Source organism: Blastococcus sp. TML/M2B (assembly GCF_016612865.1).
Lineage (GTDB): Bacteria > Actinomycetota > Actinomycetes > Mycobacteriales > Geodermatophilaceae > Blastococcus.
Genome location: NZ_JAENZZ010000002.1, coordinates 1 through 111633, shown reverse-complemented (window position 1 = coordinate 111633; position 111633 = coordinate 1). Strand labels below are relative to the sequence as shown.

Annotated in this window: 113 protein-coding genes, 1 tRNA gene and 5 pseudogenes (1 of these 119 only partly in view); 61 read left to right on the top strand and 58 right to left on the bottom strand. The window is 74.8% G+C overall.

Annotated elements, in window-relative coordinates:
* The 3 genes from JKP75_RS09230 to JKP75_RS09220 form a co-directional block, all read left to right on the top strand.
* Positions 1–1286: the 3' portion of a M20/M25/M40 family metallo-hydrolase gene (locus JKP75_RS09230; RefSeq protein ID WP_242473270.1), read on the top strand. It extends 55 nt beyond the left edge of the window; 1286 of the gene's 1341 nt are visible here — the last part of the coding sequence; its start codon lies beyond the left edge, outside the window; it ends in the stop codon at positions 1284–1286.
* Complete coding sequence (locus JKP75_RS09225; RefSeq protein WP_200491676.1) at positions 1283–2083, top strand: SDR family oxidoreductase; 801 nt, start codon at positions 1283–1285, stop codon at positions 2081–2083. The genes JKP75_RS09230 and JKP75_RS09225 overlap by 4 nt, the downstream gene beginning before the upstream one ends.
* A gap of 71 nt (positions 2084–2154) precedes the next feature.
* The gene (locus JKP75_RS09220; protein WP_200492998.1) at positions 2155–2595 is read left to right on the top strand and encodes an SRPBCC domain-containing protein; all 441 of its coding nucleotides are present in this window, start codon (positions 2155–2157) and stop codon (positions 2593–2595) included.
* Here JKP75_RS09220 and JKP75_RS09215 read toward each other — a convergent pair whose 3' ends face one another.
* Positions 2596–3171 carry a class I SAM-dependent methyltransferase gene (locus JKP75_RS09215; RefSeq protein WP_200492997.1) on the bottom strand — a complete coding sequence of 192 codons (576 nt, stop codon included), beginning with the start codon at positions 3169–3171 and terminating at the stop codon, positions 2596–2598.
* A 126-nt stretch (positions 3172–3297) separates the two neighbouring features.
* Here JKP75_RS09215 and JKP75_RS09210 point away from each other — a divergent pair, with 126 nt between their 5' ends.
* Both JKP75_RS09210 and JKP75_RS09205 read left to right on the top strand, forming a co-directional pair.
* Positions 3298–4254: an NADPH:quinone oxidoreductase family protein gene (locus JKP75_RS09210; RefSeq protein WP_200492996.1), complete on the top strand. Its 957-nt coding sequence runs from the start codon at positions 3298–3300 to the stop codon at positions 4252–4254.
* A 31-nt stretch (positions 4255–4285) separates the two neighbouring features.
* Positions 4286–5107: a pentapeptide repeat-containing protein gene (locus JKP75_RS09205; protein WP_200491678.1), complete on the top strand. Its 822-nt coding sequence runs from the start codon at positions 4286–4288 to the stop codon at positions 5105–5107.
* Here JKP75_RS09205 and JKP75_RS09200 read toward each other — a convergent pair.
* Entirely contained in the window at positions 5104–5307 is a 204-nt protein-coding gene (locus JKP75_RS09200) for a DUF5703 family protein (protein ID WP_200491679.1), read from the bottom strand. The two genes, JKP75_RS09205 and JKP75_RS09200, sit on opposite strands and share 4 nt — an antisense overlap.
* Before the next feature lie 132 nt (positions 5308–5439).
* Between JKP75_RS09200 and JKP75_RS09195 the strand changes: the two genes are divergently transcribed.
* The 4 genes from JKP75_RS09195 to JKP75_RS09180 all read left to right on the top strand — a co-directional run bounded on the left by JKP75_RS09195 (position 5440) and on the right by JKP75_RS09180 (position 8955).
* Positions 5440–5706 carry a hypothetical protein gene (locus tag JKP75_RS09195; RefSeq protein ID WP_200491680.1) on the top strand — a complete coding sequence of 89 codons (267 nt, stop codon included), beginning with the start codon at positions 5440–5442 and terminating at the stop codon, positions 5704–5706.
* A gap of 180 nt (positions 5707–5886) precedes the next feature.
* Positions 5887–6966, top strand: a complete 1080-nt coding sequence (locus JKP75_RS09190) for a glycine betaine/L-proline ABC transporter ATP-binding protein (RefSeq protein ID WP_200491681.1) — start codon at positions 5887–5889, stop codon at positions 6964–6966.
* A 197-nt stretch (positions 6967–7163) separates the two neighbouring features.
* Entirely contained in the window at positions 7164–7934 is a 771-nt protein-coding gene (locus tag JKP75_RS09185) for an ABC transporter permease subunit (RefSeq protein WP_309229716.1), read from the top strand.
* Positions 7935–8031: 97 nt separating this feature from the next.
* Positions 8032–8955 carry a glycine betaine ABC transporter substrate-binding protein gene (locus JKP75_RS09180; RefSeq protein ID WP_309229715.1) on the top strand — a complete coding sequence of 308 codons (924 nt, stop codon included), beginning with the start codon at positions 8032–8034 and terminating at the stop codon, positions 8953–8955.
* Between the two features lie 80 nt (positions 8956–9035).
* Here the strand turns inward: JKP75_RS09180 and JKP75_RS21050 are convergent, their stop codons facing one another.
* From JKP75_RS21050 to JKP75_RS09170, 3 genes and pseudogenes are all read right to left on the bottom strand, one after another.
* Positions 9036–10124, bottom strand: a complete 1089-nt coding sequence (locus JKP75_RS21050) for an AAA family ATPase (RefSeq protein WP_309229714.1) — start codon at positions 10122–10124, stop codon at positions 9036–9038.
* A 460-nt stretch (positions 10125–10584) separates the two neighbouring features.
* Positions 10585–10770, bottom strand: a pseudogene (locus JKP75_RS21045) (hypothetical protein); the annotation flags it as partial.
* A gap of 233 nt (positions 10771–11003) precedes the next feature.
* Positions 11004–11948, bottom strand: coding sequence for an aldo/keto reductase (locus JKP75_RS09170; RefSeq protein ID WP_309229713.1), 945 nt, complete (start codon positions 11946–11948; stop codon positions 11004–11006).
* A gap of 181 nt (positions 11949–12129) precedes the next feature.
* On the opposite strand from JKP75_RS09170, the gene JKP75_RS09165 reads away from it, so the two are divergent.
* The 6 genes from JKP75_RS09165 (at position 12130) to JKP75_RS09140 (ending at position 16514) form a co-directional block, all read left to right on the top strand.
* A complete protein-coding gene (locus tag JKP75_RS09165; protein WP_200491684.1) occupies positions 12130–12981 on the top strand; it encodes an undecaprenyl-diphosphate phosphatase in 852 nt (283 codons plus the stop codon).
* Positions 12982–13071: 90 nt separating this feature from the next.
* Entirely contained in the window at positions 13072–13773 is a 702-nt protein-coding gene (locus JKP75_RS09160) for a histidine phosphatase family protein (RefSeq protein WP_200491685.1), read from the top strand.
* A gap of 53 nt (positions 13774–13826) precedes the next feature.
* Positions 13827–14378 carry a DUF3090 family protein gene (locus JKP75_RS09155; protein ID WP_200491686.1) on the top strand — a complete coding sequence of 184 codons (552 nt, stop codon included), beginning with the start codon at positions 13827–13829 and terminating at the stop codon, positions 14376–14378.
* A gap of 14 nt (positions 14379–14392) precedes the next feature.
* Entirely contained in the window at positions 14393–15157 is a 765-nt protein-coding gene (locus tag JKP75_RS09150) for an SCO1664 family protein (RefSeq protein ID WP_200492995.1), read from the top strand.
* 128 nt (positions 15158–15285) lie between these two features.
* Positions 15286–16110 carry an acyl-CoA thioesterase II gene (locus tag JKP75_RS09145; RefSeq protein ID WP_200492994.1) on the top strand — a complete coding sequence of 275 codons (825 nt, stop codon included), beginning with the start codon at positions 15286–15288 and terminating at the stop codon, positions 16108–16110.
* Between the two features lie 11 nt (positions 16111–16121).
* Positions 16122–16514, top strand: coding sequence for a VOC family protein (locus tag JKP75_RS09140; protein ID WP_200491689.1), 393 nt, complete (start codon positions 16122–16124; stop codon positions 16512–16514).
* A 24-nt stretch (positions 16515–16538) separates the two neighbouring features.
* On the opposite strand, the gene JKP75_RS09135 is transcribed toward JKP75_RS09140, so the two are convergent.
* Positions 16539–17018: an anthrone oxygenase family protein gene (locus tag JKP75_RS09135; RefSeq protein ID WP_200491690.1), complete on the bottom strand. Its 480-nt coding sequence runs from the start codon at positions 17016–17018 to the stop codon at positions 16539–16541.
* Between the two features lie 12 nt (positions 17019–17030).
* Positions 17031–17747: a maleylpyruvate isomerase family mycothiol-dependent enzyme gene (locus JKP75_RS09130; RefSeq protein WP_200491691.1), complete on the bottom strand. Its 717-nt coding sequence runs from the start codon at positions 17745–17747 to the stop codon at positions 17031–17033.
* Positions 17748–17822: 75 nt separating this feature from the next.
* On the opposite strand from JKP75_RS09130, the gene JKP75_RS22660 reads away from it, so the two are divergent.
* From JKP75_RS22660 to JKP75_RS09120, 3 genes are read left to right on the top strand one after another with little or no spacing between them, the layout of a single operon-like run.
* Positions 17823–18680 (top strand): hypothetical protein, encoded by an 858-nt coding sequence (locus tag JKP75_RS22660; RefSeq protein WP_309229712.1) that lies wholly within the window; start codon positions 17823–17825, stop codon positions 18678–18680.
* On the top strand, positions 18677–19084 hold the full coding sequence (locus JKP75_RS22655) for a hypothetical protein (protein ID WP_255523310.1): 408 nt from the start codon (positions 18677–18679) through the stop codon (positions 19082–19084). Before JKP75_RS22660 ends, JKP75_RS22655 begins: the two co-directional genes overlap by 4 nt.
* Positions 19084–20139 (top strand): HD domain-containing protein, encoded by a 1056-nt coding sequence (locus JKP75_RS09120; RefSeq protein ID WP_200491693.1) that lies wholly within the window; start codon positions 19084–19086, stop codon positions 20137–20139. The genes JKP75_RS22655 and JKP75_RS09120 overlap by 1 nt, the downstream gene beginning before the upstream one ends.
* A gap of 258 nt (positions 20140–20397) precedes the next feature.
* Here the strand turns inward: JKP75_RS09120 and JKP75_RS09115 are convergent, their stop codons facing one another.
* Positions 20398–21255, bottom strand: a complete 858-nt coding sequence (locus tag JKP75_RS09115; protein ID WP_309229711.1) for a PAC2 family protein — start codon at positions 21253–21255, stop codon at positions 20398–20400.
* Between the two features lie 298 nt (positions 21256–21553).
* Here JKP75_RS09115 and metH point away from each other — a divergent pair.
* Positions 21554–25263, top strand: a pseudogene (gene metH, locus JKP75_RS24470) (methionine synthase).
* 24 nt (positions 25264–25287) lie between these two features.
* Here the strand turns inward: metH and JKP75_RS09105 are convergent.
* Positions 25288–26304 carry a GGDEF domain-containing protein gene (locus tag JKP75_RS09105; RefSeq protein ID WP_200491695.1) on the bottom strand — a complete coding sequence of 339 codons (1017 nt, stop codon included), beginning with the start codon at positions 26302–26304 and terminating at the stop codon, positions 25288–25290.
* Positions 26305–26488: 184 nt separating this feature from the next.
* Here JKP75_RS09105 and JKP75_RS09100 point away from each other — a divergent pair, with 184 nt between their 5' ends.
* Entirely contained in the window at positions 26489–27289 is an 801-nt protein-coding gene (locus tag JKP75_RS09100; RefSeq protein WP_200492993.1) for an HAD family phosphatase, read from the top strand.
* Here the strand turns inward: JKP75_RS09100 and JKP75_RS09095 are convergent.
* Both JKP75_RS09095 and JKP75_RS09090 read right to left on the bottom strand, forming a co-directional pair.
* Positions 27228–27761: an RDD family protein gene (locus tag JKP75_RS09095; RefSeq protein WP_200491697.1), complete on the bottom strand. Its 534-nt coding sequence runs from the start codon at positions 27759–27761 to the stop codon at positions 27228–27230. The two genes, JKP75_RS09100 and JKP75_RS09095, sit on opposite strands and share 62 nt — an antisense overlap.
* On the bottom strand, positions 27758–28489 hold the full coding sequence (locus JKP75_RS09090) for a hypothetical protein (protein WP_200492992.1): 732 nt from the start codon (positions 28487–28489) through the stop codon (positions 27758–27760). Before JKP75_RS09090 ends, JKP75_RS09095 begins: the two co-directional genes overlap by 4 nt.
* Positions 28490–28532: 43 nt before the next feature.
* Here JKP75_RS09090 and JKP75_RS22650 point away from each other — a divergent pair, with 43 nt between their 5' ends.
* Complete coding sequence (locus tag JKP75_RS22650; RefSeq protein WP_255522689.1) at positions 28533–28655, top strand: hypothetical protein; 123 nt, start codon at positions 28533–28535, stop codon at positions 28653–28655.
* 110 nt (positions 28656–28765) lie between these two features.
* Here JKP75_RS22650 and JKP75_RS09085 read toward each other — a convergent pair whose 3' ends face one another.
* On the bottom strand, positions 28766–29719 hold the full coding sequence (locus JKP75_RS09085) for a RecB family exonuclease (protein WP_200491699.1): 954 nt from the start codon (positions 29717–29719) through the stop codon (positions 28766–28768).
* A 146-nt stretch (positions 29720–29865) separates the two neighbouring features.
* Here JKP75_RS09085 and JKP75_RS09080 point away from each other — a divergent pair, with 146 nt between their 5' ends.
* From JKP75_RS09080 to pafA, 8 genes are all read left to right on the top strand, one after another.
* Entirely contained in the window at positions 29866–30714 is an 849-nt protein-coding gene (locus JKP75_RS09080) for a tRNA (adenine-N1)-methyltransferase (protein WP_309229985.1), read from the top strand.
* Between the two features lie 114 nt (positions 30715–30828).
* Complete coding sequence (gene arc / locus JKP75_RS09075; RefSeq protein WP_200491700.1) at positions 30829–32610, top strand: proteasome ATPase; 1782 nt, start codon at positions 30829–30831, stop codon at positions 32608–32610.
* An 89-nt stretch (positions 32611–32699) separates the two neighbouring features.
* On the top strand, positions 32700–34205 hold the full coding sequence (gene dop / locus JKP75_RS09070; protein ID WP_207147022.1) for a depupylase/deamidase Dop: 1506 nt from the start codon (positions 32700–32702) through the stop codon (positions 34203–34205).
* A gap of 89 nt (positions 34206–34294) precedes the next feature.
* Positions 34295–34504 carry a ubiquitin-like protein Pup gene (locus JKP75_RS09065; RefSeq protein WP_200491701.1) on the top strand — a complete coding sequence of 70 codons (210 nt, stop codon included), beginning with the start codon at positions 34295–34297 and terminating at the stop codon, positions 34502–34504.
* Positions 34431–35291, top strand: coding sequence for an endonuclease VII domain-containing protein (locus JKP75_RS23810; RefSeq protein ID WP_309229707.1), 861 nt, complete (start codon positions 34431–34433; stop codon positions 35289–35291). Before JKP75_RS09065 ends, JKP75_RS23810 begins: the two co-directional genes overlap by 74 nt.
* Positions 35288–36145 carry a proteasome subunit beta gene (gene prcB, locus JKP75_RS09055; RefSeq protein WP_200491703.1) on the top strand — a complete coding sequence of 286 codons (858 nt, stop codon included), beginning with the start codon at positions 35288–35290 and terminating at the stop codon, positions 36143–36145. The genes JKP75_RS23810 and prcB overlap by 4 nt, the downstream gene beginning before the upstream one ends.
* A 2-nt stretch (positions 36146–36147) precedes the next feature.
* The gene (gene prcA / locus JKP75_RS09050) at positions 36148–37029 is read left to right on the top strand and encodes a proteasome subunit alpha (RefSeq protein WP_200491704.1); all 882 of its coding nucleotides are present in this window, start codon (positions 36148–36150) and stop codon (positions 37027–37029) included.
* 64 nt (positions 37030–37093) lie between these two features.
* Complete coding sequence (gene pafA / locus JKP75_RS09045) at positions 37094–38452, top strand: Pup--protein ligase (protein WP_200491705.1); 1359 nt, start codon at positions 37094–37096, stop codon at positions 38450–38452.
* Between the two features lie 118 nt (positions 38453–38570).
* Here the strand turns inward: pafA and JKP75_RS09040 are convergent, their stop codons facing one another.
* Entirely contained in the window at positions 38571–39704 is a 1134-nt protein-coding gene (locus tag JKP75_RS09040) for a DUF3866 family protein (RefSeq protein WP_200491706.1), read from the bottom strand.
* 63 nt (positions 39705–39767) lie between these two features.
* Here JKP75_RS09040 and JKP75_RS21020 point away from each other — a divergent pair, with 63 nt between their 5' ends.
* The 7 genes from JKP75_RS21020 to JKP75_RS23800 all read left to right on the top strand — a co-directional run bounded on the left by JKP75_RS21020 (position 39768) and on the right by JKP75_RS23800 (position 47537).
* Positions 39768–41732: a YafY family protein gene (locus JKP75_RS21020; RefSeq protein ID WP_242473267.1), complete on the top strand. Its 1965-nt coding sequence runs from the start codon at positions 39768–39770 to the stop codon at positions 41730–41732.
* 9 nt (positions 41733–41741) lie between these two features.
* The gene (locus tag JKP75_RS09025) at positions 41742–41948 is read left to right on the top strand and encodes a hypothetical protein (RefSeq protein WP_200491708.1); all 207 of its coding nucleotides are present in this window, start codon (positions 41742–41744) and stop codon (positions 41946–41948) included.
* 63 nt (positions 41949–42011) lie between these two features.
* Positions 42012–42344, top strand: a complete 333-nt coding sequence (tatA, locus tag JKP75_RS09020) for a Sec-independent protein translocase subunit TatA (RefSeq protein ID WP_200491709.1) — start codon at positions 42012–42014, stop codon at positions 42342–42344.
* A gap of 80 nt (positions 42345–42424) precedes the next feature.
* On the top strand, positions 42425–44179 hold the full coding sequence (gene tatC, locus JKP75_RS21015; protein WP_242473265.1) for a twin-arginine translocase subunit TatC: 1755 nt from the start codon (positions 42425–42427) through the stop codon (positions 44177–44179).
* Positions 44180–44300: 121 nt separating this feature from the next.
* Positions 44301–45263 (top strand): DEAD/DEAH box helicase, encoded by a 963-nt coding sequence (locus JKP75_RS21010; protein ID WP_242473263.1) that lies wholly within the window; start codon positions 44301–44303, stop codon positions 45261–45263.
* Entirely contained in the window at positions 45218–47140 is a 1923-nt protein-coding gene (locus tag JKP75_RS23805) for a helicase-related protein (RefSeq protein ID WP_309229706.1), read from the top strand. Before JKP75_RS21010 ends, JKP75_RS23805 begins: the two co-directional genes overlap by 46 nt.
* Position 47141: 1 nt before the next feature.
* On the top strand, positions 47142–47537 hold the full coding sequence (locus tag JKP75_RS23800; RefSeq protein WP_200491712.1) for a DUF4333 domain-containing protein: 396 nt from the start codon (positions 47142–47144) through the stop codon (positions 47535–47537).
* Between the two features lie 10 nt (positions 47538–47547).
* Here JKP75_RS23800 and JKP75_RS08995 read toward each other — a convergent pair whose 3' ends face one another.
* Positions 47548–48456, bottom strand: coding sequence for a 5'-3' exonuclease H3TH domain-containing protein (locus JKP75_RS08995; RefSeq protein ID WP_200492562.1), 909 nt, complete (start codon positions 48454–48456; stop codon positions 47548–47550).
* Positions 48457–48609: 153 nt separating this feature from the next.
* Here JKP75_RS08995 and JKP75_RS23795 point away from each other — a divergent pair, with 153 nt between their 5' ends.
* The 4 genes from JKP75_RS23795 to JKP75_RS08975 all read left to right on the top strand — a co-directional run bounded on the left by JKP75_RS23795 (position 48610) and on the right by JKP75_RS08975 (position 51926).
* Positions 48610–49764 (top strand): Xaa-Pro peptidase family protein, encoded by a 1155-nt coding sequence (locus JKP75_RS23795; RefSeq protein ID WP_309229705.1) that lies wholly within the window; start codon positions 48610–48612, stop codon positions 49762–49764.
* Positions 49739–50215 (top strand): Lrp/AsnC family transcriptional regulator, encoded by a 477-nt coding sequence (locus JKP75_RS08985; RefSeq protein WP_200491713.1) that lies wholly within the window; start codon positions 49739–49741, stop codon positions 50213–50215. The genes JKP75_RS23795 and JKP75_RS08985 overlap by 26 nt, the downstream gene beginning before the upstream one ends.
* A 9-nt stretch (positions 50216–50224) precedes the next feature.
* Positions 50225–50668, top strand: a complete 444-nt coding sequence (locus JKP75_RS08980) for a nitroreductase/quinone reductase family protein (protein WP_200491714.1) — start codon at positions 50225–50227, stop codon at positions 50666–50668.
* A gap of 94 nt (positions 50669–50762) precedes the next feature.
* On the top strand, positions 50763–51926 hold the full coding sequence (locus tag JKP75_RS08975) for an Rv2578c family radical SAM protein (protein ID WP_200491715.1): 1164 nt from the start codon (positions 50763–50765) through the stop codon (positions 51924–51926).
* Between the two features lie 25 nt (positions 51927–51951).
* Here the strand turns inward: JKP75_RS08975 and JKP75_RS08970 are convergent, their stop codons facing one another.
* Positions 51952–52599 (bottom strand): hypothetical protein, encoded by a 648-nt coding sequence (locus JKP75_RS08970; RefSeq protein WP_242473261.1) that lies wholly within the window; start codon positions 52597–52599, stop codon positions 51952–51954.
* Between the two features lie 491 nt (positions 52600–53090).
* Between JKP75_RS08970 and JKP75_RS08965 the strand changes: the two genes are divergently transcribed.
* The gene (locus tag JKP75_RS08965) at positions 53091–53858 is read left to right on the top strand and encodes a lysophospholipid acyltransferase family protein (RefSeq protein WP_309229704.1); all 768 of its coding nucleotides are present in this window, start codon (positions 53091–53093) and stop codon (positions 53856–53858) included.
* Positions 53859–53870: 12 nt separating this feature from the next.
* Here the strand turns inward: JKP75_RS08965 and JKP75_RS20995 are convergent, their stop codons facing one another.
* Together JKP75_RS20995 and JKP75_RS20990 are read right to left on the bottom strand one after the other, a co-directional pair.
* Positions 53871–54101 carry a GNAT family N-acetyltransferase gene (locus tag JKP75_RS20995; protein WP_242473398.1) on the bottom strand — a complete coding sequence of 77 codons (231 nt, stop codon included), beginning with the start codon at positions 54099–54101 and terminating at the stop codon, positions 53871–53873.
* A 19-nt stretch (positions 54102–54120) separates the two neighbouring features.
* Positions 54121–54408, bottom strand: a complete 288-nt coding sequence (locus JKP75_RS20990) for a GNAT family N-acetyltransferase (protein WP_242473638.1) — start codon at positions 54406–54408, stop codon at positions 54121–54123.
* A 630-nt stretch (positions 54409–55038) separates the two neighbouring features.
* Between JKP75_RS20990 and lnt the strand changes: the two genes are divergently transcribed.
* Both lnt and JKP75_RS08950 read left to right on the top strand, forming a co-directional pair.
* Entirely contained in the window at positions 55039–56658 is a 1620-nt protein-coding gene (gene lnt, locus JKP75_RS08955; protein WP_309229702.1) for an apolipoprotein N-acyltransferase, read from the top strand.
* A 41-nt stretch (positions 56659–56699) separates the two neighbouring features.
* On the top strand, positions 56700–57182 hold the full coding sequence (locus JKP75_RS08950) for an FxsA family protein (protein ID WP_200491720.1): 483 nt from the start codon (positions 56700–56702) through the stop codon (positions 57180–57182).
* A 66-nt stretch (positions 57183–57248) separates the two neighbouring features.
* On the opposite strand, the gene JKP75_RS08945 is transcribed toward JKP75_RS08950, so the two are convergent.
* The 3 genes from JKP75_RS08945 to JKP75_RS08935 all read right to left on the bottom strand — a co-directional run bounded on the left by JKP75_RS08945 (position 57249) and on the right by JKP75_RS08935 (position 59262).
* Positions 57249–57593: an RNA polymerase-binding protein RbpA gene (locus JKP75_RS08945; protein WP_200491721.1), complete on the bottom strand. Its 345-nt coding sequence runs from the start codon at positions 57591–57593 to the stop codon at positions 57249–57251.
* Positions 57594–57784: 191 nt separating this feature from the next.
* Positions 57785–58489 carry a thymidine kinase gene (locus tag JKP75_RS08940; RefSeq protein ID WP_309229700.1) on the bottom strand — a complete coding sequence of 235 codons (705 nt, stop codon included), beginning with the start codon at positions 58487–58489 and terminating at the stop codon, positions 57785–57787.
* On the bottom strand, positions 58486–59262 hold the full coding sequence (locus JKP75_RS08935) for a glycerophosphodiester phosphodiesterase (protein ID WP_200491723.1): 777 nt from the start codon (positions 59260–59262) through the stop codon (positions 58486–58488). The genes JKP75_RS08940 and JKP75_RS08935 overlap by 4 nt, the downstream gene beginning before the upstream one ends.
* A gap of 164 nt (positions 59263–59426) precedes the next feature.
* On the opposite strand from JKP75_RS08935, the gene JKP75_RS08930 reads away from it, so the two are divergent.
* A complete protein-coding gene (locus tag JKP75_RS08930; RefSeq protein WP_242471961.1) occupies positions 59427–59828 on the top strand; it encodes a hypothetical protein in 402 nt (133 codons plus the stop codon).
* Positions 59829–59877: 49 nt separating this feature from the next.
* Here the strand turns inward: JKP75_RS08930 and JKP75_RS08925 are convergent, their stop codons facing one another.
* On the bottom strand, positions 59878–60105 hold the full coding sequence (locus JKP75_RS08925) for a hypothetical protein (protein ID WP_200491724.1): 228 nt from the start codon (positions 60103–60105) through the stop codon (positions 59878–59880).
* 498 nt (positions 60106–60603) lie between these two features.
* Between JKP75_RS08925 and JKP75_RS08920 the strand changes: the two genes are divergently transcribed.
* The 4 genes from JKP75_RS08920 to JKP75_RS08905 all read left to right on the top strand — a co-directional run bounded on the left by JKP75_RS08920 (position 60604) and on the right by JKP75_RS08905 (position 62829).
* On the top strand, positions 60604–61212 hold the full coding sequence (locus JKP75_RS08920) for a hypothetical protein (protein ID WP_200491725.1): 609 nt from the start codon (positions 60604–60606) through the stop codon (positions 61210–61212).
* An 85-nt stretch (positions 61213–61297) separates the two neighbouring features.
* Entirely contained in the window at positions 61298–61660 is a 363-nt protein-coding gene (locus JKP75_RS08915) for a VOC family protein (protein WP_200491726.1), read from the top strand.
* A gap of 50 nt (positions 61661–61710) precedes the next feature.
* A complete protein-coding gene (locus JKP75_RS08910) occupies positions 61711–61902 on the top strand; it encodes a hypothetical protein (RefSeq protein WP_200491727.1) in 192 nt (63 codons plus the stop codon).
* A gap of 204 nt (positions 61903–62106) precedes the next feature.
* Complete coding sequence (locus tag JKP75_RS08905; protein WP_200491728.1) at positions 62107–62829, top strand: M50 family metallopeptidase; 723 nt, start codon at positions 62107–62109, stop codon at positions 62827–62829.
* A 4-nt stretch (positions 62830–62833) separates the two neighbouring features.
* On the opposite strand, the gene JKP75_RS08900 is transcribed toward JKP75_RS08905, so the two are convergent.
* Together JKP75_RS08900 and JKP75_RS08895 are read right to left on the bottom strand one after the other, a co-directional pair.
* On the bottom strand, positions 62834–65233 hold the full coding sequence (locus JKP75_RS08900; protein WP_200491729.1) for a glycoside hydrolase family 65 protein: 2400 nt from the start codon (positions 65231–65233) through the stop codon (positions 62834–62836).
* A complete protein-coding gene (locus tag JKP75_RS08895) occupies positions 65230–65973 on the bottom strand; it encodes a beta-phosphoglucomutase family hydrolase (protein ID WP_309229699.1) in 744 nt (247 codons plus the stop codon). The genes JKP75_RS08900 and JKP75_RS08895 overlap by 4 nt, the downstream gene beginning before the upstream one ends.
* 173 nt (positions 65974–66146) lie before the next feature.
* On the opposite strand from JKP75_RS08895, the gene JKP75_RS08890 reads away from it, so the two are divergent.
* Positions 66147–66692, top strand: a complete 546-nt coding sequence (locus tag JKP75_RS08890; RefSeq protein WP_200491730.1) for a YbhB/YbcL family Raf kinase inhibitor-like protein — start codon at positions 66147–66149, stop codon at positions 66690–66692.
* Positions 66693–66735: 43 nt separating this feature from the next.
* Here the strand turns inward: JKP75_RS08890 and JKP75_RS08885 are convergent, their stop codons facing one another.
* Positions 66736–67548, bottom strand: a complete 813-nt coding sequence (locus JKP75_RS08885) for a GNAT family N-acetyltransferase (protein WP_200492990.1) — start codon at positions 67546–67548, stop codon at positions 66736–66738.
* A gap of 121 nt (positions 67549–67669) precedes the next feature.
* On the opposite strand from JKP75_RS08885, the gene coaA reads away from it, so the two are divergent.
* Complete coding sequence (coaA, locus tag JKP75_RS08880; RefSeq protein WP_200491731.1) at positions 67670–68623, top strand: type I pantothenate kinase; 954 nt, start codon at positions 67670–67672, stop codon at positions 68621–68623.
* A gap of 170 nt (positions 68624–68793) precedes the next feature.
* Positions 68794–68997, top strand: coding sequence for a DUF5999 family protein (locus JKP75_RS08875; RefSeq protein WP_200492989.1), 204 nt, complete (start codon positions 68794–68796; stop codon positions 68995–68997).
* Here the strand turns inward: JKP75_RS08875 and JKP75_RS08870 are convergent.
* The 15 genes and pseudogenes from JKP75_RS08870 to JKP75_RS08805 form a co-directional block, all read right to left on the bottom strand.
* Complete coding sequence (locus JKP75_RS08870; RefSeq protein WP_200491732.1) at positions 68987–69748, bottom strand: bifunctional 2-polyprenyl-6-hydroxyphenol methylase/3-demethylubiquinol 3-O-methyltransferase UbiG; 762 nt, start codon at positions 69746–69748, stop codon at positions 68987–68989. The two genes, JKP75_RS08875 and JKP75_RS08870, sit on opposite strands and share 11 nt — an antisense overlap.
* Positions 69745–70332, bottom strand: a complete 588-nt coding sequence (locus JKP75_RS08865; protein ID WP_200491733.1) for a DinB family protein — start codon at positions 70330–70332, stop codon at positions 69745–69747. Before JKP75_RS08865 ends, JKP75_RS08870 begins: the two co-directional genes overlap by 4 nt.
* A gap of 64 nt (positions 70333–70396) precedes the next feature.
* Positions 70397–72055, bottom strand: coding sequence for an aminomethyl-transferring glycine dehydrogenase subunit GcvPB (gene gcvPB, locus JKP75_RS20985; RefSeq protein WP_309229698.1), 1659 nt, complete (start codon positions 72053–72055; stop codon positions 70397–70399).
* Between the two features lie 139 nt (positions 72056–72194).
* A pseudogene (locus tag JKP75_RS20980) lies at positions 72195–73292 on the bottom strand (glycine dehydrogenase); the annotation flags it as partial.
* A 248-nt stretch (positions 73293–73540) separates the two neighbouring features.
* Complete coding sequence (locus tag JKP75_RS08855; protein ID WP_200491734.1) at positions 73541–74110, bottom strand: MerR family transcriptional regulator; 570 nt, start codon at positions 74108–74110, stop codon at positions 73541–73543.
* 234 nt (positions 74111–74344) lie between these two features.
* The gene (locus JKP75_RS08850) at positions 74345–74830 is read right to left on the bottom strand and encodes a bifunctional nuclease family protein (protein WP_200492988.1); all 486 of its coding nucleotides are present in this window, start codon (positions 74828–74830) and stop codon (positions 74345–74347) included.
* 122 nt (positions 74831–74952) lie between these two features.
* Positions 74953–75612, bottom strand: coding sequence for a MerR family transcriptional regulator (locus JKP75_RS08845; RefSeq protein ID WP_309229697.1), 660 nt, complete (start codon positions 75610–75612; stop codon positions 74953–74955).
* A gap of 68 nt (positions 75613–75680) precedes the next feature.
* A complete protein-coding gene (locus JKP75_RS08840; protein WP_200491736.1) occupies positions 75681–76199 on the bottom strand; it encodes an FHA domain-containing protein in 519 nt (172 codons plus the stop codon).
* A gap of 161 nt (positions 76200–76360) precedes the next feature.
* Positions 76361–76765 carry a glycine cleavage system protein GcvH gene (gene gcvH, locus JKP75_RS08835; RefSeq protein WP_200491737.1) on the bottom strand — a complete coding sequence of 135 codons (405 nt, stop codon included), beginning with the start codon at positions 76763–76765 and terminating at the stop codon, positions 76361–76363.
* A gap of 88 nt (positions 76766–76853) precedes the next feature.
* A complete protein-coding gene (locus JKP75_RS08830) occupies positions 76854–77717 on the bottom strand; it encodes a DUF881 domain-containing protein (protein ID WP_242471962.1) in 864 nt (287 codons plus the stop codon).
* The gene (locus JKP75_RS08825) at positions 77714–78046 is read right to left on the bottom strand and encodes a small basic family protein (protein WP_200491738.1); all 333 of its coding nucleotides are present in this window, start codon (positions 78044–78046) and stop codon (positions 77714–77716) included. The genes JKP75_RS08830 and JKP75_RS08825 overlap by 4 nt, the downstream gene beginning before the upstream one ends.
* A 4-nt stretch (positions 78047–78050) precedes the next feature.
* A complete protein-coding gene (locus JKP75_RS08820) occupies positions 78051–79031 on the bottom strand; it encodes a DUF881 domain-containing protein (protein ID WP_200491739.1) in 981 nt (326 codons plus the stop codon).
* Positions 79028–79687: a CDP-alcohol phosphatidyltransferase family protein gene (locus JKP75_RS08815; RefSeq protein WP_200492987.1), complete on the bottom strand. Its 660-nt coding sequence runs from the start codon at positions 79685–79687 to the stop codon at positions 79028–79030. The genes JKP75_RS08820 and JKP75_RS08815 overlap by 4 nt, the downstream gene beginning before the upstream one ends.
* A gap of 112 nt (positions 79688–79799) precedes the next feature.
* On the bottom strand, positions 79800–81881 hold the full coding sequence (locus JKP75_RS08810; protein ID WP_200491740.1) for an elongation factor G-like protein EF-G2: 2082 nt from the start codon (positions 81879–81881) through the stop codon (positions 79800–79802).
* Between the two features lie 9 nt (positions 81882–81890).
* A complete protein-coding gene (locus tag JKP75_RS08805; protein ID WP_200491741.1) occupies positions 81891–82091 on the bottom strand; it encodes a DUF1918 domain-containing protein in 201 nt (66 codons plus the stop codon).
* Positions 82092–82258: 167 nt separating this feature from the next.
* On the opposite strand from JKP75_RS08805, the gene JKP75_RS08800 reads away from it, so the two are divergent.
* Positions 82259–82459, top strand: a complete 201-nt coding sequence (locus tag JKP75_RS08800) for a hypothetical protein (protein WP_200491742.1) — start codon at positions 82259–82261, stop codon at positions 82457–82459.
* Between the two features lie 117 nt (positions 82460–82576).
* Here the strand turns inward: JKP75_RS08800 and JKP75_RS08795 are convergent, their stop codons facing one another.
* The 6 genes and pseudogenes from JKP75_RS08795 to JKP75_RS08775 all read right to left on the bottom strand — a co-directional run bounded on the left by JKP75_RS08795 (position 82577) and on the right by JKP75_RS08775 (position 90521).
* Complete coding sequence (locus JKP75_RS08795) at positions 82577–83722, bottom strand: nitronate monooxygenase family protein (protein WP_200491743.1); 1146 nt, start codon at positions 83720–83722, stop codon at positions 82577–82579.
* A 46-nt stretch (positions 83723–83768) separates the two neighbouring features.
* Positions 83769–84056, bottom strand: coding sequence for a hypothetical protein (locus JKP75_RS24465; protein ID WP_375539248.1), 288 nt, complete (start codon positions 84054–84056; stop codon positions 83769–83771).
* Positions 83956–84546: pseudogene (locus tag JKP75_RS08790) on the bottom strand (maleylpyruvate isomerase N-terminal domain-containing protein); the annotation flags it as partial. The gene JKP75_RS24465 and the pseudogene JKP75_RS08790, both read right to left, overlap by 101 nt.
* Entirely contained in the window at positions 84543–86933 is a 2391-nt protein-coding gene (locus JKP75_RS08785; RefSeq protein WP_200492985.1) for an acyclic terpene utilization AtuA family protein, read from the bottom strand. The pseudogene JKP75_RS08790 and the gene JKP75_RS08785, both read right to left, overlap by 4 nt.
* Complete coding sequence (locus tag JKP75_RS23790) at positions 86926–88884, bottom strand: biotin carboxylase N-terminal domain-containing protein (protein WP_309229695.1); 1959 nt, start codon at positions 88882–88884, stop codon at positions 86926–86928. Before JKP75_RS23790 ends, JKP75_RS08785 begins: the two co-directional genes overlap by 8 nt.
* Positions 88881–90521: an acyl-CoA carboxylase subunit beta gene (locus JKP75_RS08775; protein ID WP_200491747.1), complete on the bottom strand. Its 1641-nt coding sequence runs from the start codon at positions 90519–90521 to the stop codon at positions 88881–88883. Before JKP75_RS08775 ends, JKP75_RS23790 begins: the two co-directional genes overlap by 4 nt.
* A gap of 81 nt (positions 90522–90602) precedes the next feature.
* Here JKP75_RS08775 and JKP75_RS08770 point away from each other — a divergent pair, with 81 nt between their 5' ends.
* The 3 genes from JKP75_RS08770 (at position 90603) to JKP75_RS08760 (ending at position 93535) form a co-directional block, all read left to right on the top strand.
* Entirely contained in the window at positions 90603–91646 is a 1044-nt protein-coding gene (locus JKP75_RS08770; protein ID WP_200491748.1) for a glycosyltransferase, read from the top strand.
* The gene (locus JKP75_RS08765; RefSeq protein WP_200491749.1) at positions 91643–92635 is read left to right on the top strand and encodes a glycosyltransferase; all 993 of its coding nucleotides are present in this window, start codon (positions 91643–91645) and stop codon (positions 92633–92635) included. Before JKP75_RS08770 ends, JKP75_RS08765 begins: the two co-directional genes overlap by 4 nt.
* Positions 92636–93040: 405 nt before the next feature.
* Positions 93041–93535, top strand: a complete 495-nt coding sequence (locus tag JKP75_RS08760) for a glycosyltransferase family 2 protein (RefSeq protein ID WP_200492984.1) — start codon at positions 93041–93043, stop codon at positions 93533–93535.
* Here the strand turns inward: JKP75_RS08760 and JKP75_RS08755 are convergent.
* Positions 93463–94611: a glycosyltransferase gene (locus JKP75_RS08755; RefSeq protein WP_200491751.1), complete on the bottom strand. Its 1149-nt coding sequence runs from the start codon at positions 94609–94611 to the stop codon at positions 93463–93465. The genes JKP75_RS08760 and JKP75_RS08755 overlap by 73 nt on opposite strands.
* An 83-nt stretch (positions 94612–94694) precedes the next feature.
* Here JKP75_RS08755 and JKP75_RS08750 point away from each other — a divergent pair, with 83 nt between their 5' ends.
* The 3 genes from JKP75_RS08750 to JKP75_RS08740 all read left to right on the top strand — a co-directional run bounded on the left by JKP75_RS08750 (position 94695) and on the right by JKP75_RS08740 (position 97927).
* A complete protein-coding gene (locus tag JKP75_RS08750; RefSeq protein WP_200492983.1) occupies positions 94695–95621 on the top strand; it encodes a WcbI family polysaccharide biosynthesis putative acetyltransferase in 927 nt (308 codons plus the stop codon).
* A gap of 435 nt (positions 95622–96056) precedes the next feature.
* Positions 96057–96653: a hypothetical protein gene (locus tag JKP75_RS23785; RefSeq protein ID WP_200492982.1), complete on the top strand. Its 597-nt coding sequence runs from the start codon at positions 96057–96059 to the stop codon at positions 96651–96653.
* Complete coding sequence (locus JKP75_RS08740; RefSeq protein ID WP_200491754.1) at positions 96650–97927, top strand: glycosyltransferase; 1278 nt, start codon at positions 96650–96652, stop codon at positions 97925–97927. Before JKP75_RS23785 ends, JKP75_RS08740 begins: the two co-directional genes overlap by 4 nt.
* An 18-nt stretch (positions 97928–97945) precedes the next feature.
* Here the strand turns inward: JKP75_RS08740 and JKP75_RS08735 are convergent.
* Positions 97946–98019, bottom strand: a tRNA-Pro gene (locus JKP75_RS08735).
* Positions 98020–98235: 216 nt separating this feature from the next.
* Here JKP75_RS08735 and JKP75_RS20965 point away from each other — a divergent pair.
* Both JKP75_RS20965 and JKP75_RS20960 read left to right on the top strand, forming a co-directional pair.
* A pseudogene (locus tag JKP75_RS20965) lies at positions 98236–99075 on the top strand (MMPL family transporter); the annotation flags it as partial.
* Between the two features lie 61 nt (positions 99076–99136).
* Positions 99137–100387, top strand: coding sequence for an MMPL family transporter (locus tag JKP75_RS20960; RefSeq protein WP_242473258.1), 1251 nt, complete (start codon positions 99137–99139; stop codon positions 100385–100387).
* A 38-nt stretch (positions 100388–100425) separates the two neighbouring features.
* Here the strand turns inward: JKP75_RS20960 and der are convergent, their stop codons facing one another.
* The 10 genes from der to ald all read right to left on the bottom strand — a co-directional run bounded on the left by der (position 100426) and on the right by ald (position 109330).
* Positions 100426–101787 carry a ribosome biogenesis GTPase Der gene (gene der / locus JKP75_RS08725; RefSeq protein WP_200491756.1) on the bottom strand — a complete coding sequence of 454 codons (1362 nt, stop codon included), beginning with the start codon at positions 101785–101787 and terminating at the stop codon, positions 100426–100428.
* Positions 101784–102479: a (d)CMP kinase gene (cmk, locus tag JKP75_RS08720; RefSeq protein ID WP_200491757.1), complete on the bottom strand. Its 696-nt coding sequence runs from the start codon at positions 102477–102479 to the stop codon at positions 101784–101786. Before cmk ends, der begins: the two co-directional genes overlap by 4 nt.
* Positions 102476–102838: a chorismate mutase gene (gene aroH, locus JKP75_RS08715; protein ID WP_200492981.1), complete on the bottom strand. Its 363-nt coding sequence runs from the start codon at positions 102836–102838 to the stop codon at positions 102476–102478. The genes cmk and aroH overlap by 4 nt, the downstream gene beginning before the upstream one ends.
* A gap of 114 nt (positions 102839–102952) precedes the next feature.
* A complete protein-coding gene (locus JKP75_RS08710) occupies positions 102953–103798 on the bottom strand; it encodes a pseudouridine synthase (RefSeq protein ID WP_200491758.1) in 846 nt (281 codons plus the stop codon).
* Between the two features lie 44 nt (positions 103799–103842).
* The gene (scpB, locus tag JKP75_RS08705) at positions 103843–104697 is read right to left on the bottom strand and encodes an SMC-Scp complex subunit ScpB (RefSeq protein WP_200491759.1); all 855 of its coding nucleotides are present in this window, start codon (positions 104695–104697) and stop codon (positions 103843–103845) included.
* Positions 104694–105575, bottom strand: coding sequence for a ScpA family protein (locus JKP75_RS08700; protein WP_200491760.1), 882 nt, complete (start codon positions 105573–105575; stop codon positions 104694–104696). Before JKP75_RS08700 ends, scpB begins: the two co-directional genes overlap by 4 nt.
* Before the next feature lie 26 nt (positions 105576–105601).
* Positions 105602–105937, bottom strand: coding sequence for a hypothetical protein (locus JKP75_RS08695; RefSeq protein WP_242473257.1), 336 nt, complete (start codon positions 105935–105937; stop codon positions 105602–105604).
* A 187-nt stretch (positions 105938–106124) separates the two neighbouring features.
* Entirely contained in the window at positions 106125–107030 is a 906-nt protein-coding gene (locus JKP75_RS08690; protein WP_304504651.1) for an AAA family ATPase, read from the bottom strand.
* 210 nt (positions 107031–107240) lie between these two features.
* Positions 107241–108164, bottom strand: a complete 924-nt coding sequence (locus tag JKP75_RS08685; protein ID WP_309229694.1) for a site-specific tyrosine recombinase XerD — start codon at positions 108162–108164, stop codon at positions 107241–107243.
* Positions 108165–108214: 50 nt separating this feature from the next.
* The gene (ald, locus tag JKP75_RS08680; protein WP_200492980.1) at positions 108215–109330 is read right to left on the bottom strand and encodes an alanine dehydrogenase; all 1116 of its coding nucleotides are present in this window, start codon (positions 109328–109330) and stop codon (positions 108215–108217) included.
* 107 nt (positions 109331–109437) lie between these two features.
* Between ald and JKP75_RS08675 the strand changes: the two genes are divergently transcribed.
* Complete coding sequence (locus JKP75_RS08675) at positions 109438–110139, top strand: hypothetical protein (protein WP_200491763.1); 702 nt, start codon at positions 109438–109440, stop codon at positions 110137–110139.
* A 67-nt stretch (positions 110140–110206) separates the two neighbouring features.
* On the opposite strand, the gene JKP75_RS08670 is transcribed toward JKP75_RS08675, so the two are convergent.
* On the bottom strand, positions 110207–110848 hold the full coding sequence (locus JKP75_RS08670) for an HNH endonuclease signature motif containing protein (RefSeq protein WP_200492979.1): 642 nt from the start codon (positions 110846–110848) through the stop codon (positions 110207–110209).
* Positions 110849–111633: the final 785 nt, after the last annotated feature.

The window sequence follows — 111633 nt, the reverse complement described above, 5'->3', positions numbered from 1 at the left end:
TGCTCTCCGACCTGATCCGGATCGACTCGACCAACACCGGCGCCACCGCCACGAGCGCGGGGGAGCGGGCCGCGGCCGAGTGGGTCGCGGGCACGCTCGACGAGGTCGGCATCGACTCGGTCATCCACGAGTCCGAGCGCGGCCGGGCCAGCCTGGTCGCCCGCATCCCTGGCCGGGACCGCAGCCGCCCGGCGCTGCTCGTGCACGGGCACCTCGACGTCGTCCCCGCCGACCCGGCCGAGTGGAGCGTGCACCCGTTCTCCGGCGAGGAGCGCGACGGCTACATCTGGGGCCGGGGCGCTGTCGACATGAAGGACATGGACGCGATGGTGCTCGCGCTGGTCCGCGACTGGGCCCGCACCGGCGTGCAGCCCGACCGCGACATCGTGCTCGCGTTCGTCGCCGACGAGGAGGCCGGCGGCAAGCTGGGCGCGCACTTCCTCGTCGACGAGCACCCCGACCTGCTCGAGGGCTGCACCGAGGCGATCAGCGAGGTCGGCGGCTTCAGCATCACCGTCCGCGACGACCTGCGCCTCTACCTGGTGCAGACCGCCGAGAAGGGCCTGGCCTGGATGCGGCTCACCGCCGGGGGCAAGCCCGGGCACGGCTCGTTCGTGCACGACGACAACGCCGTCACCCGGCTGTGCGAGGCCGTCGCCCGCATCGGCAGCCACCGCTTCCCGCTCACGCTCACCCCGCCGATGCGCCAGTTCCTCGCCGCCGTCGAGGACGCCTACGGCATCGAGATCGACCCGGCCGAGCCCGAGCTGGCCCTGGCGCGGCTGGGCAGCATCAGCCGGATGATCGGCGCGGCCCTGCGCAATACCGCCAACCCCACGATGCTCGACGCCGGCTACAAGGCCAACGTCATCCCCGGCACCGCGTCGGCCACCGTCGACGGCCGCTTCCTCTACGGCCAGGAGGAGGAGTTCGAGCGCCAGCTCGCCACGCTCGTCGGCGAGGGCGTGCAGCGCGAGTGGCTCGTCCACGACCAGGCCGTGGAGACGACGTTCGACGGGCCGCTGGTCGACCAGATGGTCACCGCACTCCGGGCCGAGGACGACGGCGCCCGCCCCGTGCCGTTCACGATGAGCGGCGGCACCGACGCCAAGAGCTTCCAGCGTCTCCGGCATGCGCTGCTTCGGGTTCTCGCCGCTGCGGCTGCCCGCCGACCTGGACTTCGCCTCGCTGTTCCACGGCATCGACGAGCGGGTGCCGGTCGAGTCGCTGCGGTTCGGCGTCCGGGTGCTCGACCGGTTCCTGCGGTCGGCATGATGGGGGAGTGACCGCTCCCACACTCAAGCCCGGTTCCGTCGCACTCATCACCGGAGGGACCGGTGGCTTCGGCCGCGCCCTCGCCACCAAGCTGAAGGCAGCCGGCGTCACCGTCGTCCTCGCCGACCTCGACAGCGAGCGCAACCGCCAGGTGGCCGAGGAGCTCGGCTGCCCGTTCGTCGTCCTCGACGTCGCCGACCGCGCGGCCAACGCCGCCGTCGTCGCCCAGGTCGAGGCCGAGCACGGCCGGCTGGACGCCGCGTTCCTCAACGCCGGGATCGCCGGCAAGTCGCGGCAGGCCCTCGACGTCGACGAGTTCCTCAAGGTCGTCGAGATCGACCTGTTCGGCGTCGTCTACGGCACCGAGGCCGCGCTGCCCGCGCTGCGCCGGGCCGGCGGGGGCTCGATCGTCGTCACCGCCTCGCTGGCCGGGCTCGCGCCGCTGGCCACCGACCCCGGCTACAGCGTGGCCAAGGGCGGCGCGATCACCTTCGTCCGCTCGATGGCCGCGCGGGTGATCGACGAGAACATCCGCATGACCGCGATCTGCCCCGGCTTCGCCGACACCGCGATCATCGACGGCATCCGCGAGACGTTCATCCAGAACAACTTCCCGATCCTGTCGGCCGAGGAGGTCGCGGACGCCATGATCGCCGCGTGGACCTCCGGCGAGCCGGGTGCGGCTTACATCGTGCAGCCGGGGATCGGGGCGGTGCCCTACAAGTTCAAGGGCGTGCCCGCCGCGAAGACCGCCAGCGGCGAGACCGCCGGCGTCCCCAGCGCGCTGAAGCCGGGCTCGGCGACCTGACCCCTCCCCGGTGCGGCTGCGGTCGGCGACACTGCCCCGACCGCAGCCGCCCCGGGACGGGAGTGCAGCCCATGCGACACCGGATCTCCGCAGCGGTCGACGTCGAGGCACCACCGGACGCCGTCTGGGCGGTGCTGACCGACCTCCCCGGCCACGCGGCGTGGAACCCGTTCATCCCGTCGGCGGCCGGCACGGTCGCACCGGGGGAGCGGCTGTCGCTGCGGCTGCAGCCGCCCGGCGGCCGGGCGCTGCCCATCCGGCCCACGGTCACCGAGGTGGTCGACGGCGCCGTCCTCGAGTGGCTGGGCCACCTCGGCGTCCCCGGGCTGTTCGACGGCCGGCACCGCTTCGAGCTGACCGCGACGCCGGCCGGCACGCGCCTGGTGCAGAGCGAGTCGTTCAGCGGCCTGCTGGTGCGCCCGCTGCGCGGATTCCTGGACGGCGGCACGCTGGCCGGGTTCCGGGCGATGAACGACGCCCTGCGCGGCGAGGTGCTGGCCCGCCGGAGCTGATCAGGCGGGATCGTCCTGCGAGCAGGCGAAGAGGAACGCCGGCGGGACGTTCCACGGCGTGATCCGCCAGCGCACCGAGCGGAACCGTCGGCGGAACTCACCCAGCATCAGCGGCGAGTACTGGATCACCACCATCACGCCCCGCGGGCCCAGCAGACGGGGCAGCTCGTCGAGGATCCGCCGCCGCAGCTCGCCGTCCAGCGACGTGAACGGCAGGGCCGAGACCAGCACGTCGGCGCGCCGGCCGTCGAGGTGGGCGGCGACGTTCTCGGCCGAGTCGGCGAGCACCTGGAGCCGGTCGTCACCGGCGTAGCGCTTGGCCAGCGCCGTGGCGAGCTTCTGGTCGATCTCCACGGCCACCAGCCGGGCGTCCGGGCGCAGGCGGGCGAGGATCTCGCCGGTCTGCACGCCGGTGCCGGCGCCGAGCTCGACGACCAGGTCGGCGGCCGGGACGTCGGCGAGGTCGAGCATGTCGCGCACCGCGGAACGCGAGGTGGGCAGCACCGCCCCGACCTGGCGGGGGTTGGCCACGAAAGCGGCGAAGAAGCGCAGCGGGTCCAGCAGGTGCTGTCTCAAGACGGTCCTCACGTCGGGCCGGCGTCGCGCGGCGTCGTGTCCAGCACCCTGCCACGGCCTGGCGGACGGCGAGACCCGGCGGGGGCAGGTGACGGCGGTCACCCCCGCGTCTGGCAAGGTCGGGGCATGCGTGCATGGCGGGTCCACGACCTCGGCGACCCCGCGGAGGTCATGAGCTTCGACGAGGTCGACATCCCGACCCCGGGCGAGGGCCAGGTGCTGGTCAAGGTGCGGGCGGCCGCCCTCAACTTCCCCGACATCCTGATGGCCCAGGGGCTGTACCAGGAGAAGCCGCCGCTGCCCTACACGCCGGGTGTCGAGCTGTGCGGCGAGATCGTGGAGACCGGGCAGCGGGTCATCGGCTCGCCCGCCAGCGGGCCGGGTGCCTTCGCCGAGTACGCGCTGATGGACGCCGCCGCCGCGTACCCCGCGCCCGAGGGGCTCTCCGACGAGAAGGCCGCCTCGCTGTACCTCACCTACTCGACCGGGCACGTCGGCCTGCACCGCCGGGCGCACCTGCAGGCGGGGGAGTGGCTGCTCGTCCACGCCGGCGCCGGGGGCGTCGGCTCGGCCGCGATCCAGCTGGGCAAGGCCGCCGGCGCGAAGGTGATCGCCACGGCCGGTGGTGCCCGCAAGACCGAGATCTGCCGCGAGCTGGGTGCCGACCACGTCATCGACTACACGACCGAGGACTTCGTCCCGATCGTCAAGGAGGTCACCGGCGGGCACGGCGCGGACGTCGTCTACGACCCGGTCGGCGGCGAGGTGTTCGACAAGTCCCGGCGCTGCATCGCCTTCGAGGGCCGGCTGCTCGTCGTCGGCTTCACCAGCGGGCAGCACCCGTCGGCGCCGGCCAACCACGTGCTGGTCAAGAACTACAGCGTCGTCGGGCTGCACTGGGGGCTGTACCGCAAGCACGAGCCGGCGCTGTTCTGGCGCACCCACGAGGAGCTGCTGCGGCTGGTCGGCGAGGGGCTGATCGACCCGCTGGTCGGCGACGTGCTGCCGCTGGACCAGGCGCCGCAGGCGCTGGCCCGCCTCGGCGACCGCGGCACCGTCGGCAAGGTCGTCCTCGTCCCGTAGGTCGACGGGTCCCGCCTAGGCTGGACCGGCCATGACGCCCCGCCCGCTCCCGATCGTCCCGGGGCGCGAGGGGCTGTCCGCCGACTGCTCCCGCTGCGCCGGGCTGTGCTGCGTGGCGCCGGCGTTCGCCGCGTCCGCCGACTTCGCCGTCGACAAGCCCGCCGGGACGCCGTGCCGGCACCTGCAGCAGGACTTCCGCTGCGGCATCCACGACCGGCTGCGGCCCGAGGGCTTCCCCGGCTGCACGGTCTTCGACTGCTTCGGCGCCGGCCAGCGGATCACCCAGCAGACCTTCGGCGGGCGGAGCTGGCGGGAGTCACCGGAACTGGCCACCGCGCAGTTCGCCGTCCTGCCGGTGATGCGCCAGCTCCACGAGACCCTCTGGCACCTCGCCGAGGCGGCCGCCCTGCCCGGCGCGGCGGCGCTGCAACCCGCCGTCGCGGCCGCCCGTGCCGAGACCGAGCGGCTGGCCGCCCTGGACGCCGACGCGCTGCGCGCCCTCGACGTCGGCGCTCACCGGGCGGGCGTGGGGGAGCTGCTGCAGCGGGTGAGCGAGGCCGTCCGCACGCCCACCGGGCCCGACCGCCGCGGTGCCGATCTCATGGGCCGCGACCTGCGGCGGGCGCGGCTGCGCAACGCGAGCCTGCGCGGCGCCTACCTGATCGGGGCCGACCTGCGCGGCGCGGACCTGGGGACGGCGGACCTGCTCGGCGCCGACCTGCGGGCGACCGACGTGCGCGGCGCGGACCTCTCGGCGTGCCTGTTCCTCACCGGCCCGCAGCTGGCCGCGGCCCGGGGCGACGTCACCACGCGCGTCCCTGCCGGGCTCCGCCGCCCGCAGCACTGGGGCTAGACGACCGGTCCGGGCAGGTAGGAGAGCCGGGAGCGGCGGCGCAGGATCACCTTGCGCGTGCCGTCGGGGTGCAGCTGGAGCCGGGCGAGCTCCCATCCGCCGACGTCGGACTGCAGGCTCAGCATGGTCGCCGCCGCGGACCGGGACGTGCCCGGTGGGATCCGCAGCGGCGCGAACTCGTAATCGCCAGACGCCTCCATCGGCCCGATTGTGCCTGCCCGGCGCCCGTCGGTCACGCCGTCGTCCCCCCGCCGCCGATCGCCGGCCTGCCGGACCGTCGTCCGGACGGCAGGATAGAAGGCGACCCGACCGCTTCCCCGACGGAGGACGACGTGACCGATCCCGGTGCCGCGAACGACGCCGACCGCGCGGAGCAGGACGCCCTGGTGGACCCACCGGCGGTGACCACCGCGGGCGACGCGACGGGGCCCGGCGACACCGTGCCCGAGGCCGACGCCCTCGAGCAGCAGCTCGCCGCGCGCCCGGGGGAGTCGGGCAGCCCGCTCCGCCCGGTCGGTGACCGCGAGGCGAACGAGGCCGACGTCCTGGAGCAGGAGAGCGAGGTCCCCGCCGACGAGGACGACGTCCTGCCCGGCTGAGGCCGGTCCCTCGTTCCGGGGGTGTCTGTGACGATCCCGTTACGGGCATCTGTCGAGATCCCGACTCCGGGAGCCCGGGTCCTGACCGGCCCCTAGCGTCGATCGTCGGGCCGCGGTCGGCGCGGCCCGACACGACGTGTCCGGCGCCCCCTGCCGCCGGACACCGGGCGAGAGGGACCTGTGACCGCACTGCGAGTCGACGGCCTGTTCAAGGTCTTCGGTCGGTACCCGGCCGGGGCGGTGGAGCGGCTCCGGGCCGGGGCCACCGCCGACGAGATCCGGGCCTCCGGCGCGACCCCCGCGGTCATCGACGTCGATCTGGCCGTCGAGCCCGGCGAGATCTTCGTGGTGATGGGCTTGTCCGGTTCGGGCAAGTCCACCCTGCTCCGGATGCTCAACGGCCTGCTGGAGCCCACGGCCGGCACCGTCACGGTGGGCGGCGACGAGATCACCGCGCTGAGCGGCAAGCGCCTGCGCGAGGTCCGGCAGCGCCGGATCAGCATGGTGTTCCAGCACCTCGCGCTGCTCCCGCACCGCAGCGTGGTGGACAACGCCGCCTACGCCCTCGAGGTCCGCGGCGTCGAGCGCCGCACCCGCCTCGCGGCGGCCCGCGAGGCGCTGTCGATGGTCGGGCTGGACGGGCAGGCCGACAAGCGCCCCGACCAGCTCTCCGGCGGCATGCAGCAGCGCGTCGGCCTGGCCCGCGCGCTCGCGTCGGAGGCCGAGGTGCTGCTGATGGACGAGGCGTTCAGCGCGCTGGACCCGCTGATCCGCCGCGAGATGCAGGACCAGCTGCTCGAGCTCCAGGCCCGGCTGGGCAAGACGATCGTCTTCATCACCCACGACCTCAACGAGGCCATGCGCCTGGGCGACCGGATCGCGATCATGCGGGACGGCCGGATCGTGCGGCTGGGCACGCCCGAGTCGATCCTCGCCGACCCCGGCGACGAGTACGTCGAGCGGTTCCTGGCCGACGTGGACCGCGCCCGCGTGTTCACCGCCGCCGACGTCGCGGTGCCGACGGCGAGCCCCGACGTCCCTCCTGCCGGCCGGGTGCCGGCTGACACCCCGCTGACCGAGCTGCTCGGCCCCGTGAGCGCGAGCGAGGCGCCGATCGCGGTCGTGGACGACGCCGGGCGCACGATCGGCCTGGTCGACGCACGCGCGGTGCTGGCCGCGCTGGCCGGCAGGCCGTCGGACGACCGCGCTGCCGCGCCGCTCGCCGACCGCGCCGGGCTGCTGGAGGGATCCCGTGGCTGAGCCGACCGCCGTCCTCGCGGAGACGTCCCTGCCGCGGGTGCCCGTCGGCGAGTGGGTGGACACCGCCTTCGACTGGCTCAAGGACAACCTCGACCCGGTCTTCGACGCCATCAGCACCGGCACCGAGAACGCCGTCGAAGGCGTCACCGACGGGCTGCTGCGCCCCGCCGCCGCTGCTGCTCGCCGCGCTCCTCGCCGTGCTCGCGCTCGGCGTCCGCTCGGTCGTCTTCGCCGTCGGCTCGCTGCTCGGGCTGCTGCTGATCCAGAGCATGGAGCTCTGGGAGCCGGCGATGGAGACCCTCGCCCTGGTGCTGGTCGCCACGCTGGTGTCGGTCGTCGTCGCCGTCCCGGTGGGCATCGCGGCGGCCAAGAGCGCGCGGGTGAGCGCCGTCGTCCGGCCGGTGCTGGACCTCATGCAGACGATGCCGGCGTTCGTCTACCTCATCCCGGCGGTCACGTTCTTCAGCATCGGGCTGGTGCCCGGCGTCGTCACCACGATCATCTTCGCGCTGCCGCCCGGCGTCCGGCTCACCGAGCTGGGCATCCGCCAGGTCGACCGGGAGACGGTGGAGGCCGGGCACGCGTTCGGCAGCTCGCCGTGGCAGATCCTGCGCGGCATCGAGCTGCCCCTGGCCCGGCCCACGATCATGGCCGGCGTCAACCAGGTGATCATGCTGGCGCTCTCGATGGCGGTCATCGCGGGCCTCATCGGCGCCGGCGGGCTCGGCGGCGTCGTCGTCACCAGCATCTCCCGGCTGAACATCGGGCTGGGCTTCGAGGCCGGGCTGTCGGTGGTGATCCTGGCGATCTTCCTCGACCGGCTCACCTCCTCCTTCGGGGAGCGCCGCCGCGCGGGCGGGGTCCGCTCGTGGCTGGTCCGGCGGCGCACCGCGCCGGCCGTCGGCACCCCCGTCGTCCCGACCGGGGACGCCGACCCGACCCGTTCTCCGGCGGCCGTCGGCCGCTGATCCGCACGGAGCCGACCGGACGCCACCACGGCGCCCGGCGGCCGAGCACGTTCGACGGCCCGCGACGAGGCGGGCCGCACGACGAGAGGAGCACCACGTGACCCTGAACCGACACCGCCGCGGCCTGCGAGCGGCAGCCGGCCTGGCCGCGATCGCCCTGGCGGCCACCGCCTGCGGCAGCGACGACGAGGGCAGCGACACCACCGCCTCCGGCAACGGCGGCGGCGACAGCTGCGCGTCGGTCACCCTGGGGTTCATCCCGTCCTGGACCGACGGCCTGAGCATGGCCCACCTGTGGCAGGACGTCCTGGAGGACAAGGGCTACGAGGTCGAGTTCGAGGAGATCGCCGACGCCGCCCCGCTGTACGCGGGCCTGGCCGGTGGCGACGTCGACGTCTACCCGTCGGCCTGGTCGGAGGTCACCCACGCCGACTACATGGACGAGTACGGCGACGACATCGAGGACCTCGGCTCCTGGTACGGCGGCGCCGTCCTCACCCTGGCCGTGCCCGAGTACGTCGACATCGAGTCGATCGCCGACCTGGCCGGCCAGGCCGACCGGTTCGACGGCCGCATCGTCGGCATCGAGCCCGGCGCGGGCCTGACCCGCACCACCAAGGACGAGGTCATGCCGACCTACGGCCTCGACGACTTCACCCTGGTCGAGTCCTCCACCACCGCGATGCTCGCCGAGCTGCAGGCCGCCGTCGACGCGCAGGAGGACATCGTCGTCACCCTGTGGCGCCCGTTCTGGGCCAACAGCGAGTTCCCGGTCAAGGACCTCGCCGACCCCGAGGGCGCGCTGGGCGACGCCGAGGGCCTGCACACCCTGGCTCGCGACGGCTTCTCCGACGACTGCGGGGAGGTCGCCGAGCTGATGGGCGGCTTCTCGCTCACCGACGAGCAGTACGGCTCGCTGGAGAACCTGGTCGTGAACGAGTACGGCGAGGGGAAGTACGACGAGGCGATCACCGCGTTCTTCGAGGAGAACCCGGACGTCGAGGAGTCCCTCAAGGGCTGACCCGCCTTCCTGCACGAGATCTGCACACTCGGGCCTTTCGACCGCTGGAGAGCCCCGAGTGTGCAGATCTCGCGGACTGCTCAGCCGGCGAGGTCGGCGGCGTACTCGGCCAGCAGCGCGGCCAGCCGGGTGCGCCGCGGGCGGACGTCGACCTCGCGTACGGCCCGCACCAGCGCGGCGCCGCTCGCGTGCACGATCGACAGGTGCTTCTGCGCGCGGGTGAGCGCGGTGTAGACCAGCGGCCGCGAGAGCATCCCCCCGGCCTCGGGCGGCAGCACGACGACGACGCCGGGCCACTCCGACCCCTGCGCGCGGTGCACGGTGATCGCCCACCCGTGCCGCAGGTCCGACAGCGCGGTGCCGTTCACCGTCACCGGCCCCGACGCGAACGCCACGTCCAGCGAACCCTCGCCGGCCTTGGTGACGACGCCGACCTCGCCGTTGGCGAAGCCGACCGGCTCCAGGTCGAGGTGGTTGGCGGTGGCGACGACGCGGTCGCCCGGGTCGAAGCCGAACACGGTGCCCTCGCCCGGGTTGAGCACCGCCTTGAGCGCCTTGTTGAGCTCGATCGTGCCGGCCGGCCCGCGGTGCACCGGCGTCACGACCTGCACCGCGCCCGGCTCGATGCCCAGCGCCCGCGGGATCGAGTCGGTGACCAGCTGCACCACCCGGCGGGCCGCCTCTGCCGAGCCGGTCGCCGGCACGATCACGACCTCGCGGTCGGGGGAGTCGACCACCGGCAGGTCGCCGCCGCGGACACCGGTCGCCAGCCGGGCGATCGCACCGCCCTCGGCCTGCCGGTACAGCGTGGTCAGCTCGGTGACCGGCACGGCCCCGGAGTCGATGAGGTCGCCCAGCACGTGGCCGGGGCCGATCGAGGGCAGCTGCGCGGGGTCGCCGACGAGCAGCAGGTGGGTGCCGTCCTTGCAGGCCTCCAGCAGTGCCGCGGTGAGCTCGACGTCGAGCATCGAGGCCTCGTCGACGACGACGACGTCGGCGTCCAGCGGCCACTCCTCGTTGCGGGAGAAGCCGCCGGTCATGCCCTGTGCGCCGAGCAGCCGGTGCACCGTCGTCGCCGGGTGGTCGGTGAGCTCCTCCAGCCGCTTGGCCGCACGTCCCGTCGGCGCGGCGAGCGCCACCTCGGTGCCCTTGGCCATCAGCAGCTGCACGAGTCGAGGCGACCGTGCGGCTCTTGCCGGTGCCCGGGCCGCCGGTCAGCAGGCTGACGCCGCTCCCCAGCACCTGGGCGACGGCCGCGGTCTGCGCCTTGTCCAGGCCCTTGGAGACCTTGCGGACCGACAGCGGGTCCGCGATCAGCTCGGCCGCGGCCGACAGCCGGGCCACGTTCTCCGCCACGGCCTCCTCGGCCATGCCGTAGCGGGCCAGGGAGAGCGTGCGCAGCGCGGGATCGGGCTCGGCTGTGTCGGCATCCCCACCTGCCCCGTCGTCCTCGGGGAGCGGCGGCTCGTGCTCGAGGACCTCGCCGCCGTCGACGGCGGCGACGATCGCGGCGGCCGGGTCGGTGATGCCCTCGGCGCGCAGGGCGGCCACCACGAGGTCGGCCGGGAGCACGGTGTGCCCGTCGCGGGTGGCCGTGCGCAGGGTGAGCCCGACGATGGCCCGGCCGCGGCGGGCGTCCTGCCGGTCGGCGCCCTTGAGGACGGCGATCGCCAGCCGGTCGGCGTCCCCGAGCGTGACGCCGGACAGGCTGAGCAGCGCCCACGGGTCGTCGCGCAGCCGGCGGGCGGCGTCCGGGCCCAGCGCGTCGGCGACGCCCGCCGCCAGCTTGGCCTGCAGCCCGGCCGCGAGGAGCATCTCCACGACCTCGTAGGTGGGCGCCGCGGCCAGGAAGCCGGAGAACAGCCGCTCGGCGCGCTGCCGGCCGACGCGCGGGAGCTTGATCAGCCGGTCGGCGGTGACGTCGTCGGGCGAGGTGATGCCGGCCGCGGGCAGCTCGGCGGCGGTCCGCCGGCCCAGACCCGGCCAGAGCCCGGCGGCGCAGAAAGCGGCGAAGACCGGGTCGCCGCCCGGCGCGGCAGCGGGCGCGCTCACCGGTCCGCCCGGCGCTCGGGGTAGCCGGCCGGCGCGGCGGAGACGTCCTCCAGCGCGGTGCGGATCGCGGCGGGCAGCCGCACGCCGTCGGCGTCGAGGGAGGCCTGCAGCTGCTGCGCGGTGCGCGCGCCCACGACCGGGGCGACGACGCCGGGCCGGTCGCGCACCCACGCCAGCGCCACCCCGAGCGGGCTGGTGCCCAGCCCCTCGGCCGCGGTGATCACCGCCTCCACGATCCGGTCGGACTTCGGCGAGCGCAGCCCGTCGATGAAGGCCTGCCACGGCGCGGAGGCGCCGCGGGACTCCGACGGCGTGCTGTGCCGGTACTTGCCGGTGAGGATCCCGCGGCCCAGCGGCGACCAGGCCAGGACGCCGAGCCCCAGCGCCTCCGCGGCGGGCACGACCTCCCGCTCGACCCCGCGCTGAAGCAGCGAGTACTCGACCTGGGTGCTCACGATCGGCGTGCGCCCCGGCCAGGCCCGCTGCCAGGTGGCGGCCTGCGCGGTCTGCCAGCCGGAGAAGTTGCTGATGCCGATGTAGCGGGCCCGGCCCGAGGAGACGGCGAGGTCGCAGGCGGCCAGGGTCTCCTCGAGCGGCGTCACGTCGTCCCAGGCGTGCACCTGCCACAGGTCGACGTGGTCCAGGCCGAGCCGCTGCAGCGAGGCGTCGAGCGCGGCGAGCAGATGGCCGCGGGAGGCGCCGCGGCCCATCGGGCCCGGCGCGGTGCGCCCGGCGGCCTTGGTGGCGACGAGCACGGAGTCGCGCGGCACGACGTCGGTGAGCAGGTGGCCGAGGATCCGCTCGCTGTCGCCGTCGCAGTAGACGTCGGCGGTGTCGACCAGCGTGCCGCCGGCGTCGACGAAAGCGGTGAGTTGCATCGCGGCCTCGTCCTCGTCGGTGTCGCGGCCCCAGGTCATCGTGCCCAGCGCCAGGCGGCTCACGACCAGACCGCTGCGCCCGAGCGCCCGTTGTTCCACGACCGGCCAACCTACCGGCGCGCGGCACCCGGCACGCGGGAGCACCGCTGCCCTCGGAGCGGCGCGGCCGGGCCCGACCGACGCGCCGCCTAGGGTGACCGCTCGTGTCCGCCTGCCGCATCCCCACCCCGTCCGGCGCGCGCTGATGGGCTGGTTCGAAGCCGTCGTCCTGGGCGTGGTCCAGGGCCTGACCGAGTTCCTGCCGATCTCCTCCAGCGCGCACCTGCGCGTCGTGGGGGAGGCCTTCGGCTGGGAGGACCCCGGCGCCGCCTTCACCGCGATCACGCAGATCGGTACCGAGGCCGCCGTCCTGCTCTACTTCCGCCGCGAGATCTGGCGGATCCTCACCGCCTGGATCGGCTCGCTCGGCGGCCGCCGGAAGGGCGACCCCGACGCCCGGATGGGCTGGCTGATCATCGTCGGCAGCCTGCCGATCGGGATCCTCGGCCTGCTGTTCCAGGACAGCATCGAGACGACGTTCCGCGACCTGCGCATCGTGGCGACGACGCTGATCGTCTTCGCGCTGATCCTCTTCTGGGCCGACCGGGTGGGCGCCAAGCAGCGCGAGCTCGACCAGCTCACCGTGCCGCACGGCATCACGTACGGCTTCGCCCAGGCGCTGGCGCTCATCCCCGGCGTCTCCCGCTCCGGCGGCACGATCACCGCCGGGCTGTTCCTCGGCTACTCCCGCGCCGCGGCCGCCCGCTACTCGTTCCTGCTGGCCATCCCCGCGGTGCTGGCCTCGGGCTTCTACCAGGCCTACGACGAGCTCAGCGGCGACACCGCCGGCCCCGGCGTCTCCTGGGGCCCGACGGTCCTGGCCACGGTCATCGCGTTCGGCGTCGGCCTGACCGTCATCGCCTGGCTGCTGCGCTACCTGGACCGGGGCTCGTTCACGCCGTTCGTCGTCTACCGCATCGCGCTCGGCGTCCTGCTGCTCGTGCTGGTGTTCGCCGGCGTGCTCGACCCGGAGCCCGCAGCCTCGTCGCTGCCCTGAGCCGAGGGCGGGGTTCCGGGGCCTGCGGGTGAGGCCCGGACGCCCGGAACCCCGCCCTCGCGGGCGCCCGCTCCCCGTAGTGTCCGCGCTGTGACCACGGTGATCCTGCTCCGCCACGGGCGGACGACGGCCAACGCCGGCGGCGTGCTGGCGGGGTGGACGCCCGGCGTCCGGCTCGACGAGACCGGGGAGGCGCAGGTCGCCGCGGTGGGGGAGCGGCTGGCCAAGGTGCCGCTGGCCGCGGTGGTCAGCAGCCCGCTGGAGCGCTGCGTGCAGACGGCGACGGCGGTCACCGCCGGGCGCGACCTCGAGCTGCGCACCGACGAGCGCCTCGGCGAGGCCCGCTACGGCGACTGGACCGGCCGCGCCATCAAGGAGCTGGCCAAGGAGCCGCTCTGGAAGATCGTCCAGCAGCACCCCTCGGCCGCGGTCTTCCCCGGCCCGGAGGGGGAGGGGCTCGCGCAGACCCAGGCCCGCGCCGTCGCCGCCGTCCGCGCGGTGAACGCCGAGCTCGGCCCGGACGCCGTCTGGCTGGCCTGCAGCCACGGCGACGTCATCAAGGCGGTGCTGGCCGACGCGCTGGGCCTGCACCTGGACCAGTTCCAGCGGATCGTCGTCGACCCGGCGTCGATCTCGGTGGTCACCTACACCGAGACCCGGCCGTTCGTGGCGCGGGTCAACGACACCGGCGGTGACGTCTCGGCGCTGATCCCGCCGCCGCCGAAGAAGCGGGGCCGGCGCAGGGCGTCCTCGGACGCCGTCGTCGGTGGCGGGGCCGGCGCGCCCGCCTGACCTCCCCGGCGGCGACCCGGCGGTCCCCGGCACCGCCCGCGTAACCTGGGCATGTGCCCCGTCAGGTCCATCTCTTCGACCGTCCGAGCCGGTTCGTCGCCGGCACCGTGGGCCAGCCAGGAGACCGCACCTTCTACCTCCAGGCGTCCGACAGCAGTGGCCGCACGGTCAGCGTCGCCCTGGAGAAGAACCAGGTCCAGGTGCTGGCCGACCGCATGGCCGAGCTGCTCGACGAGGTCGCCGGCCGCGCCGACGCGGTGATCCCGCCCGACGCCGACGTCGACGACCTCGAGCCGCTCACCCCGCCCGTGGACGAGGAGTTCCGGGTCGCGGCCATGGGCCTGGCCTGGGACGGCTCGGAGCAGGCCGTCGTCGTCGAGGCGGTAGCGGCCGGCGAGGAGCCGATCGAGGAGGACGCGATCCTCTCCGACAGCGACGAGGGCCCCGACGCGCTGCGGGTGACCATCACCCCGATGGCGGCGCGGGCGTTCATCGCCCGGGCCCGGCGGGTCATCGCCGCAGGCCGGCCCTCCTGCCCGCTGTGCTCGATGCCGCTCGACCCGACCGGCCACGTCTGCCCGCGGCAGAACGGCTACCGCCGCTGACCGGCGGCGCGTCGATGAGCGAGCAGCCCGCCGAACCGGACACCCGGCCGCCGGCCGACGACGCCGAGGCGCTGCACCTGCTGAGCACCGGCGAGATCGACCTCGAGGGCCGGATGCTCGACGCGTCCAACGTGACCCTGGTGGGCACCATCCGCGCCGGGGAGCTCGGCGCCGAGTGCGTCTACAAGCCGGTCGCGGGGGAGCGCCCGCTCTGGGACTTCCCCGACGGCACCCTCGCCGGGCGGGAGATCTCCGCGTTCCTCGTCTCGCAGGCCACCGGCTGGCGGGTCGTGCCGCCGACGGTGCTGCGCGAGGGCCCCTTCGGCACCGGCATGGTGCAGCTGTGGATCGACGGCGACGAGGACGTCGACCTGGCCGAGTACGTGCGGCGGGACGACCCGGCGCTGCGCCGCATGGCCGTCTTCGACGCGGTGGTGAACAACGCCGACCGCAAGGGCGGGCACATCATCCCGATGCCCGACGGGCACGCCTACGGCGTCGACCACGGCATCTGCTTCTCCGCCGAGCCCAAGCTGCGCACCCTGCTGTGGCGCTGGGCCGGCCGGCCGATCCCGCTGGCGTCGCTGGAGGTGCTGGAGCGGCTGGCCGAGGAGCTGCGCGGCGACCTCGGCGAGCAGCTGCACGAGCACCTGACCCGCCGCGAGGTGCGCCGCACGTCCCAGCGCGTCGCCGAGCTGCTGCGCACCAAGCTGCACCCCGAGCCCAGCGGCGACTGGCCGGCCCTGCCTCTGGCCGCCGTTCTGAGCTCGCCCTCCTAGCGCTCTGCGCGCCCGGATGCGTCCGCGGGTGGTCTCCGGGTCCGGCGAGGCCACGCTCGTGCGCATGCGGGCGGTCCCAGGAGCGTCGCTTGCGCGGGAACGCGGCCGTCGGGGAGTGTGGCGGTGTGATGGATCTTGGCGAGGCCACCCGGGTGGAGCAGGTCGACGAGGGTCTCTTCCGGGGGACGCCGTCGCCCGAGTGGGACATCTGGGGCCCGATGGGCGGCTACATCGCCTCGTTCGCGCTGCGCGCGGTCGGGGCGACGGCGGGCGAGCTGCAGCCGGCCGCGTTCTCCTGCCACTACCTGGGCGTGGCCCGGCCCGAGCCGGTCGACATCGAGGTGCACCACGCCAAGCCGGGCCGGACGGCCGCGTCGTCGACGGTCACGATCACCCAGACCGGGCGGCCGATCCTCAACGCGATGATCTGGGCCGTGGGCCCGAACGAGGGCCTCGAGCACGACGAGTCCGTGGCCCCCGACGTCCCCGGGCCGGACGAGCTGCGGCCGATGTCGGAGCTGATGCCCGAGGGCTCCGCCGCGCCGGTGCCGTTCTGGAACAACATCGAGAGCCGCCCGATCACTTTCGACGCCACCCGGCCGCCGGAGGGCCCGAGCCCCGCCGTCTGGCAGCAGTGGCTGCGGTTCCGGGGGACGCCGACCTTCGCCGACCCGTGGACCGACGCCGCCCGGTCGGTCGTCCTCATCGACCTGCCGAGCTGGCCGGCCGCCGTCCGCCCGCACGCCTGGCAGCGGCCCCCGTTCACCGCGCCGACGCTGGACCTCAACGTCGCCTTCCACCGGCCGGCGCTGGACGAGCCCTGGCTGCTCTGCGACGGCGCGGCGCCGGTCTCCACGCGGGGGATGTTCGGCTGGCGGGCCAACGTGTGGTCGCCCGGCGGCGCGCTGCACGCCTCCGGTGGGGGCCAGTGCCTCTACCGGCGCATGCGCTGAGCGGGCCGGTCGTGCCGCACCGCAGCCGCCTGTCGATCCTGCTGCTCGACCTGCCGCCCGAGCACCACGCCGCCGGGTCCGCGTTCTGGTCGGGTGCGACCGGCCGGGCCGTCGCACCCGACCCCGATGACGAGGACTGGGGGACGCTCGGCTCGTTCGCCGACGGCTGGCACGTGGAGATCCAGCGGACCGGTGCGGGCACCCCGCCGCGCTGGCACGTCGACGTCGAGACCGACGACGTCGAGGCCGAGGTCGCGCGGCTGGAGGCGCTCGGCGCGACCCGGCACCGCTTCGTCGAGCCCGGCGGCTTCTGGCAGCTGCTCGACCCGGCGGGGATGGTCTTCTGCGTCGTCGGCGTGCAGACCGGCGAGGAGTTCGACCGGCACGCCGTCACCTGGCCCTGAGGGCCCGGTGATCCCCGACCGCCCTCAGCCGGCCAGCGCCATCAGGTGCGCGGCGCACGCCGCGAGGCAGGTGACGGTGCGGAGGTGGTTCCAGCGCGCCCACGCGCGCACGTAGCCCCGCCACCGGTCCGCCGTCCCTTCGGCCTCCGGGTCGGCCGCGGCGAGCGCGTCGTTCAGGGGCACGTTCGCCGCAGCGGTCACCGCCACCCCGCCGAGCAGGTACAGCGCGCTCCCGGCGACCACCCAGGGCGCCCCTTCCTCGCCCCAGGCGGTGACCGCGCCCACGCCGGCGGCGAGGCAGATCGCGGCGGTGCCGAACAGCGCGGTCATCAGGCCGGGCCGCACCGCCGTGCGGTTGATCGACTGCATGGCGGCGACCCCGCCCGCCGCCGGGAGCCGCGCCAGCCCCTGCAGGACGAAGGTGGAGAAGGCGAAGAAGACCCCGCCGACCAGCCCGCAGCCGAGCGCGGCGACGCCGGTGAGGACCTGCAGCGAGGTGGGCACGTCAGCTCCCGGTCACCCGAGGTCGACCAGGTCGAACATCGCCGCGGCCTGCAGCCCGTCGCCGTCGACGGTGAGCACCTCGAGGGGCACCCGCCGCCACACCGCGAGCAGCAGGTCGCCGGCGGTGCCGGTCAGGGCGGCGATCGGGAAGGGCCGCGAGCCGGGGAAGAGCGTGCGCTCGGCGTCGGCGTCCACCGCGTGGAGGACGACGGGGTGCGCGTGCGGGGGAGGCCCGTCCGGGAGGCTCGCCGGCACCATCACCTCCAGCCACTCGTCCAGCCCGTCGAGGCCGATGTCGGCCGGGATCGGGCGGACGTCGCCCAGCACCTGCTCGGCGTCGGCGGTGTGCACGGTCGCCTCCTGGAGCTGCCGGCGCAGCACGAAGCCGACGTCCTGCCGCGGGCCCCACGTCCACACCCGCTCGCCCGGGTCGGCCGCGGCCAGCGCCGCCTCCAGCTCGGCGCTGCGGGCCGCGCCGTAGGCGAGCAGCTCGTCGTCGGGGTGCCGGGCGGGTTCGGCGTAGCCGGCCGGGCTCTCGGCCCGGGTGCGCATCACCCACGCCCAGAACCGCTGGACGGTGGCCAGGTGCCAGACGAGGTCGGCCAGCGTCCAGCCGGGGCAGCCGGGCACCCGGGCGGACCACCCGCGGTCCAGGACGGCGGCCGCCGTCACGTCGGCGAACCGGTCGTCGGCCCGGCGCAACGCCGGCAGGTACTGCTCGATCTCCATGGGCGTCCTCCCCGGGCGAGGACCGCAGCGGACGTGCGGACCGGCGGCGTCGGACCCGCAATCTAGGCTCGGGTCGTGCTCTCCTGGCCCGCTCCGCTCCTGCCGACCCTCCCGGGGACCGGATCCGTCCTCTCGGTGCACGACACCGCCCGCGGAGAGGTCGTCCCCACGAGCCCGGACCGCACGGCGCGCATGTACGTCTGCGGCATCACCCCCTACGACGCCACCCACCTGGGCCACGCCGCCACCTACCTGGCGTTCGACCTGATCAACCGGGTGTGGCGGGACGCGGGGCACGCCGTGCACTACGTCCAGAACGTCACCGACATCGACGACCCGCTGCTCGAGCGCGCCGAGCGCGACGGCGAGGACTGGGTCGTGCTCGCCATGCGCGAGACGGCGCTGTTCCGCGAGGACATGACGGCGCTGCGGGTGCTCCCGCCCGAGGACTACGTCGGCGCGGTCGAGGCGATCCCGCGCATCGTGGGCTACGTCGAGGAGATGCTCGACGCCGGCCTGGCCTACGTGCTGGACGACGGCACCGGCGACGTCTACCACGACATCGCGCAGGCCCCCGGCTTCGGCAGCGAGTCCCGCTACGACGAGGCGACCATGCTGCGCTTCTTCGCCGAGCGGGGCGGCGACCCCGACCGGGCCGGCAAGCGGCAGCCGCTGGACCCGATGCTGTGGCGCGGCGAGCGCGAGGGCGAGCCCTCGTGGCCGGGCCCGCGCGGCACGAAGGGCCGGCCCGGCTGGCACATCGAGTGCGCCGCGATCGCCCTGGACACCATCGGCATGGGCTTCGACGTGCAGGGCGGTGGCAGCGACCTGGTCTTCCCGCACCACGAGTACTCCGCCGTCCACGCCGAGGCGCTGCGCGCGCCGGCGGGGCCACCGAGCCCTTCGCCCGGGCCTACGTGCACGCGGCGATGATCGGCCTCGACGGCGAGAAGATGAGCAAGAGCCGCGGCAACCTGGTGTTCGTCTCCAAGCTGCGCGGCGAGGGCGTCGACCCCATGGCGATCCGGCTGGCGCTGCTCTCCGGGCACTACCGCACCGACCGCGCCTGGACGCCGGCCCTGCTGCACGAGGCGCAGGAGCGGCTGGCCACCTGGCGGCGCGCCGTCGCCCAGGGCACCGGCGCCCCGGCCGGCCCGGTGCTGCACGGCCTGCGCGAGCGGCTGGCCGACGACCTCGACAGCCCCGGCGCCATCGCCGTCGTCGACGCGTGGGCCGCGGCCACCCTCGCCGGCACCGGCGAGCAGGAGGAGCAGGCCCCGGCGATCGTCTGCGACGCCGTCGACGCGCTGCTCGGCGTCGCGCTGCAGGACTGCTGATGACCGGCGGGCTGCCCGGGCCGGAGGCCCCGTTCCGGTTCACCGACCGGGGCGCGCGCGAGCGCGCCGAGGAGCAGCTCGCCCCGGCCGCCTGCCGCTCCGCGGCCACCCGCGGGCGGGCCCGTCCGGAGGCCGAGGACCGGCTGCGGACGGCGTTCGAGCGGGACCGCGACCGCATCCTGCACGCCAAGGCGTTCCGCCGGCTCAAGCACAAGACGCAGGTCTTCCTCAACCCCGACGGCGACCACTTCGTCACCCGGCTCACCCACACGCTGCAGGTGACCCAGGTGGCGCGCTCGCTGGCCCGCGGCCTCGGCCTCAACGAGACCCTCGCCGAGGCGATCGCCCTGGCCCACGACGTCGGGCACTCGCCGTTCGGGCACATCGGCGAGGACGCCTTCGACCCCTACGTCCCCGGCGGCTGGCACCACGCCGCGCAGGGGGTGCGGATCGTCGAGGTGCTCGAGGACCTCAACCTCACCTGGGAGGTGCGCGACGGCGTCCGCGCGCACAGCTGGAAGATCACGCCGCCGCCGTCCACCCGCGAGGCCGAGTGCGTGCGCTACGCCGACCGGATCGGCTACCTCTCGCACGACGCGCTCGACGCCGTCCGCGCCGGGGTGCTGCGCCCCACCGACCTCCCGGCGAGCACCCGTGCGGTGTTCGGCGAGCCGGGCAGCCAGATGGTGGGCGCGATGATCGAAGCCGTCATCGAGGGCTCGCTGACCTCCGGCAGCGGCCAGGTGGTCATGGCGCCCGGGCCGCTCGAGGCGATGCACGAGCTGCGGGCGTTCATGTTCGAGCGGGTGTACGAGTCCGAGACCGCCGCGGGGCAGAAGCACGTGGCGGTCGACGTCATCCGCCGGCTGGTCGACCACCACCTGGCGCACCCCGAGCTGCTCCCGGCGTCCTACCGGGACACCGAGGCCGACGCCGTCACCCAGGTCGTCGACTACGTCAGCGGCATGACCGACCGGTTCGCGCTCAACACCCACGACCGCCTCTTCGACGACGACGCGAGCAGCAGGTTGACGCCCCTGCTCCGCGACCGCTGACGCTCAGCCCCCGGTCCATCGACCGCGCGCGGACGAGATCGCGCTGACGGCGGTCCTCACCACGAGGAGGGCAGCCCTCGGCGTGCGTTGATCATCGCCGAGCCGCGGTCACGCGCCCGGTCCTCGACGGCCGAGTGCTGAGCTGCTGCGGTGAGGTCGTGAGGAGTGGGGCCCGGAGGGTCCCCGCGATCGAGCGACGCAGCGGCTCAGCGCCGGTGGGGGACGGCACCTGACCGCGGTGCGATCCGGAGGATCGCGTCAGGAATTCCCCCGGCGGCGCAGGTAGCGCTCGAACTCGCGGGCGATCGAGTCGCCGTTGGCCTGGGAAAGGTCGACCTCGGCGGCGCGCTCCTCGAGCGAGCGCACGTACTCGACGACCTCCTCGTCCTCGTTGGCCATCTCGTCGACGGTCTGCACCCACTCCTCGGCCTGCTGGGGGAGCGCCCCGACCGGCACGGCGATCTCCAGCACCTCCTCGACGCGGCGCAGCAGCGCCAGCGTCGCGCGCGGCGAGGGCGGCTGGGAGACGTAGTGCGGCACCGCCGCCCAGAAGCTGATCGCCGGCAGGCCGGCCTGCACGCAGGCGTCCTGGAACACGCCGAGGATCCCGGTGGGGCCCTCGTACCGGGAGGTCTCCAGCCCGTAGGCCTGCGCCGAGTCGTCGTCGTAGGCCGAGCCGGTGACCGGGGTGGGGCGGGTGTGCGGGGTGTCGGCCAGCAGCGCGCCCAGGGCGACGACGGTCTGCGCGCCGAGCTCCCGGAGCAGGCCGATCAGCTCCGCGCAGAAGGACCGCCAGCGCATGTTCGGCTCGATGCCGCGCACCAGGATCACTTCCCGCGGGCTCTCCGGCGGGCGGACGACGGAGATCCGCGTCGTCGGCCACTCGATGCGCCGGCTCACGCCGTCGATCAGCGAGACGGTCGGCCGGTTGACCTGGAAGTCGTAGTACTCCTCGGGGTCGAGGGCGGCGAGCGGGGTGGCGTCCCAGATCAGCTCCAGGTGCTCGACCGCACCCGTCGCGGCGTCGCCGGCGTCGTTCCAGCCCTCGAAGGCCACGACCACCACCGGGTCGGTGAGGTCGGGCATGTCCTCGGCGCTGGGCTGCGGGTCGATCACCCCTGCCAGCCTACGTCGATCCACCCGGGGCGTCGGACGACGACGACCGCGAACCCCGGAGAGGGGACGTGCCCCTCCGCCGCGGGCAGAGGTGAGACCATGGGGCCGACATCGGGACCGCCCAAGCCTGGGCCAACCCGCCGGGGTGCCGGAGCTCGCGCGCGCGAAGCCAGGGCCCGCACACCCACAGCGACCACCATGGGGAACACCTGTGACCGAGTCACCCGTCCTCCGCCCCGACGCGACCGCCGAGCTGACCGCGCTGCTGGCCCAGCGCATCCTGGTGCTCGACGGCGCCATGGGCACCGCGATCCAGCGCGACCGTCCCGACGAGGCCGGCTACCGCGGCGAGCGCTTCGCGGACTGGCCGAGCGACGTCCAGGGCAACAACGACCTGCTCAGCATCACCCAGCCCGAGATCATCGCCGGCATCCACCGCGAGTACCTCGAGGCCGGCGCCGACCTGCTCGAGACCAACACCTTCAACGCCACGACGATCTCGCTGGCCGACTACGGCATGTCCGAGCTCGCCTACGAGCTCAACGTCGCCTCGGCCCGGCTGGCCCGCCGCGAGGCCGACGCGATGACCGCGCGTACCCCGGACAAGCCCCGGTACGTCGTCGGCGCGATCGGCCCGACCAGCCGGACGGCGTCCATCTCGCCCGACGTCAACGACCCGGGCGCCCGCAACGTCACCTACGACCAGCTGGTCGAGGCCTACCTGGAGCAGGCCAACGGCCTGGTCGACGGCGGCGCGGACGTGCTGCTGATCGAGACGATCTTCGACACGCTCAACGCCAAGGCGGCGATCTTCGCGCTGGAGACGCTGTTCGAGGAGCGGGGCCGGCGCTGGCCGGTGATGATCTCCGGCACGATCACCGACGCCTCGGGCCGGACCCTGTCCGGGCAGGTCACCGAGGCGTTCTGGCACTCGGTGCGGCACGTGAAGCCGCTGCTGGTCGGGCTGAACTGCGCCCTCGGCGCCAAGGAGATGCGGCCCTACATCGCCGAGATCTCGCGCGTCGCCGACACCTTCGTCTCCTGCTATCCCAACGCCGGCCTGCCCAACGCCTTCGGCGAGTACGACGAGACGCCCGACGAGACGGCCGCGATCGTGGCCGAGTTCGCCGACGCGGGCTTCGTCAACCTGGTCGGCGGCTGCTGTGGCACCACGCCCGCGCACATCGCCGCCATCGCGCGCGACGTCGACGGGAAGACGCCGCGCGTGGTGCCCGAGGTGGCGCCCGCGCTGCGGCTGTCCGGCCTGGAGCCGCTGACCGTCACCGAGGAGTCGCTGTTCGTCAACGTCGGCGAGCGCACCAACATCACCGGCTCGGCGCGCTTCCGGAACCTGATCAAGGCCGGCGACTACCCGGGCGGCCCTGGCCGTCGCCCGCCAGCAGGTCGAGGCCGGCGCGCAGGTCATCGACGTCAACATGGACGAGGGGATGATCGACGGCGTCGAGGCGATGGACCGCTTCACCAAGCTCATCGCCTCCGAGCCCGACATCTCCCGCGTCCCGGTGATGGTCGACTCCTCCAAGTGGGAGGTGATCGAGGCCGGCCTCAAGTGCGTGCAGGGCAAGGCGATCGTCAACTCCATCTCCCTCAAGGAGGGCGAGGAGAAGTTCGTCCGCGAGGCCCGGCTGTGCCGCAAGTACGGCGCCGCCGTCGTCGTCATGGCCTTCGACGAGGACGGCCAGGCCGACACCCTGGAGCGCCGGAAGCAGATCTGCCGCCGGGCGTACGACGTCCTCACCGAGAAGGTGGGCTTCCCGGCCGAGGACATCATCTTCGACCCGAACGTCTTCGCCGTCGCCACGGGCATCGAGGAGCACGCGAACTACGGCGTCGACTTCATCGAGGCCGCCCGCTGGATCAAGCAGAACCTGCCGGGCGCGCTGGTCTCCGGCGGCGTCTCGAACGTCTCGTTCTCCTTCCGCGGGAACAACCCGGTGCGCGAGGCCATCCACGCCGTGTTCCTCTTCCACGCGATCCGCGCGGGGATGGACATGGGCATCGTCAACGCCGGCGCCCTCGAGGTGTACGACGAGGTGCCCGAGCTGCTGCGCGAGCGGATCGAGGACGTCATCCTCAACCGCCGCCCCGACAGCACCGAGCGGCTGCTGGAGATCGCCGGCGACTTCGCCGGCGACGGCACCGTCAAGGAGGTCGCCACCGAGGAGTGGCGCAGCCTGCCGGTGGGGGAGCGGATCACCCACGCGCTGGTGAAGGGCATCGACGCCTTCGTCGAGGGCGACACCGAGGAGCTGCGCGCCCAGATCAGCGAGCGCGGTGGCCGGCCGATCGAGGTCATCGAGGGCCCGCTGATGGACGGCATGAACGTCGTCGGCGACCTGTTCGGCGCGGGCAAGCATGTTCCTGCCGCAGGTGGTGAAGTCCGCGCGGGTGATGAAGAAGGCGGTCGCCTACCTCATCCCGTTCATCGAGGCGGAGAAGAAGCCCGGCGACGCCGAGCGCAGCAACGGCAAGGTCGTCATGGCCACCGTGAAGGGCGACGTCCACGACATCGGCAAGAACATCGTCGGCGTCGTCCTGCAGTGCAACAACTACGACGTCGTCGACCTCGGCGTCATGGTGCCGGCGCAGAAGATCCTCGACGCCGCCAAGGCCGAGGGCGCCGACGTCATCGGGCTGTCCGGGCTCATCACGCCGTCGCTGGACGAGATGGTCACCCTGGCCTCGGAGATGGAGCGCCAGGGCTTCGAGATCCCGCTGCTCATCGGCGGGGCGACGACGTCGCGCGCGCACACCGCGGTCAAGGTGGCGCAGAAGTACTCCGGCCCGGTCATCTGGGTGAAGGACGCCTCCCGGTCGGTGCCGGTCGTGGCGGCGCTGCTGTCGGACGAGCAGCGGCCGGCGCTGCTGGCCGAGACCGAGGCGGAGTACGCGACGCTGCGGGAGCGGCACGCCGCCCGCCAGGACACCCGCTCGCTGCTGCCCATCGCCCGGGCACGCGAGGCCGCGACCCCGATCGACTGGACCGGGTACGTGCCGCCCCGCCCGCGGATGCTGCTGCAGCAGGCGAAGGACGTCTGCGACGGCCCCGCGTGCACCCTCGGGACGGCGACCCAGTTCGTGCGGCACTTCCACGACTACCCGCTGGCCGAGCTGCGCGACTACATCGACTGGCAGCCGTTCTTCAACGCCTGGGAAATGCGCGGGCGGTTCCCCGACATCCTGCACAACCCCACCACCGGCGAGGCCGCGCGGCGGCTCTACGAGGACGCGCAGGCGATGCTCGACCGGATCGTCGAGGAGAAGTGGCTGCGCGCCTCGGGCGTGTTCGGCCTCTTCCCGGCCGCCCAGGTGGCCGGCGACGACATCGAGGTCTACACCGACGAGTCGCGCACCGAGGTGCGCACCGTCCTGCACCAGCTGCGCCAGCAGACCGAGGGCCGGGACGGGTCGCCCCGCAAGTCGCTGGCCGACTTCGTCGCGCCGCGGGAGACCGGGCTGCGCGACCACGTCGGCGCGTTCGCCGTCACCGCCGGGCTCGGTTCGGCCGAGCGGGTGCAGGCGTTCAAGAAGGAGCACGACGACTACAACGCGATCATGCTCGAGGCGCTGGCCGACCGGCTGGCCGAGGCGTTCGCCGAGCGCCTGCACGAGCGGGTGCGCAGGGAGTTCTGGGGCTACGCCGCCGACGAGCACCTGGACAACGAGGCGCTGATCGCCGAGAAGTACGCCGGCATCCGCCCGGCGCCGGGCTACCCCGCCTGCCCCGAGCACACCGAGAAGCAGACGATCTGGGAGCTGCTCGACGTCGAGGCGCACACCGGCATCCAGCTCACCGAGAGCATGGCCATGTGGCCGGGGGCCGCGGTCAGCGGGCTGTACTTCTCGCACCCGCAGTCCCAGTACTTCGTGCTCGGGCGGGTCGGCCGCGACCAGGTCGAGGACTACGCCAGGCGGAAGGGCTGGACGGTCGACGAGGCCGAGCGGTGGCTCTCGCCCAACCTGGGCTACCGCACCGAGGACGAGTAAGCTGACCGGGCGGGGGGCGCCGGGTCAGGAGGCGGCGGCCTCCACGGCAGCCGACACGGCGGTGCCCTCGACGGGCACTCCGGACAGCGCGGCGGCGCCCCGCCCGTCGGCCTTCACGCGGTAAAGCGCCAGGTCGGCGCGGCGCATCAGCTGCGCCGCGGTGTCGCCGGCCCGGCGCTCGGCGACCCCGGCGGAGACGCCGACGTCGGGCACCAGCGAGCAGAGGTGCCGGACGACGGTCAGCGCCTCGCTGCCGGAGCGCCCGGGCAGCAGCAGGGCGAACTCGTCGCCGCCGTGCCGGGCGAGCACGGCCCCCTCGGGCAGGGCGGCCCGCCAGGCGGTGGACACCCGGCGCAGCAGCCGGTCCCCGGCCTCGTGCCCGGCGCTGTCGTTGATCTGCTTGAAGTGGTCCAGGTCCAGCAGCCCGGCCGACAGCACCAGGCCGGGGCGGCGGACGCGCTCGTCGAGGGCCTCGTCGAAGCCGCGGCGGTTGGCCAGCCCGGTCAGCGCGTCGGCGTCGGCGTCGGAAGCCCGCAGCGCCAGCGTGCGGGTGACGGCCGACAGGGTGAGGACGACGACGGCCAGCGCCGCCGCGCTCACGACGGGGGTGTCGCCGCGCAGCACGAGGGCGGCCGTGGTGCCGACGACCGCGGTGGCGATGTGCGCGAGCGCGATCCGGGCGTCGGCGAAGAAGCAGGCCATGACGCCGACGAAGGCCGAGATCGACGCGCAGACCACGGCCGTGACCGGGTCGGGGCTGATCAGCGTGACGGCGCTGATCAGGGCGCAGCCCAGGGTCACCAGCGCGCCCAGGAGCACCCGGGGGAAGGCGCTGCCCCAGCGCAGGACCGCCGTCCCCACCGAGGCGGCGAGCAGCCCGGCGGCCGCGACGGCCAGCCGGCGCCCGGGGTGGTTCGCACCGCCGGCGGCGGCCAGCAGCGCGGTCGCGCCGCCCGCGACGAAGAACAGCGCCAGCGTGCGTGCCATCGCCCGCGGGGAGGCGAGGTCGCGCAGCACGGCGGCGCCCGGGTGTGTGCTCACGCCCGGGTCATCGTCAGGACCGGCGGCGTGCTGGAGCGCCCGGGCTTCCCGCGGCCCGGCTCTCCTCCCGGAGGGGGAGCCGGGCCGGCGCCGCGGGGCGCTCCGGCCGCTCCGCTGGCAGGGCTGGGAGACTGGTGCACCGGCGCGCCCGCGCCGAGCCGCTCACGGAGGACGACCCCGCCCCATGCCGAGAACCCTCGCCGCAGTCCTGTTCGACATGGACGGGACGCTCGTCGAGACCGAGGAGTACTGGGGCGAGGCGATGTTCGAGCTCGCCGCCCGGCTGGGCGGCCGGATGTCGGCCGAGGCCCGGGCGCGGACGGTCGGCACGAGCATGCGGACCTCGATGCGCGTGCTGCACGACGACCTGGGCCTGGTCCGCACCGAGGAGGAGCTCCTCGCCGACGCCCGCTGGGTGGAGAACCGGACCGGCGAGCTGCTGGCCGGCTCGATCCCGTGGCGACCGGGCGCCGCCGACCTGCTGCGGGCCGTGCACGCGGCCGGTCTCGGCTCGGCGTTGGTGACCACGACGCCCCGCCGGATCGCCGACATCGTGCTGCGCCGCATCCGCGCGGACCTCGGCCTGGACCCCTTCGCCGTCACCGTCTGCGGGGACGAGGTGCCGGCCCGCAAACCCGATCCCGCGCCCTACCTGCAGGCGATGGCGGCGCTCGGGGTGGAGCCCGGCGGGTGCGTCGTCATCGAGGACTCCGCCGTCGGCATCGCCTCGGGGCTGGCCTCCGGCGCCGCCGTGCTCGGTGTCCCGACGCTGCAGGCCGTCGAGCCGGCCGAGGGGCTCGTGCTGCGGGCGGACCTCGCCGGGGTGCGGCCTGCCGGAGCTGCGCGAGGTGCTCGCCTCGGCGCGGTCGAGCGCCGTGCCGGCGGGCCGGCCGTCCCCCTGACGCCGCTCCGGCCGTCGCCGGTCACCGGTAGCGGACGCTGGTGTGCAGGACGACGTCCTGCGCCGACCGGTTCCGCGGGCTGACCAGCACCCAGAACAGGCCGGGCATGAACAGCGCGCAGAGCACCGCGCGGACCGCGGCGTGCACGAGGTGCAGCCGCTCGCCGCGTGGTCCGGCCACCCGCAGCCCCATCAGCTGGTCGCCGTGGCTCCGCCCGGCCACGGTCCAGCTCGCCGTCCAGTAGACGGTCAGGACGGCGCCGACCGCCACGACCACCCAGGCGAAGGCCGGGGCTGTCAGCCGGAACGACGTCGGCGCCAGCAGGAAGCGGAACCCGACGACCGACGCGTAGGCCAGCAGGACCACCCCCGTGGCCAGGCCGACGTCCACGACGTTGGCGGCCGCCCGGGTCACGAAGCCGGCCGGGCGCCCGGAGGCCAGGAGCCGGCCGGACGGCGCGGGTGCTGCCGGGGCCACCCGCCAGGGGAACGGGCCGCCCGGCTCCGGCTCCCCGGAGGCCGGCGGGGAGGGCGGTCGCGTCCCGGTCCGGGTCACGTCCCCTCCACCGGGTAGCCGTCGGACCGCCCGCGGCGGCGGAGCAGGAGCCGGTCGACGAGCCGCTCCACCGCCCGGTCGGCGTCCAGGCCCTGGTCGCGCACGCTGCGGACCACGTCGGTGGACAGCGAGCTCGTGGACGACCGGATCAGGGCGGGCAGGTCGATCTCCCGGACGACGTAGTGCGCCAGCTCGACGACGTGCGCCCGCTCGATCACCCGGTCGATGTCGACCCGGTCGACGATCCCGTCGAGGTCGACCCGCTCGAGGACGCTGTCGATGTCCACCCGGTCGAGGACGCGGTCGACGTCGACCCGGTCCACGATCCGGTCCAGGTCCACCCGGTCCACGACCTTCCCGACGTCCACCCGGGCCACGAGCTCGTCGAGGTCCAGCCGGTCGATCACCCGCCCGATGTCCACGGCCGCCACCAGGGCGTCCAGGTCCAGGCGGGCGGCGACGGCGTCGAGGTCGACCCGGTCGAGCACGCGGTCGAGGTCCAGCCGGGCGGCGACGCGGTCGACGTCGAGGCGGGCGGCCACCGCGTCCACGTCGAGGCCGCCGGCGATCCGCTGGACGTCCACGAACCGCTCGACCAGGCCCGCGACGTCGAGGCGGGAGAGCACCGCGACGGCGGCCCGGGGCAGCAGGGCGTCGGCCAGCGGTGACAGGCCGCGCTCGCCCGCGTGCCACACCCGGGCGGCGCCGCTGCCCAGGGCGCGCCGCACCGTCGGGCGTCCCCGGTGCCGTCGCCTCACGACGGTCGGCGGGGTGGTGTTCGGCGAGCTGCGCCGGCGCAGCGGGAGCGTGCTGGCGAGCGCGGGCGCCCACTGGGCGACGAACGCGCTCGGGGTGCTGGCCGGGCTGCTGGCCTGGCACCGGCCCAGGATGTGACGGGGGGAGGGAAGCGCGGCGAGAATGGGGGTGCTCCGCCAGGCGGGCGACAGAAGGCTGCTGCCTGGGGCGCGCACGCCTGGCGGAGTCTTCCCGCTCGCGCGCCGGGGTCAGCCCCGCTCGACGACCGGGAGGGTCCGCCAGCCCGCCGCCGCGGCGGCCTCGGCGGGGAACGGCGGGGGAGTGCCGCCGAAGGCGGGGCAGACGGCCTGGTGGTCGCACCAGCCGCACAGCCGGGACCGGTTCGGGCGGAAGTCGCCGGTGCTTGCGGCCCGCTCGATCGCCGACCAGATCGCCTGGAGCGTCCGCTCGAAGCGCAGCAGCTCCTGCTCGTCCGGGGCGTAGGTGAGCGCATCGCCGTCGCCGAGGTAGATCAGCTTGAGCTGGGCGGCCACCACGCCGCGGGTGCGCCACAGCACCAGCGCGTAGAACTTCATCTGGAACAGGGCCTTGTTCTCGAACGCCTCGCGGGGCATCGAGCCGGTCTTGTAGTCGACGACCCGCAGCGCACCGCTCGGGGCGACGTCCAGCCGGTCGACGAAGCCGCGCAGCAGCAGCCCGTCGGGGAGGGTGACCTCGACCAGTTCCTCGCGGCCGGCGGGCTCGATGCGGGTCGGGTCCTCGAGGGTGAAGTAGCGCTCGACCAGCCTGCCGGCCGAGGCCAGCCACGCCTCGACGGACTCGGGGGCGTTCACGTCGGTCTCGGCGCCCTCGCCCTGAGCGGCGGAGAACAGGTCGGCGACGCCGGGCTCGGCCTGCAGGTCGGCCCAGGCGGGCTCGAGCAGGTCCAGCGCGCCGGCGACCGTGCGCTGCGCGGCGGGCAGGTCGTAGAGCCGTTCGAGCACCGAGTGCACCAGCGTGCCCCGGACCATGGCCAGGCTCTTGCGCTCGGGGAGCCGGTCGATCGTGCGGAACCGGTAGAGCAGCGGGCACGTCTTGAAGTCCGCGGCGCGGCTGGGGGAGAGGGAGGGCCGGCGCGGTGCGCGGTCGGCCGCCTGCTCCGGGGCCGGGGCGGGCCCGGCGTCGGGCGCGAGCGGCGTGGTCGTCTCCACCGTCAGCGTCATGGGTCCGAGGCTAGGTCGGGGGAGCGACAGTTCCGAGCGCCCGCGCCGGACCGGGGACGGGGGTCACACCGGCGCCCTCCGTACCCTCGACGCCCGTGGACACCCAGCCCGACAGCGACCTCGACGTCCCCGCCGAGCCGGTCGGCGTGCCCGCCGGGCGACCGGAGCCGGTGGCCGGGGCCTTCGTCGCCGGGGACCGGGTGCAGCTGACCGACCCCAAGGGGCGGCTGCACACCGTCGTCCTGGAGCCGGGAAAGCAGTTCCACACCCACCGCGGGGCCATCGAGCACGACGACCTCATCGGGGCGCCGGAGGGGTCCGTCGTCCACTCGACGGCGAACACCGGCTACCTGGCGCTGCGCCCGCTGCTGGCCGACTACGTGCTCTCCATGCCCCGCGGCGCGCAGGTCATCTACCCCAAGGACGCCGCCCAGATCGTCGGCTTCGGCGACGTCGGCCCGGGCATGCGCGTCCTCGAGGCCGGCGCCGGCTCCGGAGCCCTCAGCTGCTCGCTGCTGCGGGCGGTGGGCTCGGAGGGGGCGCTCACCAGCTACGAGCGGCGCGAGGACTTCCTCGACGTCGCCCGGGGCAACGTGGGCGCGTTCTTCGGCGAGGTGCCGGCCAACTGGGACCTGCGCCTCGGCGACCTCGCCGACCACCCGGCCGACGAGGTCGTGGACCGCGTCGTCCTCGACATGCTCGAGCCGTGGGCGGTGCTGCCGACGGTGGCGGCCGCGCTGCGGCCCGGCGGCGTGCTGGTCGGCTACGTGGCGACGACGACCCAGCTGTCCACCTACGTGGAGGCGCTGCGCGAGCAAGGCGTGTGGACCGAGCCGCACGCCTGGGAGACGCTGCTGCGCCCGTGGCACGCGGTCGGCCTGGCGGTGCGCCCCGAGCACCGGATGGTCGCGCACACCGCGTTCCTGGTGACCGCCCGGCGGCTCGCCGAGGGCGCCGTCGCCCCCATCCGCCAGCGCCGCGCGCAGAAGTACTGACCCGGCTCCCCGCCCTGCGCGGGGAGCCACGGACCCCGCGCGAGCCCCCGGCGAACTGTCGTCGCGCGTGTATAGATTTGCGTCCTGGCTCCCCCGAATGTGCGGAGGTGCGCGATGGGCCCAGGTCCGATCGATGGTCCCGACGAGACGAAGGCGCGGCGCGAGCGTGACGTCGCCGCGCTGCTGACGCAGATCTCCTACCTCGAGGAGGAGATCGCGCTGCTGCGCCGCAAGGTGGCCGACAGCCCCCGCCAGGCGCGGGCGCTGGAGGAACGGATCTCCGAGGCGGAGGGCCGCGCAGCCTTCCTGTCCGAGCGGAACGACAAGCTCGCCTCGACGCTGCGCGACGCCCGCGAGCAGCTGGTCACGCTCAAGGAGGAGGTGGACCGGCTCGGTCAGCCGCCGTCCGGCTACGGCGTCTTCCTGGAGCGGCACGAGGACGGTTCGGTCGACGTCTTCACCAGCGGCCGCAAGATGCGGGTGACCCTCTCGCCGAACGTGGAGGGCCTGGACCTGCGCCCCGGCCAGGAGGTCATGCTCAACGAGGCGATGAACGTCGTCGAGGCGCGCGGGTTCGAGCGCGCCGGCGACGTCGTCATGCTCAAGGAGCTGCTCGAGCCGGTCGACGGCGTCACCCAGCGCGCCCTGGTCATCGGGCACACCGACGAGGAGCGGGTCGTCTACCTGGCCGACTCGCTGACCGACCAGCCGCTGCGGGTGGGGGACTCGCTGCTGCTGGAAGCGCGCTCGGGCTACGTGTACGAGCGGATCCCGAAGAGCGAGGTCGAGGAGCTCGTCCTCGAAGAGGTCCCCGACATCGACTACGCCGACATCGGCGGGCTGTCGCGGCAGATCGAGCAGATCCGCGACGCCGTCGAGCTGCCGTTCCTGCACGCGGACCTGTTCCGCGAGTACCAGCTGCGACCGCCGAAGGGCATCCTGCTGTACGGCCCGCCCGGGTGCGGCAAGACGCTGATCGCCAAGGCGGTCGCCAATTCCCTGGCCAAGAAGGTGTCGGCGCTCAAGGGCGAGGGGCAGGGGAAGTCCTACTTCCTCAACATCAAGGGTCCCGAGCTGCTCAACAAGTACGTCGGCGAGACCGAGCGGCACATCCGCCTGGTGTTCCAACGGGCGCGGGAGAAGGCCAGCGAGGGCACGCCGGTCATCGTGTTCTTCGACGAGATGGACTCGATCTTCCGCACCCGCGGGTCGGGGGTCTCCTCGGACGTCGAGTCGACGATCGTGCCGCAGCTGCTCAGCGAGATCGACGGCGTCGAGGGCCTGGAGAACGTCATCGTCATCGGCGCCTCCAACCGGGAGGACATGATCGACCCGGCGATCCTGCGGCCCGGCCGGCTCGACGTGAAGATCAAGATCGAGCGGCCGGACGCCGAGGCCGCGCGGGACATCTTCAGCAAGTACCTGCTGCCGACGCTGCCGCTTCACCCCGACGACCTGGCCGAGCACGGCGGCAGCCGCGAGGCGACGATCGCCGGGATGATCCAGCGCACCGTCGAGCGCATGTACACCGAGGTCGAGGAGAACCGCTTCCTCGAGGTCACCTACGCCAACGGTGACAAGGAGGTCCTGTACTTCAAGGACTTCAACTCCGGCGCCATGCTGCAGAACATCGTCGACCGCGCCAAGAAGATGGCGATCAAGGAGCGGCTGGAGACCGGCACCGGCGGCCTGCGGGTGGGCCACCTCATGCAGGCCTGCGTCGACGAGTTCAAGGAGAACGAGGACCTGCCCAACACGACCAACCCCGACGACTGGGCGCGGATCTCGGGCAAGAAGGGCGAGCGGATCGTCTACATCCGCACGCTGATCAGCGGCAAGGGCAACGAGTCCGGTCGCGCGATCGACACGGCCACGAACACCGGCCAGTACCTGTAGGCGCACGCACGCACCGACGGCCCGGTCCCCGCACGGCGGGGGCCGGGCCGTCGCCGTCCCCGGGGCGCCGTCCGGCCTAGGGTTGGCTCATGAGCGTGCGGCGGGTCATGGGCACCGAGGTCGAGTACGGCATCTCCGTGCCGGGGGCGCCGACGGCCAACCCCACGACGCTGTCCAGCCAGGTGGTCAACGCCTGGTCGGTGGCCGAGGCGCCGACGCGCCGCCGACCGCGGTGGGACTTCGAGGAGGAGTCGCCGCTGCGCGACGCGCGCGGGTTCGACCTCACCCCGGCCCAGGCGCTGGACCACAACGACCTGGACGAGGACACCGGGATGGCCAACGTCATCCTGACCAACGGCGCGCGGCTCTACGTCGACCACGCGCACCCCGAGTACTCGACGCCGGAGGTGACCACCCCGCGCGACATCGTCCTCTGGGACAAGGCGGGGGAGCGGGTGATGGCCGAGGCCACCCGCCGGGCCGCGCTCGTGCCGGGCACCAGCCCCATCCAGCTGTACAAGAACAACACCGACGGCAAGGGCGCGTCCTACGGCGCCCACGAGAACTACCTGATGGACCGCCGGACGCCGTTCGTCGACATCATCCGCGGCCTGGTGCCCTTCTTCGTGACCCGGCAGGTGTTCGCCGGCGCCGGGCGGGTGGGCATCGGGGTGGAGAGCCGGACGCCGGGCTTCCAGCTCTCCCAGCGCGCCGACTTCTTCGAGGTCGAGGTGGGCCTGGAGACGACGCTGAAGCGGCCGATCATCAACACCCGCGACGAGCCGCACGCCGACGCCGACAAGTACCGCCGGCTGCACGTCATCATCGGCGACGCGAACCTGGCCGAGCTGTCCACCTACCTCAAGGTCGGGACGACGTCGCTGGTGCTGGCGATGATCGAGGCCCGGTTCCTGCCGCGCGACCTCTCGCTGGAGGAGCCGGTGGAGGCGCTGCGGGCGGTGAGCCACGACCCGTCCCTGACCTACCAGGTGCGGCTGCGCGACGGTCGGCGGATGACCGCGCTGGAGCTGCAGCAGTGCTACCTGGAGCTGGCGCAGAAGTTCGTCGCGCAGCACGGGGAGGGCGACGAGCAGACCGACGACGTGCTGCGCCGGTGGGCCGAGGTGCTCGAGGACCTCGCGATCGACCCGATGCGCTGCGCCGACCGGCTGGACTGGCCGGCCAAGCTGCGGCTGCTCGAGGGGTACCGCTCGCGCGACGGGCTCGCGTGGGGCGACTCCCGGCTCAAGCTGGTCGACCTGCAGTACTCCGACGTGCGCCCGGACAAGGGCCTCTACAACCGGCTCGTGGCGCGCGGCTCGATGCAGCGGCTGCTCACCGACGAGGAGGTGGACCGCGCGGTGGTGCACGCGCCGGAGGACACCCGCGCCTACTTCCGCGGCGAGTGCCTGCGCCGGTTCCCGGCCCAGGTCGCTGCCGCCTCCTGGGACTCGGTGGTGTTCGACCTCGGCCGGGACAACCTGGTGCGCATCCCGACCATGGAGCCGCTGCGCGGCACCCGCGAGCACGTGGGCGCGCTGTTCGAGGCCTCCGCGACGGCCCGCGACCTGGTGGACACGATCACCGGCCGGTGATCCACAGGCCCGTCCGCCGGCCCCCGGATGTCGCACCCGGCGGGTAGCTTCAGCCGCAGCAGCAGTTCCCACGACGGGAGGGGCAGGCCATGGCCACCAAGGACACCGGCGGGCAGCAGAAGGCGACGCGCTCGCGCGAGGAGACCGACGAGGTCGAGGCCTCGGTCGACACCGAGGCCGCCGAGCGGCGCCAGGAGATGAGCGACGACGTCGATTCCATCTTGGATGAGATCGACGAGGTCCTCGAGTCCAATGCCGAGGACTTCGTTCGCTCGTACGTACAAAAAGGGGGTCAGTGAACGATCTTGTTCCGTATCTCTCCCTCTGATGGAAACAAAATTCTGCCGCGATTGCGGTGAGGACCGGCCGATCGACGAGTTCACCCGGAACAAGAATTCACGCGATGGCTATGCCTTCTACTGCCGGGCTCATGCGCGCCGGCGGCATCGTGCGAGTCGTGACGACCGGGTCGGGCCCCCACGGCGTCGGCACCCTCGAGACATCGCTGTCCCCGCAGGGCACAAATGGTGCCCGGACTGCGGCGAAGTTCTGCCGTTCGAGTCCTTCGGTCGGAACGCCGCGTCAGCGACCGGCCGCGCCTCCTACTGCAAGCCGTGCCACAACGTCCGCGGACGAAAATCGAAGGATCTCGTCGGCGGTGAGCGGACCTACCACCTGAAGCGTCGGTACGGCATCACGGCTGAAGAAGCCGACGCGATGCTCGAGGCGCAGGGCGGGCTCTGCGCCATCTGCCGCGCCGCGCCGGCCGTCCATGTTGATCATGATCATTCGAGCGGGATCGTGCGAGCCCTGCTCTGCTTCAACTGCAATGGTGGGCTCGGCCAGTTCCGGGACGACCCCGTCGTCCTGCAGAGAGCCGTCTTCTACCTGCAGCACCACGCCCAGGAGCAGGCGATCGCCAGGCTCGTGGAGGCGTCAGCGGCGGAGGCCGATGCGGCCAGCCGCCCGGGGGAGCCGCCGGTAGGGTCGCAGCGACGCCCGGCGGCGCGCGGGACCAGCACGCGGAGCACCGGGCGGACCAGCGGTGCACGCCGGCGCGAGCAGGCGGGAGAGGGAGATGCGTGAACGACTCGTCGACCGGCCGGAGCGGCTTCCCGCCCGCCTACCTGGACCGGGTGGGCTCCTCGTTCACCGACTTCCTCGCCACTGCGGCGCCTGACCTCCTGCCCGGCCGCCGCCCCGTACCGACCGCGCCCGTGGGGGACCTCGCCCCGCACGGCACGACGATCGTGGCCGTCACCTACGACGGCGGCGTCCTCATGGGTGGCGACCGCCGCGCCACGATGGGCAACCTGATCTCCAGCCGGGACATCGAGAAGGTCTACCCGGCCGACTCCTACAGCGTGATCGGCATCGCCGGCGCCGCCGGCATCGCCATCGAGATGGTGAAGCTGTACCAGGTCGAGCTCGAGCACTACGAGAAGATCGAGGGCCTGACGATGTCCCTCGACGGCAAGGCCAACCGCCTCGCCGCGATGATCCGCGGCAACCTGGGGGCGGCGATGCAGGGCCTCGCCGTCGTCCCGCTGTTCGCCGGGTTCGACCTCGACGCCGCCGAGGGCAACGCCCCCGGCCGGATCTTCAGCTACGACGTGACCGGCGGGAACTACGAGGAGCGCGGCTACGCCGCCGTCGGCTCCGGCTCGCTGTTCGCGAAGAACTCGCTGAAGAAGACCTGGCGGCCGGGCCTGGCCGCAGGCAGCGCCACCCGCACCGTCGTCGAGGCGCTCTACGACGCCGCCGACGACGACTCCGCGACCGGCGGGCCCGACCCGGTGCGCCGGCTCTACCCGATCGTCTACCGGGTGGACGCCGAGGGTGCGGTGCGGCTGACCGACGCCGAGGTCGCCGCCGTCGCCGACACGATCGTCACCGAGCGGGCCGCCGCCGACAGCGGCACCACGACGCGGGAGGCCTGACCATGACCGTGCCGTACTACGCCTCCGCCGAGCAGGTCATGCGGGACCGCTCGGAGTACGCCCGCAAGGGCATCTCCCGCGGCCGCAGCGTCGCCGTCGTCACCTACGCCGACGGCGTCCTGTTCATCGCCGAGAACCCCAGCTCCACGCTGCACAAGGTGGGCGAGCTCTACGACCGCCTGGGCTTCGCCGCCGTCGGCCGGTACAGCGAGTTCGAGAGCCTGCGGGTGGCCGGCGTGCGGCTGGCCGACGTCCGCGGCTACTCCTACAACCGCCGCGACGTCACCGGCCGGGTGATCGCCAACGCCTACGCGCAGACCCTCGGCGCGATCTTCACCGAGCAGATGAAGCCCTACGAGGTCGAGCTCTGCGTCGCCGAGGTCGGCGACCGCCCCGAGACCGACCAGCTCTACCGGCTCACCTTCGACGGCTCGGTCGTCGACGAGCCCGACTTCGTCGTCATGGGCGGGCAGGCCGAGGCGGTCACCGGCCACCTGCGCCAGCACTTCCACCCGGGCATGGGCCTGGCCGACGCCCTCGAGGTCGGGGTCAGCGCGCTGTCCGCGGTCAGCCCGGTCACCGCCGGCGCCACGCACGGCGAGCGGACCCGGCTCACCGCCGCCCAGCTCGAGGTCGCGGTCCTGGACCGGCGACGCCCCAAGCGGGCGTTCCGCCGGATCACCGGGGCGGCGCTGCGCACGTTGCTGGGCGACGAGCCCACACCGGACGCCGTGGCCGACGCCCCCGCCACGCCCGCGCACGCCGCGAGCGTCCCGGAGCCGGGCACCCCGGCCGGCCTGGGCGACCCGGCCAACCCCGACACCGCCGGCGGGGCGCAGTTCGACGAGTACGACGACCACGACGAGGACGGCGGCGAGGGCTGAGCGCCCGGAGCGCCCGGTGCGCGCGCACCGGGCCTCTGTCCCTCCCGGCGCCTAGGCTCGACTCGTGGACCGACGGATCTTCGGGATCGAGACCGAGTACGGCGTCACGTGCACCTTCCGGGGGCAGCGGCGGCTGTCCCCGGACGAGGTCGCCCGCTACCTGTTCCGGCGGGTCGTCTCCTGGGGGCGCAGCTCCAACGTCTTCCTGCGCAACGGCTCCCGGCTCTACCTCGACGTCGGCAGCCACCCCGAGTACGCCACCGCCGAGTGCGACGACCTCGCCGAGCTGGTCGTCCACGACAAGGCCGGCGAGCGGATCCTCGAGGGGCTGATGGTCGACGCCGAGCAGCGCCTGGCCGAGGAGGGCGTCAGCGGCGACATCTACCTGTTCAAGAACAACACCGACTCCGCCGGCAACAGCTACGGCTGCCACGAGAACTACCTGGTCGGCCGGCACGGCGAGTTCGCCCGGCTGGCCGACGTCCTCATCCCCTTCCTGGTGAGCCGGCAGATCGTCGTCGGCGCCGGCAAGGTGCTGCAGACCCCGCGGGGCGCGGTGTACTGCGTCAGCCAGCGCGCCGAGCACATCTGGGAGGGCGTCTCCAGCGCCACCACCCGCTCGCGGCCGATCATCAACACCCGCGACGAGCCGCACGCCGACGCCGAGCGCTACCGCCGGCTGCACGTCATCGTCGGCGACTCGAACATGAGCGAGACGACGACGCTGCTCAAGGTGGCGATGACCGACCTGGTGCTGCGGATGATCGAGGCCGGCGTGCCCATCCGCGACATGACGCTGGAGAACCCGATCCGCGCCATCCGCGAGATCAGCCACGACATCACCGGCCGGCGCAAGGTGCGGCTGTCCAACGGCAAGGAGATGTCGGCGCTGGAGATCCAGCGGGAGTACCACGACCGCGCCCTGGAGTTCGCCGACCGCGAGGGCGTCACCCCCGTCCACCGGCAGATGCTGGAGCTGTGGGGGCGGGTGCTCAAGGCCGTCGACACCGAGGACCTCAGCCTCATCGACCGCGAGATCGACTGGGCCATCAAGCACAGCCTCATCGAGCGCTACCGGACCAAGCGCGACCTGCCGCTGTCCTCACCGCGCGTGGCCCAGATGGACCTCGCCTACCACGACATCAGCCGCACCCGCGGCCTCTACTACCTGCTCGAGCGGGCCGGCCAGGTGGAGCGGGTGACCCACGAGCCGCGGGTCTTCGAGGCCAAGAACGTGCCGCCCCAGACCACCCGGGCCAAGCTGCGCGGCGAGTTCATCCGCCGCGCCCAGGAGAAGCGCCGCGACTTCACCGTCGACTGGGTGCACCTCAAGCTCAACGACCAGGCCCAGCGCACCGTGCTGTGCAAGGACCCGTTCAAGTCCGTCGACGACCGCGTCGAGAAGCTCATCGCGTCTATGTGATCTGTGGTCCTCCGGACCACACCGCGGCCACGAGCCGTCCCCGGCCGCCGTTGAGCAGCTGCGTCGCGCCTGCGCGGACCCCTCCGGGGCCCACTCGGCACGACAGTCCGTGGTCGGGTCAGTCGTTCGGCACGGGCGTCGGTGGTCCCGTTTCGATGTCCTCTTCCGGAACGGACAGCGCGGCGTAGCGGCCGGCGGCGGCCGCGGCGAGGAAGTAGGCGCGCTCCTCGGGCATGCCGCGGCCCATCGTGCGCAGCGGGATGGGGGAGAGGCCGAGCGCGTCCTCGAGGCCGTCGGTGTCCACCCACACCACCGGGTTGCGGGCCGGCTGCCCGGCGAGGTCCTCGTCGACCTGGGCGCCGAGCTCCGAGCCGAGCCCGCGCGGGGCCACCAGCGTCACCCCGCCCAGGGCGACCCGGCCGAACGCGGTCAGCGAGTGGTGCGACACCCCGCGGTGCCGCGGCCGCGGGTCGGCGTCGGAGATGCGCAGGGCGCCGATCGCCTGCCCGCCGAGGACGGTGACGGCGTTGCACGCCTCACCGGCGGCGACGCCGGAGAAGCCCCACGGCGTGCCGGTGCCCAGGTTGCCCGGCCCCTGGGTGACGACGACGAGGTCGGCGCCGAGCACGTGCCGGGCGGCCAGCAGACCGGTGTGCACGGTGACCGCCTCGACGTCCCCGCCGAACGACTGGCCCACGGTGACGACGCCGGCCAGCGACTTGTGCAGGACGTCGATCGTCCGGGAGAAGCCGGCGGCGAGCGCTCCGCCGTCGGTCATCACGTAGGCGACCTTCAGGTCGGGGTCGGTGGCCAGCGCGCCGATGAGCACCGCCGGCAGCGCCGAGTGCAGATCGGCCACGACCACCGGCATCCCGTCCAGCGAGTCGGCCTCGGCGAGCGCGGCGTGGTGCTCGGTGTCCTGCTCGTCGACCCCCTGCACGGTCACCTGCAGCGGCGTGTAGCGGGCCTTGACCAGGTGACCGGGGCCGGTCGGGTCGGCCGGCAGCCGGTCGGGGACGGCGACGACGAGCGCGTAGCCGCCGGTGCCGAGGTTCTGCGCCCAGGCGGTCGTGTTGAGCAGCACGTCGTCGCCGACCTGGGGGACGCCGACCAGCGACGGGTAGGCCAGCGCGCGGACCTCGCCGTCCTCGGGCACCGCGACGGTCAGCTCCAGCGCGTCGCGCCAGCCGCGCCCCACGGCCGTCACCGCCCCGCGCCGCCAGCGGATGCGGGAGGGGACCGGAGAGCTCATGCCCGCAGGCTAGCCAGCGTCCCGGCGGACGGCCGGGTGGCCGCGGCCCACTAGCCTGGGTCCATGGCGGCCAAGCGGGCGGAACGACTGGTCAACCTGGTCATCGCGCTGCTGAGCACCCGCCAGTACGTGACGGCGGCCCGCATCCGCGCGACGGTGCCCGGCTACGAGGCCGACGACGGCACCGACCGCGCCGACGAGGCGTTCAAGCGGATGTTCGAGCGGGACAAGGCCGAGCTGCGCGAGATGGGCGTGCCGCTGGAGACCGGCCGCACCAGCGTCTTCGACACCGAGGACGGCTACCGCATCGCGCGCGCCGACTACGAGCTGCCCGAGATCCAGCTGACCGGCGAGGAGGCCGCGGCCGTCGGCCTGGCGCTGCGGCTGTGGGAGTCCGCCCAGCTGGCCGGCGCCGCGCAGAGCGCGCTGGTGAAGCTCAAGGCGGCCGGCGTCGACGTCGACCCCGGCGGCGGCATCCCGCTGCAGCCGCGGCTGGACGCCGGCGAGGCGGCGTTCGAGCCGGTGTACGCGGCCGCCCGCGACCGCCGCGCCGTGGAGTTCGACTACCAGCGCCCCGACGAGGACGCCCCGGCCCGCCGGCACGTGCAGCCGTGGGGCGTCATCGCCTGGCACGGCCGCTGGTACCTCGGCGGGCTGGACCTCGACCGGCAGCAGCCGCGGGTGTTCCGGCTCTCCCGCGTGGTCGGCACGCCGCGGGCCACCGGACCGGGCGGCGCGTTCGAGCCACCGGCGGACCTGGATCTCGCCGGCATGGTCGCCAACCAGGTGGGCGGCCAGGAGCAGGTGGTCGTCGTCCGCGCCCGGCCCGGCACCGCCGTCGGCCTGCGCCGATGGGCCACGCCGCTCGGCCCGACCGAGGACGGTGCGGAGGACCGGCTGGAGCTGCGCAGCAGCCAGCCGTGGGGGGCTGGCCGACCAGCTCGCCGCGCTGGGCGCCGACGTCGTCGTCGAGTCGCCTCCCGAGGTGCGCGAGGCCGTGATCGCCCGCCTCACCCGGCTCGCGGCGTTGGGGGCCCCGGCATGAGCACCACCAGCACGCCCGACCGGATGACCCGCCTGCTGGCCCTCATCCCGTACCTGACCGCCCGGCCCGGTGGCGTGCGGGTCCAGGAGGCGGCCCGCGACTTCGGCGTCACCGAGCGGCAGCTGCGCAGCGACCTCGAGCTGCTGTGGATGTGCGGCCTGCCCGGGCACGGGCCGGGGGACCTCATCGACCTGTCCTTCGAGGGCGACCGCGTGCACGTCACCTTCCCCGCCGGGATGGAGCGGCCGCTGCGGCTGACCACCGACGAGGCGGTCGCGCTGGTCGTGGCGCTGAAGACGCTGCTGGAGCTGCCGGGGCTGGCCGAGCGCGAGGCGGTCAGCCGGGCGCTGGCCAAGGTCTCCGCCGCCGCCGGGCACGCCGCCGAGGTCACGCCGGTCACGGTGAGCGTCGACGCGCGGGAGGAGACCCTCGCCGTCGTCCGCGACGCGCTGCAGCGCACCCGCGCCCTCCACCTGCACTACTACGTGCCCACCCGCGACGAGCGGACCGAGCGCACCGTCGACCCCATGCGGCTGCTGCTGGTCGACGGACGCTGGTACCTCGAGGCCTGGTGCCGGCGGGTCGAGGGCGTGCGGCTGTTCCGGCTCGACCGGGTGGACGACGTCGCCGTCCTCGACGAGCCGGCCGCGCCGCCGCCCGAGGCGCACGAGCGCGACGTCGAGGCCGGGGTGTACCAGCCCGAGCCGGGGTCGCCGGCCGTGCGGTTGCGGCTGTCCCGCCGCAGCCGGTGGGTCGCCGAGTACTACCCGGTCGACTCCGTCGCGCCCGTCGACGACCCGCCCGGGGGGCTCGCGGTGACCGTGCGCACCGCCGACCTCGCCTGGGCCCGCCGGCTGGTCGCCTCGCTGGGTGGCGACGCCCTGGTCGACGAGCCGGCCGGCCTGGCCGAGCAGGTCGCCGCCGACGCCCGGGCGGCCCTGGCCCGCTACGGGATCGACGCCCCGGGCAGCACCACCGGCTAGGGTCGCCCCGTGCTGCTGTGGGTCGTGTGGGGCGTCGTCGTGGTGCTGTCCGTCGTCGTCCTCGGCGCGCTGGCCTACGGCGTCCGCGGCGCCCAGGCCCGGCTGGCGCGCGAGGTCGCCGCCTTCGAGCGGGAGGTCCGGCCGCTGGCGGACCGGGTCGCGGCGACCGCCGAGCGGGCCGCCCGGACCGGCGACGGCCCGGCCGACCGCCTCTGACGGTGCGGGGGAGCGGCCCCCACCGGGCGTAGCATCACCCGGGAATCGACGTCTGGAGGACCAGTGAATCTCGGCCCGCTGGAGATCGGCCTGATCATCCTGGCCATCCTGCTGCTGTTCGGCTACAAGAAGCTCCCCGACGCCTCGCGCTCGCTCGGCCGCTCGCTGCGGATCTTCAAGGGCGAGATGAAGGGGATGAAGGACGATGACTCCGTGGGCGGGGGGCTCCGCGGGAAGGACCCGGCGCAGACCACCGTCCGCGGCGAGATCGTGACGCCCAGCGCTCCCACTGCCGAGGCCGAGGTGCTGGCCGCCGAGGCGCGCGCGGCCGAGCTGCGCGCCGCGGAGCTGCGGGCCCGCGTCGAGCAGGCGCGCGCGTCCGACCAGTCCCGCTGAGCCCTGCCCCGGGTCGGACGACGGTGAGCGAGGCGCCGCCGCGGCGCAGACGCCGCAGGGCTCGGAACCCCGAGGCGACGATGCCGCTGGTCGGGCACCTGACCGAGCTGCGGAACCGGATCGCCAAGGCCCTGGTGGCGCTGGCGCTCGGCACCGTCGTCGGTTTCCTCTGGTACGACCACGGCCTGCTCACCTTCCTCACCGAGCCCTACTGCGCCCTGCCCGGCAGCTTCCGCTTCCAGGGTGACGAGGACTGCCGGCTGGTGGTGCTCGACGTCTTCGGCGGCGTGCTGCTGCGGTTGAAGATCGGCCTGATCGCCGGCGCCGTCCTGTCGGCGCCGTTCTGGCTCTACCAGCTGTGGGCCTTCATCACCCCCGGGCTGCGGCGCAACGAGCGCCGCTACACCGTCGCCTTCGTCGCCTCGGCCACCGTGCTGTTCGCGGCGGGCGCGTTCCTCGCCTGGCTGACCCTGCGCAAGGGCCTGGAGCTGCTGCTCTCCCTGGCCGGCGACGAGGTGGCCTTCCAGCTCACCGCGCCGGACTACCTGGGCTTCGTCATCAGCCTGCTGGTGGCCTTCGGCCTGTCGCTGGAGCTGCCGCTGATCGCGGTCGCGCTCAACCTGGTGGGGATCCTCAGCTACGAGGTGCTGGCGAAGAGCCGGCGCTGGATCTTCTTCCTGACCATCGTGTTCGCCGCCTTCGTCACGCCGACGCAGGACCCGTTCACGATGCTGGCGATGGCCGGGCCGATGATCCTGCTGTTCGAGGTGGCCATCCAGATCGCCCCGGTTCGTCGACCGGCGCCGCGCCCGCCGCGAGGCGGCCGAGAGCTTCGCCCACCTCGACGACGACGAGGCCTCCCCGCTGGACGCGCGGCCGTCGGCGCTCGACGAGCCGCAGGGTTCGTCGTCCGCCTCCGCCCGCCGCTGAGCGGGGCCGGGACCCGCGTGGACGTCGCCGTCCTCGTCAGCGCCGCCGCGGGCCGCGGCCGGGCGCGCGCGGTCGGGGACGGCGTCCTGCGGGAGCTGCGCGCCGCCGGGCTGGACCCGCACGTCCTGCCGGCCACCACGGCTGCCGACGCCGAGGAGCAGGCCCGCGCGGCGGTGGCCGCCGGTGCCGCCGCGGTCGTGGCCGTGGGCGGGGACGGGACGGCGCACGCCGGCCTGCAGGCGGTCACGGGCACCGGCGCCGCGCTGGGGCTGGTGCCGGCCGGGACGGGCAACGACCTGGCGCACGCCCTCGGCGTGCCCACCGACCCGGCGGCCGCCGCGCGGGCGATCGCCGCGGACCTGGCGGCGGGGGAGGCCCGCACCCTCGACGCGGGCCGGGTCGGCGACCGCTGGTGGGCCACGGTGCTCTGCTGCGGCTTCGACTCCGCGGTCACCGACCGCGCCAACCGCCTGCGGTGGCCCCGTGGGCGCCGCCGCTACGACGTCGCCACGCTGCTCGAGCTGGCCCGGCTGCGGCCCTACCGGCTCACGCTGGGTCTCGACGGCGAGGTGCGGGAGGTGGCGGCGACGCTGATCGCCGTCGGCAACACCGCCTGGTACGGCGGCGGGCTGCCCGTCTGCCCGGGCGCCGACCCCGCCGACGGGCTGCTCGACGTGACCGTCGTCGGCCCGACCACCCGGCGCGAGCTGATCCGCACCCGGCCGCGGCTGGCCGACGGCACGCACGTCGACCACCCGTCGGTGTCGGTGTTCCGGGCGGCCCGCGTCGAGCTCTCCGGCGCCGCCGTCACGACCTACGCCGACGGCGAGCGGATCGCCCCCCTGCCGGTGACCGCCGAGTGCGTGCCCGGCGCCCTCCGCGTCGTCGGCGCGGGCCCGCGATGATCAGGTGACCTGATCATCGAGCGTCCTCCCTCACCGTGGGAGCTGAGGGAGGACGCGCCACGATCAGGGAACCTGATCGTGGCGGCGAGCCGCTCCCGGTCGACGGGCCTAACGTGGGGGCATGTCCAGCCCCGCTGAGCGGTACGCCGCTGCCCGGCGCCGGACGGCCCACCCGGCGCTCGCCGAGTTCACCGCCGAGCTGGGCTTCTCCCTCGACGAGTTCCAGGTCGAGGCGTGCGAGGCGCTCGACCGCGGCTCCGGCGTCCTGGTGTGCGCGCCCACCGGCGCCGGCAAGACGGTGGTCGGGGAGTTCGCCGTCCACAAGGCGCTGTCCGAGGGGCGCAAGGCGTTCTACACGACGCCGATCAAGGCGCTGTCCAACCAGAAGTACAACGACCTCGTCGAGCGCTACGGGCCCGAGCGGGTCGGCCTGCTCACCGGCGACAACGCGGTCAACGGGGACGCCCCGGTCGTCGTGATGACCACCGAGGTCCTCCGCAACATGCTCTACGCGGAGTCGCCGGCGCTGCACGGGCTGGGCTATGTGGTCATGGACGAGGTGCACTACCTCGCCGACCGGTTCCGCGGCGCGGTCTGGGAGGAGGTGATCATCCACCTCCCACCGTCGGTCACCCTGGTCTCGCTGTCGGCGACGGTCAGCAACGCCGAGGAGTTCGCCGACTGGCTGGTCACCGTCCGCGGCGACACCGAGGTCGTCGTCAGCGAGGTGCGGCCGATCCCGCTGTGGCAGCACATGCTCGTCGGCAACCGGGTCTTCGACCTGTTCTCGCTGCGCCCCTCCGCCCACGCCGCCGAGCACGGCGCGAGCCCGCGGCCGCTGTCCACCCGCGAGCGCGGCGCCTCGGTGGTCGACCCCGAGCTGGTCCGCTACGTCCGCGAGCACGAGCGGCGGATCGAGGGCTGGGGCGGGTCCGGCCGCCGCGAGTCCGCGCGCACAAGCCGCGGTACCGCCCACCGGCGCGCTCCGACGTCATCGAGCGGCTGGACAAGGCCGGGCTGCTGCCCGCGATCACCTTCGTGTTCAGCCGCAACGGCTGCGACGCCGCCGTGCACCAGTGCCTGATGAGCGGCCTCCGGCTGACCGACGAGGCCGAGCGCGCCGAGATCGCCGAGATCATCGACGAGCGCACCGGCTCGCTGCCGGAGGAGGACCTGCACGTCCTCGGCTTCTGGGAGTGGCGCGAGGGCCTGCTCGCCGGGCTCGCCGCCCACCACGCCGGCCTGGTGCCCGCGTTCAAGGAGACGGTCGAGGAGTGCTTCGTCCGCGGCCTGGTCAAGGCGGTGTTCGCCACCGAGACCCTGGCGCTGGGCATCAACATGCCGGCCCGCACCGTCGTCCTCGAGCGGCTGGTGAAGTGGAACGGCGAGGCGCACGTCGACGTGACGCCGGGGGAGTACACCCAGCTCACCGGACGGGCCGGGCGGCGCGGGATCGACGTCGAGGGGCACGCCGTCGTGATCTGGGCGCCGGGCATGGACCCCTCCGTCGTCGCCGGCCTGGCCAGCACCCGCACCTACCCGCTGAAGTCCAGCTTCCGGCCCAGCTACAACATGGCGGTCAACCTGGTCGGCTCGTTCGGCCGTGCGCGCGCCCGCGAGCTGCTGGCCTCCTCCTTCGCCCAGTTCCAGGCCGACCGGTCGGTCGTCGGGCTGGCGCGGGCCGCCGCGCGCCACGAACGGGACGCCGAGGTGTTCGCCCGCGACATGCACTCCGACCGCGGCGACGTGGGGGAGTACGCCCGCCTGCGCCGGGAGATCTCCGACCGCGAGAAGGAGCTCTCCCGCGACACGCAGGCCAAGCGGCGGATCGAGGCCGCCGACGCGCTGGCCGCGCTGCGCCCCGGCGACGTCATCCGGGTGCCCTCGGGCCGCCGGCAGGGACTGGCCGTCGTGCTGGACCCGGGCGTCACCGACCTCGCCGAGCCGCGCCCCCTGGTGCTCACCGAGGACAAGTGGGCCGGCCGGCTGTCGACCATCGACTTCCCGACGCCGGTGTCGTCGCTGGCGCGGGTGCGGGTGCCGAAGAACTTCAACCACCGCAGCCCGCACGCCCGGCGCGACCTCGCCTCGACGCTGCGCAACGCCCGCGTCGAGCACGACCTCGGCGCCCGGAAGGTGGGCAAGGGCCGCTCGGCGGCCGCCGACGACCCGGTGCTCGCCGACCTGCGGGCCGCGCTGCGCCGGCACCCGGTGCACCAGCTGCCCGACCGCGAGGACCGGGTGCGGGTGGCCGAGCGCTGGCTGCGCGCGGTCCGGGAGGCCGACGGGCTGCACCGGACGATGGCCGAGCGCACCGGCTCGCTGACCCGGCAGTTCGACGCCACCTGCGACGTGCTCGAGGAGCTGGGCTACCTGGTGCCCGAGCCGGCGCAGCTGGTCCCCGCCGACACCGCGGTCATCGGTGCGGCGGACGACACCCCGGTGGTCACCGACGACGGCCGCCGGCTGGCCCGCATCTGGTCCGAGGCCGACCTGCTCGTCGCCGAGTGCCTGCGGGCCGGCGCCTGGCGCGGGCTGAACGCCGCCGAGCTGGCCGCGGCCGCCTCCACCGTGGTCTTCGAGGCCCGCCGCGACCTGGTCTCGCTGCCCGCCATCCCGTCCGGGAAGGTGACCGAGGCCGTGGCCCGGATGCGGCAGGTCAAGGCCCGGCTCTCCGACGTCGAGGCCGCCCACGGCGTGCGGGTCACGCGCGACCTGGACCTCGGGTTCGCGTGGGCGGCGTACCGGTGGGCCGACGGGCAGAGCCTGGACCGCGTGCTGGCCGGGGCGGAGCAGGCCGGCACGGAGCTCTCCGGCGGCGACTTCGTCCGCTGGGCGCGCCAGCTGATCGACCTGCTCGACCAGGTGGCGAAGGTCGCAGACGACGCGGTGGCGTCGGTCGCCCGCGCCGCCGTCGGCAGGATCCGGCGCGGGGTCGTGGCCGTCGCGGTGGGGGGCTGAGGTGGCCTCCGTCGACGGACCGGAGGCGGGCGGCGGGACGGCCGACCCCGACCTCGCGCACGAGCCGGCCGCCGCGGCGCGGCAGCGGCGCTCCCGCGGGCGCTTCTACGGCGGCGTGCTGGTCATCGGGCTGCTCGTGGTGCTGGCCCTGGCGCTGAGCCGCTGGCTCGGGCTCGGCCCCACGCTGCTGGACCCCGACCGGGTGGAGCGGGACGTCGCGACGCAGTTCGAGGAGCGCTACGACGTCGGCGTCGACATCGACTGCCCGCACGGCATGGAGGTCGTCGAGGGCCGCGACTACGAGTGCGACGCCGAGACCGACGACCACGAGGACCTCGAGCTGGTCATCACCATCACCGACGAGGACGACGCCGCCTACACCTGGGACGTCGACTGAGCCCGGCGCCTCAGCCGGCCGGCCAGCCCAGCGCCGCCCCGAGGCGGCCGAGCGAGGACTGCAAGCCGTGCCGCTCGGCCAGCTCGGCGAGGGCGTCGGGGTCGGCGGGGGAGCGGGGCAGGTCGCCGTCGACCGCGGGCAGGTCGATGTCCGTGGCGACGGCGACCACCACGGGGGCGCGGTCGAGGTAGTCGCCGGCCGCGTGCATCTTCTTGAGCACCGCCGCGGTGAGCGGCGGCCTCGGCACGACGGTGCGCGCGACCGCGGCCCGGATGCCGGCGAGGTCGCCGAACTCGCCGATGAGCGCGGCAGCGGTCTTGGCGCCAACCCCGCTCACGCCGGGCAGGCCGTCGCTCGGGTCGCCGCGGAGCACCGCGAAGTCGGCGTACGCGCGGCCGGGGATGCCGTACTTCGCGGCGACGGCGGCCTCGTCGACGCTCTCGATGTCGGCGATGCCGCGGTTCGTGTACAGCACGCGCACGCCGCGTGCGTCGTCGACGAGCTGGAACAGGTCGCGGTCGCCGGTGACGATGTCGACGGGGCCACGGGCGCGGGTGGCGAGCGTGCCGATGACGTCATCGGCCTCGTAGCCGGGTGCGCCCACGCGGGCGATCCCGGCGGCGGCGAGCACGTCGATCAGGACCGGCACCTGCCGCGCCAGCTCGTCGGGGGTCTCCTCGCCGCCCTCGGGTGCCACCCGGTGCGCCTTGTACGAGGGCAGCGCCTCGACGCGGAAGGCGGGGCGCCAGTCGTCGTCCCAGCAGGCGACGAGCCGGTCGGGGCCGTGCGCGGTCAGCAGCCGGGCCGTCATGTCCAGGAACCCGCGCACCGCGTTGATGGGGCGGCCGTCGGGCGTGGTCACGCTGGTGGGGACCCCGTAGAACGCGCGGAAGTAGAGCGAGGCGGCGTCCAGCAGCATCGTCGTCACGAGTTCACCTCGCCGGCGCTGGTCGCTCTTGTGCCGATCCGTGCTCTGTTCTCGGGTGATCTCGCAAGCTCGCTCACGCCCGCGCACGCTAGCCGCCGGCCGGGACGTGCGGAGCCGCCCCGGGGCCGCGGTTAGTCTGCGCGCGTGGCAACCGCATCCGTTCCGCGGCGCACCGGCCCGCTCGTGACCGTGGACCGGGTGCACGCCGCCCGCGCCCTGGCCGCCGGCTCGGGCACCGACCTGCTCGTGCTCACGCCGGGGTCGGACCTGCGCTACCTCACCGGCTACGACGCGCACGCCATGGAGCGGCTGACCGCCCTGGCCGTGCCGCGCGAGGGCGAGCCCTTCCTCGTCGTCCCGCGGCTCGAGGCGCCGATGGTCGAGGTCAGCCCCGCGGGCGCCCTGGGCCTGGAGGTGCTCGCCTGGGACGAGACGCAGGACCCGTTCGCACTGCTCGCCGACGCCGCGACGGCGCGGCTCGGTACGGCCCCCACCCGCGTGGCCGTGGGTGCCCGCACCTGGGCCGAGCACGCCCTGGGCGTGCAGCGCGCGCTGCCCGGTTCGGCGCTCGAGCTGGCCGGCCCGGTGCTGGACCGGCTGCGGATGGTCAAGACACCCGCGGAGGTCGAGGAGCTCGCCCTGGCCGGCGCCGCGATCGACCGGGTGCACGCCCGCATGGCCGAGTTCCTGACCGTCGGCCGCACCGAGGCGGCCGTGGGCGCGGACATCGCCGCGGCGATCCTCGAGGAGGGGCACGTCGGCGTCGACTTCACGATCGTGGGGTCGGGGCCGAACGGCGCCAGCCCGCACCACGAGCTGTCCGACCGCACGATCGAGGCGGGCGACGTCGTCGTCGTCGACATCGGGGGTGAGACCGCGACCGGCTACCGGTCGGACTGCACCCGCACCTACGTCGTCGGCGGCAGCGCCGCTGCCGACGTCGCCGAGTGGTACGGCGTCCTGCACGCCGCGCAGCAGGCTGCGGTCGCCGTCGTCCGCCCGGGGGTGACCGCCGAGCAGGTGGACGCCACGGCCCGGCAGGTCATCGCCGATGCCGGCTGGGGCGAGCACTTCATCCACCGCACCGGGCACGGGATCGGGCTGGACTCCCACGAGGCGCCGTACCTCGTCGAGGGCAACGACCTGCCGCTGGAGCCGGGCATGGCGTTCTCGATCGAGCCCGGCATCTACCTGCCGGGGCGCTGCGGCGCCCGCATCGAGGACATCGTGGTGTGCACCGACGACGGTGTCCGCTCGCTGAACGTCGGTCCGCGTGAGCTCGTCGAACTCCCCGGCTGACAACGGCGCGCCGCCCGCGGGGGACGTGGACCGCGCGCTGCTCTCGGCGTTGGCCCGGGACGGGCGGGCGAGCTACACCGAGCTGGCGGAGCGGGTCGGGCTGTCGGTGTCCGCGGTGCACCAGCGGGTGCGCCGGCTGGAGCAGCGCGGGCTGATCACCGGCTACCGGGCGAGCCTGGACCCCAAGCTGCTGGGCCTCCCGCTCACCGCGTTCGTCTCCATCTCGCCGATCGCCGCGCAGACGGAGGACCCCCCGGCGCTGCTGGCCCATCTGCCGGCGATCGAGGAGTGCCACGCGGTCGCGGGGCAGGAGAGCTACATCCTCAAGGTGCGCGTGGCCTCGCCCGACGCCCTGGAGGTGCTGCTGCGGGAGATCCGGACGACGGCGAACGTCTCCACCCGCACGACCGTCGTGCTCTCCACCGTGTTCGAGGACCGGCCTCCGCTCTAGCCTGCGCGCATGGCCGGACACGTCCTGACCAACCGCGTGGTCAACCCGGTGCTGCGGCCGCTGCTGAAGGGCCGCCCGGGACGTCGGCTCGGCCGCCGCCTGGCCGTGCTCCGCTACACCGGCCGGCGCACCGGGCTGGATCACGAGCTGGTCTGCCAGTACGTGCGGTCGGGGCCGACGGCGTGGGTGCTGGTCGGGCGGCCCGAGGCCAAGACCTGGTGGCGGAACCTGCGCGAGCCCCAGGAGGTCGACCTCTGGCTGGCCGGGGAGCACCTGCGGGCACGGGCCGTCGCCGTCGTCGGCGCGGAGCGGCCGGACGAGGTCGCGGCAGGGCTCACCACCTACCTCGCCGGGGCGCCGGCCGCCCGGCGTGCGCTGGGGCTCCAGCCGGACAGGTCGGCGGCGGACGTGGCCCGCGGGGTCTGCCTGGTCCGCGTCGACCTCGAGCCCTGACGGCCGCGCGAACCCTGACGGCGGCGCGGACCCTCGTCGCGCGGCGCACCGACCGGACTGGACATCGATTCGAACACGTGTTCGTATGGATGCCATGCGGTGGGACGCACAGCGGCTCGACGTCGAGGACACCTCGACGCTGCCCGGCATGCCGAGCATCCGCGGCCTGCTGCGGAGCGTGCGGGTGCCGGAGTTCCCCGGCCTGACCTTCCACGAGGTGCGGTCCCGCTCGGCGCTCAACCGCGTGCAGGGCGACTCCGCGATGCCGTTCCCGTGGACGATCAACCCCTACAGGGGTTGCTCCCATGCATGTGTCTACTGCTTCTCTCGCAAGACGCACGAATGGCTCGAGTTCGACTCCGGGCGGGACTTCGACGCCCAGGTCGTCGTGAAGACCAACCTGGTCGAGGTGCTGCGCCGCGAGCTGGCCCGGCCGTCGTGGACGCACGAGCACGTCGCGCTGGGCACGAACACCGACCCCTACCAGCGGGCGGAGGGGCGGTACCGGCTCATGCCGGGGGTGATCGAGGCGCTGGCCGGGTCGGGGACGCCGTTCTCCATCCTCACCAAGGGCACGTTGCTGCGGCGGGACGTGCCGCTGCTCGTCGAGGCCGCGGGGCAGGTGCCGCTCGGGCTCGGCGTCTCGATGGCGATCTGGGACGACGAGCTGCACACCGCTCTGGAGCCGGGAGTGCCGACACCCCGGGCGCGGCTGGACCTCGTGCGGGCGCTCGCCGACGCCGGACTGCCGTGCGGCGTCTTCCTCGCGCCGGTGCTGCCCGGCTTGACCGACGACGAGGAGTCGCTCGACACGGCCCTCGGGGCGATCGCCGCGGCCGGCGCGACCGGGGTGACGGTCATCCCGCTGCACCTGCGCCCGGGCGCCCGCGAGTGGTTCATGGCCTGGCTGCGCGCCGCGCACCCGGAGCTGGTGCCGCGCTACGAGCGGATGTACGCCCGCCGCGCCTACGTCTCGGCCGAGTACCGCACCTGGCTGGCCGCCCGCGTCGCGCCGCTGCTCGCCCGGCACGGCCTGGACCGGCAGTCCGGGGGAGCGGCGCGCGGGGTGGATCCCGCCATCGCCACCGGCGTCCCGGGCGACGAGGAGGTCGGGTTCCCGGCGGGCAGCCTGCCGTCCGGCGGGATGCCCGGCGTCCGGCCGAAGGACCGGACGGCGACCCCTGCCGCAACGGAGAAGCCGGAGCCCGGGCGGCCCCGCGAGTCCGAGGAGGCCGGCGAGCAGCTGTCCCTGCTGTGAGGTCGACGGCCCGAGCGACCGGCGCTCAGCCCGCCCGGCGGGACACCCGCGAGGACCGCGCCACCGACCGCCCGGCGCGCACCACGCCACGGGCACCGACCGGCGTCGCCCCGGCGGCCAGCGCCAGCCGGCGGTAGGAGTCGTAGGACAGCTCGCGGTACGCGGCCGCCAGCTCCGCCGCGGCGCCCTCGCGCGACGGGGGAGCGGTGGCCCGAAGGTGCTGCGCCGTGCGGCCGGCGTGCTTGGCGAAGGTCACCTGCAGCGCCTGGTTGGACAGCCGCCCGCCGACCCGGGAGTCGAGCCCCGGACCTCGCCGGAGCGCTGGCAGCACCCACGGGCTCGCCGCCAGCGCGGGGTAGCGCTCCCGCACCGCCTCCCAGGCGTGCCACGCGGTCAGCGCACCGGGGACCGACCACTCGCCGTCGTCGGTCCGGAGCACCAGCCGGCGCGTGCCGGCGTGGACCTGGTCGCGGCGCAGCGAGCGGAACACGCCCACCGGAGCCGGCCACGCGAGCGCGAGCGCGCACCAGGCCACCGCCCGGACGTGCTCGGGATCGGTCCCGCGGAGTTCGGTGAGCGGGCGCAGCTCCAGCCGCAGGGGAGTGGGCTCGGGGGTCGGCGTCCGGGTCAGCGCCAGTCCGCCGTACCGGGCGACCTTGCTGTAGAGCGCCACCGTGGCCGGCTTCCAGCCGCGGGCCGCCGCGAGGCGGATCGAGCCCGGTCCCGGCCAGCTGGTCGGGACCCAGACCCAGCTCGAGAGCGGCGTCCGCGAGCCGGCGCCACTGCGCCTCGTACCCCGGCGGGACCGGCCACCGGCGCCAGGCCAGCTCGACCGGGGGAGCCGGCATGTCCGGCAGGGGCTGCTGCCATGCGCGCGCCATGACGGGACACTACCGTTATCCCCAACAATAATGCACCTTGTCGCTTGTCGTCATCTGCCGTCGTCGAGTGACGCCGCCCTCCGGGCGGCGTGTCACCAGAGAACCGGGAGCCACGACGGCCGTTCGGGTACTCCGGCGGCCCGGAGACCACCCGGGCGGCGGGCCGCCGGGTTGGTTAGGGTCCGCTCATGTACACCGCGAGCTGGCGCGACGTCGTACGTGGAGACCTGTTCGGCGCCTCGCCGGACCGCCGGGACCGGCCCTACCGGTTCGTGATCCGGATGTGCCTGGTCGTCTTCCACCTGTTCCGCTTCCGCTTCGACGTCTGCGCGGGGCGCAGCACGTCCCCGCCAGCGGCGGCGCGATCATCTGCAGCAACCACGTCAGCTTCTTCGACTTCACGTTCCTCGGACTGGGGGCGATCTCCCAGCACCGGCTGGTGCGTTTCATGGCGAAGTCGGCCGTCTTCGGCCACTGGTTCGCCGGCCCCTTCATGCGGGCGATGAAGCACATCCCGGTCGACCGCAAGGCCGGCGCGGCGGCGTTCGAGTCCGCCGTCCGCGCGCTCAAGGACGGTGAGGTCGTCGGCGTCTTCCCCGAGGCGACCATCAGCCGCAGCTTCACGGTCAAGGACCTCAAGGCCGGCGCCGCCCGCATGGCCATCGACGCGAACGTGCCGATCATCCCGGCCGCCGTCTGGGGCGGGCACCGCGTCGCCACCAAGGGGCACAAGGTGCAGCTGCGCCGCGGCGTCCCCGTGATGGTGTTCCTGGGCGAGCCGATCGTCCCGGAGCCGGGGGAGAAGGTGCAGCCGCTGCTGCGTCGGACCCGGGCCGCGATGGAGGCGCTCCTCGACGAGGCCCAGCGCGCCTACCCCGACCAGCCGGCCGGCCCCGAGGACACCTGGTGGCTGCCCGTCCACCTCGGCGGCACCGCGCCCACGCCGGAGGAGGCCGCCGTCGCCGACTCCGCCCGCGCCGCCGGCGAGGGGCCGAAGCCGGCCAAGAAGACGCTGGTGCAGCGCGTCGGCGTCCTGCTGCGTCGTCGCTGAGCCCGACCGCCGCTACTCCACGACGACCGGCGCCATGAGCCGGAACGCCTCCAGCTCGACGTCGTACCAGCGGGTCATCCGCCCGAGCGGCGTCATGCCCAGCCTCCGGCACACCGCCAGCGACGGCTCGTTGCCCGGTCGGACCACGGCGTAGACCTCGGGCACCCCCACGGCGAAGGCGCGCTCGATGACGGCCTGCGCCGCCTCGGTCGCGTACCCGTGCCCCCAGGAGTCGGGGTGCAGGTGCCAGCCGACCTCGACCTCACCTACACCCTGACGGGAGCGGCTTGAGCAGGATCGTCCCGGCTGGGCGGTCGGCAGCGTCCCGCGGTTCGATCGCCCAGCAGCCGAACCGGTCGTCCGCCGCGCGCACCGCCGCCCAGCGCGCGACCAGTTCCGCGGGCGACACGGTCGGCGGACCGCCCAGCCACCGGGTGACCTCGTCGCGCCCGTAGATGTCCGCCAGCCGGGAGAGGTCGGCCGGCGAGGTGGTCCAGGGGCGCAGTCGCAGCCGCCGGCTCTCCAGCGGTGGAGTGGAATCGCCGTCCATGCCGGAGCCGCTACCCCTGCCCCGGGCGGCCCGACACCCGGTCGGTGCCACCCTGGACGTCGAGCGGGCCCGGCACCCTGGGACGCGAATGATCCCTGCGCGGTAACGATCCGGTCACGGTGCCTCCCATGACCACCGTAGGTATTCGAATGGGCGCGGAGTGTCCTTACAGTCCCTGCAGTTCCACACCGGGAGCACCGCGTCGTGACTTCCCGGATCGAGCGTGCGGGCCCTCCGGCCGGCGCGGCGGACCCCCGGGTCCTCGCGCGGACCGGGCTGCGAGGACCCGGCGTGAGATCGGGGGAGGACGACCGGGACACCCGGCGGGATCTCCCACGGAGCGCGTCATCAGACAACGGTCGCGCCGCGCGCAGCCAGCGCCCGGCCGTCCGGCCCGAAGTCGCGCCACCGGGGGAGACGACCGCCGGCGCGACCAGGCTGGTGAGCCGCTCCGGCACGGCCGGGGGCCCGGGCGATGTCGCCGGCCCCCGGGGGAGCGGAGGTGGGATGCTGGGTCAGGGCCGCGGCGAGCGCAGCGGTCCCGACCCCCCGTCCGACCGGTGCGGGGCACCCCCCGGCTCCTGGGACCACCCCGGTCGCAGCCGGGACGACCGTCCCGGGAGGGCGCGCGTGGCCGCAGCACCTGGGGCGCTGCTGCGAGCCGCGCCCGAGCCGGACGGCGACCCCGCCGCGCGCGCCGGCAGCCGCTGGCCGTGGCGGACGCTGCTGGCTGCCCTGGGCGGACTGGCCACGTGCCTGGCGTTCCCCGGCGCCGCCCTCGTCCCGCTGGCCGTCCTCGGGCCGGCCGCGCTCGCACTCTCCGTCCACGGGCGCAGCGCCCGCGGTGGGTTCTGGCTCGGACTGGTCCTGGGTCTCGGCTTCTTCGTCCCGCTGCTGTCGTGGACCGGCGTCTACGTCGGGCCCTTCCCGTGGCTCGCGCTCGCGGTGTTCGAGGCGCTGCACCTCGGCCTGCTCGGCGCCGCCACGGCATTGACCTCCCGGCTGCGCTGGTGGCCGCTGTGGGCGGCGGCCCTCTGGGTGGCCGACGAGGCGCTGCGCGGCCGGTTCGTCCTCGGCGGGTTCCCCTGGGGTCGGCTCGGGTTCAGCCAGACCGACGGCCCGCTGCTCTCCTTCGCCGCGTACGGCGGGGTGCCGTTCGTCGGCTTCGCCGTCGCCCTGATCGGCACGCTGCTCGCCGCGGCCGTCCTCGCCGCGGTCCGGATCCGCCGCTCCACCGGGAGCGGGCGGCGCGCGGCCGCCCGGTCCCTGGCCGGCGCCCTGGCCGCGGCGGTGGCCGTCCCGCTGCTCGGTGCCCTGGCCTGGCTGCCCCTGCCCGGCGCATCGCTCACCGACGGCGGGCCCACGGCCACGGTCGCGGTCATCCAGGGCGACGTGCCGCGCGCGGGCCTGGACTTCAACGCCCAGCGCCGGGCCGTGCTGGACAACCACGTCCAGCGCACGCTGGAGCTGGCGGACGCCGTCCGGGCGGGGGAGCAGCCGCAGCCCGACGTCGTCCTGTGGCCGGAGAACAGCTCCGACATCGACCCCTACCGCAACGACGACGCCGCCGCGCAGATCGACCGGGCGGCCCGGGCGATCGATGCCCCGATCCTGGTCGGGGCGGTCGTCCAGGGGCCGGGCCGCTTCATCAGCAACACCGCGATCGTCTGGGACCCCGAGGAGGGGCCGGGGGAGACCTACGTCAAGCGGCACCCCGTCCCGCTCGGCGAGTACGTGCCGGCCCGCAGCTTCTTCCGGTTCTTCAGCGCCGACGTCGACCGGGTCACCGACCAGAAGGCCGGCGACGAGCCGGGGCTGCTCGACATCGGCGGCATCCGCGTCGGCGACCTCATCTGCTTCGAGGTGGTCTACGACGGGCTGGTCTCCGACGTCGCGGGCGCGGGGATGCTCGTCGTGCAGACCAACAACGCCACGTTCGGCTACACGGCCGAGAGTGAGCAGCAGCTGGCCATGAGCCGGCTGCGGGCGGTCGAGCACGGCCGCACGGTGGCCGTGGTCGCCACGAGCGGGATCTCGGCCGTCGTCGCCCCCGACGGCACCGTCGTCCGCTCCTCGGAGCTGTTCACCCCCGACGTCTTCGTCGAGGAGATCGCCCAGCGCGACTCCCGCAGCGTGGCGAGCCGACTGGGCGCCGCTCCGGAGTGGGCGCTCACGGCGCTCGGCCTGGCCGCGCTCGGCGCGGCGCTCGTGCAGCGGCGGAAGTTCCGCGCCGCCGCGGGAGCACCCTGAGCCCGTCGAGCGTTGGACCTCCCGTGGGACGACGACTGCGCATGGCTGCTGGGCTCCTCGCACTGGCCGAGGTGATCGTCTTCGTGCTCGTCGCGCAGTGGATCGGCGCGGGGCTCACGGTGCTCGCGGCGCTGGCCACGAGCGCGCTGGGCTGGGCGCTGCTGGCCCGCCAGGGCACCAAGGCGCTGACCGAGCTGCGCGAGAGCGCCCGCACCCGCCGCGCGTCCGCGGGGCGCGAGCTGGGCGACGCCGGGCTCATCGCCGTCGGCGGGTTGCTCATGGTGCTGCCCGGGTTCATCGGTGACGTGCTCGGCCTGCTCTGCCTGCTGCCCGGCACCCGGTCCCTGGTCCGGGCGCTGCTGGTCCGGCTCATCTCCTCCCGGCTGCCGGTCGGGATGCGCCCGCCGGTCCGCGTGGACAGCGTCCGGACGGCGCAGATGCCCCGCCGGGACGACGTCCGCACCTCACCGCTGGTGATCGAGGGCGAGGTGCTCCGCGGCCCCGACGGGCGCCCGCTGAGCTGACCCCGGACGCAGAACGGCCCCGGTGGGAGATCCCACCGGGGCCGTTCCGTCGTTCGTGCTCAGCTGTCAGCTGGCGCGGGTCCGCCGGCCGCGCAGCACCTCGAGGCGCTCGGCCAGGACCTCCTCGAGGTCCTCGACGGAGCGGCGCTCGAGCAGCATGTCCCAGTGGGTGCGCGGGGGCTTGACCTTCTTGGGTGCCGGCTCGGAGCCGCCGACCAGCTTGGCGGCAGCGCCGTCGAACTTGCACTCCCACGTGTCGGGAAGCTCGGCGTCGTCGGCGAACGGCACCGTGAACAGGTGGCCTGACGGGCACTTGTACTCGGCGTACTGGCGCTCGATGGGCGCAGTGTTCCGTTCGGTCTCGTAGCTGACGCTGCCCAGTCGGCTGCCGCGCAGGGAACGCTCGCCCATTGCACACCGTCCTCTCGTACGTGGTGTCGGTTCAGGACTCGAACTCCGGTCCGCGGGCCATACCCACGAGCCGGGGAGTCACAGAGATGAACGACAGAATTGGCGAAGAGATTCCGCGGAATCAGTTGCTCATCATCGCATGGGGGGAGGTCCGGGGCCCCCGCCACCCCTCGGGCGGGTGAGCAGGTCGCTCAGGGGAGCGCGAGCTGCCCCGGGCCGGCTGCCGTGGGCCCCAGCTGGCCCAGCACGTGGTGCCGCCGGCAGAGCACCTGGTAGCGGACGGCCGGCTCCTCCCCGGGCAGTTCCGCGGGTGCGGTGTCGGCCACGACGACGGTCTCGCCGGCCCGCACCATGACCCCGTCCACGACGCGGGCGTTGAGCAGCCCGGGCAGGCCGCACCAGCACAGCACCTCGACCTGGACCCGCTGGACGTCGTCCGCGACCTCGAGCAGCCGCTGGGTGCCCGCGAACAGCCGGGTGCGGAAGTCGGTGGTCAGGCCGAACGCGTAGACGTCGACGTGGAACCGGTCGACCAGTTCGGCCAGCTGGTCCACCTGCTCGTGGGTGAGGAACTGGGCCTCGTCGACGATGAGGTAGTCGACCCGGTCGCCGGCCGCCCACCGGTCCCGGACCAGCAGGCGCAGGTCGGTCGCCGCGTCGATCTCGATCGCCGGGCGGCACAGGCCCACCCGCGAGCTGATCTGCGGCGCCGCCGAACGGTCACCCTGGGTCACCAGCAGGCCGTGCCGGCCCTGACGGCTCTGGTTGTGGTCGACCTGGAGCGCCAGGGTCGACTTGCCGCAGTCCATCGGGCCGTGGAAGAAGCGCAGGTGCGCCGGCGCCGGATGCCTGCGGCGGTCACCGGACGCCGGGACGGCGGACGGCGCGGAGGTCACGGGGAGACCCACTGACCGCGCTCCTCCAGGACCTCGCGCAGCATCGCGGGCCGGTCGGTCATGATCCCGTCCACGCCCAGGTCGAGCATCGCCCGCGCCTCGTCGGGGTCGTCGACCGTCCACACGTGCACCTGCAGGCCGCGGGCGTGCGCGGCGGCCAGGAAGCGCTCGTCGACCAGCGCGCGGCCGCCCAGCTGCAGCGGCACCTGGGCGCAACCGGCCTGGATGCGCACGAGCCCGGCGGCCCGGGGGGAGTAGGAGGACAACCGCAGCGCGGCCACGCCGCGCGGGCCCAGCGACGTGCAGACCGCGGGTCCGAACAGCCGCCGCGCTGCGGCGATGCGAGCGTCGGAGAACGACCCCAGGCAGATGCGGTCGGCGACGCCCATCTTGTGCACCAGCCGCACGAGCGGCGCGAGGACGCCGGCGGCCTTGATGTCGAGGTTGAACTTGACGTCCGGCCAGGCGCCCAGGAGGTCCTCGAGCCGCATGATCGGCTCCCGACCACCGATGCGGGCGTCCGCGAGCTCCGACCAGGGCAGCGCGTCCACCCGGCCGGTCCGGTCGGTGACCCGCTCGAGCGTGGCGTCGTGGAAGGCGACCAGCGTGCCGTCCGCGGTGATCTGGACGTCGGTCTCGAGGTACCTGTAGCCGAGGTCCACGCAGGCCTGGAAGGCCGGCAGCGTGTTCTCGAGGTGCTCGATGGCACCGCCGCGGTGGGCCATGGCGAGAGGGGTCGGCGCGTCGAGGTAGGCGAACCGCGCGGGGAGCACAGCGACACGCTAGTCAGCCCGGGCGCACCCCGCTCCCGCCACCCTTCCGCCGCGTGTCCGCCGACCTGCGCAGGAGCGCTGGTCAGCGCCGTCGTCGGGCCGATCGGGGTGTCCCTGGCGTGTTCACCGGTTCCCGCCGGCCGCGGCGTCTACCGTGCCGACACGTGGCACAGCACGCGACCGGCACGGTGACGCACCCCCCGATCTCCCCCGCGCCCAACCGGGGGAGCGACGAGGCGCGCCGGTGCGGCTGGTGCCGCCGGGTGCTGCCCGAGCAGGGGTCGGTGGGGCGCCCGCGGCTCTACTGCGGTCAGGCGTGCCGGCAGCGGGCCTACGAGCAGCGCTCCGCCGCCGCGAAGGCCGGGCTCCCGGCCGACGTCGTCCTGGTGTCGCGGAGCGAGCTCGACGGGCTGCAGGACCGGCTGTACCAGCTGCGCTGCGCCCTCGAGGACGTCCAGACGCTGCTGGCGGAGAAGCCGACGAAGGCCGAGCTCGAGCGCTCGCTCGCCGACCTCGTGCACTCGACCGGCCGGCTGGACCGGCTCTGGGTCACCGAGCGCAGCTGACCGCCGGGCACCTGACGCGGTCCGTCGAGCGCCCGGCGGTACGGGGTGGTCAGTCGGGGTCGGTCGTGTCGTCGTCCCCGTCCTCGGGGTCCGAGTTGTTCGGCAGGTTGCCCTGGTCGTCGCTGCCCGGATCGCTGCCGTCGCGGTTGTTGCTGTCGTCGTCGGTCGTCCCGTCGTTCTGATCCGTTCCGGAGGCCGAGCACGCGGTCATCGTGGCCCCACCACCGAAGATCGCCAGAGCGGCCAGGAGAGCGGCGAGCGGTCGTCGGATCTGCATGTCCCGACCCTACGAACACCTGGTGCGGAGCGCCCGTCGAAGCCGTCCGGAACGGCCTGCTTTCGTCACTGTTACGCAATGCGGGCGGTCTGGCTGCTCAGGGGAGCCGTGCCCGACGGGGCGCCTGGAGCGGATGAGCGACCCATGATCGACTTTCATGATCACGTTGCACAAGATCAACTCGCAGGGGAGTCGGCCACAGGATCGGGGCTCGTCGCGCTGATGAACCCGCGCCGTCGGGCGCCGGCAGGCGTGTCGACGCCGACGCCGGCGAGAGCCATTGCGCAGCCGCGGGAGCCGACGCACGCAGCGGCTGTCGCGGCTGCGCGGTGGCTCCGGCGGGACGAAAGAACAGGTGTGCATCCGGGCCAGGTCATCCGGCGCATCCAGCCCCTCTCGCCCCGCCCATCCCGTGCGCCGATAATGCACATTATGTCAACTCACATGGGTCGGGCAGCCCCCTGGGCACTCCACGCCCCGGTGGGCGACGATGACCGCATGCCGCGCTCCTGGACCCACGTCGGCCGCTGCTGGAGCAACGGCGAACCGTTCCTCGCCCTCGACGGCGATCTGCTGCCCGGCTGGTCCGGGCAGGCCGACGGCGACTACGAGCGGCTCGTCCCCGATCTCGACTATGAGCTGACCAGCATCGCGGTCGGCTCCGGGCGGGCCGCTCTCGTGCTGACCGACGCGGAGGTCGGCGACGAGGGCTGGCTCGAGGTGTTCCGGGCCGACGACGACGCCGTCGCCGTCCTCCAGGTGTCGGCCGACGACTACCCGGCGGCCCTGACGGCCGCACTGGCCCACCCCGAGGACGACGGCGACCCGGGCGACCACGTTCCGGTGCCGAGCGGCCGCCTCGCCTTCATCAGCGCCGCGCTGGACGGCGCCGGCCCGGACGCCGCTCCCCTGCGTCCGGAGGCACCCCGCCCGCTCCCCGAGTCGGACGACTACGACGAGCGCCAGGACGACGCTGGTGGTCCACTGCTGCGCGCGACCGCTCACGGCTACCGGATCTGGGTGCGGTGGATGACCCCGCTCGACGGGGATGCCGTCTTCGCCCGCTGGCTGCTCGTCCCCGCGTCGGGCGACATTCCGTCACAGTGACGGATGCCGGCCCCTCCGAGCGCCGATGAGTTCCCCGCGCCGCCACCGTCCCTGATGGAGACACCCGCGATCCCCTGGAGGTCCCGTGCTCGAGACCGTGCGGCCGATCCTGGTCACCGCCGACATCGCCCGGTTGGAGCGCTTCTACACCCGGCTGTTCGACGCCGAGGTGCTCGAGCGGTACCCCGACGACGGGCCGCTGTTCTACCTCGGGCTGCGCGTCGGCGACTCCCCGCTGGGGCTGTCCGCGGACTCCGACGTCTCCCCCGGCGCGCCCGGGCGGATCCTGCTCAGCATCGAGGTACCCGACGTCGAGGCCGCGCTGGCCCGTGTCGCGGGCCTCGGCGGCGACGCCGGCTCCGGGGCGACCGACATGTCCTGGGGACAGCGGGTGGCCCACGTGCGGGACCCCGACGGCAACGCGCTGAACCTCACGCAGCAGCTTTGACCTCCGGCCCGCCGGGTAGCGGCTCCGGGACGACGACGCCAGGAGGTCCCGTGACCGAGCACCGCCCCGACACCGACGAGCGCCCCGAGCCGGGTGGCTCCCCCACGCACGGGCAGCACGACCTGATCCGCAAGCCGGTCACCCCCGGTACGGACGACGGCGACACCGCAGCCGTCCCGGGCGCCTACGAGGCCGACGACACCGAGCGCGAGCGGGGCAAGACGGTCAAGCCCGGCAACTGAGCGCTACCGGCGACGCCCGGCTGCTGCCAGCCAGGAGGCGATGCCCGCCCTGACACTGTCGGACACCCATGGCCCGCTGGTCGCGCCGTGGGCCAGGACGAGGCGCTCGCCCCGCCGGGCTGATCCCGCCCCCGGTCCCCGCCCGGAGGGGCTCCGCGACGGTCACGCCCGCAGTCTGCCCGACCGCGCCCCGTTCCCAGGTGGATGCGGTTGACTCCTGGCGTGGAGGCGGCGGGGCGGATCTGGGACCGGGTCACCGCCCCCTCGCCGGACCTCTCCCCCGGCGTGCTGCTCGCGCTCGCGGGGGTCGCCGCCCTCCTGGTGCTGGTGACGCCGCTGTGGCGGCTCACCCGGCACGCGGTGACGATCGCGCACGAGGGCGCGCACGGTGTGGTGGCGCTCGCCGTCGGCCGGCGGCTGGCCGGTATCCGGCTGCACTCCGACACCTCGGGCCTGACGGTCTCCTCCGGGCGGCCGACCGGCCTCGGCATGGTGCTGACCTGCGCCGCCGGTTACACCGGCCCGGCCCTGTTCGGGCTGGGCGCGGCCGCGCTGCTCGCCGCCGGGCACGCGGTGGCGCTGCTGTGGGGGCTGCTGGCCCTCCTGGCGCTGCTGCTCGTGCAGATCCGCAACTGGTACGGCCTGTGGTCGGTGCTGGTGGGCGGGGGGATGGTCCTGGCCGCGACGTGGTGGCTGCCGCCGGAGGGCCAGGCCGCGTTCGCCGCGCTGACGACCTGGTTCCTGCTGCTGGCCGCACCGCGTGCCGTCCTCGAGCTGCAGACCGCGCGACGGCGTCGCCGGGCACCGGACTCCGACGCCGATCAGCTGGCCCGGCTCACCCGCATCCCCGGCCTGGTCTGGGTCGGGGTCTTCCTGGTCGTCGACGTCGGTGCGCTGCTGCTCGGGGGCAGCTGGCTGCTCGCCTGAGCCGTCAGTGGAGGTCGCCGGCCGAGCGGTGCTCGATCGGCGGCGTGCCCGGGCGCGTCCGCCGGCGCGGCTCGCAGCCCTTCGGCTGGGTCACCGGCTCCACTGCCGGCGGCGGCGGGATGTCCAGCGCCAGGTCGGCGTGGTCGACGACCACCTGCCGGCCGTGGTGCCGGATCTCCAGCGGGTCGCCGTCGACCAGCCGGTAGGTCGCCCTCGTGGGCGTCACCGAGACGACCAGCTTCCGGCCTCGGTAGACCACGCGGAAGCGCAAGCGGGTGAGCCGGCTCGGCAGCCGCGGGGCGAAAGTCAGGTGCCCGTCGTGGTCGCGCATCCCGCCGAAGCCGGCCACGGCCACCGTCCAGCCGCCGGCCAGCGAGGCGATGTGCAGCCCGTGCCCGGAGTTGTGGTGCAGGTTCTGCAGATCGGTCAGCGCGGCCTCGGCCCAGTAGTCGTAGGCCAGGTCCAGGTGCCCGGTCTCGGCGGCGACGACGCCCTGCTGGCTGGCCGACAGCGAGGAGTCCCGCGTCGTCCGCGCCTCGTAGTAGGCGAAGTCGGCGATCTTCTCCTCGAGGGTGAACGCGTCCCCGCGCAGGTGCAGCGCCATCACCAGGTCGGCCTGCTTCACCACCTGCTTCCGGTAGATCTCGAAGTAGGGGTAGTGCAGCAGCAGCGGGTAGCGGTCGGCGGGCGTGCGCTCGAAGTCCCACTCCTCGTGGTGGGTGAAGGCGTCGGACTGCATGTGCACCCCGCGCTGGGTGTCGTAGGGCACCGCCATGAGCGCGGCGGCGCGCAGCCACACCTCGACCTCGTCGTCGTCCACCCCGAGCCGGCCGGCGACGTCGGGCTGCCGGCCCACCGCCCGCGCCGCCTCGCGCAGGTTCCGCTGGGCCATCAGGTTGGTGAACACGTTGTTGTCGACGACCGCCGTGTACTCGTCGGGGCCGGTCACCCCGTCGATGCGGAACCCGTGCTCGGTGTCGAAGTGCCCGAGCGAGGCCCACAGCCGCGCCGTCTCGATGAGCAGCTCGGCGCCGAAGTCGCGGTCGAAGTCGTCGTCGTCGGTGGCGTTGAAGTAGCGGACGACGGCGTCGGCGATGTCGGCGTTGATGTGGAAGGCGGCGGTGCCCGCGGGCCAGTACCCCGAGGTCTCCTCGCCGCGGATCGTGCGCCACGGGAAGACCGCGCCGCGCAGCCCGAGCACCCGCGCCCGCTCGCGGGCGAGCTCCAGGATCGAGTGCCGCCAGCGCAACGCGTCCCGGGCCGCCTCCGGAGCGGTGTAGGTCAGCACCGGCAGGACGTAGGTCTCGGTGTCCCAGAAGGTGTGCCCGTCGTAGCCGGGGCCGGTGAGCCCCTTGGCCGGGATCGGCTGGCGCTCACCCCGCAGGCCGGCCTGCAGGACGTGGAACATCCCGACGCGGACGGCCTGCTGCAGCTCGTCGTCGCCCTCGACCTCGACGTCGGCCTCGTCCCAGTGCTGGTCGAGCAGGTCGCGCTGCTCGCGCATCAGCCGGTCGAACCCGGCCAGCTTGGCGGTGGCCAGCGCCGCCTCGACCTGGTCGCGCAGCGCGGCCCCGGAGCGGCGCGAGGACCAGCCGTAGGCGAGGAACTTGACCAGTTTCAGGGAGCCGCCGGGCGGGATGCGCGCGGCGAGGGTGTACCGGGCGAGGTCGCCGTTGGCCAGGATGTCCTCGGTGCTGCTGTCCGGGATCTCCACGACGTGGTCCATCCCGGCCGCCATGCGCAGCCGGCTGCGCGCCGTCTGGTGCACGAGCACCGCCCGGCGCCCGCGGCCCACGGAGAACTCCGGCTGCAGCGGCCGGCTCAGCGACGCCGCCGCGCGCGGGTCGTCGCTCTCGCCGTGCGTCTGCTCGTTGGCCAGCAGGTCCGACTGCAGCGCCACGTACAGGTCGCCGAGGTCGTCGACGACCTCCACCTGGTACTCGATCGCGGCGATCGACCGCCGGGTCAGCGACACCAGCCGCGTGCTGGTGACCCGCACGGTGCGGCCACCCGGAGAGCGCCACTCGGTGCTCCGCCGCAGCACGCCGGCACGCAGGTCGAGGGTGCGGCGGTGCTCGATGATCTGGCCGTAGTTGAGGTCCAGCGGCGAGTCCTTGACCAGCAGCCGGATGAGCTTGCCGTCGGTGACGTTCACGACCGTCTGGCCCTGCTCGGGGTAGCCGTAGCCGGCCTCGGCGTAGGGCAGCGGCCGCTCCTCGTAGAAGCCGTTCAGGTAGGTGCCGGGGACGACGACCGGCTCGCCCTCGTCGAACGAGCCGCGCATGCCGATGTGCCCGTTGGCCAGGGCGAACACCGACTCGTGCACGCCCAGCGACGCGTGGTCCAGCCCCACCTCGGTGAGCGACCACGGCTCGATCGGGAAGGTCGCCCGCCCCTCTGTCATGACGCGCCGCCCAGCAGCTCGGCGAGGTCGGGGACGACGACGTCGGCACCCGCGGCGGCCAGCGCGTCGGCCTGGCCCACCCGGTCGACGCCGACCACGTAGCCGAACTCCCCCGCCCGGCCGGCGGCGACCCCCGACTGCGCGTCCTCGAACACCACCGCCTCCGCCGGGGTCACCCCCAGCGCCCGGGCACCGGCCAGGAAGGTGTCGGGCGCGGGCTTGCCGCGCAGCGAGTCCCGCGCCGCCACCACCCCGTCGATCCGCGCGTCGATCAGGTCGGCGAACCCCGCGGCGGCGATCACCTGCTCGCCGTTGGCCGACGCCGTCACCACCGCTGCGGGCAGCCCGGCCTCCTTGACCGCGCGCAGGTAGCGCACCGAGCCCGGGTAGACCTCCACGCCGTGCTCGTCGAGCTCGCGGAGCACCAGCACGTTCTTGCGGGCGGCGATGCCCTGCACGGTGGCGGCACCGGAGGCGTCCCCGGCCTCCCCCTCGGGCAGCGTGACACCGCGGCTGGCCAGGAAGTCCCGGACGCCGTCGGCCCGCGGCTTGCCGTCCACGTAGCGGTTGTAGTCCTCCTGGTCGAAGGGCCGCGCGTCCGGATCGGTGGACCGCAGGTACTCGTCGAACGTCCGCTTCCAGGCGGCCATGTGCACGGTCGCGGTGCGGGTGAGCACGCCGTCGAGGTCGAAGAGGCAGGCACGGACGGAGTCGGGCAACCCCAGGCCGGTACTAGGCACGGCCGCGACGGTACCGGCGCACGGGCGTCCGCACGCCTCGGACGGGGCGGTGCAGCAACCCGGGGCGGCACCGCCGCGCGGACACCGGCCGGGCTGCCTAGGGTCGCTGGGGGGCCGCACGCGCCGGCTCCCCGCCCGACCTGGGGCGATCCCCCGATCCCGAGGAGCTCGGCATGGCCGACCGGCCCGTTCCGCCCAACCCCTACGACTTCCTGCCGCAGGTGCCCTCGTTCACGGTCACCAGCACCGACATCACCGACGGCGGGACGCTGCCGATGCCCCACGTCAGCGGCGTCATGGGCGCCGGCGGCGAGGACCGCTCCCCCCAGCTCTCCTGGTCCGGCTTCCCCGAGGGCACCCGCAGCTTCGCCGTCACCGTGTACGACCCGGACGCCCCGACCGCCAGCGGGTTCTGGCACTGGGCCGTCGCCAACATCCCCGCCTCGGTCACCGAGCTGCCCTCCGGCGCCGGCAGCAAGGACGCCCCGGCGCTGCCGCAGGGCGCGGTCCAGCTGGCCAACGACGGCGGCTTCGCCGGGTTCGTCGGCGCCGCTCCCCCGGCCGGGCACGGGCCGCACCGCTACTTCGTCGTCGTGCACGCCGTGGACACCGAGACCCTCGACGTGGACGCCGACGCCCGGCCGGCCGTGCTCGGCTTCAACCTGTTCTTCCACACGCTGGCCCGCGCCACGATGGTGGTCACCTACGAGCAGTCCTGACGCAGCGCCGGGGACGCCCGCCCCGCCGGCCTGTCCCGGGGGTTCAGCGGCGCGGCGCCTCGGCGACGCCGACGGTCGCCAGCCACGCGAACCCGATCCGCTCGTAGACCCGGGCGACGTCGTCGTCGCCGGCGGCCAGGAAGACCAGCTCGGCGCTCTCGCGCGCGTGCGCGACCAGCGCCGAGGCGATGCCGGCGCCCAGGCCGCGGCCGCGCAGCCGCGGCGCGGTCGCCAGGCCGACGATCTCGCTGACCACGGCGTCGCCGATGTCGACCGGCTGGTGCAGGCCGACGGCCACCGGCTGGCCGCGCTCGATCGCCACCATCATCACCGTGCGGCCGGTCGCGATCCGCTCGCGCAGCGCGGCGGTCGCCGCCGTGTCCCGCGGGGTGGGGTCGGGCCGGGGAGCCGGCACGTCGGCCGCGCCGCCGGGGTGGGCGAAGGCCACCGCGGAGACCTCCTGGTAGTGCGCCAGCTCCGGGTCGTCGGCGCCGACGACGTAGAGCCGCACGCCGGCCGGGAAGAGCAGCTCGACCGGCTCGTCGGCCACCAGCAGGGGCAGCACGTCGACGTCCAGGCCGGCCGCGGCGGCCGCGGCGCCGACCTCGGGGGTGCGCTGCGGGATCCACTCGAGCGCGCCGGGCACCCCGGCCGCCTCCTGCAGCGCCACCGCGGCCCGCACGTCGGCGGCGGTCACCGCAGCGGTGGCGCCGAGCCGGGGACGGGCCGGATAGGGCCAGGCCGGGTCCCCGAGGGGGACGTCGAGCGCACCGGCCGCCTCGATCCGCGCGTCCGGGAGCGGCGCGGCGGCGTGGTAGCGCTCGATGCACTCGAGCAGTCCCGGGTGGGCTGGCACAGCCGAACCCTAGACCGGCCGCGGGCCGGTGCCCGGTCCCCGGCGGCTCGCGGGGGTCCGCCCCACCCGCAGGAGTGACCCGCGCGCAGGGGTGCCCGGTGCCGGACGGCACGATGGGGGCGTGACGGCTGGAACTCGTGGCTCCATCTCGCCCTACGCGGTGTTCGACCGCGACTCGTGGCGAGCGCTCGCTGCGGGCTCGCGGCTGCCCCTGGACGAGGCGGACCTCTCCGCGCTCGCCTCGCTGGGTGACCGCATCGACCTCGACGAGGTGGCCACGGTCTACCTGCCGCTGGCCCGGCTGCTCGGGCTGCACGTCGCCGCCAGCCGGCGGCTGTGGGCGGCGCAGAGCGAGTTCCTCGGCGACTCGACCGCGAAGGTGCCGTTCGTGATCGCCGTGGCCGGGAGCGTGGCCGTGGGCAAGAGCACCACCGCCCGCCTCCTGCAGACCCTGCTGGCCGCCAGCCCGGGGTCGCCGCGGGTGGACCTGGTGACGACCGACGGCTTCCTCATGCCCAACGCCATCCTGGAGGCGCGTGGCCTCATGGGGCGCAAGGGCTTCCCGGAGAGCTACGACCGCCGCGCGCTGCTGCGCTTCCTCGCGGATGTGAAGAGCGGCCGCGAGGAGGTCTTCGCGCCGGTCTACGACCACCAGTCCTACGACATCGTGCCGGGCCGGCAGCAGGCCGTGGACCGGCCCGACATCCTGGTCGTCGAGGGGCTGAACGTGCTGCAGGCCGGGCGCCGCTCCGACGGCACCGCGCCCGAGGTCTTCGCCTCGGACTTCTTCGACTTCTCCGTCTACGTCGACGCCTCCGAGGCCGACATCCAGACCTGGTACGTGGAGCGGTTCCTCGCGCTGCGGCGCACGGCGTTCGCCGACACCTCGGCCTTCTTCCACCGGTTCGCCGAGCTCACCGACGATCAGGCGCGCGAGACCGCGCTGGGCATCTGGGCGGCGGTGAATGCGCCGAACCTGCGGGACAACATCGCGCCGACGCGCTCCCGCGCGAGGCTCGTGCTGCAGAAGGCCGCCGACCACTCGGTGCGCCGGATCCTGCTCCGCAAGCTCTGACCTGCCCGCCGCCGCGGCGGCTTGGCAGATGTCCACCACCCGGCGGGGTGACGTGGTGACCTGCGTCACTCCCCTCGTGGGAGCTGCGCGCGCACACTGGTCGGCGTTCGGTGATCGGACAATCACCCTCAGCCATCAGGGCCTCCGCGGCCCGAACGGACGGAACCGCCATGTGCTCCCACGTCACCCCGTGCCCCGACGTAACCAGCGACGCGCGCGACCTCGCCGCCGTCGTCCGCAGCCACCCCGAGCAGGGCTGGAGCCTGCTGTGCAACGGCGTCGTCCTCTTCGACGACGACGGCGAGCTGCTCCCGGACGGCCGCGCGATCGCCCACCCGCACACCTGGCTGGCACCGGAGCTCGTCAGCGCCTGATCTCCGGCTCACCCCGGTCGGGTCGCCGCGCCAGGAACACCCCCTCGGCGCCCGGCCGGTCCGGCGCGTCCCGCACGTCCTCGACCTCGAGGCCGGCGGCGGTCAGCGAGGCGGCCAGCTCCGCCCGGCCGCGGAACCGCAGCGTCGAGTCCGAGGTGAGGACGGCGCCGTCCGCCTCGAAGCGGAAGGTCCACCGGAAGGACACCAGCAGACCGCGGACGGCGGTGACCGCCACCTCGGTCCGCACCGCTCCCCCGGGGACGTCCACCCGGGCGGCCGAGCGCTCCGGCGTCCACTCCTGCCACGCCCGCCGCTCCGGCCGCCGGCTCTCGAACACGAACCGGCCGCCGGGCCGCAGCGCCGCCCGGACCGCGCGCAGCGCCGCGGCCCACTCCTCGTCGGTCAGGAACACCTGCGCCACGTTGCCGGTCATCGTCACCAGGTCCACCTGGAGGGGCGGGAGCGCCGCCACGCCGCCGTGCACCCAGCGCACCCGGTCGGCGTGCGGCTTGCGCCGGGCGACGTCCAGCGAGGCCCTCGCCGGGTCCAGCCCGACGACGTCGAGACCGCGGGCGGCCAGCGAGCAGGCCAGCTCGCCGGTGCCGCAGCCCACGTCGAGGACCGAGCGGACGCCGAGCTCCTCCACCAACGCCCGGTAGGCGACCAGGTCGGTCCGCGGGCCGTCGAAGGCGTCGTAGAGCTCGGCCAGCCGGGGGTCGGCGAAGACCGGGTCCGCCTCCGGGGCGGTCACCGCCCGCCCGCCTGCCGGGCGACCTCGTCCAGCCGCTCCCGGTGTGCGGCCCACCAGGCCTCGTCGACGTCGGGCAAGTTGTCCCCGACCCCCTGGTTGCCGACCGAACCGTCGAGCAGCTCGCGCACGATGTCGGCGTGGCCGGCGTGCCGGTGCGTCTCGGCAATGACGTGCACGAGCACCCGGTGCAGCGTCACCTCCGGGCGGGACCACCAGGGCACCCGCCCCGTCGCGTCGAGCGGCAGCTCGTCGACGGTGGCGTCGGTGAGCGCCCACGCGCGGCGGTAGCGGGCGAGGACGTCGGCGCGGGTCTCCTCCGGAGTCGCCCACATGTCCCAGTTGGGCTCGCCCTCCTCGGCCATCCACGGCTCGACCCCGGGCGCGGGCCGGCCGAAGACCGGACCGAAGTAGCCCAGCTCCACGAACGCCAGGTGCTTGACCAGCCCGAGCAGGTTGGTCCCGGTCGGTGTCCGCGGACGCCGCAGGTCGTACTCGGACAGCCCCTCCAGCTTGAGGACGAGGACGTCGCGGCCCTCCTGCAGGTAGGTGCGCAGGTCGGCCTTGGCGTCGTCGGCAGCGGTCACGGCCGACACCGTCGCACGCGGGTGCGACGGCGTCGACCGGGTTGCGCCCCTGCCGCTCGGCAGGTCAGGCCTGCGCGCCCACCACGTCGGCCGTCGTCCCGAGGTCGTCGGGTGCCCCGGCGGCGCGGCCCGGCGTCGAGCCGTCCGCGTCCGGCGCGTGCGCGCCGAAGTCGTGCTCGGCGAACGCCTCGATCGGCGGGCAGGCGCAGACCAGATTGCGGTCGCCGTAGGCCTGGTCGATCCGCCGGACCGGGCTGAGGTAGCTGCGCCCCTGCAGGCCGCGCACCGGGTAGATCGCCGTCGTCCGCGGGTAGGGCCGCTCCCACTCCCCCGCCAGCATCGCCAGCGTGTGCGGGGCGTTGCGCAGCGGGTTGTCGGTGGCGTCGTACTCCCCCGTCGCCACCTTCTCGATCTCGCCGCGGATGGTCACCATCGCCTCGACGAACCGGTCCAGCTCCGCCTTGTCCTCGCTCTCGGTCGGCTCGACCATCAGCGTGCCGGCGACCGGGAAGCTCATCGTCGGCGCGTGGAAGCCGAAGTCGATGAGCCGCTTGGCGATGTCGTCGTTGGTGATGCCGGTGGCCTTGGTGAGCGGCCGGATGTCCAGGATGCACTCGTGCGCGACCATGCCGTCCGCACCGGTGTAGAGCACCGGGAAGTGCTCGCGCAGCCGGCTGGCCAGGTAGTTCGCGCCGAGGATGGCGTGCTCGGTGGCGCGGGTCAGCCCGTCGGGGCCCATGAGCCGGACGTAGGCCCACGAGATCGGCAGGATGCCCGCCGACCCGTAGGGCGCGCCGGAGACGGCCGGGCCGCTCGTGCCGGTGTCGACCAGCGGGTGGCCCGGGAGGAACGGCACCAGGTGCTCCGCGACGCCGATCGGGCCGACGCCGGGGCCACCACCGCCGTGCGGGATGCAGAAGGTCTTGTGCAGGTTGAGGTGGCTGACGTCGGAGCCGAACCGGCCGGGGCGGGCCAGGCCGACCAGCGCGTTGAGGTTCGCGCCGTCGACGTACACCTGGCCGCCGGCGTCGTGCACCGCGGCGCAGATCTCGCGCACCTCGGTCTCGTACACGCCGTGCGTCGAGGGGTAGGTCAGCATGATCGCGGCCAGCCGCTCGGCGTGCTGGTCCACCTTGGCGCGCAGGTCGCCGAGGTCGACGTTGCCCGCCTCGTCGCAGGCGACGACGACCACCCGCATGCCGGCCATGACCGCGCTCGCGGCGTTCGTGCCGTGCGCGGAGCTCGGGATCAGGCAGACGTCGCGGCCCTCGTCGCCGCGCGAGCGGTGGTAGCCGCGGATGGCCAGCAGGCCGGCGAACTCGCCCTGCGAGCCGGCGTTGGGTTGCACGCTCACGGCGGCGTAGCCGGTCACCTCGGCCAGCCAGCCGCACAGCTCGTCGATCAGCCGGGTGTAGCCGCGGGCCTGCTCGACCGGCGCGAAGGGGTGCAGCCCCGCGAACTCCGGCCAGGTGATGGCGGCCATCTCGGTCGCCGCGTTGAGCTTCATCGTGCACGAGCCCAGCGGGATCATCGTGCGGTCCAGCGCGAGGTCCTTGTCGCTCAGCGAGCGCAGGTAGCGCAGCATCGACGTCTCCGAGCGGTGCGCGGAGAAGACCGGGTGCGTCAGGTAGGCCGAGCGCCGGCGCAGCTCGCCGGGCAGCGCGTCGGCGCCGTCCTCGTCGAGGGCCGCGTCGTCGAAGGCGACGCCGAAGGACGCGGCCACCTCGCGCAGGACGGCCGGCGTCGTCGTCTCGTCGCAGGCGACGGCGACCGTGTCGGCGTCGACCAGCCGCAGGTTGAATCCGTCGCTGCGCGGCGGCCGCGACGACGTCGGCGGCCCGGCCCGGGACGGCGGCGGTCACGGTGTCGAAGAAGTGCTCGTGCACCGGCAGCACCCCGCCGGCCCGGAGCGCGCCGGCCAGGGCGACGGCGCTGCGGTGCACGCGCGCCGCGATCGCGGCCAGGCCCTCGGGCCCGTGGTAGACGGCGTAGGCGCCGGCCATCACGGCGAGCAGCACCTGGGCGGTGCAGATGTTGCTGGTCGCCTTCTCGCGGCGGATGTGCTGCTCGCGGGTCTGCAGCGCGAGCCGGTAGGCGACGTCCCCGTCGGCGTCGACCGAGACGCCGACCAGCCGGCCGGGCAGCTGGCGGGCCAGCCCCTCGCGGACCGACAGGTAGCCGGCGTGCGGGCCGCCGTAGCCCATGGGGACGCCGAAGCGCTGGGTGGTGCCGCAGGCGACGTCGGCGCCCCACTCCCCCGGGGCCTCGAGCAGCGTGAGGGCGAGCAGGTCGGCGGCCACGACGACCGAGGCGCCGGCCTCGTGCGCGGCGGCGGCGAGGGCGCGGTGGTCGCGGACCGCGCCGCTCGCGCCCGGGTAGGACAGCAGGACGCCGAACGCGCCGGCCTCGGGCAGGTCGGTCGGCCAGCCCTCCGACAGGTCGGCGACGTGCAGCGCGATGCCGAGCGGCTCGGCGCGGGTCTCGAGGACGGCGAGGGTCTGCGGCAGCGTGTCGGCGTCCACGACGAAGACCGCGTCCGGCTTCGCCCGGCCCGCCCGGCGGACCAGCGTCATCGCCTCGGCGGCGGCGGTGGCCTCGTCGAGCATCGAGGCGCCGGCGACGTCGAGGCCGGTGAGGTCGGCGACCATCGTCTGGAAGTTGATCAGCGCCTCGAGCCGGCCCTGGCTGATCTCGGGCTGGTAGGGCGTGTACGCCGTGTACCAGGCCGGGTTCTCCAGGACCGTCCGCTGGATGACCGAGGGCGTGACCGTGCCGTAGTAGCCCAGCCCGATCATCGAGGTCAGGACGTCGTTCTCCGCGGCCCGCTCGCGCAGCTCGGCGAGGACGGCGGCCTCGTCGGCGGCCGGCGGCAGGGCCAGCGGCGAGCGGTCGCGCACGCCCTCGGGGACGCAGGCGTCGGCCAGCGACTCGAGCGTGGGGTGCCCCACGACCCGCAGCATCTCGGCGGTGTCATCGCCCCGCGGCCCGATGTGCCGGGCGGCGAAGGATCCCGCCGGGTCCAGCGCCGTCAGCGACGGGAGCGATCCGGACATCGGCGGGGTGTCAGCACGGTCGGCCACTGGCAGAACGCTACAACACTGTCGGCCTCCGGCCGACCCCGCGACCACGTGCCGTACCCGACACCGAGGAGCCGCTGCGTCTCGCCTGCGCGGACCCCTCCGGGGCCCACTCGGCACGACAGAACCAACTACATGGCGCGGCGGCGGCGGCGCATGGAGAGCTCGTCGTCGGCGGCGGCGAGGGGCGCGCCGTCGAGCCGTTCGGCGGGGAGCTCGGCGAGCTCGCCGGACAGCTCCCGGAGGGCACCGGAGACGGCGATGCCGAAGACGCCCTGGCCGCCGGCGAGCAGGTCGACGACCTCTTCGGCGGAGGTGCACTCGTAGACGGTGGCGCCGTCGGAGAACAGCGTGATGTTGGCGAGGTCCTTGATGCCGCGGTTGCGCAGGTGGTCGACGGCCTTGCGGATGTTCTGCAGGGAGACGCCGGTGTCGAGCAGCCGCTTGACGACCTTGAGCACGAGGATGTCGCGGAAGGAGTACAGCCGCTGGGTGCCGGAGCCGGTGGCGCTGCGGACCGACGGGGCCACGAGGCCGGTGCGCGCCCAGTAGTCGAGCTGGCGGTAGGTGATGCCCGCGGCGGCGCAGGCGGTGGGCCCGCGGTAGCCCACGAGGTCGGTGTCCACCTCGTCGTACGCAGGGGCCCCGACCGCGGCGTCGCTGAAGAGCTGACCCTGGGAGCCCTTGTCCTGGTCGCTCACGTCGGCGTCCTCCTCTGTCCCGGTCCGCTGGTGCGGGCCGGGTCGACGGCTGGTCATCCGGGGTCGGACGTGCCGTGGCTCGCGCCACAGATCCCAGGTGTCACACCGTTGTTGTTCGCCGAACCGTAAGCCGGGCCAGGGGGTCGGTCAACTGACGAGGGCGGCGTGTCGTCACGCTCACCACTTCGGGTCAACTCCGGCGCGGGCCTGCCGATGCTCCCTGGTTGGCCTCCGTCAGGCGCCGCCGGAGCCCGAACCGGCCCCGAAGTCCTCCGGGGAGATCTGGTCGAGGAACTCGCGGAACTTCTCCACCTCGTCCTCCTGCTCGTCCGGGATCTCGATGCCCACCTCGTCGAGCAGGTCGTCCGAGCCGTAGATCGGCGACCCGGTGCGGACGGCGAGCGCCACCGCGTCCGACGGGCGGGCGCTGACCACCCGCTCGTCCCCGAGGACCAGCTCGGCGATGTAGATCCCGTCGCGCATCTCGGTGATGTTGACCGCCTCGAGCTCGGCGCCGAGGGCGGTGATCACCTCGCGCAGCAGGTCGTGGGTCATCGGCCGGGCGGGGCGGACGCCCTGCTGCTCGAACGCGATGGCCGCGGCCTCGACCGCGCCGATCCAGATCGGCAGGTACCGCTCCCCCTGCGTCTCCTTGAGCAGCAGGATCGGCTGGTTGCCGGGCAGCTCCACCCGGACGCCCACGACTCGAAGCTCCTGCACGGTACGGCTCCCTCGGCTGCGTGCCCGGCGTTCCGGACCGACGGCGTCGTCCGGGTGCGGGCGGTGTGGTGACTGGTGGCGACGGCGGACGGGGACTGCGACGGGCCTACGGTACGCCCGACTCAGGGCCGCAGGAGATCCCGCAGCCGTGCTTCGAGCAGGGCGGTGTGCAGCTGCGCGGAGAGCCCCGCGAGGTCGCGCAGCTTCTCGGTGGCGCGGGTCCGGGCCTCCTCGGAGCGGGCCCGCAGCACCGGCGCGACCAGCTGCTCGACGAGGCCGGCCTCCCGCTCGACGCCGCTGCGGTAGACCCGCAGGTGCCGGGGCTCGATACCGTGCCGGGCCAGCCCCGCCGCCGCCCGGGCGATGGCCAGGTCGGCCACCGGGTGCCGGCCGTCGGCGTCGGTGGCCAGCAGCCCGAACTGCACGCAGTCGGCCAGCTGCCCAGGCTCCAGCCCGGCGGCCCGCGCGAACTGGTCGGCGGTGAGCGGGGCGGCCTCGCCGTCCTCCCCGGTGGGGGCCCGCGGCGGGACGGTCGCGGGCCCGGAGGTGCCCGGGATCGGCTCGCCGCGGTCCAGCGCCTCGAGGTGGTCCTTGATCACCCGCAACGGGAGGTAGTGGTCCCGCTGCGCGGTCAGCACGTACCGCAGCCGGCTGACGTCGGCCCGGGAGAACTTCCGGTACCCCGAGGGCGTCCGCTGCGGGTGGACCAGGTCCTCCGACTCGAGGTACCGGATCTTGCTGATCGTCACGTCGGGGAAGTCGTCGCGCAGCACGGCGAGCACCTCGCCGATGGTCAGACGTGGTGCGTGCTGGTCGCCGGCGTCCCCCGAGGAGCGAGCCGGACCCCCCACTAGCGAGCGGCCGGCTCGCCGGTCCGGGGACCGGTCAGGTAGACGAGGCGGAACTTGCCGATCTGCACCTCGTCGCCCCCCGACAGGGAGGCGACGTCGACCGGCTCGCGGTTGACGTAGGTGCCGTTGAGGCTGCCGACGTCGTGCACCGAGTAGCCGCTGCCCTCGCGGTGGAACTCCACGTGGCGACGGCTGACGGTGACGTCGTCGAGGAAGATGTCGCTGTCGGGGTGCCGACCGGCGGTGGTGACGTCCTGGTCGAGCAGGAAGCGGCTGCCCGCGTTGGGGCCGCGCTTGACGACGAGCAGGGCCGACCCGGCCGGCAGGGACTCGACGGCGCCGGCGTGGGCGTCGGCCGGCGACTCCGCGGTCTCGGGCTGCTCGGCGGAGTCCTCGCCGCCCACCTTGGGGATCACGCTGGTGGACTCGCCGATGCGCTCCGGCGAGAGCGCCGAGCCGCACTGGGCGCAGAAGCGACTGCCCTCGGGGTTCTCGTGTCCACATCGAGTGCAGTGCACGTTGCGTCTCCTCCGGTGGGGGGTCATGGAACCAGCGGTCGACCCGGAGGTCGACCTGACGTGCAGGTGGGGCGCGGGAGCCGGCGGCTGGTCGCCGGTGGCTGGCGTCCCCGTCGCGATCATAGTGATCCGGGCGTGGCCCGGCGCGTCAGGCGGGGCCGTCAGGACCCGTCGACGAGCGCCTGGTAGGCGTCGGCGTCCAGCAGCGCGCCGATCGGGTCGCCGCCCTCGCCGGGGACGCTGATCTCGACCAGCCAGCCGGCGCCGTACGGGTCGGCGTTGACCGTCTCCGGGGTGTCGGTCAGGACCTCGTTCACCGCGGCCACGACGCCGGCGACGGGGGCGTAGACGTCGGACACCGACTTGGTGGACTCCACCTCCCCGATCGGCGTCCCCGGGGTCACCTCGTCGCCCACGGAGGGCAGCTGCACGAAGACGATGTCCCCCAGGGCGTCCTGGGCGTGGTCGGTGATGCCGACCCGGACGACGGTCGACGTGCCGTCGGTGCCCTGCACCAGCGCCCACTCGTGCTGGTCGGTGTAGCGGCGGTCATCAGGCGTGCTCATGCGGGCAGTCTCCATGGTCGGGTGGTCGCACGTCGGTGCAGGGGCCCGCCCCGGGCGGAGCGAGGAGCGGTGGGCACGGGGCCCGTGGTCAGTCGTCGTCCGGCGCAGCGTATTGAGCCTCCGGGAGCGGCCGCAACGCGTCCACGAGCAGGTCGGGCACCTGCTCGACGGTCACCGAGCCGCCGCGCCCGCCGACGCTCTGCACCACGCCGCCGGGGATGTTCAGGGCCGTCTCCAGGTCCTGCGGCGACCCGAGCACCAGCACCTCGTAGGGCGCGGTGACCGGGCGGCCGTCGATCAGCAAGGCGCCCGGGGCACCGGTGACCGCCGTCGTCAGCCCGACGCGGACGCCGTCGAACTGCATGGTCTCCGCTCCCGCGCCGCGCAGCTCCTGGATCACGTCGATCAGGTCGGTCACCCGCAGCACGTCGTCGGGGTCGCGCAGCGTGAGGCGCAGGCCCGGGCCCTCGGCGGGGGCGGTGCCGTTGAGCACCGCGAGCGCGGCCGCCCGGGTGCCCGCCTCCTCCAGCGCCGACGCGGTCTCGCTGTCGGAGCTGGTCAGCTGGCGCAGCGCGCTGCGCTGGTCGGCGATCTGCTCGCGCAGCCGGACGCCTCGGGAGCTGACCTCGTCGACGATGCGCACGAGGTCCTCCTCGCGCGCGCCGGCCAGCGCCTGCTCGTCGTCGGCGTTGCGCACCTGCACGGTGAAGGCGAAGCCGAGCAGCAGTGTGAGGACGCCGATCAGCAGCGCGGCAGGCAGGTCGCGGCGGCGGGTGGGTGGGGTCCCCTCCCCCGCGGGCGCAGGGTCCTCGGTTGCCGGGTCCTCGGTTGCCGGGTCCTCGGTTGCCGGGTCCTTGGTTGCCGGGTCCTTGGTTGCCGGGTCCTCGCGTGCCGGGTCCCCGGTTGCCGGGTCCTCGCGTGCCGGGTCGGCCGGCGCCGGGTCGGTGGTCATGCCCGGAAGACGTGCCGCCGGATGGCCGCGGCGTTGCCGAAGATGCGGATGCCGAGGACGACGACGACGGCGGTGGAGAGCTGCGCGCCGACGCCGAGCTGGTCGCCGAGGAAGACGATGAGCGCGGCGACGACCACGTTGGACACGAACGAGATGACGAAGACCTTGGCGTCGAAGATGCCGTCGAGCCGGGCCCGGAGGCCACCGAACACGGCGTCCAGCGCCGCCACGACCGCGATCGGCAGGTAGGGCTGCAGCCCCAGCGGCACGGTCGGGTCGAGCAGCAGGCCGAGCAGGACACCGGCCACGAGGCCGAGGATCGGGATCACGGGGTCAGTCTCCGGTCGCGGGGTCAGTCGGCGGGGCGGTCGGCGGGGCGGTCGGCGGGGTGGTCGACGGGGCGGTCGACGGTGCGGTGCGGTCGCCGGTCACGGGCCGGGCGGCGCGCAGCTCGGGCGTGCCGGCGGCGGGCAGGCTCAGGTCGTCCTTGCGCGCGAAGTCGAAGCGCAGCCCGAAGGACTCCTCGATGAGCGCGAGCGCGCCCACCTCGGGGCTGGCGAGGAAGCCGCTGGACAGCGTGTCGGGGTCGCCGATCGCGCGCACCTCGTAGGGGTTGGTCACCGGCCGGAAGTCGACGAGCACGGCCTCCCCGGCGAACCGGATGGCGCTGGTGGGGCCCAGCCGCTGGCCGTTGATGCTGATCGCCTCGGCGCCGGCCGCCCACAGCGCGTTGACGACCTGCTGGAGGTCGCCGTCGCGCACCCGGCCGCGGACGTCGGCCTCCGCGCCGCCGCCGACCGGGTCGTCGTCGGCTCCGGAACCGGCGTTGGCGAGGGTGACCAGCAGCCCGGGCCCGCGCACCGGCACGGCGGCCGCGCCGACCTCGGCCCGGCGGAGCTCGTCGAGCGCCCGCTGACCGGTGCTGGAGGAGGCCAGCAGCTCGTCGCGCGCGCGGCCGACCTCGGCCCGCAGCTCCTCGAGCTCGGCGGCCAGCGCGTCGCTGGCGTCGGACTCGGTCCGGATGTCCTCGACCAGCGCGGCGCGGATCTCCTGCCGGCCCTGGAGCCGCTCCGCAGCCTGGGCGTAGGTCACCGCGGCGAGCACCCCGGCCACGACCATCGTGAGGGCCACCAGCGTCCGGCCGCGCCAGCGGCGGGGAGCCGCCTCCCCGTCGCCCGCCGGGGCCCCGGCCGCGCGCGCCGCCCGCGCCTCGGCGGCCTGCGCGTAGGCGGGGTCGAGCGTCTCGGCGAGGACGTCGTCGAGCAGGGAGGCACCCAGCGACCGCGGACCCCCGCCGGGGGGAGCTGCGGTCACGGCACCGCGCCGGCCGCGGGGGCGGACCGCTCGGCCCGCACGATCCCGACGACCTGGGCGACGTACAGCACGCCGGCCAGCAGGTAGAGCGCCGTCCCCCAGATGGTGAGCGCCCACGCGAACGGCTCGGCCAGCGTGGCCAGCCACCCCTCGCCGTCGGCCAGCAGCAGGACGGGGAAGGCGTAGAGCAGCAGGAAGGTCGCCGCCTTGCCCAGGTAGTGCACCTGCAGCGGCGGGTAGCCGTACCGCCGCAGCACCAGCAGCATCACGCCGAGGACCAGCTCGCGGCCCAGCAGCAGCGCCACCACCCAGACCGGGACGACGTCGCGCAGCGCGAGCGCCACGAGCGTGCAGACGATGTAGAGCCGGTCGGCCGCCGGGTCCAGCAGCGCGCCGAGCTTGCTGCTCTGGTCCAGCCAGCGCGCGAGCTTGCCGTCGGCCCAGTCGGTGATGCCCGAGACCATGAGCACGATGACGGCCCAGCCGTCGGCCTCGGGCCCGAGCAGCAGCCACAGGAACAGCGGCACCCCGAGCAGCCGCAGCACCGACAGCGCGTTGGGCAGCGTCCAGATGCGGTCGGGCAGCTCGTCCCGGCCCACGAAGCCGGCACCGTGCGCCGCCGTCGTCTCGGCCGACGGCCCGTTCGACGACGTCACGATCCCTCCAGCCCGCTGTGCACCCTGCGCAGAGGCTAGTGGACGCCTCCGACGTCCTCCCCACGCGCCGACCGACGGCGGGTCCCCGGTTCGCGGCTCCCCGGCGGGGCCCTCAGACGGGCACCGAGAGCGAGGCCGGCGCCGGCTCGTGGCCCAGCGGACGCCGGTCGAAGGAGCCGGTGCCGTGGCTGATCGACCGCAGCGCGCCCGGGTAGCCGAGCAGCTCGACCTCGGGCACCTCGGCACGCACGGTCGCCCGGTCGGACCCGGGGTCGGTGTCGCTGCCGGTGACCCGCGCCCGGCGTGAGGACAGGTCGCTCATGACCGCGCCCACGTACTCCGCCGGCACCCGGACAGCGACCTCGCACCACGGCTCGAGCACGCGGGTGCCGGCTGCGGCGGCCAGCTCGCGCAGGGCCAGGGCGCCGGCGGACTGGAAGGCCGCGTCCGAGGAGTCCACCGAGTGCGCCTTGCCGTCGACCAGCGTGACGTGCACGTCGACGACGGCGCGGTCGCCGCCCAGCCCGCGCTCGGCCTGCGCCCGGATGCCCTTCTCCACGCTGCCGTGGAACTGGCTGGGCACCGTGCCGCCGACGATCCGCTGCTCGAACACGATGCCGCTGCCCGGCGGCCCCGGCTCCCCCTCGACGACGACCACCGCGTACTGGCCGTGCCCGCCGGACTGCTTGACGTGCCGCGCCGTCACCCGGCCGGGGCCGGCCAGCGTCTCCACCAGCGGCACCCGCACCGGGACGGTGGCGACCGAGACGCCGTGCCGGGTGCGCAGCCGCTCCAGCAGCACCTCGGCGTGCGCCTCTCCCACGCACCACAGCAGCAGCTGCCCGGTCTCGGGGCGCCGCTCCAGCCGGACCGTCGGGTCCTCGGCGACGAGCCGGGTCAGCGCCGTGGCCAGCCGGTCCTCGTCGGACCGGGACGCGGCCTCGAGCGCGACCGGCTGCTGCGGCGTGGGCAGCGCCCAGGGCGGCACGAGCCGCGGGTCCTCCGGGGAGGACAGCGTGTCGCCGGTCTCGGCGCTGCTGAGCCGGGCGATGGCGCAGATGTCCCCCGCCGGGCAGGCGGCCACCGGCCGGAGCAGCGCGCCCAGGGGCGAGCTGAGCGCGCCGATCCGCTCGTCCACGTCGTGGTCGGGGTGCCCGCGGTCGGCCATGCCGTGGCCGGACACGTGGACGGCGACGTCCGGGCGGAGGGTGCCGGAGAAGACGCGCACCAGCGAGACCCGGCCGACGTAGGGGTCCGTCGTCGTCTTCACCACCTCGGCGACCAGCGGGCCGTCGGGGTCGCAGGTCAGCGCCGGCGCGGACGAGCCGTCCGGGCGGGTGACCGGTAGGCAGCCGTGCTCGGCGGGGCCGGGGAAGCCGGCGACGAGCAGCTCGAGCAGGGCGTCGACGCCGATGCCCGAGGGCGGCGCGGCGCAGAGCACCGGGTGGAAGTGCGCCCGGGCGACGGCGGTCTCCAGGTCGGCGATCAGGTCGTCCTGCACCAGCTGGTCCCCGGCGAGGTAGCGCTCCATGAGCGCCTCGTCCTCGCTCTCGCCGATGATCCCCTCGATCAGCTCCGACCGGAGCCGGTCGGCCTCGCCCTCCGCCGCCCGGCCGGCCGAGGCCTGGGGGTCCAGCAGCGAGACCAGGCCGCGCACCGCGCTGTCCGGGCCGCGCTCGACCAGGTGCACGGGGAAGACGCCCTCCCCGAGCAGCACCTGGCACATCCGGATGGCGTCGTCGACGTCGGCCTGCGGGCGGTCGATCTGGGTGAGCACGACCGCGCGCGGCATCCCGACCGCGGCGCACTCCTCCCAGAGGGCCGCCGTGGTCGCGTCCACCCCGTTGACCGCGGAGACGACGAAGAGCGCGGCGTCGGCGGCCCGGAGCCCGGCGCGCAGCTCGCCCACGAAGTCCGGCGCCCCGGGGGTGTCGAGCAGGGTGATGCGGTGGCCGGCGTGCTCGACGGTCGCGACGCCGAGCGAGACCGACCGCCGCTGCCGGATCTCGACCTCCTCGGTGTCCAGGCAGGTGGTGCCGTCCTCGACCCGGCCGGCGCGGGGCAGCGCGCCGGTCGCGACGAGCAGCGCCTCGGCCAGGGTGGTCTTGCCCGCGCCCGTGTGGCCGACCAGGGCGACGTTGCGCACCAGCTCGGCCGCCCGTGGCGCGGGTGCCGCTGCGGTCTCCTTCGCCATCTGCCGGGCTCAGCTCTGCGCCGGGTCGGCGCGCAGCACGGTCGCCGTGCCGGCCGGGTAGAAGACGCCCTCGTGACCGTCCGGCGCCCAGCGGACCCGGTACGGCGGCCCGCCGCCCGGCTCGGCGCACCCGACGACCTCGCCGGTGCGGTCGGGTTCTCCCTGGTGGGTCGAGTGGACGACGATGCGGTCCCCGACGTGCGCTTCCACGGTGGCCTCCGGGCGGTGGGCTGTGGTCTGGATCACAGCCTGCCCCGACCGGCGGACGGGATCAAGGGACGCGGCGACGGTCAGGGCACCGTGCGCGCGTCCACCTCCGCAGTGTGCGCCCCGAGCCCGGACGGCGTGCCGGGAACCCCGCCGCGCATGCTGGGCGCATGAGCACCGACCACGCCGCCGGCCGGAACCAGAGCACCGGGCTGGCGCACGCCGTCCTCGCGGAGACCACGGACCTGCCCGCGCCCTGGGCCGCGATCTGCGGCGCGTCGGTCGACGTCGTGCAGGGCAGGTGGAACGGCCCGCGCGGGCTGGGCTCGTCGTCCCCCTGCCCGGAGTGCCGGCGCCTCACCGCCGCCTGACCGGCCGCAGGGGCCGGAACCCCTCCCCTCGACCGCCGGTCCTTGCGCGGACCGGTACTCGGTCCGGTGTTGGGGATAACGGTCGTACACCGGGCGAGCCGAACCGGGGTGGGTGGGTCAGCTCTCGACGAAGCGGTTCAGCCGCTCGATCGCCTCGACGAACTCCTCGACCATCTCGAGCACGACCCGGCGGGCAGGCCGGACCGAGCTCATCGCGGCGCTGCCCACGATCTGCCCGACGAAGTAGGTCGCCAGGTCGTTGGCCGGGGTGCCGGGCGTGCCCGCGACGCGGTTGATCCGCGCCTGCGCCTCGCCGACGAGCATCGGCTGCAGCGGCATGGGCAGCGTGCCCGGGCCCTCGCCGGACTCCCACTCCTCGGTCCACGGGCTGCGCAGCATCCGTGCCGGCTTGCCGGTCATCGACCGCGACCGGACCGTGTCGTCGAGCCCGGCGCGCAGGAACTTCTCCTTGACCGCGGGGTTGGTCTCGGCCTCCTCGGTGGTCAGCCACACCGAGCCGCACCAGACGCCGTCGGCGCCCAGCGCCACCCCGGCGGCCAGCTGCCGGCCGCGGCCGATCCCACCGGCGGCGAGGACGGGCAGCGGGCCGACGGCGTCGACGACCTCGGGCACCAGCACCATCGTGGCGATCTGCCCGGTGTGCCCGCCGGCCTCGGTGCCCTGGGCGACGATCAGGTCGGCGCCTGCGTCCTTGTGCTTGATCGCGTGGTGCACCGAGCCGGCCAGGGCGGCGACCGGGATGCCGGCGCCGTGCGCGCGCTCGATGAAGTGCGGCGGCGGCGGGCCGAGCGCGGAGGCGACCAGCTTGGTCTTGTGCGCGAAGAGGACGTCGAGCAGCGGCGCCATGCTCTTGGGGTCCACGCGCATGCCGCCGACGCCGGAGCTGCGGCCGCCGCTGGGGGCGTCGGCGGGCAGCGGCGGGATGCCGTAGCGGTCGAGCAGCCCGTCGAGCCACTGCCGGTGCCCGGCGGGCAGCAGCTGGTCCAGCGCCGAGCGGTCCAGCCCGCCGGCCTCGGAGCCGGCGAACTTCTCGGGCACGAGCAGGTCGACGCCGTAGGGCTTGCCCTTGACCTCCTCCTCGATCCAGGCGAGGTCGATGTCGAGCTGCTCCGGGGTGTGCGCCACGGCGCCGAGGACGCCGAGCCCTCCGGCGTTGGTGACGGCGGCGACGACGTCGCGGCAGTGGCTGAAGGCGAAGATCGGGACGTCGATGCCGACGAGGTCGGTGGCGGCTGTGCGCACGGGAGGAGCCTCTCTCAGGGGTGGGGCGAGGGGTGGGTCGCGGAAGTCAGGGACGGCCGCCGGGCGGCGGGCCGTCGGTGGCGCCGCCGGCGAAGGCCTGCGCCTTCTCCATCCAGTCGCGGGCGGCCGCGCCGTCGGTCTCCAGCGCGGTGTCGTCGACGTGCCGCCGCTGGGTGACGACGAGGCAGAAGTCCAGCGCCGGCCCGCGGACGGACTCCGCGGCGTCGTCCGGGCCCCAGCGCCAGACCTCGCCCGAGGGTGCGGTGAGCTCGAGCCGGACCTCGCCGGCGGGCTGCTCCTCGCGCCGGTTGGCGTAGGTCCACGTCCGCGTGATGAAGCCGATCTGGCAGATGTGCCGGAGCCGGTCGGTCGGCTCGCGGGTCGCCCCGACGGCGTCGGCGACGTCGTGGGCCGTGCGCCCAGGTCTCCATGAGCCGGGCGGTGAGGAACGAGCGGACGCTCATCGACGGCCCGTACCAGGGCGCCCGGCCCGCCGGGTCGACCTGCCCGACGACGTCGAGCAGCCGGGCCCGGTTCGCCCGCCAGGCGGCGAGCAGCGCGGCGGGCGCGAGGTGGCGGTGCAGCGTGACGCCGTCCATGTCCTCGAGCAGGGGCCCGATCGAGGCGGTGAACGCGGCCTCGTCGGTGAGCGCGAGCACGGCGGCGCCGTCGAAGTAGGTGAGGTGGCCGACCTGGTCGGCCACGGTCCAGCCGGGGCTCGGCGTGGGGGTGGCCCACTGCTGGTCGGTCAGCCCGTCGAGGACGGCGTCGAGGGACGCGTGCTCGGCGGCCAGGTCGGCGGCGACGGCGTCGACGTCGGTCATCGTGCGAGTCCTCTCAGGATGATGTCGACCGCTTCGTCCGCGGCCTGCGGCGGCGAGCTGCGCAGCGTGCGGGCCACCTCGGGGGCGGCGAAGCTGCGCCCGAGGCCGGCCAGCACGCGGGCGATCGCCGCGGTGTCGACGTCGGCGACGTCGCCGCGGGCGACCGCGGTGTCCAGCAGCACGCGGGTGACGTCGACGAGGTACTGGTTGTGGCTGTCGACCAGCGCCTTGACCGCCGGGACGGTGCTGAGGTCGCGCGACCAGGCGTCGGTGGCGCGGCCGACGGCGACGTGCGCCGCGCGCAGGTAGGCCCGGATCGCGTCCAGCGGCGGCATGTCCTCGGCGATGATCCGCTGCGCGTCGCCACCGATCCGCCACAGCTGCCGGTCGACGACCATGAGCACGAGCTCGTCCCGGCTGGGCGCCAGCGCGTAGAGGGTGCGCAGCGAGCAGCCGGCGCGGGCGGCGATCTCGGCCATCGTGAGGTCGGCGAAGCCGTCCCGGAACATCGGGTCGAGCAGCTCGAGCACCTCGCGCTGCCGCTGGGTGAGCTGCGTCCGGCGCTCCCGGTCCAGGAACGGGCGGGGGCGCTCGAGCGCGGCCAGCGGGCTCACGCCGCCGTCCCGTCGAGCAGCGCGACCGGCACGTCGGCGTGCCGGGCGCGCAGCCACTCCCCCAGGCTCTTGGCCTGGCCGTCCTGCCGGGTCGAGGCGGCGACGCCCTCGTCGAGCAGCCCGTGCACGACGAAGTTGAGCGAGCGCAGCGCCGGCAGCCGGTGCCGGTCGACCCGCAGCGGCGCGGTCTCGGGCAGCAGCTCCGCGAGCCGCTCGGTGGTCAGGAAGGCGTCGAGCCACGCCCAGGCCTGGTCGCTGCGGGCGAAGACGCCGAGGTTGGCGTTGCCGCCCTTGTCCCCCGAGCGCGCGCCGAGCAGCCGGCCCAGCGGCACCCGCGTCGTCGGCCCGGTGGGGACGGCGGCCGCCGGCCCGGGCAGCGGCTCGACCGGGACGGCGGGCGTCGGCGGGGCGGTCGAGGGCACGGTCGTCGTCGCCCCGCCCAGGACGGTCACCTGCTGCGGCACCAGCTCGGTCCGGCACCACCGCGGGCCGGTAGACGCCGTAGGGCCGGGCGTCCCGCCCGCCGCCTCCGACGCCGAAGAAGCCGGGGATCGTCGCCAGCGCCAGCTCGGTCATCGCCGCGCCGACCGACCGGCCGAGCTTGCGCTCGTCGGGGTCCTTGAGGGTCAGCCGCCACACGGCGACGGCCTCCTCGTTGGTGGCCGGGTCGGCCTTGTCGGTGCGCACGACCGTCGTCGTCACGTCGGCGAAGTCCTCGGGGCCGTAGGGGCAGGCGGCCCAGAACGCCTCCTCGACCAGCGCCGCCTTGGCCTCGATGTCGAGACCGACCAGCGCGATGCCGAGGTCGGTGCGGAACCCGCCGAGGGAGTTCATGGCGACCTTGAGCGTGGCCGGCGGCCGCTCGCCGCGGGCGCCGCTGATCCGCACCCGGTCGGGGGCGACCTGCTCGAGGGCCACGGTGTCGAAGCGCGCGGTGACGTCGGGGCCGAGGTAGGCCGGGCCGCCGATCTCGTAGAGCAGCTGGGAGGTCACCGTGCCGGTGGACACCTGGCCACCGGTGCCGTCGTGCTTGCCGATGACGCTGCTGCCGTCGGCGGCGATCTCGGCCCACGGGAAGCCGGTGCGGGCCATGCCCGGCACCTCGGTGAAGAAGGAGTAGTTGCCGCCGGTGGCCTGGGTGCCACACTCGATGACGTGCCCGGCGACGACGGCGCCGGCGAGGGCGTCCCAGTCGTCGCGCGCCCAGCGGTGGTGCCAGGCGGCCGGGCCGCAGACGATCGCGGCGTCGGTGGTGCGGCCGGTGATGACGATGTCCGCGCCGGCGTCCAGCGCGTCCACGATCCCCCAGCAGCCGAGGTAGGCGTTGGCGCTGATGAACCGGCACGGGTCGCCCAGCGGCTCGCCGGTGTCCAGGTGCGCGAGGTCGACCCCGGCGGCGACCAGCTCGCCCAGCCGGGGCAGCAGGTCGTCGCCGGTGACGTAGGCGATCCGCGGCGACAGGCCCAGCTTGGCGGCGACCTCCGCGACGGCCTCCGCGCAGCCGGCCGGGTCCAGGCCGCCGGCGTTGGCGACGACCTTGGTGCCGCGGTCCAGGCAGGTGCCCATGACCTGCTCCATCTGGGTCACGAACGTGCGGGCGTAGCCACCACCGGGGCGCGCTGCCCGGCTGCGGGCCAGGATCAGCATGGTCAGCTCGGCCAGCCAGTCACCGGTCAGGACGTCGATCGGCCCGCCCTCGACCATCTCCCGGGCGGCGGAGAGCCGGTCGCCGTAGAAGCCCGAGCAGTTCGCGATGCGCAGCGGCTCAGCCATCGGTGGCCTCCGGCTCGACCACGAGCAGGACGGCGCCGTTCTCGACCTGCTGGCCGACGGCGGCCCGCACCTCGGTGACCAGCCCGTCGAACGGGGCCTTCACGTGGTGCTCCATCTTCATCGCCTCCAGCAGCACCAGCGTCTGCCCGGCGCGCACGCGGTCGCCGACGGCGCAGCGGACGTCGAGGACGACGCCGGGCATCGGGGCGACGAACCCGCCCTCGACCGCGCCGGCGCCCGGGGGCACGAAGCGCGGCACCACGGCCAGCTCGACGGTGCCCGAGGGCGCCTGCACGAGCAGCCGGTCGCCGTCGGCGGTGACGGCGTACCGCGCCCGCCGGCCGGCGATCTCGACGTCGACGCCGTCCGGCGCCCAGGCGTGCACCCGCGCGGTGCCGAGGTCCCCGACGGCGAAGCTGCCGTCGCGCCGGGCGCGGTACCGCACCTCGACCTCGTCGTCCCGGTGCCGCAGGCGCACCGAGGTGTCGGGCAGCCGGGCGTTGCGCCAGCCGGTGGGCACCCCGCGGAGCACCTCGGCCTCCGCGCGGTTGCGGCCCTGCAGCCACAGCGCCGCGGCGGTGGCGACCCGCTGCAGGTCGGCGTCGTCGAGCTCGAGCCGCGCCGCGGGTGCGTGCCGCTCGATGAAGTCGGTCGTCGTGTCGCCGGCCAGGAACGCCGGCGAGCGGAGGACGGCGACGAGGAAGTCGCGGTTGGTGGTGAGCCCGCCCAGGTGCAGGCGGGTCAGCGCCAGCGCCAGCCGGCCGGCGGCCTCGCGGCGGGTGGGCGCGTGCGCGACCACCTTGGCCAGCATCGGGTCGAAGCTGACGCCGACGACCGAGCGCGCCTCCACCCCGGAGTCCCAGCGCACCGCGGGCTCGGGGGCCGGCGCGAACGCGGTGACGGTCCCGGTGGCGGGCAGGAAGCCCGCGGCGGGGTCCTCGGCGTAGAGCCGCACCTCGATCGCGTGCCCCGCGAAGGCCACGTCGTCCTGGGTCAGGTCCAGGCGCTCGCCGGCGGCGACGCGCAGCTGCTCCCGGACCAGGTCGATGCCGGTCACCTCCTCGGTGACCGGGTGCTCGACCTGCAGGCGGGTGTTGACCTCGAGGAAGAAGAACTCGCGGGTGTCGTCGTCGACGAGGAACTCGACCGTGCCGGCCGAGCGGTAGCCCAGCGCCCCGGCCAGGGCCAGCGCCGCCTCCCCCATCGCCGTCCGCAGGGCGTCGTCGACCACCGGCGAGGGCGACTCCTCGACGACCTTCTGGTGCCGCCGCTGGATGGAGCACTCGCGCTCACCCAGGTGCAGCAGGTTGCCGTGCGCGTCGCCGAGGACCTGGATCTCCACGTGCCGCGCCCGGCGCACGTAGCGCTCGAGGAACACCCGGTCGTCGCCGAAGCCGGACAGCGCCTCGCGCTGCGCGCCGGCCACCGCCTCGGCCAGGTCGGCGGCGGACTCCACGACCCGCATGCCCTTGCCGCCGCCGCCGGCCGCGGCCTTGACCAGCAGCGGGTAGCCGACGGCGTCACGGTCGCCCGGGTCGTCGGAGGACGGCAGGGTCGGGACGCCGGCGGCGACGGCGGCCTTCTTGGCGGCGAGCTTGTCGCCCATGGCGGCGATGACCTCGGGCGTGGGGCCGATCCACACCAGGCCGGCGGCGAGGACGTCGGCGGCGAAGCCGGCGTTCTCGGAGAGGAAGCCGTAGCCGGGGTGGATCGCCTGCGCGCCGGTGGCCCGGGCCGCGGCGATCACGGCCGCGCCGTCCAGGTAGCCGGTGTCCAGGCGGACCGCCTCGTCGGCGTCGGCCACGTACGGGGCGCCGGCGTCGGCGTCCACGTAGACCGCGACGCAGCGGTACCCCATGGCGCGGGCGGTGCGGAACACCCGCCGGGCGATCTCGCCGCGGTTGGCGACGAGCACGGTGTCGAAGGTCGTGCCCCCGGGGATCGCGGTCACAGCCGGAACACCCCGAACTGCTCGGCGCCCTCGACCGGGCCGTTGGCCACGAACGACAGGCACATGCCCAGGACCGTGCGGGTGTCGCGCGGGTCGATGATGCCGTCGTCGCTCACCGCCCCGGTGGCACGCAGGGCCAGTGACCCCTCCTCCTGGCCGGCCTCGACCATCGCCACGATCTTCGCGTCCTCGTCCTCGTCGAAAGGGATGCCCGCACGTGCCGCCTGGCCGCGGCGGACCTGCGACATGACCCCGGCGATCTGCTTGGGGCCCATCACCGCGATCTTCGCCGTCGGCCAGAGGAAGGTGAACCGGTTGCCGAAGGCCCGGCCGGACATGCCGTAGGTGCCGGCGCCGTAGGAGGAGCCGATGATCACCGTCAGGTGCGGCACCGTGGAGTTGGTGACCGCGTTGAGCATCTGGCTGCCCTTCTTGACGATCCCGGCCGCCTCGAAGTCCCGGCCGACCATGTAGCCGGTGATGTTCTGCAGGAAGACCAGCGGGACGTCGATCCGGTTGCACAGCTGGATGAAGTGCGCCGCCTTCTGCGCGGAGTCCGGGTGCAGCACGCCGTTGTTGCCGAGGATCCCGACCGGGTAGCCGTGGATCGAGGCCCACCCGCAGACGAGGGTCGGCCCCCACCGCGGCTTGAACTCCTCGAACCGCGACCCGTCGGCGACGCGGGCGATGACGTCGCGGACGTCGACCGGCTGGCGGAGGTCGCGGCTGACCAGCCCGAGCAGCTCCTCGGGGTCGTGCACCGGCTCGTCGGCGGTGAGCGAGGGCCCGGGGCCGGCCTTGCGCCAGTTGAGGTGCGACACCGCCTCGCGGCACATCCGGATGGCGTCCACCTCGTCCTCGGCGAAGTAGTCGCCCAGGCCGGAGACGTCGGCGTGCAGCCGGGCGCCGCCGAGGGTCTCGTCGTCGCTCTCCTCGCCGGTGGCCATCTTCACCAGCGGCGGGCCGGCCAGGAACACCTTGGACTGCTGGTCGATGACGACGACGTAGTCCGACAGGCCGGGCTGGTAGGCGCCGCCGGCGGTGGAGGACCCGAAGACGACGCAGACCGAGGGGATGCCCAGCTTGGACAGCTCGGTCATCTCGTAGAACTGCCGCCCGCTCTCGGCGAAGTGCGACGTCTGCGCCGACCGGCCGCCCCCTCCCCCGCCGGGCCGCAGGTCCGCGCCGGCGGACTCCACGAAGCTGACGTAGGGCATCCGGTTCTCGCGGGCGATCTCCAGCGCACGGGCCCACTTCTTCAGCGCGTACGGGGTGAGCGCGCCGCCGAGGACGGTCGGGTCGTTGCCCATGACCACGCACTCGACGCCGGCGATGACGCCGATGCCCACGACCATCCCGCCGCCGGCGGTGTAGTCCGAGCCGTACGCGGCCAGGGGGCTGATCTCGAGGAAGGGGCTGTCCGGGTCCAGGGCGAGCGCGATGCGCTCGCGGATCGGCAGCTTGCCCCGCGAGCGCAACCGCGCGGTCGCCTTCTCCCCGCCGCCCGCGGCCGCCTGGTCGAGCAGCTCGTCCAGCACGGCCAGCTGCTCGAGGGCGTCCGCGCGGTTGCGCTGGAAGCTCTCGCTCCCCGGATCGACGGTCGAGCGCAGCGGTGGGGCGAGCAGCGAGCGGGCCATGCGGGGACCGTAGGGCGGTAATTTGGCGGTGTCAACGTTACCGGCCGGGGTCGCGCCGGCGGGTCCGGCATACTCCAGGCCGTGATCGCCCCGGTGCGCGTCCTGCCGGTGCCGGCCGACCACGGCTACGTCGACCACCTGCTCGACGACCGCGTCCCGGGCGTCGAGCTCGTCCGGCCCGCGGACGGCGGGCACCCCTCGCCGGCCCTCGACGCCGGCTGGATCGCCGCCTCCGCCGGGGACTTCGACGTCCTGCACGTGCACTTCGGCTTCGAGGGCCGCACCCCGGACCAGCTGCGCGCGCTCGTCGCCGCCGTGCGGAGCGCCGGCCGGCGGCTGGTGCTCACCGTCCACGACCTGGAGAACCCGCACTTTCGCGAGCAGTACGGGTACGCGCGGCTGCTCGACGTGCTCGTCCCGGCCGCGGACGCGGTCGTCACGCTCACCCCCGGCGCGGCCGCCGAGGTGCAGCGGCGCTGGGGCCGGCCGGCCGAGGTGGTCCCCCACCCGCACGTCGCGCCGCTGGAGGAGATCGGCGCGCCCCGCCCGGCGCGCGCGACCCCGGTCGTCGGCCTGCACCTCAAGAGCCTGCGCGCCAACCTCGTGGCGCGGCCGGTGCTCCGCGCGCTCGTCGAGGCGGTCGGCCGCCTGCCGCGGGCGGTGCTGCGCGTCGACGTGCACACCGAGGCGCTGGACCGCGCGTTCCCGCGGTACGACGGCGAGCTCGTGCGGGAGCTGCGCGCCGCGGCCGCCGCGGGCACCGTCGACCTGCGCGCGCACGACCGCTTCGACGACGCCGGGCTCATCGCGTACCTCCGGGGGCTGGACGTCTCGGTGCTGGGCTACGGCCACGGCACGCACTCGGGCTGGCTGGAGCTCTGCCACGACCTGGGCGTGCCCGTCGTGGCGGGGCGGGTCGGGTTCCTGCACCAGCAGCAGCCCTTCGTCGAGACCGACCTGCACGACCCCGCCGCCCTGGCGCAGGCCCTGACCCGGGCGATGGCACCGCCGGCGGGCACCGCCGCGACGCGGGCCGGGCGCGTGGCCCAGCGGTTCGACGTCGCCACCGCGCACCGCGACCTGTACGGGCGCGTGCTCGCCGGCGGCGCAGGGGTCGCCCCGTGATCGGCTGGTACGTCCACCACCACGGCGCCGGTCACCGGCAGCGGCTGGCCGCGGTCACCCGGCACCTGCGCACCCCGGTGACCGCCTTCGGCTCCGGGCCGGCGCCGGCCGGCTTCGACGGCGAGTGGATCTCGCTCCCCCGGGACGACGACGACCCCGTCGACCGGGCCTCGGCGACCGCCGGCGGCGCGCTGCACTGGGTGCCGCTGCACCACCGCGGGCTGCAGGACCGCACCGCGGCCGTCGCGGCCTGGATCGCCCGGGCCCGGCCCCGCCTGTTCGTCACCGACGTCTCGGTCGAGGTGACGGCGCTGGCCCGGCTGTGCGGCGTCCCGGTCGTCGTCTTCGCCATGCTCGGCGACCGGACCGACCCCCCGCACCGGCTCGGCCGCGACCTCGCCCGGGCGCTGGTCGCCCCGTGGCCGGCCCCCGCCGGCACCGGCTCCCCGGACCCGGGCGGCACGCCGGTGGTGCACGTCGGCGCGTTCTCCCGCTTCGACGGCCGGGAGGCCACCGGCACGCCCCGCCCGGGCAGCGTGCTGGTGCTGTTCGGCAGCGGTGGCCGCGACGTCACCGACGCCGACTTCCGCGCCGCGCGGGCGGCCACGCCGGAATGGACCTGGGAGTACCGCGTGCCCGGTTCCGCCGAGGACGCCGCCGGGGACGAGGACGTGTGGACGTCGCTGCAGCGGGCCGAGGTGGTCGTGGTCCACGGGGGCCACAACGCCGTCGCCGAGGTGGCGGCCGCACGCCGGCCCGCCGTCGTCGTCGCGCAGGACCGGCCCTTCCGCGAGCAGCAGCGCCGCGCCGAGCTGCTGCGGGCCGAGGGCCTGGTGGCCCTGGACCGCTGGCCCGCGGCGGCCGACTGGCCGGCGCTGCTCGAACGGGCGCGGGCGGCCGGCGCCGGACCGTGGCACCGCTGGGCACCCGGCGACGGCGCGCGGCGCGCCGCCGCCTTCCTCGATGCCGCCGCCGAGGAGCACCCGTGACCACCGCCCTGCTCACCATCGTCTCCGGCCGGCACGACCACCTGCGCGGGCAGTTGCTCGGGGTGGCCGCGATGACAGAGGCGCCGGACTGGCACGTGGTCGCGTCGATGGGCGACGCGGGTGTGCGGGCCGTCGTCGACTCGGTGCCCGCTCCCCCCGGCACCCGCCGGGTGGTGGTCGACGTGCCCGTGCCCGACGACGGCGAGCTGCCGCTGGCCCGGGCGCGCAACGCCGCGGCCGCCGCGGCACTGGAGCGGGGCGCCGACCTGCTGGTCTTCCTCGACGTCGACTGCGTCCCCTCGCCCGGGCTGCTGGCCGGGTACGCGCGGGCCGCCCAGGACCCGGCGGTGCGGGCCGCGTCGGGGCCGGCCCTGCTGTGCGGACCGGTGGCCTACCTCCCCGAGGGTGTGCGGGTCACCTCCGCGGCGGACCTCCCGCGGCTGCCGTCAGCGGCCCGCCCGCACCCGGCCCGCCCGGACCCCGCGCCCGGGACCGTCCGTCCTCGCCGGCGAGGACCAGTGGTGGCTGTTCTGGTCGCTGTCGTTCGCGGTCCGCGCCGCCGACTGGACCCGCTCCGGCGGGTTCTGCGAGGAGTACCGGGGCTACGGCGGCGAGGACACCGACGTGGCGGCCACCGTCCGCTCGCTCGGCGGCGCGCTGTTCTGGGTGGGCGGCGCCACGGCGGCCCACCAGCACCACCCCGTGCAGGACCCGCCGGTGCACCACCTGGACGCCATCGTCCGCAACGCCGCCGTCTTCCACCGCCGCTGGGGCTGGTGGCCGATGACCGGCTGGCTCGAGCAGTTCCGCGCCGCCGGGCTGGCCGGCTACGACGCCGCGACGCGCACCTGGTCGGTGACCGGCCCGCCGGCCGCCGCGGCCCGCAGCACGGCCTCGTAGCGGCCGACCATCGTCTGCGCCGACAGGTGCGACAGCGCGGCCGTCCGGACCGCGGCCCGGTCCAGCGCCGTCGCCGGCCCGATCGCGGCCGCCATCGCGGCGACGTCGCCGTCGGGCACCACGACGCCGATCTGCTGCCCGACGTGCGGCCGCAGCACCTCGCTGATCCCGCCGCGGTCGAAGGCGACCACGGGCGTGCCGCACATCGCCGCCTCCGCCGCGACCAGCCCGAACGGCTCGGCCCACTGCGGGGTCACCAGGACGGCGGCCACCCGGCCCACCGCCTCGACCAGCGGCCGGCCCCCGAGGTGGCCGTGCCAGGTGACGTCGCGCCCGAGGTGGGGCTCGATCTCCGCGGCGAAGTACCCGGCGTCGAGCGCCGGGCCCACCAGGTGCAGGTGCCGGCCCGCCGCCCCGGCCGCCGCGATCGCCAGGTGCGGCGCCTTCTCCGGCACCAGCCGGCCGAACCACAGCACGTCGTCCCCACCGGGGCCGGGCACCCACCGCTCGGGGTCCACGCCGTTGTGCAGGACGTCGGCCCGCGGCACCCACGGCTCCCACTGGCGGGCGGTGAACCGGCTGACCGCGGTGAACGCGTGCGAGCTCCCCCCGGCGTCGAGCGCCGAGGTCAGCCACGGGGTCGGGGGCGTGTGCAGGGTCGTGACCACGGGCACCGGCAGCGTGCTCGCCAGCGACAGCGGCAGGTAGTGCAGCGAGTTGTTGTGGACGACGTCGACCTCGCCGGCGTAGGTCGTCCGCAGCGCGTCGAGGACGGCGAGGTGCGCGTGGTGCTCGCGCAGGAACGCCTCGGCCGGCATCGAGGGGTCGGCCCGGGAGAGCTCGTCGGGCCGCCAGTCGCCGCCGCAGAGGACCTCGGGCTGGGCGCCGTCGCTGCCGGCCGCCGCGAAGAGGAGGACCCGGTGCCCCCGCGCGCGCAGGCCGTCGGCCAGGCCGCCGACGAAGGACTCGAGCCCGCCGAGGTAGGGCTCGGCGATCGGGTAGCTGCTGGGCGCGAGCAGGGCGACCGTCAGCCGGCGACCGGACCGCGCGACGGCCAGGGGAGATAGGTCGCGCACGACCAGATGCAAGCACGGCTGCAGCGGCTGCGCTCGCCGGTCCGTCGGGCGCCCGGGCGGATGCGCTCCTTAGGGTGGCGTCCGTGACCGGCCGGCGGCAGCACTACGCCCACTTCTACGGGCTGCAGCCGATCCCGCAGGACGACCGGCCGCTGCTCGTCGTGCACGGCAACTGCCAGGCCGAGTCGCTCCGGGTGCTCCTGGGCTCCTCGTCCTCGCAGTCCAGCGGGATCGACGACGCACCGGTGCGGACCGTCCGCCTGCCACCCGTGCACGAGCTCACCGCCGAGGACCTGCCGCACCTGGAGCGGGTCCTGGCCCGGGTCGACGTCCTGGTCTCCCAGCCGGTCCGCGACGGCTACCGCGACCTGCCGCTCGGCACCGCCGAGGTGCTCGCCCGGGCGGCCCGCCGGCCCCGGTCGGTCGTCGTCCCGATCGTCCGCTGGGCCGCCCTGCACCCGTTCCAGGTGATCGTCCGGTCGCCCGGGGCCGGCGAGCCCCCGGTCGTCCCGTACTCCGACCTGCGCGCGCTCTCCCTCGCCGCCGGCCGCCCCGCGCTGCCCGACGTGCCGTCCGCCGACGCGGTGCGGGCGGTTCGCGACCTGTCGGTCCGCGAGCTGGAGGGACGGCAGGAGCGGCACGGCTCGCTGCCGGTGGTCGACCTGCTGCAGGCGGCCGGCGCCGCCGCCACGCACACCGTCAACCACCCCGGCAACGGCGTCCTGACCGGACTGGCCGGGCGGGTGCTCGCGGCCCTCGGGCTCCCGGCGGACGTCGCCGACCCCGGGCGCACCCTGCTCGACAGCGTGCACGCCCCCGTCCTCCCGGAGGTCCTCGCGGCCCTCGGCCTCGAGCCGGCCGCCGCCCGCGCGGAGTGGCGGGTCTCCGGGTCCCCGCTCGCCGACGAGGAGGTGCGCGCGGCCCAGCTGCGCTGGTACGCCGAGCACCCGGGGGTGGCCGAGGCCGGGCTGGCCCGGCACGCCGAGGCCGCCGCGGCGCTGGCCCCGTGAGCGGCGCTGAACGTGTGAACGGCGCGGCCCCCGCCACCGCGCTCGTCGTCGGGCCGGCCGGCCACGGCGTGACGGGCACCGCGCTCGCCCAGGCGGCAGCTCTCCGCGCGCTCGCGCCCGGCACCGTGCTCCTGCACCTGGACGGCGCCCCGTCCGCCGCCGAGCTGCTCGGCGCGCTCGGCGCCGCTCCCCCGGGCCCGCTGCTCGTGCACGTCACCGACCGGCTGTTCGGGCGGACGCCCGAGGAGGCCGCCGACGTGATCGCCGACCTGGCCCGGCGGCGTCGGCTCGTCCTGACGCTGCACGACCTCCCCCAGGCCAGCGACGGCCCGCGCAACGCGGCCCGGCGCGCGGCGGCCTACCGGCGCATGGCCGAGGCCGCCGCGGCCGTCGTCGTGGCCAGCGCGCACGAGGCGCGGCTCCTGGCCGCCTGCGGTGCCGACGTGGCGGTCGACGTCGTCCCCCTGCCCGTGCCCGACCTGCGCGACGCCCCGGCCGCGGACCCGGCCGCGGGCACCGACGGGGGTCGCCGTCCTGGGCTACCTCTACCCCGGCAAGGGGCACGAGGACGTGCTGGCCGCGCTCGACGCGCTGCCCGACGGGGCGGGACTCCTCGCCTGGGGCCGCCCGTCGGCCGGCCACGAGGACCTGGCCGAGGCGCTCGCCGCGCAGGCCCGGGCGCTCGGGCGGCCCTGCACGGTCAGCGGCTGGATCCCCGACGCGCGCCTGCCGGAGCTGCTGCGGTCGGCCGTGCTGCCGGTCGCCCCGCACGCCCACGTGTCGGCGTCCGGATCGGTCAACGCCTGGATCGGTGCCGGCCGGCGGCCGCTGGTGGCGCGCAGCGACTACGCCGCCGAGCTGCTGGCCCGGTCGCCGGGCTGCGTCCGGGTCTACGACGACCTGCGCACCGCCCTCGCCGGGGCGTGGGCCGACCCGGTGGGCACCTGGCTGCCCGACGGGTACCGCGCCTCCCCCACCGTCGCCGACACCGCCGCCCTCCTGCTGCCGGTGCTCGCCCGGGCCGCCGCGTGACCGCCGAGGAGCTGCCGGTCGTGTCGGTGGTCGTGCCGCACTACGCCGCGCCGCACGACCTGGACCTGGTGCTGACGGCGCTGGAGCTGCAGGACCACCCCCTGCACCTGCTCGACGTGGTGGTCGCCGACGACGGCTCCCCCACGCCTCCCGACCCGGGCCCCCGGCCCTACGCGGTGCGGGTCGTCGCCCAGGCCGACGACGGCTTCCGCGCCGCGGCCGCGCGCAACCTCGGCGCCGCGGCGGCCCGCGGGACCGTGCTGTGCTTCGTCGACGGCGACACGGTGCCCGAACCCGGGTACGTCTCTGCCGTCGTCCGGCACCTGGCAGGCGGCGCCGACCTGGTCGTGGGCCGCCGCCGGCACGCCGAGCTGGGCGCCACCTCGCCGGAGCAGCTGCGCCGCTGGCTGGTGCACGGCGAGGACGCCCCGGAGGTCCTCGACGAGCCGGTCTGGCTGACCGAGGCCTACGACCGCACCGACGACCTGCGCTCGGCCGGGGACGACGCCTACCGGTTCGTCATCTCGGCGGTGCTCAGCGTCCGCCGGAGCCTGTTCGAGGAGGTGGGCGGCTTCGAGGAGGCGTTCCGCGCCTACGGCGGCGAGGACTGGGAGTTCGCGCACCGCTGCTGGCTGCGCGGCGCCACCTTCCGGCACGCGCGCGACGCCGTCGCCTGGCACGACGGGCCGGACTTCGGGGGCCGCACCGACGACGACGCGGCCCGGCACTCCCGGAACGTCGAGGGCCTCGCGCTGGCCCGCTACGTGCCGGGGACGGCGACCCGCGGCAGCGGCCTGGTGTGGGCGCACCCGGACGTCGTCGTCCGGCTGGACGACACCTCGGCCACCGACGCCGAGGTGGTCGCGTCCGTGCGCTCGCTGCTGGCCGGGACCGACTGCGGGGTGTGGCTGCGCTCCGGCGCGGTGCTCGACGCGCTCGACGACCCGCGGGTGCACCGCGGCGAGCCGCCGGCCGCCGTCCTGGCGCGGTGCCGCTACCGGGTGGACCTCGACCGGCCGGTCGTGCTGACGGGTGCGACCCTGGCCGAGCTCGCCGAGGTCGCCCCGGTGCGGGTGGGGGCGTACCTCGTCGTGCACCGCGCCCGCGACCTGGCCCGCGGGTCGGCCGGGGTCGCGCTCGAGGACCTGCCGGGGGTGACCGCGACCGAGCCCCGGGACGTCGACCTGCAGCGGGAGTGGGGCCGGGAGGACCACCGCCGGCCGGTCCGCTTCACGGCAGAGGCGGGCCGGTCTGCTCGACCGACCCGCCTCTGACCTGCATGTACTGCTCTGTCGGGCTGACAGGATTTGAACCTGCGACCCCTTGACCCCCAGTCAAGTGCGCTACCAAGCTGCGCTACAGCCCGCGCGTCCTCGCACCGGTCCGGGAGCTCCCGGACGCGCGATGACCGCTCCGGAAGATTAGCGCACCGCTCCCCCGGACCCGGCGGCGGGCCGATCAGTTCCTGGGGCCCGGGCCGTCAAACCCCGTGACACCTGGCGACGCCGGTGCAAGCCTCGTCCGCACGGGGCCGTCGCCATCCTCCTCGACCAGGGCACCTCGGTGCCGGAGGTGTTCCGTCATGGGCAGGACGTTCGCATCCAAGGTCAGCAACCGGCGCGCCAAGTGGCTCATCCTCGTCTTCTGGCTGGTGCTCGCCGCCGCGTCGGGGCCGCTGGCCGGCGGCCTCACCGACGAGCAGGACAACGAGATCTCCTCGTGGCTGCCCGGCGACGCCGAGTCGACACGGGCCCTGGAGCAGCAGGCCGCCCTCGGCTCGGATCCCGACGTCATCCAGGCGGTCGTGGTCTACGAGCGGTCCGGCGGGCTGACGCCGGCCGACCTCGCCGCCATCGACGAGGACGCCGCGAGCTTCGGCCGGCTGGACGACCTGGCCGGCCCGGTGACCGACCCGATCCTGTCCGAGGACGGCGAGGCCGCGCAGCTGGTCGTGCCGCTGGACATGGGCGCCGAGGGCTGGGAGGCGATCGCCCCGATCGTCGACGGCCTGCGCGCGGAGGCCTCCGACGGGCCCGACGGGCTGGAGGCCTGGGTGACCGGGCCGGCCGGCAACGCCGCCGACTCCTCCGAGGCGTTCGAGGGCATCGACGGCGCGCTGCTGTTCGCCGCGCTCGGCGTGGTCATCCTGATCCTGCTGTTCACCTACCGCAGCCCGGTCCTGTGGATCCTGCCGATCTTCTCCTCGGTGGTGGCGCTCTTCTGCGCGCAGGCGCTGATCACCCTGCTGGCCCGGCACGCCGACCTGACGGTCAACGCGCAGAGCGCCAGCATCCTGACCGTGCTGGTCATCGGCGCCGGCACCGACTACGCGCTGCTGCTCGTGGCTCGCTACCGCGAGGAGCTGCGCCTGCACGGCGACCGGCACGAGGCGATGACCGAGGCCGTGCACCGGGCGGGGCCGGCGGTGCTCGCCAGCGGCGGCACGGTGATCCTGGGCATGCTGTGCCTGGTCTTCGCGGGACATGAACTCCACCGCCGGTCTCGGTCCGGTCGCAGCGATCGGCGTCGGCGTCACCCTCGTGGTGCTCATGACGCTGCTCCCGGCGCTGCTGGTGATCTGCGGCCGCTGGGTGTTCTGGCCGGTGCGCCCGGCCCTGGGCAGCCCCGAGCCGAGCGCGACCGGCTTCTGGGCGCGCATCGGCGGGCTCATCCGGCCGCGTCCGCGGGCGGTGTGGGTGGTGACCGCCGGGCTGCTGCTGGTCGCCGGTCTCGGCGTGTTCGGCTTGAACGCGAAGGGCCTGAGCCAGGCCGACGGATTCCGCGGCACCCCCGAGTCGATCACCGGCGAGGAGGTCGCGGACCGGCACTTCCCCGCCGCCGCCGGCAACCCGGTGTACGTGCTGACCACCGCGGCCGACGCCGACGAGGTCGCGGCCGCCGTCGCCGGCACCGACGGCGTCGAGGACGTCGCGGACCCGCAGGTCACCGGCGACGCCGCGCTCGTCGAGGCCTCGCTGGCCGACCCCGCGGACAGCGGAGCCGCCTACGACACCATCGACCGGCTGCGCACCGGCCTGGACGACGTCGGCGACGGCGAGGCGCTGGTCGGCGGCAACACCGCGGTCAACCTGGACGTGCAGACCGCCTCCCAGCGCGACAACCGGGTGATCATCCCGCTGATCATGGCGGTCGTCCTGGTGGTGCTCGGCGTGCTGCTGCGGGCGATCACGGCGCCGGTGATCCTGATCGCCACCGTCGTGCTGTCCTACGGCGCGGCGCTCGGCCTCAGCGCGCTGATCTTCGACGCGTTCCTCGGGGTGTCCACGACCGACAGCTCGTTCCCGCTGTTCGTCTTCGTCTTCCTGGTCGCCCTGGGCATCGACTACAACATCTTCCTGATGACCCGGGTGCGCGAGGAGGCGCACGACCACGGCACCCGGCGGGCGGCCCTCATCGGCCTGGCGGCCACGGGCGGGGTGATCACCTCGGCCGGGATGGTGCTCGCGGCCACGTTCGCCGTCCTGGGCACCCTGCCCCTGACGTTCCTCACCCAGCTCGGCATCGCCGTCGCGCTCGGCGTGCTGCTGGACACGATGGTCGTGCGGTCGGTGCTGGTCACCGCGCTGAACCTGGACCTCGGCCGGCACATGTGGTGGCCCAGCCGGCTGGCGCAGCGGCACGACGAGCCGGAGGCGACCGGCGGCGGGGACGTGCAGGTGCCCGCGCCGCGTGCCCGGCAGGACACCCCGCAGGACGTGCGGCCACGCGGTTGAGCGGGGCGGAGGGCCGGCGTGCGCGCCGGCCCTCCCGCTCAGCCGCGCTTGGCGTCCCGGTCGCGGCCCTCGCGGACCTTGACCGACACCTCGATCGGCGTGCCCGCGAAGCCCCACTGCTCGCGCAGCTTGCGGGTCAGGAAGCGCCGGTAACCGGCCTCGAGGAAGCCGGTGGAGAAGACGACGAAGCGCGGCGGCCGGACGTCGGCCTGCGTCACGTACTTGATCTTGGGCGCCCGCCCACCCCGGGCCGGCGGCGGCGTCTCCTGCACCAGCGCGCGGACGAACTGGTTGAGCTCCGCCGTCGGCACGCGCTGCTCCCACGACGCCAGGGCGGCGCGCAGGTGGTCGGCGAGCTTGCCGACGCCGCGACCGGTGGAGGCGGAGATGTTCACCCGCGTCGCCCACTTGACGTGCGCGAGGTCGCGGTCGATCTCGCGCTCGAGCTGGTCGTGCCGGTCCTCGTCGAGGGTGTCCCACTTGTTGAACGCCAGGACCAGCGCGCGGCCGGCCTCCACGACCTGGGTGATGACCCGCTGGTCCTGCTCGCTGATGACCTCGTCGGCGGCCAGCAGGACCACGCAGACCTCGGCGGCCTGGATGGCGGCCTCGGTGCGCAGGCTGGCGTAGTACTCCATGCCGCTCGCGGTGTTCACCTTGCGGCGCAGGCCCGCGGTGTCGACGAACCGCCACTCCTCGCCGCCGAGGACGACGATCGAGTCCACCGGGTCGACGGTCGTGCCGGCGACGGAGTCGACGACCGAGCGCTCGTCCTTGGCCAGCCGGTTGAGCAGGCTGGACTTCCCGACGTTCGGGCGGCCGACCAGCGCGACGCGGCGCGGCCCCTCCTCGTGCTCCTGCTCGCGCGGCGCCTCGGGCATCGCGTCGAGGATCAGGTCGAGCAGGTCACCGCTGGAGCGCCCGTGCAGGGCGCTCACCGGCTGCGGCTCCCCCATGCCCAGGCTCCACAGCTCGTGGACGTTGCCCTCGCTGCGCTCGTCGTCGACCTTGTTGGCCACGAGGATCACCGGCCGCTTGCTGCGCCGCAGCACCTTGGCGGCGGCGAGGTCGGTGTCGGTCGCGCCCACCTGGCTGTCGACGACGAGCACGATGACGTCGGCGGTCTCCATGGCGAACTCGGCCTGCCGGGTGATCGAGGCGCCGATGCCGGTCGCCTTGGGGTCCCAGCCGCCGGTGTCCATGACGGTGAAGCGCTTGCCGTTCCACAGCGCCTCGTAGGAGATGCGGTCCCGCGTCACCCCCGGCACGTCCTGCACGACCGCCGCGCGGCGGCCGAGGATGCGGTTGACCAGCGTCGACTTGCCCACGTTCGGGCGGCCCACGATGGCGACGACGGGCAGCGGCCCGTCCTGCTGCCCGGTGGTTCGGTGCTCACTCACGTCCGGTCCCCTGTCACCAGCGCGGCCTCGGCCAGCGCCACGATGCGGTCCACCACGGCCTGCTGGTCGAGCTCGCTGCTGTCCACGACCACGGCGTCCGCGGCCGGTCGCAGCGGGCTGTCGGCCCGGCTGCTGTCGTGCTCGTCCCGACGGCGCAGGTCCGCGGCCAGGGCGTCGATCTCCGCGGCGTCGGTCAGCCCGAGCTGCCGGGCCCGGCGCTGGGCGCGCACCTCGGGCGCCGCGGTCAGGTACACCTTGAGCGCCGCGTCGGGCAGCACCACGGTGCCGATGTCGCGGCCCTCGACCACAACGGCGTCCGCGACGGTCACCAGGTCGCGTTGCTGGTCCACCAGCTGGCGGCGCACGGCCGGGACGGCGGAGACCGCCGACACGGCGCGCGTCACCTCGGCGCCGCGGATGCGGACGGCGACGTCGACGCCGTCGACCGCCACGCGCTCGGTGCCGGCCTCGGTGCCCACCTCGATCCGCGCGGCGGCCACGATGGCGGCCACCGCGTCGGCGTCGGCGGGGTCGACCCCGGCGTCGAGGACGGCGACGGTGGCGGCGCGGTACATCGCCCCGGTGTCCAGGTAGGCCGCGCCCAGGGCGGCGGCGACGCCGCGGGCCACGCTGGACTTGCCGGTGCCCGAGGGCCCGTCGAGGGTCACCGCGCCGCGGAAGGAGGCGCTCACTGCGCGATGTCCCGGCGCAGGGCGGCGGCCCCGCGCAGGTAGACGTGCTGGACCTCGGAGCGCGGGCGCTCGGTCTCCACGTGCGCCATGAGCCGCAGCACCCGCGGCAGGGCGTGCGGGACGGCGATCTCGGTGGCGCACATCAGCGGCACGTCGCCCATGCCCAGCTCGCGCGCGGCCAGCGCCGGGAACTCCGACACCAGGTCGGGGGTGGCGGTGAACAGGATGCTGATGATGTCGTCGTGCTCCAGCGCGTTGCGCTCGAGCACGGTGCTCACCAGCTCGCGGGTCGCCTCGAGCACCTGCTCCCGGTCGTCGGCGTCGACCTGGGTCGCGCCCCGGATGGCTCGGACGGCCATGCACACTCCTCGTTCGTTCTCTGCCCTGCACCGGCGCCCGGATCGCCGGGGCCTCGATCGAGTCTAGGGAGCGGGCGCCACCGGTTCCCCGGAGCGCCGTGCCCCTGCCCGGCCCTACAGGCCGACGAGCTCCGACAGCGTGCCGAGCTCCTGCCGGCTGAGCTTGCGGATCGTGCCCGAGCGCATGGCCCGCAGCTCGATCGGGCCCACCGCGGTGCGGGTCAGCCGCGAGACGGGCAGGTCGACCGCGGCGAGCAGCCGGCGCACGATGTGCTTGCGGCCCTCGTGCAGCACGACCTCGACGACGGACTGGCCGGCGTGGGTGTCGACGACCCGGAACGAGTCGACCTTCACCGGGCCGTCGTCCAGCTCGATCCCGCGGCGCAGCCGCTTGGCCAGGTCGCGCGGCACGGAGCCGGACACCTGCGCCAGGTAGGTCTTGCGGACCCCGTAGGAGGGGTGGGCCAGCCGGTGGGCCAGCTCGCCGTCGGTGGTGAGCAGCAGCAGGCCCTCGGTGTCCTGGTCCAGCCTGCCGACGTGCACCAGCCCGGGTGCGAGGTCGCCGACCATGTCGCCGACGCAGGGCCGGTTGCGGTCGTCGCTCATCGCGGTGATGACGCCCGGGGGCTTGTTCATCGCGTAGGTCACCCGGTCGTCGCGGATCTCCAGGCGGACGCCGTCGACGGCGATCTTGTCGCGCGTGGGGTCGACCCGCATGCCCTGCACGGTGACGACGGCGCCGTTCACGCTGATCCGGCCGGCGTCGATCATGTCCTCGCTGACCCGGCGGCTGCCGACCCCGGCACGGGCCAGGACCTTCTGCAGCCGCTCCCCGTCGCGGTCGTCGCCGTCGGCTCCGGGCGCGCGGTCGCCGGGGTGGACCGGAGCGAGCTCCATGTCCTCGGACCAGCCGTCGCCTGCGGCGGTGGTGCTCTCGTCGTTCGGGGTCGCGTCGCTCATCGCCGCCCAGTCTCCCACCCGGCGCAAAGGACGCCGGTCACTCCTCAGCTGTCGGGGTGCTCGTCGAGGACGGCGGCGGTCTCGGGCAGCAGCGGCGCCAGCTCGGGCAGGTCGGCGAGCGAGGTCAGCCCGAGCCGCTCGAGGAACAGCGGCGTCGTGGCGTAGAGCCCGCCGCCGCTGTCGGGGTCGCTGCCCACCTCGGAGACCAGCCCGCGGCCGATCAGGGTGCGCATGACGCCGTCGACGCCGACCCCGCGGATCGCGGCGACGCGGGCGCGGGTCACCGGCTGCCGGTAGGCGATGACGGCCAACGTCTCCAGCGCGGCCTGGCTGAGCCGGCTGCGCTGCCCGTCGACGAGGTACCGCTCGACGACGCCGGCGTGCTCCTCCCGGGTGTAGAGCCGCCACCCCTCCCCCACCCGGCGCAGCGCGATCCCCGCCGAGCGCGCGTCGTAGCCCTGCGCCAGCTCGGCCAGCCCGGTCCGCACCTGGATCAGGGAGCAGCGCAGCGCACCGGCCAGGGTGGCCTCGTCGACCGGGTCGTCCATGACGAACAGCAGCGCCTCCAGCCCGCCGCGCAGCTCGTCGGGGTCGAGCAGCTCCAGCGGCTCGGGCTCCGGTTCCGGCTCGGGCTCCGGCTCGGGGGCCGCGGCCGGCGGGGCGGGCTCGTCGTCCTCCACCGGGACCGGCGGGACCTCGCCCTCCTCCACCGGCAGCTCGGAGACGCGGGTGGCGAGCTCGGCCGCGACGGCGTCCCACGCGGCCGGGTCGGCGTCCCCCCGCCGCTCGGACTCCCGGCGCGCGGCCGCCAGCTCGCCGGCCAGCGCCTCCCAGGAGATCGGGGCGGGCTCCTCGGCGGGCCGCGGCTCCTCGGTGGGCCGGTCGTCGTCGGTGCTCACGAGTACTCCTCGTCGATGTCGTCGGCCGCCGGCTCGCCGCCGTCGCCGGGCAGGGCGCCGGGAACGGCCCCGTCCACGTCGACCGCCCCGGCGTCGGGCTGCCGGCCCGACCAGCGCACGTGCAGCTCGCCCAGCGGCGTGAGCTGCTCGAAGGTGACGCGCTGCTGGCGGTAGAGCTCCAGCAGCGCGAGGAACCGGGCGACCACCTCGAGGGTGTGGTCGCAGTCGGCGGTGAGCGCGCGGAAGGAGACGGTGCCGGCGCGCGCCAGGTGGTCGCGCACCACCAGGAGCTGTTCGCTCACGCTCACCGGCGGGGCGTGCAGGTGCCCGACGCCGACGACGTCGGGCGCCTTCGGCGCCAGGGCACGGGCGGCCAGGGCGGCGAACTGCGCCGGGGTGAGGTCCAGCCGCACCTCGGGCGCGAGGTCGGCGAACCGCGGCTCCAGGGCCGCGACCCGGGGGAACCGGCGGGCGGCCTCGCCCTCCCGCTCGCGCAGGAAGGCGGCCGCCTGCTTGTAGGCCTTGTACTGGAGCAGCCGGGCGAAGAGCAGGTCGCGCGCCTCGAGCAGCTCGAGGTCCTCCTCGTCGTCGACCTCGGCGGCCGGCAGCAGCCGGGCGGCCTTGAGGTCGAGCAGCGTGGCGGCGACCACGAGGAACTCGCTGGCCTGGTCGAGGTCGAGTTCGTCGCCCAGGGCGCGCAGATGGGCGATGAACTCGTCGGTGACCGTGGACAGCGCGATCTCGGTGACGTCGAGCTTGTGCTTGCCGATCAGCTGCAGCAGCAGGTCGAACGGGCCCTCGAAGTTGGTCAGCCGCACGGTGAAGCGCGCGGGGACGACGGCGTCCGGCGTCCCCGCTGCCGCGCTGCTGTCCTCCACGGTCAGCGAGCGTAGGCGCGCGCCGCTCAGCCCTGGAGGCGCCGCACCAGCACCGAGTCCTCGCCGCGCTCGGCGAGGTCGGCCAGGATCACCGAGATCGCCTCGCGGACGATCCGCCCGCGGTCGGCGGCGACGCCGTGCTGGCCCCGGAGGGTCAGCCGGGCGGTCTCCAGCGCCATGAGCTCGTCGGCCGAGATGTAGACGGTGATCTTCTCGTCGTGCTTGGTGCGCTCGCGGCCGCGGGCCGGCCGGCCGCGCGTCGGCACCCGGGGTGTGAGCACCGGTGCGGGCGCGGGGGCGGCGCGGAAGGCGGCCAGCTCGTCGTCGCTCGAGGCAGCGGGGGTCGCCGCTCCCCCGGGCACGAGGGTGAGCGGGCTCGCCGGGGCCGGCTCCTCGGCGGCCGGCTCCCCGCCCGCCGGGCGGCGGTGCGCAGGGCGGGCGAGCTGACCGTGGCGCTGAGGCTGGGCAGCTCGGTGACCTCGGGGACCGAGGACGACGAGTCGGTGCGGCGGAACAGCTCCGAGGCACCGGGCAGCACGGGACGCCGCGTCACAGTGCCAGCACCTCCTTGGCCAGGTCGCGGTAGGCCGCGGCACCCGAGGAGGTCGGCGCCCAGGTGGTGATCGGCTGGCCGGCGACGGTGGTCTCCGGGAACCGGACGGTGCGCTGGATGACGGTTTGGAAGACGGTGTCGCCGAAGGCCTCGACCACCCGGCTGAACACCTCCTTGCAGTGCACGGTGCGCGCGTCGTACATCGTGGCGAGGATGCCGGAGATCTCCAGCTGCGGGTTGAGCCGCTCCTTGACCTTGTCGATGGTGTCGACCAGCAGCGCCACCCCGCGCAGCGAGAAGAACTCGCACTCCAGCGGGATCATCACGCCCTGCGCCGCGGTCAGGGCGTTGACCGTGAGCAGGCCCAGCGACGGCTGGCAGTCGATGAGGATGTAGTCGTACTCGTCGCGCACGTCGGCGAGCACCCGCAGCAGGGTCTGCTCGCGGGCGACCTCGCTGACCAGCTGCACCTCGGCGGCGGAGAGGTCGATGTTGCTGGGCACCAGGTCCAGGCCGGGGATGTCGGTGTGCACGCGCACGTCCCGCAGCGAGGTCCGGCGCTCCATGAGCGCGTTGTAGATGGTGCGGTCCATGGCCTGCGCCGGGACGCCCAGGCCGACCGACAGCGCACCCTGCGGGTCCAGGTCGATGAGCAGCACCTTGCGGCCGAACTCGGTCAGCGCGGCACCCAGGTTGATGGTCGACGTCGTCTTGCCGACGCCGCCCTTCTGGTTGCACATCGCGATGACGCGGGCCGGGCCGTGCTCGGTCAGCGGCTTGGGGTCCGGCAGCGGACGCTGCCGGGCGCGCGCGGGGTCCGTCCGCGAGGCGGCGGCACCCATCTCCGGGTCGCCGTCGCGCGGGCGCGCGACGGCAGGGGCCGCGTCCGCTCGGATCGCCATGAGTCTGTCGCCTCCACCTCGTACCCGGGCCCGGTTGTTCGGGTGCGGTCAGCCGTCCTGTCCGCTCGGGTGATGAGGACGCTACGAAGAGTGGGGGACGCTCCCAAGGGGGCGCGCCGGAGACTTGTCGACATGGCGACGCCTGGCAACTCGTGTGACTGCTCCAGCCGAACCGGCTCCAGAAGTTGCCAACGTGTTCGGCGGCGACTGTCAGTTCAAGGCGCGCGGATGGCTGGTCGCGTACACCTCGCGCAGCCGGTCGACGGTGACCAGCGTGTACACCTGCGTCGTCGTCACCGACGCGTGGCCGAGCAGCTCCTGCACCACGCGCACGTCCGCGCCGCCGTCGAGCAGGTGCGTGGCGAAGGAGTGCCGCAGGGTGTGCGGCGAGACGTCGGGCACCACGCCGTCCGGCCCACCGGCCCGCTCGGCGGCCGAGCGGAGGATCTGCCAGGCGCTCTGCCGCGACAGCGGCCCGCCGCGCACGTTGAGGAACAGCGCCCCGCCGCGCACGCCGCCCCGGCTCCGGCCGGCCAGCTCGGGGCGGGCGCGGACGAGGTAGTCCTCCACGGCCCGGAGCGCGTAGCTGCCCACCGGCACGATCCGCTCCTTGCCGCCCTTGCCGGCGAGCCGGACGGTCGCCTGGGCGCGGTCGACGTCGTCCACGGCGAGCCCGACCGCCTCCGAGATGCGCGCGCCGGTGCCGTACAGCAGCTCCAGCAGCGCGCGGTCGCGCAACCCCCGCGGGCCCTCGACCGCGCCCGCCGCCTCGATCAGCGCCACCACCGACTCGACCGGGATCGCCTTGGGCAGCCGGCGGGCCGGGGTGGGCGGGCGCACTTCGGCGGCGACGTCGTCGGGCACCAGCCCGTCGAGCAGCGCGAAGCGGTGCAGGCCGCGCACGGCGACGACCGCGCGGGCGGCCGACGTGGCCGACAGCGGCGGGTGGTCGTCGTCCCCGCGGCGCAGCGCGGCCAGGAAGCCGGCGACGTCGGACTCGGTGATCTCGCCCAGGCCGCGCACACCGGCGGCGTCGAGGTACTCGGCGTAGCGGCGCAGGTCGCGGCGGTAGGAGGCGATGGTGTTCTGGGCCAGGCCGCGCTCGACGACGAGGTGGTCCAGGTAGCCGGTCACCACCAGCTCCACGTCGGAGCCGGCCGTGCGGGGCGGCAGGTCGGCGACGGTCAGGACAGCACCTCCGCCAGCGGGACGGCGGTCAGCCCGTGCGCCCCGGCCACCTCGGGCAGGACGACGGCGCCGCCCGCGACGTTGACCCCGCGGGCCAGCGCCGGGTCGGCCGCCACCGCCTCGACGGTGCCGTGCTCGGCGAGGGCCATGACGTAGGGCAGCGTGACGTTGGTCAGCGCGTGGGTGGAGGTGTTCGGCACCGCGCCGGGCATGTTGGCCACGCAGTAGAAGACCGAGTCGTGCACGCGGAAGGTCGGCTCGTCGTGGGTGGTCGGGCGGGTGTCCTCGAAGCAGCCGCCCTGGTCGACGGCGATGTCCACCAGCACCGACCCCGGCCGCATGCGCGACACCAGCTCGTTGCTGACCAGCACCGGTGCCCGGGCCCCCGGCACCAGGACCGCGCCGATCACCAGGTCGGCGCCGAGCACCGCCCGTTCGACCTCGTACGCGGTGGAGGCGACGGTCTGCAGGTGGCCCTGGTAGATCCGGTCGGCGGCGCGCAGCTTGTCGATGTCCTTGTCGAGGACGACGACCTCCGCCTGCATGCCCAGCGCGATCGCCGCCGCGCTCATCCCGGCGACGCCCGCCCCCAGGACGACGACGGTGGCCGCGTGCACCCCGGGGACGCCGCCGAGCAGCACGCCGCGGCCGCCGTGCGCCCGCTCGAGGGCGTGCGCCCCCACCTGCGGGGCCATCCGGCCGGCGACCTCGGACATCGGCGCGAGCAGCGGGAGCGCGCCGTCGGCGGTCTGGACCGTCTCGTAGGCGATCGCGGTGGTGCCCGAGGCGACCAGGGCTGCGGTGCACTCCTCGCTGGCCGCGAGGTGGAGGTAGGTGAACAGCGTCTGGCTGGCCCGCAGCCGCCCGTACTCCTCGGCGACCGGCTCCTTGACCTTGAGCAGCAGGTCCGCGTCGGCCCAGACGACGTCGGCGTCGGGCACCAGGCGCGCGCCGGCGTCGGCGTACTCGGCGTCGGGGATCGAGGAGCCCGCGCCCGCGCCGCTCTCGACCAGCACGGTGTGCCCGGCCCGGACGAGCTCGGTCACGCCGGCGGGGGTGAGCGCCACCCGGTACTCACCGCTCTTGACCTCCCGGGCCACCCCGACCTGCATGCGCGGGAGTCTAGGCACGCGAGGAGCTCGCTACGCCCGACCTGCGGGCGGTCCCGCGCGCTCGCACTCGACCTGCGGGCGCTCCTCGCCGGCCGAAGGATGGGCGGATGCGCCTGTACGCCCAGCACCCCGCCCTCCGCCTGCGCCAGCTCGCCGCCGACGTCGGGCTGCTGGTGTGGGTCGTGGGCTGGGTGCTCGCCGCGCGGGCGGTGCACGGGGCGGTGCTGCTGCTGGCCGAGCCGGGCAGGGCGGTCGAGGACCTCGGCCGCTCGGTCGCCGGCAGCATGGGCTCGGCGGCGGGCGTGGCCGAGGACGTGCCGCTGGTGGGCGACGAGCTGGCCACCCCGTTCGAGGCGCTGGCCCGCGCGAGCGGTTCGGTCCGGGGCGCCAGTCAGAGCGCGCAGGACGCCGTCGACACGCTGGCGACGATCCTCGCCGTCGCCCTCGTCGTCCTCCCGGTGGGCTGGCTGCTGCTGCGCTGGCTGCCGTGGCGCGCCCGTTGGGTGCGCGAGGCCGCGGCCGCCGGGCAGCTGCTGTCGGGGGCTCGACCGGCCGCGGCAGCGGGACGGGGTGCGGTGGCGACGGGGTCGCTGTCGAGCAGCGCCGCGGCGGAGCCGACCGGGGCGGCGGTGGCGCACCCGGACCTCGAGCTGCTCGCTGCGCGAGCGATGGCGACCGCGCCCCTCCCCCGGCTGGCCGCGCTGCCGCCGGGCACCGGAGCGGCGTGGCGGGCCGGCGACCCGACGGCTGTCCGGGCCCTGGCCGGGCTCGAGCTGGAACGACTCGGCCTGCGCCTGCCGGCGAACTGAAAGCACGCCGACACGCGCGGGCCCATGTCGACCGGTCGACAGATCGACCGGTCGACATCCCACCGGATCAGAACGGCGGCGGGTCGTCGGCGGGGTCGGGTGGTGAGGGTGGTGGTTCCGGTGGTCGCAGGCCCGGTGGGCGGGTCGTGCGGGTGATGCCCGAGGGGCTGGTCACGTGCAGCGTGCCGTCGGGGTCCATGCGGAAGCGCCAGCCGCGGGCGAAGGTCTTGAGCCGGTGGTGGGAGCGGCAGGCGCAGCACAGGTTCGCGCACGACGTCGCCCCACCGTCGGCGTGGGCGACCACGTGGTCCAGGTCGGCCCAGCCGACCCGCTGCCCGCAGTTCGGCATCCGGCAGCGCCGGTCCCGGGTGGCGACGAACCGCCGCTGCCCCGCCCGCGGCTCGTAGCCGGCGGTGTCGTCGGGCGCCTCCACCCGGGCCAGCAGCTCGCGCAGCTGCGCGGCGGTGACCGCGAACCCCGCGACCTCACCGCCCGCGTCGGTGTCGGGCCGCAGCTCCGCCAGCCGCAGGATCAGCTGCGCCTCCCGGGCGGTCTGCCGCGCCCGGTCCCGCTCGATCCGGCCCAGCTCCCCGGCCACCTGCTCATCGGTCAGCCACTCGGCCGGCAGGTCCAGGTGCGCCTCCGGCCGGGCACCCACCCAGTCGATGAGCACCCCCTCCACCACGGAGGTCCCCGCCAACGTTCCCATGCCCACACGCTAGAGAGCAGGTCTGACACTTTTCGCTGGTCGGACCGTCGCGCCGAGTGGTAGTGACTCCCATCGGTGAGGGCGATGACGTCGCCCCTACAACCCGGCGCGCACCCGCCCTGCAGGCGGCTTTGGGGACATTTCGTCCATCAGCTTTCGGCAGGTGTCTCCACCGTGAGCCGAGGGCCCACATCGATGCCACCGCGCTGCCGAGGCTGCAACTCAGCCGAGCGTCGGTCCGTCCACGCGATCTTGTGCAGCCCGTTCTTCAAAAGGTCCCAGCTGACGACGTCTCGGTCCGCTTCAGTTCTCGTCCGGTGCTGTCGTACACAGCGAGGGTGATGCGCCCGGACTCCCGATCAATCACGCCCCAAGCGCGAGCAACGATGTCCCGCTGGAAGCGATTGACCTTGTCCGGCAGTGACGCGCGGATCTCGTAGCCACTTGCTAAGACACAATCCCCGGCACGAACGAAGGGCTGGGGTCCCAGCCACGCGCGGACGCGAGGTGGACCAGCGATTCCACGTGGATGCGCAGGACGGCCGCAAGCACTTCATCGTCCGTGCCCGATAGCACCTCGGCTGGGTCGATGGCCCTCGACCCCCACCACGGTGTCCTCCTTGTCATTCCGCACAGGGATGACGGTCAGGTCGAGCCATGGGCGTGGACCGGAGGACGGTCGTGACAGCGACCACGAAGTCGGTCTGAACCAGTTCGAGGCAGGCGTCGAAACAACTCGCCACGAGGTTGGTGAGGTGTCTGAAGCGGGCTCGGTCGTGCGCTGG

Bases quoted from the DNA above. Each gene is read 5' to 3' on its own strand.
- JKP75_RS09220 (WP_200492998.1), top strand. From the start codon at position 2,155: ATGCGACACCGGATCTCCGCAGCGGTCGACGTCGAGGCACCACCGGAC.
- JKP75_RS09210 (WP_200492996.1), top strand. From the start codon at position 3,298: ATGCGTGCATGGCGGGTCCACGACCTCGGCGACCCCGCGGAGGTCATG.
- JKP75_RS09205 (WP_200491678.1), top strand. From the start codon at position 4,286: ATGACGCCCCGCCCGCTCCCGATCGTCCCGGGGCGCGAGGGGCTGTCC.
- JKP75_RS09200 (WP_200491679.1), bottom strand. From the start codon at position 5,307: ATGGAGGCGTCTGGCGATTACGAGTTCGCGCCGCTGCGGATCCCACCG.
- JKP75_RS09165 (WP_200491684.1), top strand. From the start codon at position 12,130: ATGGGCTGGTTCGAAGCCGTCGTCCTGGGCGTGGTCCAGGGCCTGACC.
- JKP75_RS09150 (WP_200492995.1), top strand. From the start codon at position 14,393: ATGAGCGAGCAGCCCGCCGAACCGGACACCCGGCCGCCGGCCGACGAC.
- JKP75_RS09145 (WP_200492994.1), top strand. From the start codon at position 15,286: ATGGATCTTGGCGAGGCCACCCGGGTGGAGCAGGTCGACGAGGGTCTC.
- JKP75_RS09130 (WP_200491691.1), bottom strand. From the start codon at position 17,747: ATGGAGATCGAGCAGTACCTGCCGGCGTTGCGCCGGGCCGACGACCGG.
- JKP75_RS22655 (WP_255523310.1), top strand. From the start codon at position 18,677: ATGATCGGCCTCGACGGCGAGAAGATGAGCAAGAGCCGCGGCAACCTG.
- JKP75_RS09120 (WP_200491693.1), top strand. From the start codon at position 19,084: ATGACCGGCGGGCTGCCCGGGCCGGAGGCCCCGTTCCGGTTCACCGAC.
- JKP75_RS09100 (WP_200492993.1), top strand. From the start codon at position 26,489: ATGCCGAGAACCCTCGCCGCAGTCCTGTTCGACATGGACGGGACGCTC.
- JKP75_RS09085 (WP_200491699.1), bottom strand. From the start codon at position 29,719: ATGACGCTGACGGTGGAGACGACCACGCCGCTCGCGCCCGACGCCGGG.
- arc (WP_200491700.1), top strand. From the start codon at position 30,829: ATGGGCCCAGGTCCGATCGATGGTCCCGACGAGACGAAGGCGCGGCGC.
- dop (WP_207147022.1), top strand. From the start codon at position 32,700: ATGAGCGTGCGGCGGGTCATGGGCACCGAGGTCGAGTACGGCATCTCC.
- JKP75_RS09065 (WP_200491701.1), top strand. From the start codon at position 34,295: ATGGCCACCAAGGACACCGGCGGGCAGCAGAAGGCGACGCGCTCGCGC.
- JKP75_RS23810 (WP_309229707.1), top strand. From the start codon at position 34,431: ATGAGATCGACGAGGTCCTCGAGTCCAATGCCGAGGACTTCGTTCGCT.
- prcA (WP_200491704.1), top strand. From the start codon at position 36,148: ATGACCGTGCCGTACTACGCCTCCGCCGAGCAGGTCATGCGGGACCGC.
- JKP75_RS09040 (WP_200491706.1), bottom strand. From the start codon at position 39,704: ATGAGCTCTCCGGTCCCCTCCCGCATCCGCTGGCGGCGCGGGGCGGTG.
- JKP75_RS21020 (WP_242473267.1), top strand. From the start codon at position 39,768: ATGGCGGCCAAGCGGGCGGAACGACTGGTCAACCTGGTCATCGCGCTG.
- tatC (WP_242473265.1), top strand. From the start codon at position 42,425: ATGCCGCTGGTCGGGCACCTGACCGAGCTGCGGAACCGGATCGCCAAG.
- JKP75_RS21010 (WP_242473263.1), top strand. From the start codon at position 44,301: ATGTCCAGCCCCGCTGAGCGGTACGCCGCTGCCCGGCGCCGGACGGCC.
- JKP75_RS08995 (WP_200492562.1), bottom strand. From the start codon at position 48,456: ATGCTGCTGGACGCCGCCTCGCTCTACTTCCGCGCGTTCTACGGGGTC.
- JKP75_RS08980 (WP_200491714.1), top strand. From the start codon at position 50,225: ATGGCCGGACACGTCCTGACCAACCGCGTGGTCAACCCGGTGCTGCGG.
- JKP75_RS08975 (WP_200491715.1), top strand. From the start codon at position 50,763: ATGCGGTGGGACGCACAGCGGCTCGACGTCGAGGACACCTCGACGCTG.
- JKP75_RS20990 (WP_242473638.1), bottom strand. From the start codon at position 54,408: ATGGACGGCGATTCCACTCCACCGCTGGAGAGCCGGCGGCTGCGACTG.
- JKP75_RS08950 (WP_200491720.1), top strand. From the start codon at position 56,700: ATGGCTGCTGGGCTCCTCGCACTGGCCGAGGTGATCGTCTTCGTGCTC.
- JKP75_RS08945 (WP_200491721.1), bottom strand. From the start codon at position 57,593: ATGGGCGAGCGTTCCCTGCGCGGCAGCCGACTGGGCAGCGTCAGCTAC.
- JKP75_RS08925 (WP_200491724.1), bottom strand. From the start codon at position 60,105: ATGCAGATCCGACGACCGCTCGCCGCTCTCCTGGCCGCTCTGGCGATC.
- JKP75_RS08920 (WP_200491725.1), top strand. From the start codon at position 60,604: ATGCCGCGCTCCTGGACCCACGTCGGCCGCTGCTGGAGCAACGGCGAA.
- JKP75_RS08905 (WP_200491728.1), top strand. From the start codon at position 62,107: ATGCGGTTGACTCCTGGCGTGGAGGCGGCGGGGCGGATCTGGGACCGG.
- JKP75_RS08900 (WP_200491729.1), bottom strand. From the start codon at position 65,233: ATGACAGAGGGGCGGGCGACCTTCCCGATCGAGCCGTGGTCGCTCACC.
- JKP75_RS08890 (WP_200491730.1), top strand. From the start codon at position 66,147: ATGGCCGACCGGCCCGTTCCGCCCAACCCCTACGACTTCCTGCCGCAG.
- JKP75_RS08875 (WP_200492989.1), top strand. From the start codon at position 68,794: ATGTGCTCCCACGTCACCCCGTGCCCCGACGTAACCAGCGACGCGCGC.
- gcvH (WP_200491737.1), bottom strand. From the start codon at position 76,765: ATGAGCACGCCTGATGACCGCCGCTACACCGACCAGCACGAGTGGGCG.
- JKP75_RS08830 (WP_242471962.1), bottom strand. From the start codon at position 77,717: ATGACCACCGACCCGGCGCCGGCCGACCCGGCACGCGAGGACCCGGCA.
- JKP75_RS08810 (WP_200491740.1), bottom strand. From the start codon at position 81,881: ATGGCGAAGGAGACCGCAGCGGCACCCGCGCCACGGGCGGCCGAGCTG.
- JKP75_RS08800 (WP_200491742.1), top strand. From the start codon at position 82,259: ATGAGCACCGACCACGCCGCCGGCCGGAACCAGAGCACCGGGCTGGCG.
- JKP75_RS08785 (WP_200492985.1), bottom strand. From the start codon at position 86,933: ATGGCTGAGCCGCTGCGCATCGCGAACTGCTCGGGCTTCTACGGCGAC.
- JKP75_RS08775 (WP_200491747.1), bottom strand. From the start codon at position 90,521: ATGGCCCGCTCGCTGCTCGCCCCACCGCTGCGCTCGACCGTCGATCCG.
- JKP75_RS20960 (WP_242473258.1), top strand. From the start codon at position 99,137: ATGAACTCCACCGCCGGTCTCGGTCCGGTCGCAGCGATCGGCGTCGGC.
- aroH (WP_200492981.1), bottom strand. From the start codon at position 102,838: ATGGCCGTCCGAGCCATCCGGGGCGCGACCCAGGTCGACGCCGACGAC.
- JKP75_RS08710 (WP_200491758.1), bottom strand. From the start codon at position 103,798: ATGAGCGACGCGACCCCGAACGACGAGAGCACCACCGCCGCAGGCGAC.
- JKP75_RS08690 (WP_304504651.1), bottom strand. From the start codon at position 107,030: ATGGCGATCCGAGCGGACGCGGCCCCTGCCGTCGCGCGCCCGCGCGAC.
- ald (WP_200492980.1), bottom strand. From the start codon at position 109,330: ATGCAGGTCGGGGTGGCCCGGGAGGTCAAGAGCGGTGAGTACCGGGTG.
- JKP75_RS08675 (WP_200491763.1), top strand. From the start codon at position 109,438: ATGCGCCTGTACGCCCAGCACCCCGCCCTCCGCCTGCGCCAGCTCGCC.
- JKP75_RS08670 (WP_200492979.1), bottom strand. From the start codon at position 110,848: ATGGGAACGTTGGCGGGGACCTCCGTGGTGGAGGGGGTGCTCATCGAC.